The organism is Pandoraea pneumonica (assembly GCF_049918595.1).
Taxonomy (GTDB): Bacteria; Pseudomonadota; Gammaproteobacteria; order Burkholderiales; family Burkholderiaceae; genus Pandoraea; species Pandoraea pneumonica_A.
In genome coordinates this window covers 455,997-569,604 of record NZ_JBNCRZ010000004.1, presented here as the reverse complement: position 1 = coordinate 569,604, position 113,608 = coordinate 455,997, and the positions used below count along the sequence as shown (strand labels likewise).

The following is a 113,608-nucleotide window of genomic DNA, read 5'->3' as shown; positions in this document are numbered from 1 at the left end:
TGTTGAATTGGCGAAATGACAGCCATGGTTTTAATGGCCGATACGGTAAATTGCACGAAAACGACACTGCGGTGATTCCGCAAAAACGTACGCAGAATTGCGTAGTGACCGCGCGGCGGTTTTGCGGGAGCAAGCGCGTGCTTTGACGGCCTTCAAGGGTAGGAGAAAGCGCTCGTTCGGCGCTTTCATGAAGTGTTGCAGCCTGCGGATGCGGCTGCGGAGGAACGTAGGTGCTCCGACGAGCGGGCAGCAAAAAGCCGGGGTGCGCTAGATGCGGCACCCCGGCTTTTTGCTGTCTGTCGGCCACCGGACTACGGCGGCCGACGAGACGTGAAGCTAACTTATCTTGCTCAGGCTTACTCGGTGACCGGCGTCAGGCCCTTGGGCAGCGGGAACGCGATGTTCTCTTCCACCCCTTCGAGCACCTTCACCTGGTTCACGCCCAGTTCGCGCAGACGCGAGACGATCGACTGTGCCAGCACTTCCGGGGCCGAGGCCCCTGCCGTCACGCCAATACGGCGCTTGCCGTCGAACCACTCGGGCTTGAGCTGCGCCGGCGAGTCGACCATATAGGCAGGCACGCCCATCTTCTCGGCCACTTCGCGCAGGCGGTTCGAATTGGAGCTGTTCGGGCTACCCACGACGACGACGACATCGCACTGCGGGGCCATGAACTTCACGGCGTCTTGGCGATTTTGCGTCGCGTAGCAAATATCTTGCTTCTTCGGCTCGGTGATCAGCGGGAAGCGCTTCTTGAGCGCATTGATCACTTCGGCGGCGTCGTCGACCGAGAGGGTCGTCTGCGTCACGAAGGCGAGCTTCGATTCGTCAGCGACTTGCAAGGCGAGTACGTCTTCGATGGTCTCGACGAGGAACATGCCCTCGCCCGACTGGCCCATGGTGCCCTCGACTTCCGGGTGACCCTTGTGACCGATCATGATGATCTCGAGGCCTTGGCCGCGCATCTTCGCCACTTCGACGTGCACCTTCGTCACGAGCGGACAGGTGGCGTCGAAGATGCGCAGACCGCGCTCCTGGGCTTCGGCACGCACAGCTTGCGACACGCCGTGAGCACTGAAGATCAACGTATTGCCCGAAGGCACGTCGGTCAGTTCTTCGACGAAAATCGCGCCTTTCTTGCGCAAGTTTTCGACGACGTAGGCGTTATGGACGATCTCGTGACGCACGTAGATCGGGGCCCCGAACATGGACAGCGCGCGCTCGACGATCTCGATTGCACGGTCGACGCCCGCGCAAAAACCGCGCGGCTGGGCTAGCAGAATTTCCGCGTCCGACAGGGTCGGCGCTACGACTTGGGTGGCGCTCATCTCGATTCCTACAGAATGCCGATAATCTGGACTTCGAACACAATCGGCTGTCCAGCCAACGGGTGGTTGAAGTCGAACAATGCCCAGCCGTCACCCAACTCGCGCAGGATGCCCGCATAGCGGCCACCGCTCGGCGCGTTGAATTCGACCAGATCGCCCACGGTATATTCTTCGCCGAAATTGCTGTTCTCTTGCAGCGTCTTCATCGACACGCGTTGCAGCAGCTCGGGGTTGCGCGGGCCAAAGGCCTGCTCCGGGGCAAGTTCAATACTACGGCGTTCCCCCACATTCATGCCTAGCAGCGCCTGCTCCAGCGTCGGCGCCATCTGGCCGCCGCCGAGTTGCAGAGTGGCCGGCGTGCCTTCGAAAGTGTTGACGATATCCGCACCGTCAGGCGCGGCAATCCGGTAGTGCAATGTCAGATAGGAATCGTCTTGAACCACGGGGGGTGCGACAGAATTCATGGGGGTCTCACAGCAAGGTCAAGCTAATATTGTAAATGACGACGCGTTGCGCGTCCGGCTCCCCCTTCGCGCAGTCCGGAATTTTTCCTCCGGCCACTGCATTTCCCCTATATGGACATCGCGGCGATTCATGCGCGTGGTGGTGTCTGCGCCTGGAGTCGTCATGTCTATCGCCCAGTGGCCCCTCGCCGAGCGGCCCCGTGAAAAAATGCTTGCCCGTGGGGCGAGCGCCCTCTCCGATGCCGAATTGCTCGCCATCTTCTTGCGCACCGGTTCGCGCGGGCGCAATGCCGTCGATCTTGGCCGCGATTTGCTCACACGCAGCGGCGGCTCGCTCACCCGCCTGCTAGCCACGCCGTTCGGGACGCTGCGCCAGATCCCCGGTCTCGGCCAGGCCAAATTCGTCCAGTTTCAAGCAGCACTCGAAGTGGCCAGGCGCATGCTTGGCGAGCGCATGGAGGTCGGGAATGTGCTCGACTCACCCGCGCGTTTGCGCGACTACCTTCGGCTGACCCTGAAGGACGATTCGCGTGAGCGCTTCTTTTGCTTGTTCCTCGATGCCGCACATCGGCTGGTGAGCGCTCGCATCATGTTCGAAGGCACCCTCACCCAAACGTGTGCTTACCCGCGTGAAATCGTGAGGGCAGCGCTCGAAGTCAATGCCGCCGTGGTCATCGTCGCGCACAACCACCCATCGGGCATCGCGCTGCCAAGCCCAGCAGACCTGGCGCTGACGCGCCTGCTGGGCGACGCGCTAGCCTTGCTGGAGATACGTTTGCTCGATCATTACATCGTCGCCGGCGACAGCGTGTACTCGCTCGCCGAACAGGGCGAGTTGTGATCTGCACAACAATTTAGCAAGCAATTCGCGTTCGCGGGCCGGTTTGCGCTATAATCCGTCCCTTCCCGAATCTCCGACAGGCGCTTCCCACCATGGGCTCGCGTCCTACATCGCCTAAAGCGATTGATTTGTCTGGGATTTTTGTGGTATCATCGCGGTCTGTCTTTTCGACTCACCACTTTTTTTTACACAGAATTCTGGGTTAGGAGTGCTTCATGGCACGCGTATGTCAAGTGACCGGGAAAGCGCCGATGGTCGGCAACAACGTTTCCCACGCCAACAACAAAACCAAGCGCCGTTTTCTCCCGAACTTGCAAAATCGCCGGTTCTGGGTTGAGAGCGAAAACCGTTGGGTGCGCCTGCGTATCTCGAACGCTGGCCTGCGCCTGATCGACAAGAACGGCATCGACTCCGTTCTCGCCGACCTGCGTTCGCGCAACGCCATCTAAGTTTTAGGAGCTCATCATGGCAAAAGGCGCTCGCGACAAGATCAAGCTGGAATCGACCGCTGGCACGGGTCATTTCTATACGACCACCAAGAACAAGCGTACCCATCCGGAAAAGATGGAAATCAGCAAGTTCGATCCGGTGGCTCGTAAGCACGTGCCGTACAAGGAAACCAAGATCAAATAAGATCAACAGGTTTTCTCGCAGTAGCTCGCTACTGCGTTCGATACCCCGCCTCTGGCGGGGTTTTTCATTTGGGCGTCCCGAAATTCAAATAGCTACGCGTTGCGTAGTCACACCGACATCGATATCGCCGTCGTGCGCATAGGGTCATGTGCCACGCGCGTATCGACTCGCTATACTGGCTCACTTCCTATCATGCGAATCACGTCACCAAGATGACGTCGATTACGGAGACAGCCCGTATCATGAATTTCGATGTCGTCATCGTCGGCAGTGGACTCGCCGGCCAATCCGTCGCCCTGCATCTGGCCGATACCTGCCGGGTCGCCCTGGTCGCCAAACGCCCCATGCCCGAAGGCGCCAGCGACTGGGCGCAAGGCGGCATCGCTGCCGTACTCGATTCGGCCGATAGCGTCGACGAACACGTGGCCGATACGCTCATTGCCGGCGCCGGGTTGTGCGACGAGGCTGCCACCCGCTTTATCGTCGAACATAGCCGCGAAGCCATCGAATGGTTGATTGGACAAGGCGTCCCGTTTACCCGCGATGAAGGCGCAGAACTCGGCTTCCACCTCACGCGCGAGGGCGGCCACAGTCACCGCCGCATCATTCATGCTGCCGACGCCACTGGGCACGCGGTCATCAGCACCCTCACCGAGCGCGTGCGAAAGCATCCCAATATCACGTTGTTTGAAAACCACTTTGCCGTCGATCTGATTACGTCGGATCGCGCGGACGCTGCGCCGACCGCCGGGCGTCACTGCCAAGGCCTGTATGTGCAAGATTTGGCCACCGGCGAAGTGCATGCGATGACGGCACGCCACACAGTGCTGGCCACCGGCGGTGCGGGGAAGGTTTATCTCTACACAACGAATCCAGACACAGCGACGGGCGACGGCATCGCCATGGCCTGGCGCGCCGGTTGCCGGATCGCGAACATGGAGTTCATCCAGTTCCATCCGACTTGCCTCTATCACCCGTATGCCAAATCGTTTCTGATTACCGAAGCCGTTCGCGGCGAAGGCGGTCGGCTCGTGCTACCCGATGGCACTCGCTTCATGCCGCAGCACGACCCGCGCGCCGAGTTGGCGCCGCGCGACATCGTGGCACGTGCCATCGATTTCGAGATGAAGAAGCATGGACTCGATTGCGTTTATCTGGATATCAGCCACCAGAGCCCTGAATTCCTGCAAGAACACTTCCCGACGATTCTGGCGCGCTGCGCCGAACTCGGTATCGACATCACGAAGCAGCCCATTCCCGTGGTCCCTGCCGCGCACTACACCTGCGGCGGCGTCGTCACGGACATGAACGGCCGCACCGATTTGCCGGGACTTTATGCTGTCGGCGAAGCCACTTACACCGGGCTGCACGGCGCGAACCGGCTAGCGAGCAATTCGCTGCTGGAGTGCATCGTGTTGGGTAAAGCGGCCGCAGAAGATATTCAAAGGGATGAGGCGTCGTCGGCCACGGTTCGCGACGTGCCCGCGTGGGACGAGAGTCGCGTTTCCGACGCCGATGAGGAAGTCGTGGTCGCCCACAACTGGGACGAACTGCGCAGGATGATGTGGAATTACGTAGGCATTGTGCGCACCACCAAGCGTTTGGAGCGCGCGCAACATCGGATCGCGTTACTGCGCGAAGAAATTGCCGAGTACTACGCGAATTTCCGCGTCAGTCGCGACTTGCTTGAGTTACGCAATCTGGTAGACGTGGCATCGCTAATCGTCGACAGCGCGCTTTCGCGTCACGAAAGTCGCGGCCTGCACTTCTCCCGCGACTTCCCCGACACGCTACCCAAAGCGTTGCCGACAGTGCTCTCACCGGTGCTGCCCCGCAAGCGCTAAAGCAACACTGCACGACGCGTTGCCACAACAGGCACCGAAAAAAGCAAACACCCCGAACGCCGGATCGACGTCCGATGTTCGGGGTGCTTTTTTTGACACTCGCGCACGGCACTGAGCAACCGATGCGCGCGCCCCATTCGCCTATGCTTTAGCCGACCGTCTCAAGAATACGCATCGAGAAATCTGTCGCGCGCACGTCCTTGGTGAGTGCGCCGATGGAAATGCGGTCGACGCCCGTCTCCGCAATGGCCCGCACCGTTTCCAAATTGATGCCACCCGAGGCTTCCAAGACCGCGCGACCGTCGGTCACACGCGCCGCTTCGCGCATCATCTCCAGCGAGAAGTTATCCAGCAGGATCGACTTGGCACCGCACTCCAGCGCCGTCTCCAGCTCTTCGAGCGATTCCACTTCAATCTGCACCGACGCGCCATCGGCCAGCCGATCGGCATTCGCAAGCACCTGACGAATGCCGCCCGCCGCTGCAATGTGGTTTTCCTTGATCAAAATGCCGTCATAAAGCGCGAGGCGTTGATTGGTCCCACCGCCGACAAGCACGGCAAACTTTTGCGCGAGACGCAGCCCCGGCATTGTCTTACGGGTGTCGAGCACCCGCGCCTTAGTGCCTTCCACGACATCCGCGTAGCGGCGCACAGCGCTCGCCACACCGGAGAGCAATTGAAGGAAGTTCATCGACGTGCGTTCGCCCGTGAGCAACGCGCGTGCCGGACCGTGGATGTCGCATACCGGCGAATCGGGCGTCATGCGATCGCCTTCGCGGTAATGCCATTGCACGCGAACGGACGCATCGATATTGCGCATGCTGGCTTCAAACCACTTCACGCCACACAGCACGGCCGCCTCCCGCACGATGATGCGCGCATGCGCCATCTCGTCGGCAGGCACCAAATAGCCAGTCAGATCACCGGCGCCGATGTCTTCCGCCAACGCGTCGCGCACATTGCGAACGAGAGCAGCTTCAAGGGGTTCGCCGAACGTGGCGAAATCGGAAGACAGCGCCTCGGCGGTGCTGAGCATTACGGATTGCGTCATTATGCGGGGCCTACACCAGAAAACAGCGCGCCATCGCGCGCGAAATCGCCGCTTGCGCGCACGCTCTGCTTGCGCGCTTCGGCGAACGACAACATGCGGTCGATACACGTATGGGCTCGCTGCCCAATATCCGCGTCGACGTGAATTTCGTTGTGGCCCTTTTCCAGCACGTCAGCCAGATTTTGCAGGCTGTTCATCGCCATCCACGGGCAATGCGCGCAGCTCTTGCACGTGGCGCTGTTGCCCGCCGTCGGCGCTTCGATGAAGTGCTTGCCGGGTGCCGCCGCGCGCATCTTATGCAGAATGCCGTTGTCGGTCGCGACGATAAATTCAGTCGCATCCATCGTCTGCGCCGCCGCAATCATTTGCGACGTCGAACCAACCACATCGGCCAACTCGACCACCGCAGCCGGCGACTCCGGATGCACGAGCACCTTCGCATTCGGATGTTCACGACGCAGCACTTCAAGCTCGGTCGCCTTGAATTCGTCGTGCACGAGGCATGCACCCTGCCACAGCAGCATGTCGGCGCCCGTCTGCTTCTGCACGTAGCTGCCGAGGTGGCGATCCGGGGCCCACAGAATCTTCTTACCCTGCGCGTGCAGATGCGCCACGATTTCCAGACCGATCGACGACGTCACCATCCAGTCGGCACGCGCCTTCACCGCTGCACTGGTGTTCGCGTAGACCACAACGGTGCGATCGGGATGCGCATCGCAAAACGCGGCAAATTCGTCCGCCGGACACCCCAGATCGAGCGAACACGTCGCGTCGAGATCGGGCATCAAGATGCGTTTTTCGGGACTGAGAATTTTCGACGTCTCGCCCATGAAGCGTACACCGGCGACCACGAGGGTCTTGGCCGAATGATTGCGACCAAAGCGCGCCATTTCGAGCGAATCGGCCACGCAGCCGCCGGTCTCTTCGGCGAGATCCTGCAAATCGGAATCGACGTAGTAATGAGCCACCAACACGGCATCTTGCTCGACGAGCAAGCGCTTGATACGGGCCTTGAGTGCCGTGCGCTCCTCCTGCGACGGCGCATCCGGGACACGTGCCCAGGCTTGGGCCACGCACATGGCGCCGCTCGGTGCGGGGCGCTCGAATTCTACGGATTTAAGTGAGGCATTCATTTTCGCTAGGTCTGTGGGGACCGGAATGACAAAACCCCGCCGTAGCGGGGTTTCGATTATGCGACAAAAACGGACTTCTGGCTGATGCGCTTACGCGTAGCGGCGCAGGCGCGTCGCGAATTCCTGCAAGGCGTGAATACCGCTTTGCTCGGCGCGATGGCACCAGTTCTGCAACTGGCTAAGCAATTGCTCGCGCGAGGCGTTCGAACGTTCCCAGATACCAGCCAGTTCGCTGCGCAGTTCGTAGTACGTTTGCACCGACTTGCTGTGCGCGAAGATTTCGCCGAGTTGCTGCTTCTGCGGCTCTTGCAGCGAGGCTTCGTCGTGATGCAGCCACTTACGGGCGCCGCGCAGCAACTGATACTCGCCAACCTGACGCTTTTCCTTGAATCGGGCCAACTCTTCACCGTAAGCACGCTTGAACGTCTTGGCATAGCGCGCCATGACTTCGTAGCGATTCGAGAGCACGGCTTGCAACGTATCGTCGTCGCACGCTGCCTTGACCTTGGCCAGCTTCGGCGTCGGCGCGATCTTCTTCACCTTGGCCAGACCCACGGCCGAGAGAATACGGATGTACATCCAGCCGATATCGAACTCGTACCACTTGTTCGACAGCTTGGCCGACGTGGCATACGTGTGGTGGTTGTTGTGCAGCTCTTCGCCGCCGATGATGATGCCCCACGGCAGCAGGTTCGTCGACGCGTCGGCGCAGTTGAAGTTGCGGTAGCCCCAGTAGTGGCCCAGACCGTTGACCACACCGGCGGCCCAGAACGGGATCCACACCATCTGCACGGCCCACACGGTCAGACCGATAGCACCGAACAGCGAGATGTTGATGATCATCATCATGCTGATGCCGAGAATCGGAAAACGCTTGTAGATGTTGTTTTCGATCCAGTCGTTCGGCGTGCCGTGGCTGAATTTACGCAGCGTTTCTTCGTTCTTCGCTTCGGCGCGATAGAGCTCGGCGCCTTCGGCGAGCACCTTCCACAGGCCACGCGTTTGCGGGCTATGCGGATCTTCCGGCGTTTCGCACTTGGCGTGGTGCTTGCGGTGAATGGCCGCCCACTCGCTCGTGATCATGCCCGTGGTCATCCACAGCCACAGACGGAAGAAGTGCGCGACCGCCGGATGCACGTCGAGCGCACGGTGCGCCTGGCAACGGTGCAGGTAGATCGTCACGGCCGCGATCGTCACGTGCGTGGCGATCAGCGTGTAGGCGGTGATCTCCCAGCCACTCCAATTGAGCAGGCCGGTAGAAAGAAATCCAAGGAGACTGTCCAGCAAAATATCACTCCAAACTAATCAATACGGTGGCAATCGCAGCAAGGGTGCCGCGTCTTGTCTTGTCGGGCCATGCGGAGGGCCAGCCACCGCGTTCGGTCTCGTTCTTGCGCTCGCTTGACGCTTTGATTCGCAGGAACTCCGCAAGTTGCGTGAATTCCCGGGGCGAGTGAGCGCTAAACGTGCCAGTGAACGTCTGGTTTTTATGGTTTGCCGGGCATTTTACCTGACGGACTGTTCCCCGTGTGTAACGTCCCCGCCACGCATTTTGTCGCAGGTCAAGCCGCTGCCGTAGAAAAAAACGTCTACGGGGTGGGCTTCTTGCCCTCGTCAGCCTGTGTTTGCGCCGCTTCCGGGGTACCCGGGGGCAACGGAATCCGGCTAACGGCGTCAGTCAGCCCGCCTGCGGGCCCAGCTTCGGCCCAGTCGTTCAGAATCCGTATTTCGCGCTGTGCGTACGGAATTTCAATACCGTGCTCGCGAAATGTGCGCCAAATCCGCAAATTTATCTGCGAACGGATCGATCCGCTGCCTAATGCCGGGTCTTGTACCCAAAACCCCATCTCGAGGTCCATTCCGTCCGCGCCGAAGTTCAACAGCAACGCCGAAGGGGCCGGATCGGTAAGCACGCGCGGGATGCCCTCGGCGGCCTTGAGCATCAACGACATGGCCAGTTCGACGTCGGCGCTGTAAGCGACCTGCACGTTGACCTTGGCCCGCCCGCGCGTCTCGGTGAACGAGTGGTTTTGCACAACGTCCGTGACGAGCTTTTCGTTCGGCACCAGTGCTTCAATGCCATCGAGTCCGCGTACGACCGTATATCGCGTGTTGATTTGGGAAACCGTGCCGTGATACGGCGCCACCGTAATCAGGTCGCCCAGCCGCACCGAGCGGTCGAGCAAGATGATGAAGCCCGATACGAGGTTCGACGCAATCTTCTGCAAGCCAAAGCCCAACCCGACACCGAGGGCACCGCCGAACACGCCGAGCACGGTGATGTCGATGCCCACGAACGACAGCGTCGCCAGCACCGCGATCAGCGTGAGCACGCCCTTCACCAGCCGCGACATCACTACTTTCAGATTGCCGTCGAGCGTGGTGGTGCGCATGATCCGGTCTTCGATCAGCGACCCGACCCACATCGCCAACACCAGCGTCACACCGATCCAGAGAATGCCCGAGAGCATCGAGAGCAGCGTGAGATGGCTGGCGCCCACGGCAAAACGCACGCTGGCGAGCCAGTTCAGGATGTCGTCGTGCACGCCGAGCACGTAGGCCAGCATCGACAGCCAGGCGAACGTGGTGAACACGCGCTCGAACACCTTCAACAGCCCGTAAGCATGCGGCGACGAGGCGAACAAGCGCCGCGCGAAGTAGAACGCCAGATAGATCAGCGCCGTGCCGAACAACGGCACTTCGGCCAGCCGCAGCAGCGAGACGCGCATGTACTCTTGCAGCACCACGCGTGTGAGCGCCACGCACATCCAGCCGAACATCGGGAAGAACGAACGGCGCAGGCTCGAAGAACCGGCACGGCGCGCAGGCGCCACCCGCTCGAAGTGACGATCGAGGCGGCCGATCATCCAGCGCCGCAACACGAACGCCACGCCGAGCGCCGCCACCAGCGCCACGACCTGCCAGATGATCTGCGGTTCGCCGAAGTCGCGTACGACGTCGCGCACCAACTTCGCGAAAGCCGGACTTTCCTGCATCGCCATTTTTATTTTTTCCCTTCTTAGCTAACGCGCGTCGCCGAACTTACTCCGCCGGAGTTTCCGGGGTTTCCGGGGTTTCCGGGATTTCCGCCGGCTCCGACGACTCCGATGCTTCAGCGGCAACCTTCGGTGCCTTGCGCGCCTTGTCCGCCTTCTCGGCTGCACGACGCTCGAACACCGCGGCGAAGAAGCCGTCTGTGGCGTGGCGATTCGGCAGCAGCTCCAGATACTTACCCGTGTCGAGTGCAATCTTCTGCGACGCGAGCAATTCGTTGGCAGGCAGCAGCGCGAAGTCCGGATGCGACGCGGCGAACGCCTCGGCAATCGCGCTGTTTTCTTCGTTCAGCAGACTGCACGTCGCGTAGACCAAGCGGCCGCCGGGCTTCACCAGCCGTGCTGCGCTGGCGAGAATCGACGCTTGCTTTTGCGTCAGCTCCGCCACCGATTGCGGCGACTGACGCCACTTCAGGTCCGGATTCCGGCGCAGCGTACCCAAGCCGCTGCACGGCGCGTCGACCAGCACACGGTCGATCTTGCCTGCCAGGCGCTTGATCTTGCTGTCGTTCTCGCTGTCGATCATCACAGGATAGACGTTCGACAAGCCGCTACGCGCCAGACGCGGCTTGAGTTTCGCGAGCCGCTTTTCCGAGACGTCGAATGCATAGAGCCGCCCGGTCGAGCGCATCTGCGCGCCGATCGCGAGCGTCTTGCCGCCCGCCCCTGCGCAGAAGTCGACGATCATCTCGCCACGGCGCGGTGCGACCAATTGACACAGCAACTGGCTGCCTTCGTCCTGCACTTCAATCGTCCCGGCGACGAAGAGCGCATGCTTTTGCAGCGCGGGCTTGCCCGCCAGACGAATGCCGTTCGGTGCGAACGGCGTGGGTTCTGCCGAGAAGCCGTCGGTGCGCAATTGCGCCAGCACGTCGTCGCGGTTGCCCTTGATCAGGTTCACGCGGCAATCGAGCGGTGCCGGTTGATTGAGCGCGGCAGCCAACGGTTCGAGTTCGTCGGCCTCGAAGCGCTTGGCGAGACGCTCGTAGAGCCAATCGGGAAGATTGGTACGCACACGGGTCGAAAGACTCGCCGGATCGATCTGGCCGACATGCTCCAGCCAGGTGATTTCGTCGGGCGTGGCAACCAACTGCACCGATGCCAGCCCGCGCGTGAACGCCAAACCCAGCAACGCCAGACGGCGCTCCAGCGGGCCAGAGCCGCTGCCAGCGTGCTGACCGAATTCGAGCTTGCGGCGCAGGATGGCAAAGACCGTTTCGGCCAGCACACCGCGTTCGCGATGGCCCAGCTTGGCGTTGGCACGGAAATAGGTGCTCACCAGTGTGTCGGCCGGGCCGGTGAAGGTCAGCACGCTGCCGAGCAACCGTTGTGTATGTTCGAAGAGCGCGGGCGACAGGTGGTCGCCGCGCATGCGGGCCGTCTCGGCGGGCGGGGCCTCCGGGCGGCGATCGTTGCGGGAGCGGTCGTAGCGGTCCGGGCGCACATAGCGCTCCTGACGCTCGCCGGCCTTGGCCGGTTTAGCCGTGTTACGGGAATCGGAGGACTTGCCGCCTGAGCGGTTACCGGATTGATTTGCGCCATCGCGGCGCTGCGTCGGACGGGTGCTCATGCGTTCTCACCAAAAAGCCATTGCGAATCGGGCGTGCCATCGGCGGCGGGGGTTACCGTCACACGGCCATCGGCCATGATCAGACGGTCTTCCACGAACCACCGCACAGCGCGCGGATAGATGATGTGTTCTAACGGCAGGATACGCTCGGCGAGTGCCTCGGGCGTGTCCCCGGCCTTCACCGGCACGGCGGCTTGCAGCACGAACGGGCCATGATCGAGCTCGGCCGTCACGAAATGCACGGTGGCGCCCACGATCTTGCAACCGGCTTCCAACGCCCGCGCATGCGTTTGCAGCCCCGGAAAGGCGGGCAACAGCGACGGGTGGATGTTCACGAGACGCCCGGCGTACCGTTCGGTGAACTCGGGCGTGAGAATGCGCATGAAACCGGCGAGCACGACCAGATCCGGCTGATGGCGGTCGATCTCGGCTGCGAGTTCGGCGTCGAACACTTCGCGGGTCTTGCCGCGGCTGGGCACCACGGCCGTGGCGATACCGTTCTCACGAGCAAAGACGAGGCCCTCGGCCTCGTCGCGGTTGGCGATGACGGCGGCCACGCGGGCCGGCCAGCCTTCGGCAGTACAGGCACGGACGATGGCCTCCATATTGCTGCCACGTCCGGAAATCAAGATGACAATGTTCTTCATCGGCAGATTTTATCATTGGCGCGCCGCACCAGACACGCGAAGCGCGCCGCGATGGCGCCGAAGCGTTTATAATTCAACGTTCTGCGGCGCCGCAATGTCGGTTTGGCCGTCCTGCCAGGCATCCGGGTCCGCCCCGCCGCCGCAGGCCAGCAACCCGTCCAGCGCCGCCTGGTTCATCCCATAACGTTCATCAACGTCCTGTACTGACGCTTCCTTATCGTGCGAGTCTTCCGGGGTCTACCCAACGCGCAAAGCAAAGCGCCCTGCGTGCTGACGATCGGCAATTTCGACGGCGTGCACCTCGGCCACCAGGCCCTGCTCGCGCGCGTGCGCGCCGCAGCGGCTGCGCGCGGCCTGCCGGTGTGCGTGATGACGTTCGAGCCTCATCCCCGCGAATACTTCTCCCCTGACAAAGCGCCTGCGCGCATCTCGAACCTGCGCGACAAGTTCGAAGCGTTGCGTGCGCATGGTGTCGACCGATTGGTGGTCGAGCACTTCAATGCGCATTTCGCCGGTCAGTCGCCTGAAGATTTCGTTCGCAACATCATCGTCGATGGCCTGCACACCCGCTGGCTGCTCGTAGGCGACGATTTCCGCTTCGGCGCCAAGCGCGCGGGCGACATCGCCTATCTGCGCGAAGCCGGCCGTCAGCACGACTTCGTCGTCGAGCAAATGCCGACGATCGCCCACGATGGCGTACGTATCTCCAGCTCGGAAGTGCGCGCCGCGCTCGCCGACGGCAACTTCGAGCGCGCGCATGCGCTGCTTGGTCGCCCGTATGCGATCTCGGGCCACGTCGTGCATGGCATGAAGCTCGGGCGCAAGCTCGGCTTCCCCACGCTCAATATCCGCATCGCGCACAAGCACCCGGCCCTCACGGGCATTTTCGTCGTGCAAGTCCACGGGCTGGCTGCGACGCCGTTGCCCGCCGTGGCCAGCCTCGGTCTGCGCCCGACGGTCGACGATTCGGGACGCGTGCTGCTGGAAGTGCATCTGTTGGACTTCGCGGGCGATTGCTACGGCAAACTCGTGCGCGTGGAATTTTTGCAGAAGCTGCGAGACGAAGCCAAATTCGACGGTCTGGCCGAGCTCGAAGCTGCCATCGCGCAGGACACGCGCGAGGCCCGCGCCTATTTCGCCCATGCGCTCGACGCCAACGGCCCGAGCGCACGACGCGACTTCGCCACCTCGGCAACCGATCGAATTAGTTGATCTTCGCCCGCGTGTGCTGGCGCTTCGCGTCGCGCGCGCGGCTCGGCACCGCCTCTGGCACACGTCGTCGCCAAGCGTCCTACCGGCCCCGCCGGCCGGCACGCGACGCAAACGGCGCGAGCGCCCCACACCGATTTCCAAAAATTCGTAGCGAAGCACCATGAGCGAAAAGAAAGCCCCGAGTAAGTACCCCGTCAATCTGCTGGATACGCCGTTCCCGATGCGCGGCGACCTGCCCAAGCGCGAGCCGCAGTGGGTCAAGCAGTGGCAGGACAAGAAGATCTACGACAAGATCCGCGAGGCCAGCAAGGGCCGGCCCAAGTTCATCCTGCACGACGGCCCGCCGTATGCGAACGGTGACATCCACCTCGGCCACGCGGTCAACAAGATCCTCAAGGACATGATCGTCAAGGCGCGCAACCTCGCCGGTTTCGACGCCGCCTATGTGCCGGGCTGGGACTGCCACGGCATGCCGATCGAAATCCAGATCGAAAAGCAGTTCGGCAAGCACCTGCCGGTGCGTGAAGTGCAGGAAAAAGCGCGCGCCTACGCTGCCGAACAGATCGAGCGCCAGAAGCCGAACTTCAAGCGTCTGGGCGTGCTCGGCGATTGGGACAACCCGTACAAGACCATGAACTTCTCGAACGAAGCCGATGAGCTTCGTGCGCTCGCGAAGATCATGGAGAACGGCTACGTCTACCGTGGTCTGAAGCCGGTGAACTGGTGTTTCGACTGCGGCTCGGCACTGGCCGAAGCGGAAGTCGAATACAAGGACAAGACCGATCTGGCCATCGACGTGGGCTTCGCCTTCGCCGAACCGGAGAAGGTCGCCAAGGCGTTCGGTCTGGCCAAGCTGCCGACGGACAACGGCTTCATCGTCATCTGGACGACCACGCCGTGGACCATCCCGTCGAACCAAGCCCTCAACGTGCACCCGGAAGTCGAGTACGCGCTGGTGTCGACCGAGCGCGGCCTGCTGATCCTCGCGACCGACCGCGTCGAAGACTGCCTGAAGACCTACGGCCTGCACGGCGAAATCATCGCGAAGACCAAGGGTGAAGCCCTCTCGCTGATCCGCTTCCGTCACCCGCTGGCCACGGCCGACGCGGGCTACGAGCGTACCTCGCCGGTCTATCTCGGCGACTACGTGACGACCGACACGGGTACCGGTATCGTCCACTCGGCCCCGGCCTACGGCGTGGAAGACTTCGTGTCGTGCAAGGCGCACGACATGCCCGATTCGGAAATCCGTATGCCGGTGCTCGGCGACGGCCGCTATCAAGACAGCCTGCCCCTGTTCGGCGGTCAGTCGATCTGGGACGCGAACCCGCATATCGTCGACGCACTGCGCGAAGCGGGTACGTTGTTCCATTCGTTCAAGTACACGCATAGCTACATGCACTGCTGGCGCCACAAGACGCCGATCATCTACCGCGCGACGAACCAGTGGTTCGCGGGCATGGATGTGAAGCCGGTCGAAGGCGCACCGGGCGACGGCAAGACGCTGCGCGAAATCGCGCTCGCCGGTATCGAGGCGACGGAATTCTTCCCCTCGTGGGGCAAGCAGCGCCTGCACAACATGATCGCGCACCGCCCGGACTGGACGCTCTCGCGCCAGCGCCAATGGGGCGTGCCGATGGCGTTCTTCGTCCATAAGGAAACCGGTGCCCTGCACCCGCGTACGCCGGAACTGCTCGAAGCCATCGCCAAGCGCGTGGAAACCGAAGGCATCGAAGCCTGGCAGACGCTCGACCCGGTCGAACTGCTCGGCGACGAGGCCAAGGATTACGTGAAGAACCGCGACACGCTCGACGTGTGGTTCGACTCGGGCACCACACACTGGCACGTGCTGCGCGGCTCGCACAAGCACGAGTTGGGCTTCCCGGCCGACCTGTATTTGGAAGGTTCGGACCAACACCGCGGCTGGTTCCACTCGTCGCTTCTGACCGCCTCGATGCTCGACGGCCGCCCGCCCTACAAGGCGCTGCTCACGCACGGCTTCACGGTCGATGGTCAGGGCCGCAAGATGTCGAAGTCGATCGGCAACACGATCCTGCCGCAAGACGTCGCAGACAAGCTGGGCGCGGAAATCATCCGTCTGTGGGTGGCATCGACCGATTATTCGGGCGAACTGTCGATCTCCGACGAAATTCTCAAGCGCGTGACCGAAGGCTATCGCCGCATCCGCAACACGCTGCGCTTCCTGCTCGCCAACCTGGCCGATTACGACCACGCGAAGCACGCGCTGCCGGCCGACCAATGGCTGGAGATCGACCGTTACGCCGTGGCGCTGACGAATTCGCTGCAAACCGAAGTGCTGGGCCACTACGACCGTTATGAGTTCCACCCGGTCGTGTCCAAGCTCCAGACGTTCTGCTCGGAAGACCTCGGCGGCTTCTACCTCGACATCCTGAAGGACCGCCTCTACACGAGCGCACCGGATGCCCCGGCCCGCCGTGCCGCGCAAAACGCGCTGTACCACATCACGCAGGGTCTGCTGAAGCTCATGGCCCCGTTCCTGTCGTTCACGGCGGAAGAAGCGTGGCAGGTGTTCCAGCCGGGCAACGATACGATCTTCACGGAAACGTACTACCAGTATCCGGAAGTGAGCGAAGCCACCCGCCTGCTCGAGAAGTGGTACCTGCTGCGCGCGGTGCGCAGCGATGTCACGAAGGCGCTCGAAGAAGCGCGCGCAGCCGAGCAGATCGGTTCGTCGCTGCAAGCGGAAGTGGAAGTGCGCGTGTCGGGCCGCAAGTTCGACGTGCTGGCCAGCCTCGGTGACGATCTGCGCTTCGTGCTGATCACGTCGGCCGCGACCGTCAAGCAGGTAGCGGACGAAGCCGCAGAGGGCGTGGTCGTCACGCCGTCGACTTATCAGAAGTGCGAGCGCTGCTGGCACTATCGTTTCGACGTGGGTTCGGACGCTGAACATCCGACCTTGTGCGGCCGCTGCGTGTCGAATCTCTTCGGCAGCGGCGAACATCGGAGCGCGGCATAATGGCTGGCAAAGCAGGCGCACGTACGGGCGCAAAACGTAGTAATGGCAACGGCGGCGGTGCCCGCATCGGCACCACGCTGGGTCTGGCCCCGTGGCTCGGCATCGCGGTCATCGCGATTCTGCTCGATCAGGTCACCAAGCTCACCATTTTGAAGACGTTCCAGTACGGCGAATTCCGTCCGCTGACCTCGTTCTTCAATCTGGTGCTGGTGTACAACAAAGGCGCGGCGTTCAACTTCCTGGCAGCCGCCGGTGGTTGGCAGCGCTGGTTCTTCACGGTGCTCGGCGTGGTTGCGGCAGTGGTCATCATGTGGCTGCTCAAGCGTCACAACGGCCAGAAGATGTTCTGCCTGTCGCTCTCGCTGATTCTGGGCGGTGCGCTCGGCAACGTGATCGACCGTGTGGTCTACGGCCATGTGATCGACTTTCTGGACTTTCACGTGGGCGGCTGGCACTGGCCGGCGTTCAACGTGGCCGACTCGGCCATTTGCGTAGGCGCCGTGCTGCTGGTGATCGACGAGTTGCGACGCGTGCGGCGCGGCAAGTAGCCACGTCAGAGCAGGATCTGCGGCACGGCTCGCAGGAGGCGGCAAGCGGTAACGCCCCTTCTGCCAGCCGCTGCCACCACCGTCGCGGCGCCCCGGAGGCGCCGCGCGGCACTTTGGAGGAGGCATTTTCAAATGGAACTTGCGGGCAAGACCATCGTCCTCGGACTCACCGGCGGCATCGCCTGTTACAAGTCTGCCGAACTCACGCGACTGTTTATCAAGGCAGGCGCGACCGTGCAGGTCGTCATGACCGACGCCGCCACGCAGTTCATCACCCCGCTCACGATGCAGGCCCTCTCCGGGCGGCCGGTGTTCACCAGCCAGTGGGATAACCGCGTCGACAACAATATGGCGCACATCGACCTCTCACGTGAGGCCGACGCCATTCTCATCGCTCCCGCGTCCACCGACTTTCTCGCCAAGCTCGCCCACGGCATGGCCGACGATCTGCTCTCCACGCTGTGCGTGGCGCGCGATTGTCCGCTGCTGGTGGCCCCCGCGATGAACCGGCAGATGTGGGGCAACCCGGCGACACAACGCAATGCGGCGACCCTGCGCGGCGACGGCGTCACGATTCTCGGCCCGGATAGCGGCGATCAGGCCTGCGGCGAAGTCGGTGACGGCCGCATGCTCGAACCGGAAGACATCTTCGAGGCCGTTGTCGGCTTCTTTCAGCCCAAGCGGCTGGCAGGCAAGCGTGTGCTGATTACGGCCGGGCCGACGTTCGAGCCGATCGATCCGGTGCGCGGCCTGACCAATCTGTCGAGCGGCAAGATGGGCTTCGCCATCGCACGTGCGGCGGCACAGGCCGGTGCGGACGTGCATCTCGTGGCTGGCCCGAGCGCGCTCGATACGCCCTACGGTGTGACGCGTAGCAACGTGCAGACGGCGCAACAGATGTATGACCGCGTGCTCGCCGATGCGCCGCACAGCGACATCTTCATCGCCGTGGCAGCCGTGGCCGACTGGCGCGTGCGCGAAGTGGCGCACGACAAGATCAAGAAGACGGGCGACGCCGACGTGCCCACGCTGGAATTCGTGCAGAACCCCGACATTCTCGCGGCCGTCGCGCAGTTGCCCAAGCCGCCGTATTGCGTGGGCTTCGCCGCCGAGTCGGGGGATCTGGAAAAGCATGGTGCCGAAAAGCGCCGCCGCAAACAGGTGCCGCTGCTCGTCGGCAATCTGGGGCCAGCCACGTTCGGGCAGGACGACAACGAAGTCATCCTCTTCGACGACGCCGGTCAGAAGCGCCTGCCGCGCGCCGACAAGCAGTCGCTAGCGCGCAGCCTGATTGTCGAGATTGCCGCGCGTCTACCGTCGCGCACGCCTGCTTAAGTTCGCCTCAAAGCATTCCCCTACTGGCCTCACGGCTGTCACCGTCGTTGTCCGGCGACGGTGACACACTGGCAACTCGCCACGTCTGCCCTGCCACGTAGGCCCTGCAATATCTGCTTCAACCGCTTTCTCTGCCTCACCTGTCGCGGCCCTTCTGGGCCGCACAACAGAACAAACAAAATGACGCAACCCGCTCCGACTTCGCGGCCGGTGGTCAGTGTCTACAAGACACTGAGCATGCTCGCCGCCATCATGTTCTTCGGCTTCATGACCATCGGCATGCCACTGCCCGTGCTGCCGGTGTATGTCCACGAATCGCTCGGCTATGGCTCGTTCATCGTCGGCGTCACCATCGGCATCCAGTCCGTCGTCACGCTGTTGCTGCGCTCGTACGCCGGACGCACGGTCGATACGCGTGGCCCGCGTCGTGCCGTACTGACCGGCCTGTGTGGCTGCGCCGCCGCCGGGGTGCTGTACCTGATCGCCTCGGTGATGCCGAATCCCGCGCTCGCGCTTGGCGTGCTGTTCGCCGGACGCGTCGTGCTCGGTTTCGGCGAGAGTCTTCTGCTCACTGGGGGGATGTCGTGGGGCATCGGCTTACTCGGCGCATCGCATGCCAGCAAGGCGATCTCGTGGCAGGGCATTTCGATGTACACCGCCATCGCGGCCGGTGCGCCGTTCGGTGCTTATCTGCTGGAAGCGGCGGGTTTCACCGTCGTGTCGCTGGTCAGCATTGTCGTACCGGCGATTGCCTTCGTGATCGCGCAACGCCTGCCTGCGGCGGCACCGGTCGGTGGCACGCGTTTGCCGTTCTTCCGTGTGGTCGGATTGGTGTGGCGCCCTGGGCTCGCAATGACGCTCGGCAGCATCGGCTACGCCGTGATTGCGGCGTTCATCACGCTCTACTACGCCAGCCACGGCTGGACGGGTGCCGCGTACGCGCTCACGCTCTATAGCGGCTGCTTCATCGGCATGCGCGTGCTGTTCGCGCACTCGGTCGATCGCTTCGGTGGACGCCGCGTTGCCATGTGCTCCCTCGTGTTCAGCGCGATCGGACAGTTTCTTCTTTGGAAGGCCGTCAATCCGCACATGGCATTGATCGGTGCGGGGTTGACCGGTCTCGGCTTCTCGCTCGTGTTCCCGGCGCTCGGCGTGGAAGCGCTGCGCTCGGTGCCGCCGCAAAACCGTGGTGCGGCACTGGCGGCGTATTCGGGCTTCTTCGATCTGGCGCTAGGTCTCATCGGCCCGATGGCCGGACTCGTGGCCAACTACTTCGGCTACGCCTCGATCTTCCTGTGCGGCGCGCTTGGCGGCGTCGTCGCCATTCTGATGATTGCGCGCTTGCCGCATGCAAGCGCAGACCCCACACCGGCTGGCCCCTCCGGGCCTGCTGGCGGTGCTCACTAAGTTGCATGGAATCGATGCCATGACGCAAACCCGCAATCGCATCAAGCTCTCGGTGCTCGACCAGACACCGGTGATTCACGGCCACACGGCGGCAGATGCCATCGCGGCCACCGTGGAGTTGGCACAAGCTGCCGACGATCTCGGTTACACGCGCTACTGGTGCGCTGAACACCACGGCTTGCGCGGCGTGGCTAACCCCGCGCCGGAAGTCATGATTGCGCGTCTGGCGAGTGTGACGAAACGCCTGCGTGTCGGGTCGGGTGGTGTGATGCTGCCGTATTACAGCCCGTTCAAGCTTGCCGAACAGTTTCTGATGCTCGAAGCACTGTTTCCGAATCGCATCGATCTCGGTGTTGGACGTGCCCCCGGTGGCGACATGCGCACCGCGCGCGCCGTCGCCAAGGGACCGTACGACGCTGGCGAACACTTCCCACAGCAGGTCGCCGAGCTAGCCGGACTCTTCGACGGGACGCTGGCCGACGATCATCCGTATCGCGGCGTGCTGCTGCAACCGGCTATCGAAACGCGTCCGGAGCTATGGGTGCTGGGGTCGAGCGAATTCGGCGGGCTGCTCGCTGCACAGCTTGGCTTGCGCTACTGCTTTGCGCATTTCATCAACGCGCATTACGGCCATCGGGTCACCGAGGCGTATCGCGAGCGCTTCACGCCGGGACAGTTGGATAAGCCCTACTGCTCCGTCGCACTCTTCGTGATCTGCGCGGATACCGATGCCGAAGCGGAAGCGCTCGAGGCCGGTGTCGACCTGCGCCGGGTGCAAATGGCGTACGGGATGAACGAGCCGATTCCGAGCCTCGAACAGGGCGCCGACGCCAAGCCGCAATACCGTGAACGGGAGTTGTCAGTGATCGCGCGAGAGAAGCCGCGTAGTATCATCGGCACCCCGGAACGGGTGACCGCTCGCGTGCTCGAATTGCAGGAGCAGTTCGATGCCGACGAGATTATCGTGCTGACGGTGGCGGGCAGCTATCGCGCCCGTCTACGCTCGCACGAATTGCTCGCGCAAGCGTTTTCGCTCTCGGCGACCGATGCAGCCGCCGACACCAACGCCGCGACTCCCGACTGATTTTTCACTGATTTACGCCCAAGCCAACGCCATGAAACTCGACGTTAAGATCCTCGACGAACGCCTGCGCTCGCAGCTCCCCGCTTACGCCACGCCGGGCAGCGCCGGCCTCGATCTGCGCGCCTGCCTCGACGCACCGCTCACCATCGCCCCGGGTCAAACCGTGCTCGTGCCGACGGGTTTGGCAATCCACCTAGCCGATTCGGGCTACGCCGCGCTGATCCTGCCGCGCTCGGGTCTCGGCCATAAGCACGGCATCGTGCTCGGCAATCTGGTCGGCTTGATCGACTCGGATTACCAAGGCCAGTTGATGGTGTCGACGTGGAATCGCGGCAACGAGCCGTTTGTGCTCAACCCGTTCGAGCGTCTGGCGCAACTGGTGATCGTGCCGGTCGTGCAAGCTGAGTTCAATCTCGTGGACGAATTCCCCGAGAGCGATCGCGGTGCAGGCGGCTTCGGCAGCACGGGCAAGCACTAAGTCTCAGACGCATGCGTCGCTGGAAGTTTGCGGCGCGCGCGCCCAAGAAAAAACGCCGCATATAGCGGCGTTTTTTCATTCCCACATCGAAGGTTCGATTACTCGACTTCGGCGGCTTCCGGCTCCGAGCGAGCGTTGCCGTCCTCGGGGAACGACAGTTGCACCTGATCGTGCTCGTCGAGATCGACGGTCACACGGCCGCCAGTCGTCAGACGCCCGAACAGCAGTTCGTCGGCCAAAGCACGGCGAATCGTGTCCTGAATCAGACGCTGCATCGGACGTGCGCCCATCAGCGGATCGAAGCCCTTCTTCGACAGATACGTGCGCAGCTTGTCGGTGAAGACAACCTCGACCTTCTTCTCGTGCAGTTGATCTTCCAACTGGATGAGGAACTTGTCGACCACGCGCAGGATGATCTGCTCGTCGAGCGGCTTGAAGCTGATGATCGAATCCAGACGGTTACGGAACTCCGGCGTGAACATCCGCTTGATGTCGGCCATCTCGTCACCGGCCTGACGCTCGTTCGTGAAGCCGATGCTTGCACGGTTGATCGTCTCGGCACCGGCATTCGTCGTCATGATGATGATGACGTTACGGAAGTCGGCCTTGCGTCCGTTGTTATCCGTCAGCGTGCCGTGGTCCATCACCTGAAGCAGCACGTTGAAGATGTCCGGATGCGCCTTTTCGATTTCATCGAGCAGCAGCACGCAATGCGGCTTCTTCGTAATCGCTTCGGTGAGCAGACCGCCCTGATCGAAGCCCACGTAGCCCGGCGGCGCGCCGATCAAACGGCTAACCGCGTGGCGCTCCATGTATTCCGACATGTCGAAGCGAATCAACTCGATGCCGAGCGTGAACGCCAGTTGCTTGGCAACTTCGGTCTTGCCGACACCGGTCGGGCCCGAGAACAGGAACGCGCCAATCGGCTTGTCCGTCTTGCCCAGCCCGGCACGCGACATCTTGATCGCGGCCGACAGCGCATCGATGGCCGGGTCTTGCCCGAACACCACGCTCTTCAGGTCGCGATCGAGCGTCTGAAGCTTGCCGCGATCGTCGGCGGACACGCTTTGCGGCGGGATACGCGCGATCTTCGAGACAATCTCTTCGATCTCGCCCTTACCGATAGTCTTCTTCTGCTTCGACTTCGGCAGGATGCGTTGCGCGGCACCCGCTTCATCGATCACGTCGATCGCCTTGTCCGGCAGATGACGGTCCGTGATGAACTTGGCCGACAACTCGGCAGCCGCCGACAGCGCGCTCGACGAATACTTCACACCGTGGTGTTCTTCGAAGCGCGACTTGAGTCCGCGCAGGATCTGCACGGTTTGCTCGACGGTCGGCTCGTTCACGTCGATCTTCTGGAACCGGCGAGAAAGTGCTGCATCTTTCTCGAAAATGCCGCGATATTCCGTGAACGTGGTGGCGCCGATGCACTTGAGCTGCCCCGACGACAACGCCGGCTTGAGCAGGTTCGACGCATCGAGCGTGCCGCCCGATGCAGCACCTGCACCAATCAACGTGTGAATTTCGTCGATGAACAGAATCGCGCCCGGACGCTCCTTGAGCTCTTTGAGCACCGCCTTCAGACGTTGCTCGAAGTCGCCGCGGTACTTGGTACCGGCGAGCAGCGCGCCCATGTCCAGCGAGTAGACGGTAGCGTCTTGCAGAATCTCGGGCACTTCGCCGCGCGTGACGCGCCAGGCGAGGCCTTCGGCAATTGCCGTCTTGCCCACACCGGCTTCACCCACGAGCAGCGGATTGTTCTTACGACGGCGGCACAGCACCTGCACCACGCGCTCGACTTCCGACTCGCGACCGATCAGCGGATCGATCTTGCCGTCGCGGGCGAGCTGATTGAGGTTCTGCGTGTACTGCGCCAGCGGGCTTTCCTTGGCGCTCGCGCCCTCTTCGCCCTCTGTGCTGCCTTCGCCGGCCTTGGCCGATTCACCCGCCGCACCGGTTTTGGTGATGCCGTGCGAGATGAAATTGACCACGTCCAGACGCGTCACGCCCTGCTGTTGCAGGTAGTAGACGGCATGGGAGTCCTTTTCGCCGAAGATGGCGACCAGCACGTTGGCACCGGTCACTTCCTTCTTACCGTTGGAAGTCGACTGTACGTGCATGATCGCGCGCTGAATCACGCGCTGAAAACCGAGCGTGGGCTGGGTGTCGACTTCGTCGCTACCTGGCACGGTCGGCGTGTTGTCCGCGATGAAGTTGCGCAGGTTCTGGCGCAAATCGTCTAGATTCGCCGCGCAGGCACGCAACACCTCAGCAGCGGTGGGGTTATCCAAGAGGGCGAGCAACAGGTGCTCGACCGTGATGAATTCATGTCGGGCCTGGCGCGCTTCCATAAACGCCATGTGCAGGCTGACTTCCAATTCCTGGGCAATCATGCTTCCTCCATCACGCACTGCAGCGGGTGCCCGGACTGCCTTGCATGGCTAACTACTTGCTCAACTTTGGTCGCCGCGACGTCGCGCGTGAAGACCCCACAAACTCCCCTGCCCTCTCGGTGGACCTTGAGCATGATCTGCGTGGCAGATTCCCGGTCCTTATTGAAATATTCCTGAATGACCATCACCACGAACTCCATCGGGGTGAAATCGTCGTTCAACAGTACCACCTTGTACATCGAAGGCGGCTTGAGCTGTTGCTCTTGCCGCTCCTGTACGGTGTCGTCATGCGTTGTCGGTAAGGTTGCCATACGTGGATTCTAAACAACTCCGGGGCGCAGGAAGCAATCGAAGCTCCTATTGCCGCCTGCCGCCGGTGTCCACCGGAATGCCAACACTCGCCAAATCGCCGCGTGCGTTGTCCAGCAAGGCGCCGCAGCCCCGACCACCGGGGGTGCCACACCCATATGAGTCAGCTTAACCCAAATTTCAAGGGCGCGTCGCGGCACTGCTTATGCCCTCCTAGATATAAGGGTAAAACCTGATCGAACTCATGTTCTATTGGCGAAAAAGGGCTTGACACTATTGGCAGTTACCGAAAACAATCGTCGTGGCGCTTTTCCTCTATAAGCGTTTTAAAAGAAAAGATGCCTGGGTGAGCCTAAGAAGCCGCCGCACCTAGTCGGCGGGTTTTTCAGATGTGCTCGTTGTTGCGGTGATATGTAGTAGTCGTAATTGTTTAGGGGAAGTTTGTATGGCAACCGGTACGGTCAAATGGTTTAACGATGCCAAGGGTTTTGGTTTCATCACGCCGGATGAAGGTGGCGAAGATCTGTTCGCTCACTTCTCGGCAATCCAGATGAACGGCTTCAAGACCCTGAAGGAAGGCCAGCGCGTCTCCTTCGAAGTGGTGCAAGGCCCCAAGGGCAAGCAGGCTTCGAACATTCAGGCCCCGACCTGATAAGCTGCGCTTCAACGCATCGGAAACCCGGCTTCGGCCGGGTTTTTTATTGCGCCGCACAAATGTTGCACCACTTCGAATCCACTTCGTATCCATTCCATAACTTTTGGATCCGGTTGTGAATGCAAAGTAAAGCGCAACTTTCCACTCCGCATCTCTCATCCCGCACAATTTATCCGCGTTTAATCGCCGATAAAACCATTCGCATAGCAATATTCCACTCAGTTATTAAAATAACGCCGGTGCGTCGTGAGTTGCGGAAATCAATTACGCAATTACCTGAATTGACTAAGTATTCCTACGCAGGCAACTGTCCGACAACGTGAACCAAAAGCCATAGATAAACGCCGGAAAGAAATAGCTTTTTTAACGATTGCGCGCCCCGGAAAACGAAGGATGTTGCGGTCGTCCGGCACGGTTCATATGTATCATTCAATAAATCAATGAATCATATGATCCACCCGGGTTGTCGTTGCCCCCATCGGCCGGTACGGGGTGATGCGGCCACTCGAAGCGCTGTCGTGCAAATGCGACGGGCCGCCTCGCAGGCAGCCCGTTTGGATGGATTTCCCTAGACTGGCACCGCGCCAGACAGCCGTCAGCCTAAATCGACGTAGACCGTACCGGCTTCGATCCGGATGGGGTAAGTCTTCACTGCCTCAGTTAGGGGCGCGCACATCGCCGCGCCAGTGCGCACGTCGAACTTGCCCTGATGCAACGGGCACTCGATCTCGTGCCCCTCCAGAAACCCGTCGCACAACCGCGCGTTGCCATGCGTGCACAGGTTGTCGGTAGCGAACACCTCGCCCTCCACGCCGTAAAGGGCAATCTCGCGCCCACCGACCACGACGCCGATGACGTCGTCCTCGGGAATGGCGTCGCGTGCGCCCGCCTCGATCCAATTACCGCTCATGATGTCCTCGTTTCAAATCGGGTAGATCAGCGAGTTGGGGATCATCTCGCTGTCGAAAATGCACAACCGCGACGCGAACTTCCATCCGTCGTCGGTTCGTTTGACGATGTCCAGGTACCGACCGACCGAGAGAATGTCGGTGAGCTGGTCCGGCTTGGTCCGAAAGACGGCGTAGTTCGATTCCACGTGCAACGTCGTGTCGTCGAGCGCCTTGATCGTCGGCAGGCCAATCACATGGCGCTGGTAGTACGGGTCATGAAAGAGCGTGTCGCGAATGCCATAAATGCGGTCTTTCAGCATGCCGCGGCTCTCGAACGACAGCGTGGCCAGCGGCAGCCCCATTTCATGGTTTTCGCGCGGCTGCACACGGTAGATGCAGTCTTCGAGGAAGAATTCGGGCCAGGCATCCCACTGCTGAGCGTCGAGCGCCGCCGCATAGGTGGCGTTAAGCTCGACAACGGCTTGAAACGTCGCAAAATCGACCATGTTCTCGTTTCTCCTCAAACGCCCATCACCCGACGCCAGTACGCGTACATGCCGCGAATCAGCGTCTCGGTCACCATGTGGTCCGTGTTCTCTACCCCTGTGCCGCCTAATTCAGCGAGCACCCGGTGCCACGGTTTCTGCTCAAACCCTTCCTGCGAACATTCGATAGCCTCGCCGTCGTCGGCGGAGACAAACCCCGCCGGGCCGAACAAATTCGCCTGGCGCAAGCGGCGTTGCGTCATCTCCTCGGTGTCGTCTTCGAAGCCGAAGTGCGTCCATACGAAGTCGAACGAATCGTGGCCGCGCGGTTGGATATGGCGCGTCGATACCGAGTTGACCTGTTGTTGGAGGATGACGCTGGGGAAGAGCGTCATGAGTACCGCTGTCGGCCCCTTCCACCAGTCTTCCTGCACGATGTCGAGAAAGCGCATGTCGTTGAGCGACATCGTTTCCTTGAAACTCGATACGCCCGACGTGACTTCACCGCCACCGCCCTGCCCGCGCGTCGAGATCATGGCGGCGTGACGTCCGTGCTCATCCATCACCAGACGCGATTTGTTATCCGCGCGCCAAAGCCCGAACGTGACGAACCACGTATGCAGCAGTCCCGGGTGGTAAGGGTCTTTGATGTTCTCTTGCATCAGCTTCCAGTTACCCGGAATTCGCTGCTTGTTGTAGCCGAGCAGTTTGAGCTTGCGTCCGTCGAACAACCGGTCGAAGTAACCGCAGATTTCAGGGCCGAGAAACGCTTCGAGCGACTCGATCTCATGATCGAACGAGGCGAAGATCACGCCGCCGCGCGTCGCTACCTTGAGCTTGGTCAGACCGTGGTCTTCCGGCTTGAAGTCCTTCGGCATACCACCGTTGACTTTGCCGTCCTGCTTCACGCCACGCCGAAACGGCACGCCCTGAAGATTGCCCTTGAGGTCGTAATTCCACTGGTGATACGGACAATGAAAATCGGTGCGGTTGCCGCGTTTCTCGCGACAGAACTTCATGCCACGGTGCGCGCAGACGTTCTCGACCACGTTGATTTCGCCGCTCGCATCGCGCGTGACAATCACCGAGCGCTCGCCGATGAGGGTGCGCTTGAAGTCACCCGGATTCGGCACTTCAGCTTCCAGTCCGACGTAGTTCCAATGGCCGCGATAGAAACACTGTTCCAGCTCGCGGCGGTACAAGTCGGCGTCGGTGTAGACGCGAAAGGGAATACGGCTCGTGCCCTCGGCAGGCCACATGTCGGACGTGGCCGACGCGTCGCACGTGTCGTGCGTGTCGGATATGTGTGGCGTTGCCGGCTCGCGTCCGGTCTGCGGTGTTGTACTCACGGTTGTCTCCTTTGAGGAATTCTCGAAGCGAAGGCGGTGCAGCGTTAGGCCACCTTGGCGTAGAAAGCGTCGGCGTAGATATGCGAGGCGTCGATGCCGCGCGCGCGCAGCAGTGCCGTTGCCGCGTCGACCATGGGCGGAGCGCCGCACAGATAGGCGCGCCAACCGGCCAGCGCATCGGCACCCGCGAAGTCGGCGGCAACCGCGTCGGTCACGTGGCCGAGTCGTATCGACGGGCCGCCATTGCCCGACGCTGCGGGCGTGTCAGCGCCAGCTTCGGCCCCCCCGGTCTCACCGCTCGTCGTCACGACATGCAGCCGCAGCATGCCGTCATGACGCGCAGCTAATTCACGCAGCCACGCGAGGCCGTAGACGTCGGAAGGTGAACGCGCGCCCACGTAGATTTCAATCGGATTGGTCATGCCGCGCGCGATCGCCCCTCGCACGATGGAGAGCACAGGCGCAAGCCCAGTCCCACCCGCGACGCACAGCATCGGCCCTTCGTGCCGAGTGCGCAGGTACGACGTGCCGAGCGGCCCCGACACTCGCACGGCATCGCCCACCTTCAATTGCTCGGCGACATAGCCCGTGACAGCCCCACCTGGTACACGGCGGATATGAAATTCAAGCGTGTCGTCGCCGTCGATCCCGGCCATGGAATACGGGCGAACGTGATCGGGGGTGAATTGCAGCGTCGCGTACTGGCCCGGTGAAAAACTCAACGGTTTGGCCGGTTTGAGCACCAGTCGCTGGATATCGTGAGTGAGCGGTTCGATCGCAAGCACCGTCGCCTTGAGAATCTTCGCGGGATGCACGACGACCTCGTCGACCTCCGGCAATTCGATCTCGCAATCGCCGTGGACCGTCGCCTGACACGCCAGCACATAACGGGCGTCGGTGCCCGCCTCGTCAGCGGCGTCGGCACCGGCGTTATGCCGATACTCGTAGCCGCCCGCCTCTTGCACGTCGCCCGAGACCACTTTGCAGCGGCACGTGCCACAGCGCCCGGAGAGGCAGCTATATGAAATGGGGATCTGGCGATCGGTGAGCGCCTTGAGCAGGTTGTCGCCGGGCACGGCGGCAAAGCGCTCGCCAAGCGGTTGCACGCTGACTTCCATGGGGATTTGTCTCCGTTCTGTCGGCACCCGTTGGGTACCGTTCGTGGCGTTCGCTTGTGACCATCGGGGGTCATTCGACGCCGTTTGAACGAAGCATCGCGCACGCGATGATATAAACCAATAGAATCTCGCTTATATGACTCATAGATTCTGGTGATAACACGGCCATGGACTTACACACCGTCGATCTGAACCTGCTGGTGGTCTTCCAGCATCTGTACAACGCACGGCGCGTTTCGCGCGTGGCTGAGGCGCTGGGCGTTACGCAACCTGCGGTTAGCAACGCCCTTGCGCGGCTGCGCAAGTTGTTCAACGACGAGCTGTTCGTTCGCACGTCGCGCGGCATGCTGCCCACGCCGATGGCCATCGAACTGGCGGAACCGGTGGCCGCTGCGCTCGACGCACTGCATGGGGTGTTCAATCGACAGGTGGCGTTCGATCCCGCGACGAGCCGCAAGGCGTTTCAAATTGCGATGACCGACATCGGTGAAGTGCATTTCCTACCGCGTTTGATGCACGCGTTGGGCGAGCAAGCGCCGGGCATCACAGTGAGCACGGTGCGCAACACAGCGATCAATTTGCAGGAGGAAATGGCGGCCGGCCAAGTCGATCTGGCCGTCGGGCATCTGCCGGATCTGACGTCGGGGTTCTTTCAGCGGCGACTCTTTCGCCAGAAGTACGTGTGCATGTTCCGCCCCGGGCATCCGCTCGACCAGGCGGGCGGCGTGTCGCGAGACGACTTCGAACGCGCCGAACAGGTGGTCGTCGTCGCGGCGGGCACCGGGCACGGACAAGTCGATGAGTTCATGACGCGCGCGCACGTGCATCGCAATATTCGTCTGCGTGTGCCGCACTTCGTTGCGTTGGCCGACATTCTTCACGCCACCGACCTGATCGCCACCGTCACCGAGAAATTCGCGCAGCGAAGCGCGCAGCACTTCGGCCTGCGCTACGTCGATCACCCGATCGATGTGCCCGATATCCAGATCAATCTGTTCTGGCACGCGCGCTTTCATCAAGAGCCTGCGAGTCAATGGATCCGCACGCTGCTATTCGATTTGTTTTCGGAATAGCGATATGGCGATAGCCGCGGCAATGACGCGGGGCGGCGCGAACGCATCGATCACCGCCCGTGCCATGTTTCCCAAAGCCCTCGCCAGAATGCGTTGGCATTGCGACGCGCACGCCATCGCATATTCGGCAGCGAGACGGCGAGCCATTGCGACGCGTCGTCGATACGACGCTCCGTGAATCGGTGCGGCGCGTTGAACAAGTCGAGATACGCCTGCCGGTAATGCTCGACCATCGCGCTTTCCTGATAGTAGGTCTCCATCCAGCGGCGCGAGGCGGCCCCGATTTGCGCTCGCAGCGAGGCGTTGGTAAGCAACTCGACGAGTGGCGCTTCGGCCGCTTCGAGCGGCACGTCGACCCATGGCAATTCCCACGCCCCGGTCAGACGCCGAAGTTGCGCCTGCACGCGGTTATCGAGATGACCGAGGGTCGGCTTGCCCTGCGAGAGCGCTTCGAGCCCCGAGAGGTGATAGTTGCCCGTCACGCATTCGTCGAGTGCAATGGCCGCGCTTTGCTTCAGGCGAAGGCATTCGTCGTGTGGCGTGCCGGTGATTAAGCGCACTTCGCATAAGCCCCGGCGCTCGAGACGTCGCAGCAGCCGCAGCGTCTGCGGCGCGCCCTTGGTCTCCCAGCGCTTGCGCCAGCCCGACGAGCGGCCGCTGGGTGAGAAGACCACCACCGGCCGCCCCGTATCGCCCGCCAGTTCTGGCTGCGGCAAATAGCGCGGATCGTTGAGCGGCACGATATTGGGCACCACGCGCGCGAACGGATAGAACCGCTCCGGACCTTGGGCGATGACCAGTTGCGGGATCGGATCGTTGACGATTCGCTCACGCATCTCGGCGTCCTCGCGCGCCCACAACTCCGGCGCGGAGTGAAACTGCCGGATCAACTTCTTATCGGTAAATAGCTGGGGGAAGTCAGCGCCGAACGTCTTATCCATCGGAAATATCTGATGGATGTGAATAACGTCGGCCGCCGCAATGACATCGAGCGCCACATCGCGTTGGCGTTTCCAGTCGATATCGACGGCGAAGGTGCGCGTCTGATACGCCGCCGCATCGAAGACGATGTGCCGTGCTTCGATATCGGTATGCCGGTTGAGCGCCGAGACAATGTTGCCCGGACTGCCCGCCACCGGCGTGTGCGAGATGTGGACGACCTTCATGCCCCGCAGTCTACCCCCCGCCTTCGCCCCTGAGGTTACGTGGCGGGGGGACGCTGCTTACGCGCCATTACGGCCGTAACACTTCGCGTACATCGCGTTGCCTTATGCGTCGTCTTACGCGTTGAAACCGCCGTCGATGGTCAGGCTGGCCCCGGTCACGAAGCCCGCCTCGTCGCTGGCGACGTAAGCCACCATGGCAGCGATTTCCGACGGTTGGGCGTGCCGATCCAGTGCCATCAGGCCGTGCATCACACCGGCGAAGTCCCCCGTCTCGGGGTTCATATCCGTGGCGGTCGGCCCCGGTTGCACGTTGTTCACGGTGATACCGCGCGGACCGAGATCACGTGCCATGCCTTTGACCAGTCCGACAAGCGCCGACTTGCTCATCGCGTAGGCTGCGCCGCCAGCGAACGGCATACGATCGGCGTTGCACGAACCGATGTTGATGATGCGCCCACCATTGCCCATATGCGCCAGTGCTGCCTGCGACGCGACAAACACCGAACGCACGTTGATGTCGAGAATTCGGTCGAAATCTTCCAGCGCCATGTCGGCGACGTTGGCCATCGTGAAAACGCCTGCGTTGTTCACCAGAATGTCGATCTTGCCGAACTCGCGCGCAGCATCGTCGATCGCGTTACCCAGTGCGGACGCATCGGCAGCGTCGGCCTGCAACGCCAGTGCACGGCCACCGGCGGCACGAATGCGCGCGGCGATGGCTTCGGCTTCGGTCTTCGAGCCCTTGTAGGTGAAGGCGACGGCCGCGCCGTCGTCCGCCAAGCGCTGCACGATAGCCGCACCGATACCGCGCGAACCACCGGTCACAAATGCCGCTTTGCCTTGAAATTTCGTTGCCATGATGTCACTCCGTTGTCGGGAAAAAGTGAGGCCAGTATGGTCGGCCGATTACCTTCCAACTAGTCCATAATCCGGATCATCGTTTTCAACTTATCGGAACAGGTGACGCATGGAAGCCTTGAACCTGCTCGAATCGTTCGTCCTCAGTGCGCGTACCGGGAGCTTCTCGGCGGCGGCACGGCGGCTTGGCATCACCCCTGCCGCCGTCAGCAAGAACGTGGCGCGACTGGAGGCGCAAATCGGCCTGCGGCTGTTTCACCGCAGCACACGCAGCTTGACGCTGAGTGCGGGCGGAGAGTCGTTCCTGCGCGAAATCGATGGGCCCTTCGCGGCGCTCAACGATGCCGTCGCGCGGGCGGCCGAGCGCGAGAGCGCGCCCTCGGGCGTGCTCAAGGTGAGCGTGGCGCATGCATTCGGGCGCCAGTATCTGGTGCCGCTACTCGGCGATTTTCTTGCGCGCTACCCGGACATCGTGCCCGACTGGCGCTTCGATAACCGCGCGGTGGATGTCGTTAGCGAGGGCTTCGATGCCGCCATCGGCGGGGGGATCGAATTGACGCCCGGGGTGATTGCGCGGCGTCTGGCACCGACGTACACGGTGATCTGCGCGTCACCGGCTTATATGGCCGAGCGCGCGGCGCCGAAGCATCCGTCGGAGCTCGCGTCGTTCGATGGCGTGATGCGCCGCTCGGGCATGTCGGGACGTATTCGGGCTTGGGAGTTGCGCAACTCTCGTGGCGAGCGGATCAACGTGGAGGCGCGCACCCGCATGATCTTCGACGATCCCGAGGCGATGGCGCATGCGGTAGCGCTGGGGTACGGCATCGCATTACTGCCGATGCCTCACGCCGCACCGCTGCTCGACGCCGGACGATTGGTGCGATTGCTGCCGGGCTGGTGCGAAGAATACGGCGGACTGTTCGTCTATTACTCGAACAAGAAGCAGTTGCCGCTGCGCACGCGCGTGTTTGTGGACTACGTGGTGCAGGCCTTCGAAACGCAGAAACTGGCTGCGTATTTCGACGGACGGTGAGTTCGGCGCAGTCGCTGGCGACTACGGCCACTGAGGCGACCGAGGCAACCGAGGTGAATGCGGCAATCGCGCGTTATCGATGCGCGAGGATGTTGAGAAGACGGCCGAGCGGATCGCGCACGTAGAAACGGCGCACGCCCCACGGCTCGTCGGCCGGACCGTAGACGATGTCAACGTCGGCACCGCGCATGAGGGCGAGCGCTTCGTCGACATCATCGACTTCGATCGACAAATCCGGCACTGGGGTGCCCCCACCGCCCTCGGTGGCGACACTCATCTGCACGGTCATTTTCTCAGCGCTGCCGTACATGGCGATCCAGCCGTGATCCATCAACAAGTCGAGGCCCAGCAACTCGCCGTAAAAATGCTGTGCGGCTTGCATCGCGTCTGGCGACGGCGCGGCGAGATTGGCGACGATGCGGTTGACCTTCATGGGCCGGCTCCTTGGGGATCCTGTGAGTGGGATGGGGGCGATACCTACCTTGCCCACCTTGCTATACGTGCTCGTGTGCACTGTAATTGAATCGTCGCGCCGACGCGATGACGGGATACGAGAACATCCCAGCGTCGGCCGCCCGGGGGCCGGGAGATCCGAAGATGGATACCGCCAACGCCGCATCCCGGTTTGCGAGCCGGTTGAGCGTCTTCATGTCCGGCGTGCTATTCGCCGTCGCCGCATTCGCGCAAGCGAGCTATCCGCCACCGACCAACGAAGTGAGCGTTGCCGTCGGCGAGAAGGTCGCGATCTGGGTACAGCCCAACTACAGCGTCCTATGCCGCTCGCTCGGGCAGCCCACGTTTGAACTCGACTCCGCGCCCACACTCGGTGAAGTTTCTGCGGAGTGGATCGACTACACAGTCCCCGCCGGACAACGCTGCGAAACGATGCGATTTCCCGGCATGATCGTCTGGTACCAGGCGGGCAAAGTCTCGGGCACCGACGTCGTGACATGGACCGTGGGTTTTCCGCGCGAACTCACGAGCCGGGTGCCCGCCACTGGCGATCATCGGGTCACGACAACCGTCGTCATTCAATAGCGGCTTTCGCTTGTTTTCACTCTTTAGGATGAATCGGAATTGCGGGCCAAACGGCCGGTAAACGCTTGCGCTCGACGTATGGCGGCGAAATAGAATTTGTCACGTCCCCCATTTCTCTTTCGTCGCTTTCGCATGTCGAGCGCAGGTTTCCAATGATCAGTCTCTCTCCTCAAACACGCGCGAAGCTTCGTGGCGTGGCAAGTTATACCGTCATCGGTATCTCGGTGACGGGTGTCACCATCGGCCATATGGATCTCCCTTTTGACCCGCGCTACATCGGTGCCGCGGTGGGCGCATCCGTGTCAGCGATCTGGCTCTTTTGTCGAAGGTGATCTTTGATGTTGCCGAATTTCATTCTTGACGGGAACTGGGTCGAGTACGGCGCCTTCCTCCACGGCGCGATCTATGTGACATGGCGAATTTGGCAAACGCGTCGCATGCCGAGTGTCGCAGCCCCTATTCGCGCCGAAGAGTTTGCGTTTGGCGTCGGACTCTTTCCCCAATACTTGATGCTGTTATCCGTCATGTCGTCGACGATCGTCCAAGGCCTCGCCCAGTCCAGCCAGTTGAGTCTTAGCGTTGCGGGGAGCTATGCACTTGCCGCCATGTGGCAAGAACGCCAGGACGGGCGCTCGCGTGCCCGTTAGCGCGACGAAACGCAGCGACGGCGGCCTTCGCCGCCGTCTCACGCCTTACATGTTCTCGATCATGACATCGCCAAAGCCTGAGCAAGACACTTGCGTTGCGCCTTCCATCAAGCGCGCGAAGTCGTACGTCACCTTCTTCGAGAGAATCGATTTTTCCATCGACGCGATGATCAAATCTGCGGCTTCGGTCCAGCCCAAATGACGCAGCATCATTTCTGCCGACAGAATCTCGGAGCCCGGGTTCACATAATCCTTGCCCGCATACTTCGGCGCCGTGCCGTGGGTGGCTTCGAACATCGCCACCGAATCCGACAGGTTCGCGCCCGGGGCAATACCAATGCCGCCCACTTGCGCGGCGAGCGCATCCGAGACGTAGTCGCCGTTCAGATTGAGCGTGGCGATGACGTCGTACTCGGCAGGACGCAACAGAATCTGTTGCAGGAACGCGTCCGCGATCGAGTCCTTGATCACGATGTCTTTACCCGTCTTCGGGTTCTTCACCTTGCACCACGGACCACCGTCGATCTCCGTGGCACCGAACTCTTTCTTCGCGAGTCCGTAACCCCAATCGCGGAACGCCCCTTCGGTGAACTTCATGATGTTGCCCTTGTGCACGAGCGTCACCGAGTCTCGGTTGTTGTCGATGGCGTACTGAATCGCCTTGCGCACAAGACGCTCCGTGCCTTCGCGCGACACCGGCTTCACACCGATACCCGACGTCTGCGGGAAGCGAATCTTACTCACGCCCATCTCGTTTTGCAGGAACGCAATCAGCTTCTTCGCCCCCGCGGACTCGGCCTCCCATTCGATGCCCGCATAGATGTCTTCCGAGTTCTCGCGGAAGATCACCATGTCGATTTTCTCCGGCTGACGCACCGGCGACGGCACCCCCTTGAAGTACTGCACTGGGCGCAGGCAAACATAAAGGTCGAGCTGCTGGCGCAGTGCCACGTTCAGCGAACGGATGCCACCGCCCACCGGCGTCGTCAGCGGCCCCTTGATCGAGACGACGTAATCCTTCACCGCATCGAGCGTCTCGTCGGGCAGCCAAACGTCGGGGCCGTAGACGCGCGTCGACTTTTCGCCCGCGTAAATCTCCATCCAACTGATCTTGCGCTTGCCGCCGTACGCTTTCTCCACGGCGGCATCGACCACCTTGAGCATCACCGGCGTGATGTCCACGCCCGTGCCATCGCCCTCGATGTACGGAATGATCGGCGTGTCCGGAACGTTCAGAGAGAAGTCCTTGTTCACGGTGATCTTCTCGCCGGCCGGGACCTTGATGTGCTGATACGACATGGTGGGACTCCAATTGGATAGATCGGATAACGCACGCGGGCGGCGGTATCGCCATCGGGTTGACCGCCCTATTGTAGCCACAGCGGTAGTGGCAGCGTTTGTCGCTACGTACAGAAAGTCTCAAGTCTTATATAAGACATAAGACTGATTTTTCGGATTATGCATTAACATGTCGGACCTGAACAGCTGTTCCGATTTTCTTCCCCCGGTATGACACTTCTCGCGCTCAACAAGCCATTCGGCACGATCTGCCAGTTCTCGCCGCACCCGACGCGCCCGACGCTCGCCGAATGCGTGCAGCGTCCGAACGTCTATCCGGCCGGACGCCTCGACGCCGATAGCGAAGGTCTGCTGCTACTCACCGACGACGGCCGGCTGCAAGCGCGCATCGCGGAACCCGAGCGCAAGTTGCCCAAGACGTATTGGGCGCAGGTCGAAGGGGGTTACGACGAATCTGCCGTTGCACGATTGCGCGCCGGGCTCGATCTGGGCGACTTCGTCACGTTACCGTGCGAAGCCCGCGAAATTCCTGAGCCCGAATCGCTGTGGCTTCGCGATCCGCCGATTCGCTATCGCGCAAGCATCCCCACCCATTGGCTCGAGATCCGGCTCGTCGAAGGCAAGAACCGTCAGGTCAGGCGCATGACCGCCGCCGTGGGAAAGCCGACCTTGCGACTCGTGCGCGTAGCCATCGGCCCGGTCGACATCTTTGCGTTGAACCTCGCGCCCGGTCAGTGGTGCGAACTGCCGCAACAAATACTTACACTTTCCAGTCAACGGAGCAGTCGCCCGGCTCGTTGAGGGAACAGGTGCGCAACATACGCACCACTAACTGAAACGAGGAAACCAAGTCATGAACAAACTGCTGCTCGCACTGACCGCCGGCATGATCGTGTCCGGCGCCGCGATGGCCCAACAATCGGCGCCGGCCACGGCGCCTGTCGCGCCGGCGGCGCCCGCAGCAGCAGCACCCGCTCCGGCGGCGGCAGCTGCCGACAAGGCCGCGCCTGCCAAGAAGTCCACGCACAAGAAGCATCACCACAAGAAGTCGGCCAAGAAGGGCCCGGCCACGCAGCCGCCGACTGGTAACAAGCCGTAATACTTCACTTAGTAAAAATCCGCGAGTGAGTTGTCAACCGATGTCCTGACCGGACGTTATTAGAGGTGACTCACTTCGCGGGTCAACGAGTTCACCACCCAAACATCGAGCTTCAACGAGGAATCTCATGAAAAAACTGATCGCTGCCCTGGTCGCTGGCCTGTTCGCAACTGGCGTGTTTGCTCAAGCTGCTGCTCCGGCCGCTCCGGCTGCTGACGCTGCTCCGGCTGCCGCCGCTAAGCCGGCTGCTAAGAAGAAGTCGACGCACAAGAAGTCGACTCACAAGAAGTCGGCGAAGAAGGCTTCGGCTGCTGAAGCGCCGGCCGCCGCCAGCAAGTAAGTACCGCGTCGCGCAGCTTCTCTACGCAACTGACGGTAATAAGCAGGTTGCTCATGCAACCTGCTTTTTTTTCGTCCGGCGGCTACAATGGTCCGCCATTCGTCTGGCGTTTTCAGACCTTCCCAGGAGTCGTTCGTGATCCGGATTTCGCGTCAACTGGCTGCGCTCGCCGCAAGCGCCACGTTCGCCACTACCGCCGCCTTCATGGCACTCGCCCCGGCAACTGCTGCCGCACAACAGATCAAGCAACCGGGTGATTTCCCGACCGTTCAGCTCTCCGCTGGCATGTTCCTCATCAAGGCGGAAGTCGCGGCCAATGAAGCGGACCGCGAGCAAGGCCTGATGTATCGCACGAAGATGGCGCCCAATGCCGGCATGCTTTTCGTGTTCGAACAGCGCGCCATGAACTGCTTCTGGATGCGTAATACGAATCTGCCGCTGTCGATCGCGTTTTTGCGGGACGACGGCACGATCGTGAACATCGAAGATATGGCCCCGCAAACGGATGACAATCACTGCCCGAAAGAGCCCATCCGCTACGCGCTGGAAATGAATCAGGGCTGGTTCAAGACGAAGAACCTGACAGCGGGCACCAAGATTTCCGGTCTGCCACGTTAATTCTCCGCATTAGTTCGCCGCATTAGTTCGCCGCACGCTTCCCGCACGAAGGTGCACGCCCTAGCGTGCACCGCTCGAAATGGCGAGCGCAGGCACGAGTGCCCGTTCGAGAAAACGGTCGAGCAGCCACGGATCGAAATGGCGTCCCCGCTCGGCGAGCATCGCCTTCACGATTTGCGTAGGCGTGAGCGCCGCCCGATAGGGCCGGTGACTGGCCAGCGCATCGAACACGTCGACCAGCGCGACAATGCGCCCCGCCAGCGGAATGCGATTACCCGATAAGCCAAACGGATAACCACCGCCGTCGTACCGTTCATGGTGCGCGCGCGCGACGCTCGCTGCCAAATCACAGGCGGCCCCGCCGAGAGCGCTCAATATATCGGCGCCTAATTGCGGATGCATCCGCATCGCGCGAATTTCCTCCGCCGTCAGCCTGCCCGGTTTCTCGAGAATCGAATTCGGAATACAAAGCTTGCCGGTATCGTGCAATGCGGCGGCGAGCCCCAACGCTTGTGCTTCGATGGCGGGCATTTCCAACGTCTGCGCGAAACACCAGGCCAGTCGCCCAACCCGCCACATATGCGCCGCGGTGCCCCCGCGCTTGCATTCGGCCAGACGAAAAAGTGTCCAGGCTGCGGGCGGCAGGCTATGCATCAGGTGTGTATCGGCCAGCCAATAGCGTTGGTACGAGGGATGTTGCGGTGCGTCTTGCACCGTGCTGCGCGCGCAAGCGTGTGGCCGGGCAATAAATTCGCGCGTTGGCGCAGGTTCTGGCATACGTCGTCCAAAGCGCATGGAAAGAGGTCTGATGCGAAGCATCGTGCAATACAGTCCAGCACGGCGTTTCGCTTGAAGTGAGTACTCTAACGACGCTTGATCGCGCGAACGTTGATACCGATCAAACGCGCTGCGCAAAGGCGCGACCCGGCAGGCGCTGAAAACAAAAAGCCCATCGCATGCGATGGGCTTTTGTTTCACCAGCGAGGCGTCGCGCTCGGGTCAGGCGCGTGACGCCCGGGTTGACCTCGGGTGCCGGTGAAGTCCGGGTGTTCGATTACGCGAAGTTCTTCGCAGCGAAATCCCAGTTGACCAGATTCCAGAATGCCTCGACAAACTTCGGACGGGCATTGCGGTAGTCGATGTAGTACGCGTGTTCCCACACGTCGATGGTGATCAGCGGCTTGTCCGTGCCGGTGAGCGGCGTGGCAGCGTTGCTGGTGTTCACGATGTCGACCGAGCCGTCGGCCTTCTTCACGAGCCACGTCCAGCCCGAACCGAAGTTACCCACGGCCGACTTCGAGAACGTTTCCTTGAAGGCGTCGAACGAGCCGAACTTGGCGTCGATAGCCTTGGCCAGATCGCCAGCCGGCGCACCACCGCCCTTCGGCGACAGCGTGTTCCAGAAGAACGTGTGGTTCCACACTTGCGCTGCGTTGTTGAACACGCCGCCCGACGACTTCTTGATGATGTCTTCGAGGCTGGCGTTTTCGAATTCGGTGCCCTTGATCAGGTTGTTCAAGTTCGTCACATAGGCTTGGTGATGCTTGCCGTAGTGATACTCCATCGTTTCCTTGGAGATGGTCGGCGCCAGTGCATCGATGGCGTACGGCAGTTCAGGGAGCTTGTGTTCCATGGCGATTGTCCTTTGTGCTCTGAGGGGAACCCGATTTTTGCATTATCCGGAACCACCGATTCTAGGGCAGATGCAATAACCCCGCAAACCTGACGGTTACTTGTTTCACCGCACTTTGCGCCGCACGTGTGACGATTGTGTGCCAATCCCGGCGAATGGACGCACATTGTCTGCACTTCGCTAACACTGCCGGGCCGGTACGGCTAAAAAGTATCGTCTAGCCTGACCTGAACATCACCAATGCCCACATCCGCCGCCCCATCGGCCAGATGCATGGTGACCTGCTGCCCGCGCTGAAGCTTGCGAGGGTCACGAATCGGCTGACCGCGACTGTCGAGCACTGCGGCATAACCGCGTTGCAACGTGCGGCGCGGATTGAGGAGTTCGAGCTGGGCGGTCGCGTCGACGAGCCGCTGCGACGAGCGCTCGGCGCGGCGCGACATGGCCGTGTGCAAACGTTGCGAGAGCAGCGCAAGGCGCTCATGCTGCGACGCGACATCGGGGATCGCGCGCACAAATCGCAGACGCAGCATGTCGAAACGGCTGCGGCGCTGGGCGAGCGGGCGCTCCAGCGCATGGCGCATCCGGTCCGACAGATGGGCCAGCGCCCCTTGCTGCCGCGCCAGACGTTCCCGCGGCGAGACCAGTCCACGCGACAAGTTGTCGAGCTGCTGAGCGCGTTGCTCCAGCGTGCGCCACATGGCGCGCGTCAGGCGTTGACGCTCACGATCGACCTCGCGCAAACACTCATCGCGCGCAGCGCTGATGAGCTCGGCAGCCGCCGTGGGTGTGGGGGCCCGCACATCGGCGACAAAGTCGGCGATCGTGAAATCGGTCTCGTGGCCGACACCCGAGACGACGGGCAACTCGCTGCGGGCAATCGCGTGGGCGAGCACCTCTTCATTGAACGCCCAAAGATCTTCGATCGAACCGCCGCCGCGACACAACAGAATGGTGTCGACTTCACGGCGTGCATTGGCCGTGTCGAGCGCCGCCGCCAGACGCGTCGCCGCGTCTGCCCCTTGCACCGGCGCCGGGTAGACCACCACCGAGACGTGTGGCGCGCGACGAGCGAGTGTCGTCAGCACGTCGCGCAGCGCTGCCGCTTGCAGCGACGTCACCACGCCCACGCGGCGGGCATAGCGCGGCAGTGGCCGTTTGCGCTCGGCGTCGAACAGCCCCGCAGCGGCCAGCTTCTCCTTGAGCCGCAGAAAGGCCTCGTAAAGGTTGCCCTGGCCCGCGCGACGAATCGCTTCGACGTTCAGTTGCACCTCGCCACGAGGCACATACATCGAGAGCAGCGCCCGCACTTCGACCCGATCGCCCTCTTTTGGCGAGAAGTCGGCGTGTTGTGCGCGGCCACGGAACATCACGCAGCGCATCTGCGCTTGCGCGTCTTTAATCGAGAAATACCAGTGCCCGCTGGCCGCGCGCGTGAAGTTCGAGATCTCGCCGCTCACCCAGGCGAGCGGGAAACTCCGCTCGAGAACCCCAGCAACGGCCTTGTTCAAATCCGAAACACTGAGCACGCGATCCGCACCACGATTGGGCCGGGCGTCGTCAAAAGAAAGGTTCATGCGATTCGGCAGGTCAAAAACTGTCCACAGGCCCGTTAATTTAAGGGTTTTCGACCCCCGCCGCCTTACTTTTCCTGCATCGGCCACGGAAAGCCTTGATTGGCGGGGCTGTCCGGCAGGTGTCGCATTGACGTCATATGGCGTTTTCGTGACAAAGCGCAGGATATATGGGCGCTTCGAGACATGTGCACAAAGTTATCCACAGGCTGTGCATTCGAAGTTGGGATTTGTGAGCTTGCGGCGGTGTTCATATCTGAAACCTTTTATTGCTCATTTTTTCATCACGAACCAAAAACCGCCTTGCGCTCAACGACTTGCAAAAAGTATCCCAAGGTTGTCCACATCCTTGTGCTCGTCAGATGTGGAAAACGGTGCTTGCCCATCCCCACCCTGCACGCTACAGTGCGGACTCGTTTGCCCATCCCCGCAATAAGCAAGAGGTCGTCTTTGTTCGCCGTCATCCAGGCCGCCGGCTGGCCCATCTGGCCACTTCTCATCGCATCCGTCATCGCTCTCGCTCTGATCGTCGAGCGTGCCCTGTCGTTGCGCCGCGCACGCGTGCTGCCGAGTGGCGTGCTCGAAAACGCCATCACGCTCGCGCGCCGTGCGCCGGCGAAACACGAGGCCACCGAAGCGCTCGCACGCGGCTCGTTGCTCGGCCGAGTGCTCGCGACCGGTGTGCGTTACGTCGCCCATAATCCGCAGGGACCGCGCGACGGCGCCAAGGAAGCCCTCGAAGAAACCGGCCGCGCCGTCGCCCATGAGCTCGAGCGCTTTTTGCCGGCGCTCGGCACCATCGCCTCAGTGGCACCCCTCATGGGGTTGTTCGGCACCGTCGTGGGCATGATCGAGATCTTCGGCTCGCAAGATGCGACCGGGACCGACCCGGCCCAACTGGCGCACGGTATTTCGGTCGCGCTGTACAACACGGGCTTCGGACTGATGATCGCCATTCCCGCGATGATCTTCTACCGGTACTACCGCACGCGCGTCGATGCGTTTCTCGTCGAACTGGAAACGCAGGCGGTCCATTTCCTCGATGCCACGCTGCCGCGGCACTGACCGGCGAGGCGCACGATGAACTTCCGTCGAGGCCTGACGACGCGCGACGAGCCGGAGATCAATCTGATCCCGCTCATCGACGTGCTGCTCGTCATTCTCATCTTCCTGATGATCACCACGACCTACACGCGCTACACCGCGCTCAAGGTCAATCTGCCGACGGCCGACGCAGAAAAGGCTGTCGTGCCGCCGCGCCAGATCGTGGTATCCGTCGGTGCGGACGGCAGCTATGCCATCGACCGGCAGGCACTCGGCCAACGTGATGTCGCCAGCCTGACGGGGGCACTGCGTCAAGCCGCCGGCTCGCAGAACGCGGGCGCCGAGCCGCCGGTCATCATCATCAATGCGGACGCTAAGAGTACGCATCAATCCGTTATCAACGTGATGGAAGCGGCGCGTGAAGCCGGTCTGTCGCGACTGACGTTCGCCGCCCGCTCGAATAACGCGAACGGCAAACCCGCCCGATGACGGCACCCGCCTCCTCCGCCCCTCCCGATCCCAGCGGCACGCGCGCCCGCGCGCTGGTCCCTCGCCTGTCAGGATCGCTCGTTCACTGGGTGAGCGCGCAATGGCAACGGCGCGGGGTCATGGCCTGGCTGTTGTGGCCGATGTCGTGGATCTTCGCGGCGATGGCCGCATGGCGGCGTATGAGCTTCCGCCGTGGCTGGAAAACCTCGACGCGTCTGCCGGTGCCGGTCGTCGTGGTCGGCAACCTCACCGTTGGCGGGACCGGCAAAACACCCACTGTGATCGCGCTGGTGACCGCGCTGCGCAAACTGGGCTACACCCCAGGCGTGCTTTCGCGGGGCTATGGCGCACGGTTGTCGCATCCGTCGGAAGTGCGCGATGCATCAAGACCGGAAGACGTCGGCGACGAACCTCTGCTTATCGCCAAACGTACTGGCGCGCCCGTCTGGGTGTGGCCGTCACGCGTTGAAGGTGGCCAAGCGTTGCTGGCGGCGCATCCTGAATGCGACGTGATCGTTTGCGACGACGGCCTGCAGCATTACGCGCTCGCGCGCGACGTTGAGATCGCGGTGTTCGACCATCGATTGGGCGGTAACGGCTTTCTGCTTCCTGCCGGACCGTTGCGCGAGCCGTTGTCGCGCCGACGCGATGCGAACCTTATCAACGATCCGTACGGCAAGACGCTTCCCGACTGGCCCAACACGTGGCGCCTTACGCTTGCATTGGGCGATGCCTGGTGCGTCAGTCAGCCGTCGCTCTCGCGTCCACTGGCGCATTTCGCATCGCGTGGCCCTGCGTCGGCGCCGCTGACCACTTCGACCGCTATCGCCTCTGGCGACGGTGCGCCATCGGCCCCCACTGCCCCGCGCCGCGTGCTTGCCGCTGCGGGCATCGGTGCCCCCGAGCGCTTCTTCGCAGCACTGCGTGCGGCCGGTCTGACGATCGAGACGCTGCCGTTGCCCGATCATTACGATTTCGCGACCAACCCGTTCGACGGCGTCGCGGCCGATGCCATCCTGATTACCGAAAAGGATGCAGTAAAATGCCTCACCTGGTCCGACCCGCGTGTGTGGGCCGTACCCGCCGAGGCAGCGCTCGATGCGCGCCTGGTATCCCTGGTAGTGGAGAAATTGCGTGGACACCCGACTGTTTGAGATTCTCGTCTGCCCGTTGTGCAAGGGCCCCCTGGAGTACGACAAGAAAGCCCAGGAACTGATTTGCCACGCCGACAAGCTTGCGTACCCCATCCGTGACGGTATCCCCGTCATGCTGGCCGACGAAGCGCGTCAGTCCGTCGAAGGCACCCCGGTGCCGCTGTCCGACGACAAATCCGGATCGTGAGCCAAGTGACTGATTTTGTTGCCGTCGTGCCGGCGCGTCTGGCATCGACGCGCCTGCCCAACAAGCCGCTCGCCGACATCGGCGGCAAGCCCATGGTGGTACGCGTCGCCGAGCGAGCCCGTGAATCGGGTGCGCGACAAGTCGTTGTCGCCACCGACTCGCAAAGCGTCGTCGACGCAGTTTCCGCTCACGGATTCGACGTCGTGCTTACGCGCGCGGATCATCCAACCGGCACCGACCGACTCGCCGAAGTCGCCGTGCAGCAAGGCTGGGCTGACGACACGATTGTCGTCAATGTGCAAGGCGACGAGCCGCTGATCGACCCGCGTCTGGTGCACGCCGTCGCGGGCCACCTCGCCGACCACCCGGAATGTGCGTTGTCGACGGCGGCACATCCCATCACCGACAACGCCGAGATTTTTTCGCCGAACGTCGTCAAGGTCGTGCTCGACGCGCATAGCCGTGCGCTCTATTTCTCACGCGCACCGATTCCCTGGTCGCGCGATGCCTGGTCCGCTGGCCTTGCCAACGTCGCGGCGCTGCCTGCCACGACGACGCCGATCTACCGGCACATTGGGCTATACGCCTATCGCGCCAAATTCCTGCGCAGCTATCCAAGCTTGCCGCAGGCACCTCTCGAAACCGCCGAATCGCTCGAGCAATTGCGCGCGTTGTGGCATGGCGAACGTATCGCCGTGCTCGTGACGGAAGACGCGCCGTTGCCGGGCGTCGACACGGCCGAAGATCTTGAACGCGTACGCGCGTTGCTACGCGACTGAGATCCACTTCGGTGCGGCGGTCGGCCAAACGCCGATCCCAGTTTTGGTGCCGGCGCTCGTGTCGGTGAGTGTTGTGGCGAATGTCTCGGATTTTGCACTGACATGCGCCGCACACTCCCGCAAAACGCCGACGGGCGGGCACGTCGTGGCATAATCGCTCTGATTCTCGCGAGCAGACCTCCGGTCGCGCGCGCCGCGCCCCAGCCGAGCGCGACGCCTGCGCGCCGTGTCGCGTGCCGGTCAACGCCCCGCACGCCCACGCAAAAACCGGAGTCGATACTGCCTGCCGCACGCACAGCATTCACAAATCACAAACTTTCAGGAGTCATCGATGCGTCTGATTTTGTTGGGGGCACCCGGGGCCGGTAAGGGCACCCAAGCAACGTTCATCAAAGAAAAATTCGGCATCCCGCAAATCTCGACCGGCGACATGCTGCGCGCCGCGATCAAGGAAGGCACCCAACTCGGTCTTGAAGCCAAGCGCTACATGGACGCAGGCGATCTCGTGCCGGACGGCGTGATCATCGGCATGGTCCGCGAACGCCTGACCGCCGACGATTGCAAGAACGGCTACCTCTTCGACGGCTTCCCGCGCACCATCGCGCAAGCCGAAGCGATGAAGGAAGCCGGCGTCGCTATCGACTTCGTGCTCGAGATCGACGTGCCGTTCGACGAAATCATCACGCGCATGAGCGGTCGTCGTACGCACCCGGCATCGGGCCGCACGTACCACGTCAAGTTCAATCCGCCCAAGGTCGAAGGTCATGACGACGTGACCGGCGAACCGCTGGTACAGCGCGACGACGACAAGGAAGAAACGGTCAAGAAGCGTCTGGCCGTGTACGAATCGCAGACGAAGCCGCTGGTGGCCTATTACTCGGACTGGGCCAAGCACGGCAGCCCGGGCGCGATTGTCGAGGCTCCGCAGTATCGCAAGATCTCGGGCCAGGGCAGCGTGGACGAAATCCGCGCACGCGTGTTCGACGCACTGAAGTAAGCGCGATCATGTGCCGCTCATCACCCTTCCCGGTTGACGTTCGGCGCAAATGACGCAATAGAAAAAGGCGGCCAGTGAAAACTGGGCCGCCTTTTTTGCCTCAGGAGGATGACGCATGGAAATTCAGGGCAATGTGTTTCTGATCACCGGTGGCGCCTCGGGGCTCGGTGCCGCCGCAGCACGCTGGCTAGCCGGCTTGGGCGCGAAGGTCACGCTGGCTGACGTCAATGTCGACGAAGGCGAGGCGCTCGCCGAAAAGCTCGGCGGTAAATTCGTGAAATGCGATGTCACCCGTGAAGACGATGGCAAGTCGGCCGTGGCCGCCGCGCAGACCCTCGGCACCTTGCGTGGCCTCGTCAATTGCGCAGGCATCGCCATCGGCAGTAAAACCGTCGGCCGCGACGGTCCGCATCCGCTCGACGCCTTCTCGCGTGTTATCCAGATCAATCTGATCGGCACCTTCAATATGATCCGTCTGGCCGCCACGGCCATGAGTCAAAGCGAACCCAACGGCGAAGGCGAGCGCGGGGTGATCGTCAACACGGCATCCGTCGCCGCGTACGACGGTCAGATGGGACAAGCGGCTTATGCAGCGTCCAAAGGCGGCGTGGCAAGTCTGACGCTACCGGTCGCGCGCGATTTGTCGCGTAGCGGCATCCGCGTGATGACCATCGCACCGGGCATCTTTGAAACACCGATGATGCTGGCCATGCCGGCCGAAGTGCAGGCGTCGCTCGGGCAAATGGTGCCGTTTCCGCCGCGTTTGGGTAAGCCGTCGGAATACGCGATGCTCGTCGAGCAAATCGTGCGCAACCCCATGCTCAACGGCGAAGTCATCAGGCTAGATGGCGCGATTCGCATGCAGCCCAAATAGGCTGAATCGGATCAATAGGCTGTTGGCGAATTGCGTCGAGACACTTTGCCGCATCGCAGCAATTTGCCGTGCCGAGTATGACTACAATGAAAGCCGGGCCGCAGTTTGCGGCCTGCTCCGATGCCGGTGAGTCGCCGGCCCCGCGTGTTCCCCCCGTCCCCCGAGGCAGGAGGCTGGCATGAAATCACTGGCGCAACAGATGTCGTTTTATCAGCGCTATCACCGCAGTCCCAAGAATCGTCTCACCCATTTCTTCGGCGTTCCCATGATCATCCTCGCGGTGATGCAGGCGTTCTCGTGGATACCGCTTGGACCGAGCGGACTGAACGCGACGCATGTGATCGTGCTGGTGCTGCTGATGTACTACTTCCTGCTCGACGTGCCCCTAGCCCTTGCCATGACTGCGTTTTTCGCCGTCATGCTCGCGGTGACCCAACATCTGGCACGGCTGCCATGGCCGTGGGCGCTGGCCGCATTCGGTGTGCTCTTCATTGGGGGCTGGATCATTCAGTTGATCGGACATCACTTCGAGGGGCGCAAGCCCGCATTACTCGACAACCTCTTCCAAATCTTTATCGCCCCGATGTTCCTGATGGCAGAAGTGTTTTTCTACTTCGGCTACAAGCCAGGGCTGCGACGCAGGGTGGAAGAATTGGCCGCGCAATCGGCGTAATCGCATGCTCGGGAAAGACAAACGCCAGCCTCATCGGCTGGCGTTTTGTTGTGTGGACCACGCGGTCAGTACGCCGGCGGCATGCGCACCAAGCCCCACGCTTATCCGTGACTTCCGGGCCGACGACTCAGATCGTCGAGCACTTGCCGGATGGCGTCGGCGTCTTCGGCATCAGGGCGTTTGCTCAGATAAAACTCAAGGTCGTCTTGCGCAGGGCGCACGAGATTGAGCCTCGCATAGGCCAATCCGCGATCACGCTGCTCGATCGGCTGATCCGGCAGCACCAGCACCATCCGCTCTTGCACCGCAAGCAACCGCTCCCAGCGCTCGTTTTGCGTATAAATCGCGCGCAAGTTGCGGAGCATTCGGGCAAGGATTTCACGTGGTGTCGCCGGCTCTAAAAATGGATGCAACAGCGCCCATAAGGCCAGTTCCTGAATCGGCTCGGCACTCTCGTCGCGATAGTGCTTGAGATAGGGCTCAACCATTTCAAGCAGCCGTTGCGGCGAGAGCGAATTGCCGGAAAGCGGATCGATCACGACGTCGCCCGCTGGTACGGCCAGCCGCAACAGAAAGTGTCCGGGGAAGGACAGCCCTCGCAACGGCAGCCCGATCTGATGACCGATCTCCATGCACAGTACGGCCAGCGAAATCGGGATGCCGCGACGCCGATCCAGCACGATATGCAGATGGCTGTTGTCGGGATCGTAGTAGTCGTTCTGATTGGCGGAGAAGCCGAGTTCGCGGAAGAAGAAGTGATCGAGCAATTGCAGCTTTTGCAATGGCCCGGCGTCCTGCGGCAAGCGTTTGGACAGGCGCGCTGCGAACGCGTCGATTTGCGTGAGCGTGTCCTGCACGTCGAGATCGGGGTAGACGTCCTGCGCGATGGCGATCGCCGCCTCGGTGAGCGGCAGACCGTCATCGGACGCCACCAGTGCTGCAAAGTACTCGAGAAAGCGATTCGCCATGCGGCACCCGTGGGTTCTGCCGCGTCAGTTCGTGCGACGGCGGAAGAACGAGAAATTGAAACCCATGAGGAATAATGCGCCGAAATACACCACGGCGCATAGCACCAGACTCGCCCCCAGCAGCGCGATACGTGCCAGCGGTCGCGCCCCCAAGGCCACCCAGTCGAAACTCTGGGTGAACCACAGCAGCACCCCGGCGAGAATCAGGCACGCGGCCAGCAACTGAACGAAGAAAAGCTTCCAGCCGGGAGCAGGACGGTAAATTCCCCGCTTATAAAGCCCTGCAAAGAGCAGCGCCGCATTCATACAGGCGCCCACGCCGATCGAAAGCGACAAGCCCGCGTGCGCAAACCAGCGCACAAACAACAGATTCGACAACTGTGTGGCAATCAATACCACGATGGCAATCTTCACCGGCGTTTTGATGTCTTGCTTGGCATAGAAGCCTGGCGCCAGAATCTTGATTAGGATCAGGCCAACCAGCCCGACGCCGTAGGCGGTCAGGGCATGGGCGGTCATCACGACGTCGTTCGCATCGAACCGGCCATATTGATACAGCGTGGCGGTAAGTGGCTCCGCGTAGACGAACAGCCCGACGGCGCTGGGCATCGCCAACAAGAAGGTCAGGCGCAGCCCCCAGTCGAGCAATGCCGAATATTCGGTGCCGTCGCCATCGGCGTGCGCGCGAGACAGGCTCGGCAGAAGAATCGTGCCCAACGCCACGCCGAGCAAGGCCGTCGGAAACTCCATCAGCCGGTCGGCGTAGGCCAGCCACGACACACTGCCTTGGGCAAGCCGCGACGCAATATTCGTATTGATGATCAGGCTCACCTGGGCGACCGACACCGCCAATGTGGCGGGCACCATCTTCGCGAGGACCCGTTTCACGCCAGGGTTGCGCAAGGCGGCCACGATATTGATGGTGATGCGCGGGAGCATGCCGATGCGTGCGAGCGCGGGAAGCTGAATCAGCAATTGCAGGATCCCCCCGGCGATCACGGCATAAGCCAGGGCGTAGACGGGCGTCTCAAGGTGGGGGGCGACCCACAGCGACGCGACGATCGAGCTGATGTTGAGCAGCGCGGGCGCGAACGCGGGCACCGAGAACTGACGCCACGTATTGAGCACACCGGCGGCGAGCGTCGTGATCGAGATCAGGGTGATGTACGGGAACATGACGCGTGTCATGAAGACGGCGGCGTCGAAAGTACCGTTGTCGTGCGACAAACCCGTAGCGACCGCGTAGACCACACCGGACGCGCCGAGCACCCCGGCAATCGTGATCGCGAGCAACACCCAAAAGAGCACTGTCGTGACGGAATCGACCAGTGTTTTGGTCTCTTCGGCGCTTCGCTGTGTTTTGAATTCGGCCAGAATTGGCACGAATGCTTGCGAAAACGCGCCTTCTGCGGACAGGCGCCGTAGCAGGTTGGGAATACGGAACGCCACGTTGTAGGCGTCGGTCATTGGACCGGCCCCGAACATGCGCGCAATGAGAATTTCACGGATCAGACCGGTGATGCGCGAGAGCATCGTAAAGCCGCTGACCGTAGCGAGAGCTTTTAGCAAATTCATGTTGCGCGTATTATACGCACAGCAATGCAGCAAATACGTTGCAATTTCCGTTGGCCTTCGGCTATAATCGACGGTTTCGAAGTCAATGGATTGCTTCCTGGCCACCGTGTCTCCCAGGGAGCCGAGCCAAACTGCATAGAAAGCCGCATCAGGCGGAGCAATTCAAGGAATTCACCGAACATGGCAAATACCGCACAAGCACGCAAGCGCGCGCGTCAAACCGTTAAGATCAACGCTCACAACTCGGCGCTGCGTTCGCGTCTGCGTACGGCTGTTAAGGCTGTCCGTAAGGCCATCGCTGCTGGCGATCAGGCTGCTGCCAAGGAAGTGCTGCGCACTTCGGCAAAGACGATCGACATCATCGCTGACAAGAAGATCGTTCACAAGAACACCGCTGCTCGCCAAAAGAGCCGCCTGTCGGCCGCCATCAAGGCGATGTCGGCTGCTGCCTAAGGTAGCGAAGCACTACAAGTTGCTTGCCGGTTCCGACTACGGTCGGGACACTAAAAAGCCCGCTTTATGCGGGCTTTTTTCTATTGGGCGGCGCGCCGAGCGCGTAGCAAGCCGCCCTCCTCCCGAGAACGCTGCATCGGCATCAGCGTACGTCACGCGCCACGTAGAACACGCCATGTCAGGCCGACGGAGCGCCAAAGCACAGCACACGAATGAGATCGCTCGGGAACCAATAAAAACGGGAAGGTGATGATCGACGGTGAGTAGGGCCAAAGGCCCGGCACTCACGTCTGGCCGACGACATCGGCCAAGGGGGACTAGCGGGGGTTACGTCGGAAGGGAGTTACTTTACGTCGGGAACGAAGCAGGCTTCGGTCAGTTGCAGATCGTTGTCACGGGCGAAGTTCATGACGAAATCGAACGCCATGGGTTCGATTTCGCGCAACCGCTCGTCGACGACGACGCATTTGACGTCACCCACCATAATCGGGCGCACATAGGGGGAGTACTGCATGTATGCGTTCGGACCGGTACCCCGGCCACAGAACGACACGGCGCCGCACAGACGTTCCGCCCAGTCACTCGGACGGAACTTCTTGCCACCCCGGGTCAGACCCTGGATGAAATACTCGCGCGCGGAAACCTGGTCGGTCATATCGCTCAATCACCTCAAAAAACACCTGGACAGCCATACGCGGGTAGCGTTGCTGACAGAGCCAGTATTATATCTTATATAAGACTCAAACCTGTCTCCCCACCGTTGCCGCAAATGTTTTTTTCGGTCTTGCCAGCCCTTCCGGGCTGTGCCGCAGCGGTGTCGATCATACGCTTTTCGTGTGACGACAAAACGATTTGGTAGACTAGGGGTCTGCTCCTCCAAGTGGGGGAGCGGGCCTTAAGGCTTGTTCGTCGCGCCGACAGCGGGCGAGTTCCCGCCGGGTTTCCCGATCTTGTGATCCCCCGATTCTCGGCCTCCTGCAGAACATCCAAATGACCACCGCCAAACCCATCAAGCATTACCTTCAATTTTCGGATCTGACACTCGATGAGTACGACTACGTCCTCGAGCGCACCCGTATCCTCAAGAAAAAATTCAAGAACTACGAGACGTATCACCCGCTGCACGACCGCACGCTGGCGATGATCTTCGAGAAGAGCTCGACGCGTACCCGCCTGTCGTTCGAAGCCGGCATTCACCAATTGGGTGGCCACGCCGTGTTCCTGAATACGCGCGACACGCAACTTGGCCGAGGCGAGCCGATCGAAGACGCCGCCCAGGTCATCTCGCGCATGACCGACATCATCATGATCCGCACGTTCGGTCAGGAGATCATCGAGCGCTTCGCGCAGCATTCGCGCGTACCCGTGATCAACGGCCTGACCAACGAGTACCACCCGTGTCAGGTACTTGCGGACATCTTCACGTACTACGAGCATCGCGGCCCGATCAAGGGCAAGACCGTCACGTGGATCGGCGACGCCAACAACATGTCGTACACGTGGATTCAGGCCGCCGAGATCTTCGGCTTCCAAGTGAATATTTCGACCCCGCCGGGCTACCGCCTCGATCAGGCGATGGTGGCCGAATCGAGCCGCCCGTTCGTGCGTGAATTCGACGATCCGCGCGAAGCCTGCGAAGGCGCCGACCTGGTCTCGACCGACGTGTGGACCAGCATGGGTTACGAGGCCGAGAACGAAGCCCGTAAGGCCGCATTTGCGCAATGGTGCGTGAATGCCGACCTGATGAAACAAGCCAAAACCGACGCGCTCTTCATGCACTGCCTGCCCGCCCACCGTGGCGAGGAAGTGTCGGCGGACGTCATCGACGGCCCGCAAAGCGTGGTCTGGGATGAGGCCGAGAACCGTCTGCACGTGCAAAAGGCACTCATGGAGTACCTGATGCTCGGCAAGGTCTAAGGCCCTCGCCCGTCTCAGTAGCACATCGTAGTAAGCAAGCCTTCATAGCCACACGGTCTAGAGCGCGTCACCCGTCAGAACATTTCGGAATTTGCACCATCTAGGTGCAAATTCCGTTGTGCATCGCACAAATGTCACCCGGGTCGACGCATGAAACGTGCTAGCATGAATTCACACCTGCCCGCTGGAACCACAATTTCCGAGCAGCAGGACATTCGACTTTCCGATCCAAATCGCATCCGGTCATGACGCAAAACGCAACGCAGTTCGACAACGTTTCCGTAATCAAGCGCGCTAACACCTATTTCGACGGCAAGTGCGTCTCGCACACCGTGCTGTTCCCGGACGGCACCCGCAAGACGCTCGGCGTGATCTTCCCCGCCACACTGGCTTTCGGCACCGATGCACCGGAAATTATGGAAGTGACAGGCGGCCGTTGCCGCATTCGTCTGGCCGGTCAAACCGAGTGGCAGGAATACGCCGCCGGTGAGCAGTTCTCCGTGCCGGGCAACAGCAAGTTCGATATCGAGGTCGTCGAGACGCTCGATTACGTTTGCCACTACGGCTAACCGTCGGCCAGCATCGCAACCGCACGGCTTGATACGTGCGGTTGCCCTCTCGGCCGGTTCAGCGCGGCCCGGCGCCGCTACTCACTATGTCGCGTCTGCCCCCCGAATCTGCCGACGACGCTGCCGGCAACACCCCTTCTGCGGCCACGTCAGGCCCGAACCTCCCAATCGCATCCACGGGTGCTACCGGGCCCACGCCCGACACCACGCCCGCCACCTCTGCCGCCGCCACGCATGCGAACGGCAACGCATCCGATCTTGAACCCACCGACGTGCCGTTGCTGCCGCCCGACGGGCTGACGAAATCTGGCAAACCGGCGAAACCCGTCAGGGCGAGAACCCGCAAGGCCGATCCGGCGACGGCCGACGATCGCGTCCACACGAAGGGCGGCACCGGCTCAGCCAACGAATCTGCTGCGGCAACGGGCAGCAAGGCCAAAACCACCCGCCCGACGCGCAGCCGTCGCGGCAGTGCCAAAAAGAAAGGCATCGACCTCGGCCTGCAAGGCGGCGGCGCGCATGGCGCCTACACTTGGGGCGTACTGGATAAATTGCTCGAAGACGGGCGTCTCGAGTTCGAGGGCATCAGCGGTGCCTCGGCAGGCACGATGAACGCGTTGGTACTCGCGCACGGTCTGCTGGACCGCCCCGGTGTGGACCCACGCGAGAAAGCGCGCGAATCGCTGCACAGCTTCTGGCTTGGCGTTTCGCAGGCGGGATCCTCCGCCACGGCATGGGCGCAAACCGTCTTCAGTTGGCTCAACGGCCGGCCGACCGAATACCCGGTGTGGCACGACTGGATGCAGAGCATGCAGCAGTGGATGATGCCCTTCTCGCAGCCCACCGCCGAAATCAACCCGCTGCGCACGGTGCTCGAAGCGCAGGTGGACTTCGATCGCCTGCGCGAGAGCACGGCCACCCGTCTGTTCGTCTCGGCGACGAACATCCGCACGGGCAATATCCGTATCTTCCGCACGCATGAAATCACGCTCGACGTGGCGATGGCGTCCGCCTGCCTGCCGTGGCTCTTCAAGCCGGTGAAGATCGATGACGATTTTTACTGGGATGGGGGCTATCTCGGCAACCCGCCGCTCTACCCGTTCTATTACGAGACGCTCACGAGCGACATTCTGATCGTGCACATCAACCCGATCGAGCGCAAAGAGAAGCCTGTGCTGCCGGGACAGATCATGAACCGGGTGAACGAGATCACCTTCAATGCGTCGCTACAGCGCGAATTCCGTGCCATCTCCTTCGTGCACAAGTTGCTCGACGAAGGCTGGCTCAAGCCGGAATTCCGCAAGCGACTGAAGTACCCGCTGATCCACTCGATTCGCGCCGACAAGGAGCTTTACGATCTCTCGTCGTCGACGAAGTTCGTGACCGACTGGCACTTCCTGACGACCCTGCGCGACCGGGGCCGTGAGGCGGCCGCCCGCTGGCTCGACGAACACTACAACGATGTAGGGATGCGCTCGACGGTCGACCTGCGCCGCGACTATCTCCAGCGGCTGCCCGACGCCACGTCGATCAAAGCATGAGGGGTTCGGGTTCGAGCGAGATGCCGAAGCGCTCGTGCACGCTGGCCTGTACGGCCTTGGCGAGCGCGACGATATCGGCCCCGCTCGCGCCACCGCGATTGATCAGCACCAACGCCTGACGCTCGTGCACCGCGGCATGCCCCAGCGATTTGCCGCGCCAGCCGCACTGATCGATCAACCAGCCCGCAGCGACCTTCCAACTGCCGTCCGGCTGCGCGTAGCCCACAATCTGGTCGAACCGCGCGCGCAGCGCGGCGAAGGTGTGCGCGTCGACCACGGGATTCTTGAAGAAGCTGCCTGCATTCCCGAGCGCTGCCGGATCGGGAAGCTTGCGGCGGCGAATGTCGGCCACGGCGTCGAAGATCTGCACGGCGCTCGGCGACTCGATACCGGCGTCGGCGAATGTGCGAGACACATCGGCATAGCCGGTCACCGCCTGCCACGGGCGCGGCAGACGCAACGTCACCGACACGATGATGAACCGCCCCGGCTCGCGCTTGAACAGCGAATCGCGATAGCCGAACGCGCAGTCATCGCGACCCAGCGTGACGAACTCGCCGGTCGTCGTGTCGAGCGCGCGCAGCGAGGCGAAGCGCTCTGCCAGTTCCAGCCCGTAGGCCCCGATGTTCTGGATAGGCGCGGCGCCCAGCGTGCCGGGAATCAGCGCCAGGTTTTCGAGTCCCGGGCACCCTTGTTCCAGGGTCCAGCCCACGAAGTCATGCCAGACCTCGCCGGCACCGCCGCGCACATAGCGCGCGTGGGCGTCGTCGGCCAGCCGTTCGCGTGCGCGAATCGCCATCTTCAGCACGACGCCGTCGAAGTCGCGCGTGAGCACCACGTTGCTGCCGCCGCCGAGCACCAGACGCGGCAAGCCCGCCAGTTCCGGCATGGCAAGGGCGGCCACGAGCGCAGCTTCGCTATCGATCGTGACGAGATAACGGGCTGTGGCGGGCAGACCGAAGGTATTGAATTCGCGCAGGCTGACGTCGCGTTGCAACTGGAGCATGAAGAGTGGTGATGTCGTTCACCCGCCGGCCCCGCCCCGTAGAGCGATACGGGATAGATGCGAGACGGGCGGCTGAATTACAATGTCGGGCGAAAGAATTTTGCGCATTATACCGGCCGTGCCGCGGACTGCTCGGTTTGCCCGACGCCATCGTGCGCGCGGCACCGGCACACACGCCAAACGGCACCGCACCTCGGGGCGAACCGCCCATTTCACGAACCCTTTGTAATTCAGGAGAGCCAGATGCCATCGTTTGACGTGGTTAGCGAAGCCAACATGGTAGAGGTCAAGAACGCCATCGAGCAGGCCAACAAGGAAATCTCGACGCGTTTCGACTTCAAGGGGTCGGACTCGCGTGTCGAGCACAAGGAGCAGGAGATCACCCTGTTCGCCGACGACAACTTCAAGCTGGAACAGGTCACGCAAGTCCTCATCAGCAAGATGGCCAAGCGCAACGTCGACGTGCGTTTTCTCGACTACGGCAAGGTCGAGAAGATCAGCGGCGACAAGGTCAAGCAAGTCGTGAAGGTGAAGAAGGGCGTGGAAGGCGATCTGGCCAAGAAGATCGTGCGCCTGATCAAGGACAGCAAGATGAAGGTGCAGGCGAGCATTCAAGGCGACAGCGTGCGTATCGCGGGCGCCAAGCGCGACGACCTGCAAAGCGCCATCGCGCTGCTGCGCAAGGACGTGACCGACACGCCGCTCGACTTCAACAACTTCCGCGACTAAGCCCCGGCGCAAGCCCCGTTCGAAGCGCTGTTGTTTCAGCCAATAAAAAACCCGCAGTTGTCGCTGCGGGTTTTTTATTTGACGAGCGTGACGCCTGCGACGCCGTTACTTCTTCTGCCCGATGCGGCTTTCCTTGCCTGCGATCAGCTTGCCGATATTCGCACGGTGGCGATAGATCAGCAGAATTGCCATGACGATGACGGCAGGTGCATACGGCCCGAAGCCGAACATGAACACGTAGTACAGCGGTGCGAACACGGCCGCCACGAGTGCTGCCAACGACGAGTAGCGGAAAAAGACGGCGATGATGAGCCACGTCGCGGCCACCGCCAGTCCGAGAATCGGGTCGATGGCGATCAGCACCCCTGCGGCCGTGGCGACGCCCTTACCGCCTTTAAAGCGCAGGAACACCGGGTAAAGATGGCCGATGAACACGGCCAGTGCCACAGCGGACAGGCCGAAGTCGCCCACGCCCCAGGCGTCGGCAAAACGCTCGGCGAGAAACACGGCGAGCCAGCCCTTGAGCGCGTCGCCGAGCAACGTGAGCACGGCGGCCTTCTTATTCCCCGAGCGCAGCACGTTGGTCGCGCCCGGATTGCCCGAGCCGTAGCTGCGCGGGTCTGCGAGGCCCATTGTGCGGCTGACGATCACCGCGAACGGCACCGAGCCGATCAGGTAGGCAAGGACGATAAAAACCAGAGTGGCCATGAACTTCGTGCGTGAGGAAGATTTGTAATGGCCGCCATTCTACTTGACCCGCCCGGTCGCCCCATTCTGGCAAACACGGGGTTGCGCCTACACCGGGTGGTCCCCATGACCGTCGGACTCGCGTGCCCCACCCGACGTTGCGTCGAGCAGCCGACGCACTTCGCCGACGAATTCATGAAGCAATGCCGATACTGACGTGAGTGCGGGCACCCCGCCCTCACTGACGCGCTGGTCGATGTCTGCGGCGCGATGAGCGAGGGCAGGCTGCGAAAACGCCCCGAGGACGCCCTTCACCGCATGGAGTTGCTCTCGCAGGCGCCGGATATCCCCCGCGTTGAATGCGGCCTGGATGTCGTCGACCGTCTGCCGGGTGCCTGCCAAGAACACGTCGCGGACGTGGGGCGGCAGTTCGCTGGCGCACCACGACGCCGGGTTCGCCGGGTGCGCCGGCTTCGTTGCCCCCGCTTGCGCACAGCCCTTGATCGACTCGATCAGGGTGCGCAAACCAGCGAGCGAGAGCGGTTTGGTCAGCACCTTATGCATCCCGGCAGCTTCACATCGCCGATGTTCCTCCCGAGTCGCATGCGCCGTGAGCGCGACCACCGGAATTACCGGCCATTGCGAACGAATACTACGGGCGAGCACATAGCCGTCGATGTGCGGCATGCCGATATCGGTAATCACCAAATCGAAGGTGGCGCGCGAGAGTGCATCGAGCGCCGCGCCGCCATCGCCGACCAAGGTACTGCTGTGGCCAAGCGTCGCCAATTGCTCGGCGAGCAATACACCGTTCGCCTGGCAGTCTTCGGCGATCAGCACGCGCAGCGGGGCGACGTTTCTCGCAACCTCGGGCGGCGTCGCACTCGGCAGCGATGCGGCCCCACCGACGTCCCACTGCTCGTGCTCGGCGTGCAGGACGAGCTTCAACGCCGCGAGCAGCGCCCGCGGCGAGTAACTCGACACGTGCACCGTCCTGCCATCTTGCACAGGTTGTAAAGGCCCTTCGGCGTGGCAATCGATGATCCAGGCGCCGGAGGCAATGGGTGTCATCGCGTCACGCGCGAGCGACGCGCCGCGCACGCCCATCACGACGACCGCCCGCACGCGCGCGCTGATCGCAGCGTTCGAACTCGCCGCATCGCGGCACGTCAGAACCGTCAGCCCCCACGCTTCCAACTGGGCCGTGGTATGCGATGACAGTTGAGATGCGGCCTCAGACGTCAAACTTTCGTCCGACTCACCTCGCGGCACCACAAGCGCGACGGCCTCGCCCGCGAAAGGTACGGTGACGGGCCGTTGAGGCGCCACGGCCGAGTCCGCCAACGCCAGCTTCACGGTACAACGCGTACCGCTGCCGAGCTTGCTGTGCATCGAGAGACTCCCGCCCATCGCGTCGACGAGCCGTCGGCACAGTGCGAGCCCCAGGACGGTGCCGCCGTACTGCCGGTGAATCGACGGGTCCGCCTGCGAAAACAGACCAAACACACGGGTTTGCGCTTCCTCCGAAATCCCGATGCCGGTGTCTTCGACATGCAGCGCAAGCCACTGCTCAGCAAGTTCGATGTGCACGGCGACGCTACCTTCTTGCGTGAACTTCACCGCGTTGGCGAGCAGATTGCTCAGCACCTGCGATAGCCGGGCGGCGTCGCCCCAAATCTGCTGCGATACGTCGATCTCGAAGCGCGCGAGCAACGTCAGCCCTTTTGCGTGTGCCATGGGTGCGAAGAGCGCGAGCGACGTCTCGACGAGCGGCACGACATCGAAGCATTCGCGCTCGATCGCCATTTCCCCCGCTTCGATCTTCGAAAAATCGAGCACGTCGGTAATGATGTGCATCAACTGCTCCGACGCGGTGCTCACGGTCGCCACGCGCGCCTGCACCAACGGAGCGAGCGCCGAATGCGAAAGCAGCTCGAGATTGCCGAGTATCGCGTGCAACGGCGTGCGTATTTCGTGGCTCATCGCGGCGAGGAAAGCCGACTTCGAGGCGTTTGCCGCATCGGCGGCAAGGCGTGCTGCCAGCAGATCTTTCTCCAGACGCTTGCGTGCGGTCACGTCGGTCATCGCCATCACCAGCACGGCTTCGCCTCGATAGCGCGCCGGTGCCACGCGCACCGACAGATCGACGGCGTTGCCGTCCCGTAGGGCGAGTGTCACGGTGAATTCGCACACGGCGCCGCCCGGCACCGAACGCTGCGTGTATCGACCGATGAGATCGGCAATCCACCATGCCGGACCATCGGCCGCCTGTTGCAGCCACATCGCCAGGCTCGGGCTGCACCGCAGCGGCTTGCCCGTGCTCGGCGATATCAACCCTAATCCCACGGGCGCCGTGTCGATCAGGGTGCTGCTCAGATGCTCGCCCTCGAACAGCCTCGCCGAGCGTTCGAACATGGGGGCAAACACGTGCCGGTTGAACAGGACCAACAGCAGCCACATCAGTCCGATGATGCCGAGCGTGCTTGCCAAGGCCGTCACGAACGGGACCCGCACGTTGCTCAGTGCCTGCCGCCACGATTGCGCATAGACGACGACCCAGCCGGTGTCCGCAAGCGGCACGGCCATCGTGAAAATGCCCGCGCGAAATGCGTCGTTGGCGCCAAGCTGTGCGGCCGCCACCACACCTGATGCCAACACACGGTGCACGACCGCTTCGTCCACCCCCAATCGTGAGCCGGCCCGTATCAACGTGAGTGCGTCGTCGACCAGCAGGAAGGTGCCGTCAAAATGCGGCACTGGGAACCACGTATCGAACAACGCGAACGCGCTCTCCTGCGTCTCTTGCGTTTCTTCCATCGCCCGCCCCGTCTGCACCTGCTGAACGATCTCTCTCGCTCGCGCCGGGTCGATTTTTCCCAGATCGTGCGACAACTCGCGGTACTCGCGCATCAGTTGGTGATGCACCGTCGACACCATGCCGATGACAAATGCGCTCACCAGCACCGCAGTAACGACAGCGCCGCCACCGAAGATCAACCGGCGGTGATAGCGGCGCAAGCGCGTGAGCATGCCCTGCCCTGAGTGTTTGACCATGTCGTGCTTAGCGCTCTCGCGCACCGTCGACGCGACGCCCGCGTCGAGCGAATTATGTGGCCGGAAATTGCAGGGGCCGGGCGAATGCCCGCCAGTTTCTGACTTGTCAGAGGGAACGCAGGCAAAAGTGGGAAAACACCCGTTTGTGGGCGTAGCACACGTTAGTCATGCGTTTATACGCAATTCGCGGAACCCGCAGCATGCGGCGTATGCCTCACTCGTGCCCTTTGCTGGAGACCACGGAGCATGAAAAAAATAAGCGTTGCCCTAGCCGACGATCACCCCGCCATTCTTGCCGGGTTACGGTACGAACTTGAGGACCAGCCGTCGCTGGAAATCGTGGGTACCGCGCGCAATTCCACGGAGATCGTCGAATCGATACTGCGTGCCCCCTGCGACGTACTCGTCACCGATTACGCGATGCCCGGCGGCCGATACGGCGATGGCATGACGTTGCTCGGTTTTCTGCATCGCACATTCCCCAAGTTGCGCATCGTCGTCCTCACCTCGATCGAGAACCCGGCTCTCCTGCGGCAAATCGGTGCGCTAGGCATTCGAGCGGTGCTCAACAAGACGCTCGACTTACATCACCTGATTGCAGCCATTCACGCGGTGTATCTGGGCCAAGCATTCCGCAGCCCCGCATCGGGGTCACGGCCAGCGGCGAGCACCGCAGGCAAACCGCTGAGCAAGCGGGAATCCGAGGTCTTGCGTCTGTACGTTTCCGGGGTATCGGTCACAGGCATTGCCGCACGATTGCACCGGACCAAGCAGACCATCAGTGCGCAGAAAGTCAGCGCGATGAAAAAGCTCGGCATCGAGTGCGACGCCGATCTTTACGGCTTCGCCTTCCGGGCGGGTTTGTCGACGGCCGCGCTCTCAAATGCGTCCGGCATCGACGGTCATCTCGAGCCGTAGCGCCCCGTCGTATTCGCCATGCCGTTTGGTCGTCACCACGAACGGCGCGATCTCGAAGTTCAGCCGCGCCGGGGTGCACGCCACCGGCACCGGAATGCCGGGGAGTCTGACCAACCGGATCTGGGATTGTGAGGTTGGTGTGAGCGCCGTACCGGCCGCGTCGCCGATACGCAGCCACTGCGTCGCGCCGCCGTAGGTCAGTCCGACGCGATAATCGATTCGGTCGCCGGGCAACAGCCCGGGCGTGCCGCGTGCTGCGATCGAGGCATACCCTGTGGGCTGTTCTGGAAACTGTCCGCGCGCACCGGTGGCGCGCACGCGCAACGCCCCTTCGCTGTTCGATCCGAAGCCATCGTAGAAGCACAAATCCAAAGCGCGTCCACCGAAGATCACCGGGACGAACCCAGCCCCCGGACGGCTGCGAAGATCGAAGGCAACGCGTGGGTTGACCGTGGCGAGCGCCGGAAAATAGATCTGCGCATTGTTGCGGTCCGTGACGTTCAGCGTGATGTCGTACACGTGCGCAGCACTGCGGGCGGTCTGTCCAAGTTCGATGACATCGAGCATCAGTTGCGCCCGCCAGATACCGGCCATCGGTACTTTGGCCATCTCTTCCCGGCTCAGGCTCAAGTCGTAACGCGACACGTCATAACGTCTGCCACCACACGTCCCGTTGTTCGTATTGTCATGAAGCTGTCGGCGAACGTGGGTGCACGTCGTGCCGCTCACCGTCACGATCTTGGCCCCTGTCACAACGAGATCCACGGCATGATGCGTTCGGCTTTCGACGAAGCGTAGCCGAATCCTCGTACGCGCCCCGGACGGGTCTGAAGTCGGGCGCACCGCGCAGGCACCCACCGCGCTGTCGGCATTGGAGCGGCAACCATAAGCCGTTCGCGAGCCGCGAATATCCCCCGGCGTGTAGTGGACCTGAAGCGGTTCTCTGAACCGCCAGTTCGCGGCAATGCTCGAAAGGTCGACCGTTTGCTCGACGCTCTCCCGGTGATCGACCGGAAACGCCTGTGCAAACACGTCCTCTACGATGCACAAACTCCCCAGCGCCACTGCACCTGCCATCAGGTACGACGGCCCCCGACGCCGCACTCCCCCGTTACCGCGTAACCGCATCATCGACCTCTCGCCTCGTCTCCTGCACCGGCCGTTCGCGCTGGCTCAGCAAGCGTTGCACGCGTGTGTCGGCACGTATCCCTTCGGGCAACGTCTCCTGCGCGAGCGCCTCGCATTGCGTGGTGCCCGTCACGTGGACCACATCCTCGCGCCGCGTCACATCGATCGCGCAGCGAAGCGGTTGCCCTCGACTGAGCAAATAGAGCGCGCTGAGCTGGCGTGGCGACTCGATCATGAACACCCCCTGATCGTCGAGCGGCTGTGCCGAGACGCTGAGTACCTGCGCGTGATCGAGCGACAACCCATCGGGGCCCAATGCGCGCCCCACGTAGGTGTAGCTGCGCCCGGCAGAAACGTCATGCGTCACGACGCGCCCCGGCGTCAGAAAATAGTCGCGACGTGAAGCCCCGCGCACCAGACTCACCGTGTGGTCATGAACGCCAGAGGTTGCCTCCGACACCTCGCCGGACTGCAAACGATAGCCACTCACCGGCACGATCGCGGCACCGCCAAAGTCCACCGTCACCGGCCGCCCGCCGACATCGAGTCTGGCCGCCGCCCCCGGTGTCCGAGCGTCATCGCGCGCCACGACGATGGCCACGGCGGCAGGTGCCTCACCAGCGAGAAATGCCGGGCCAAGCAGCACGCGCTCACGCGTAATCGCCAGTGACGAGGCGTAGCCGCCCGTGAACGACACCCGGTCGCCGCCGACGATGCCATCACGGCGGGCGCTGCCCGAGAGCATCGCGTTGGCGTCGCCATAGCGGCCATCGATGGCACCCCGCACCGTCGCCGATACATCGCCGTGCACCTCGCCAGAGACGCCGACAGCAAGCTCCCGACGCGACGTGTCGTCCCATGTCCAGGCATGCGATGCCTGATACCCCGTCTGCGCGCCGCTGCGACGCGCCCCCTCGCCGGTGCGCACTTCCACGCCCGCGGTACTGTAGGTCGTGGCCCCCTGCGCCGCTGGCTTCGGGCAATGCGCCGCAAACGTCAGACTCACGAATGCCCCGGTATCACGGCTAGCGGTCGCAGTCCCCATTGCGCCACTGCCCCGCGTCGTCCCACGACGCTCATACACGCCGACACGCGACGCGACCGACAAGCGGCGCCACCGGAACGTCCGACTAAGCGTCGCCTGTAGCGTGCGCGAAACCCGATCGTTGTGACGAACGTCAGCGTCGCCCACAAGCATCGGCACTTCGGGAAATTTGGCCGTCGAGAGCGCGCGTCCATGCGTCTTGTTGTAGCCGTATCCAGCACTCGCCTGCCATGCGCCCAGCGGCACCGAGAGCGCGGCATTAAGCGAGTCGTAGCACCCCAGGTTGAGTGCCGACGCCCCGAGCGCCGCTGTGTTCTGCGCGCACGACGTGTCGCGCATCTGGTAGCGATACACACTCAAGCCAAGGCCGTTGGAGAGCGCGATGGATTGTGTGTTGCCGTACGCGCCGCCAGTGCCGACGAGTGCGCTGCCCGCCAATGTCAGCGTGCCGAACGCAAATGCGTGACGCCAACTCAGTTGCGTCTCGTTGTACAAGGCCGACGGTACCCAGCCGACACCGCTCGTGAGCAACACGCCGCCGCCAACGGGCGTGCGCACCCCGGCTTGTGCGGTAAAGCCAAGCGCATCGGTGTCGCCGCGCCCGTGGCGCTCATCGGCCACACGTCCGGCTTGCCCGAACCATTGCAAACGCTGCTCGAACGCCCCGCCGCCGACTTTGGTGAAGGGTTCCGACGCCGTGCGCACCAGCGTATCGGCTTCGATAATGCGCAGCGAGACGAGATACGTGCCTTCGGGAAAGTAGCGGGTGTCGATGGACTGCACGCCGGCTGGCAAATAGGCGCTGCCGAGCAATTCATTGCCGCGATAGGCATCGACACGTGCGTCGCGGGTGAGGAGTACCGTCAGCGGCGAGCCTTGCGCGGCATGGCGCTCGTTGACATAAGCCTGCGACGTGCCGACACGCACGCCGTCGAACCGATGCACCGGCAGCAATGAAAAACCGAAACTTCCTCCGCGCGTGCTGGATAAGTCGCGTTGGTCCATCCGACCGAACTGTGTGTAGTGCGCGGGGCCCAAATCGTGACGGTAGTAGAGGCTGTTCAACGATGCGCGCAACCGGTCTGCGCCGCGTTCCTCTTCGCTGGTGCCACGCTGGCCGTGCTGCCCTGTATGCACCAGCGACCAGTCGAAGCCCGCAAAGCTGCGCGACGTGATGCCCAGGGCACCGTTACCCAGCACCGTGAGATTGCGCTGCGTACCAGACCCGGCCGCATTGATGACTTGTGAATGAATCAAAGCACGCTCGCTGCCTGCGGCGTTCGCGTAGTACGGTTGTCCGGTCGTATCCGGCACTGGCAGCCACGCTTTGGCGAGAAACAGATCGAGCGAGCCGCGCTGTTCGTCGAAGATGACGTCGGCGGTCTCAGTATCCAGATATCCGCAGCCGGTGTCGCACGCCAAGTGGCCATTTCTGGCCATGGGTCTGGCAAGGGCCGCCAATCTGCTGGCAGCGACGGGCGACGTGCCGGACGCGTCGGCATCGTCGCGCGCTGCCGCCGGCAAACCGATGGCCGCGGCCACCGCCTCCGGCGTTTCCAGTCTCACCGTGTCAGGGCGGACCAACACCGGAAAGATGCCCAGTGTCTTGCCCAGCATCCGAATTTCGATCTGCTCGACCTGACCGTGCACGATGTCTTCGAAACCCGGGGGCACCCGCGACGCGTTCACGGTCGACGCCGTCGCATCGGCACCGAGTGCCACGGCAAAGCAGACGAATGACGTGTACGGCAGACAGCGCATGGTGAATGCAAAGCAGGCCGAGCCAGCGCCATGCGTCAATCGACGGCTTGCACGCTGGCCCGCGGACATCGAGGGGGAGTTAGCCGGCCGCGGCGGCGACGAGCAACACTTCGAGGCGGCCGGTGTAGTTACCGGCGGGCGGGGTGTTCGTGCCCGTCAGCCCGCCCGTAATCGTGAGCGGCAACGTGACAGACTCGCCGGTGCTCCCCCCCTGCCAGAGCGTTGCCGCGGTAAAGCTGGTATTGGCGGTCGTAATCGGCCGCCCGCCGAGTTGGACGGTGAGCGGAATCGGTGTCGCCGCAACGTTCGTCGTGTGCAGCAACTGCGCGGCACTTCCCAGCCGCACGTCGACGTTTTGCGTGTCGTCGTTGGTATGCAGGCGTGTTTGCACGACGGGCGCCGAGACTTGCCGAGTGGCGGCGTTATAGGTCATCACCAGGCTTTGCGGCATCGGCGCGCCGTTCGCTTGCAACACCGACAGCGTGGGATCGATGCTGGCCGTCAGGTCGATGACGACTTCTGCGGCGCAGACCGAGATCATCGGGAGCGTCATGGCCAATGCCACGCTCAGGTGCTTGATTCGCTTCATGGATAGCTTTCCTTGGTAAGTGAGGTAAGGGAAGGAAGTGCCGGTCATACCGGCTGGGAAAGGCCGAGGCAGACGACCCCGCGAGGCGCTACGGCGAGACACCCAGATCGGCAAACCGATCCTCTCGCTCACTGTCGACCCGATACTGGATGCGCGTTGCGTAGGCGCGCATCGACTCAGGGATGGCGAGACGCAGTCCGGGATAGACGCTTTGCCCGATGGATTGCCATTGGCAGGTGTCGTTCGATTCTGCGGCGCACAGCCCTATCGCGAGGACGTGGGCGCGAACGTTGCCGATGTTCGCAACCCCGGCGTTATCGGCGGTGCGTGCCAGCGCAGCGACGGCGCGTGCAGGCTGAACGCGCACGAGCGCGCCCCACACGAAGCTGACCTGAACGTCGGTGACGATGTTGTCCTGCGCGGCGGCAGGTGTCGCGTCCTCGATGGCCCCGACGGGGCGAATGTAGACGCGGTAGACGGTCTCCCTCTCCGGGCGGCCAAGGGCCACGACGCGCACCTGCCGCGTTGCGCCGCCAGAGAGGACGAATTTACCGGGAGAGGCGACAAGGCCGCCGTCGAGCGCGCTGACCGGCGTCTCGTGCTCGGCGGGCGTCGCCGGATCGATGACTTTCCGAACCGTGACTTCGACGTATTGCGTGAGCGCCGACTGCGACGTCACACGAATAATGCTGACCGGCTGCCCCGTGCCTGCGATCACGCTGGCGATGGGCGACACCGTCACATTGGCCCATGCGGGCACGTGTGGCCACATCGTGCCGACGGCGACGAGCATCGCCATGACACGATGGTTTCGAATCGACATCTCATGTCTCCCTGCGAATGGCTAAGCCGACCGTGACGCGTGAACGGCTTTCGTTCATGCATCACGTGGCATGACCATCGTAGAGAGACGTTGCCCGCGTGAACATCTGACAAGTCAGAATTGCACGCGGTGTGTGACAGCGGGCGGAGGTTAGTCAGCCAGTGCGGCGTTCACGAGTGTCGGCGAGAGCAAGCGCACGATTTCAGACGGGGCGATCGACACCAGATACCCGCGGCGTCCGCCGTTGATGTAAATCTCCGGCAGATCGAGAATCGTGGCTTCCATATAAACGGGCATGCGCTTGCGCGTGCCGAAGGGGCTCGTGCCACCGACGAGATACCCCGAATGCCGTTGCGCCACTTCCGGCTTGCACGTCTCGATGCGCTTGCGCGCGCTTTGACGGGCCAGTGCCTTGGTCGAGACCTGGCAGTCGCCGTGCATGAGCACGATCAACGGACTAGCGTTCTCGTCTTCCATCACCAAGGTCTTGATGACGCTGTGCTCGGGCACACCGAGCGCTTCCGAGGAGACGCGCGTGCCGCCGTGCTCCTGGTACTCGTAGAAGTGATTGCCGAACGTCACGCCAGCACCGGCAAGGGCTTTGGTGGCAGGCGTTTCTGCGGTTGCCTTGGATTTCATATTGCAAAAATTATTGAAAAATGACGGGCAGGTGAACGCGTCGATTGTAATGAATCCGCGAATGCCTGCCTGCATGACGATGCCGCTGGCGACGCATTACAATGCCGCCATGGCCGCCCACTACGACACCTCGCCTCAGGACGCGCTTGCCGCACAATGGCTGGCGAACCTGCCACCGCGCATCGACACCCTGCCCGCACGCATTGCGGCGCAAGCGCCCACGCGCATCGCGCTAATCGACGATTTCCGCCGACTGACCTACGGTGAACTGACCCACGCCGTGGCCTCAACCGCCGAACATCTGCGCGCGCATGGCGTTCGCGGCGGCGATCGCGTGATGATCGTCGGCGAGAACGGCATCGCCTACGTGGTGCTGCTGTTGGCCGTGGCCTCGCTCGACGCGTGGCCGTTGCTATGTAACGCGCGGTTGTCGGCCACGGAACTCGGCGTTATCCGCGACCATGCCCGCCCGCGCTGTGCGATTTTCACTGTCGATGCGTCGCCCGACGCTGCCGCACATGCGCGCAGCCAAGGCGCGGCGATCGTCTGGACGGAATTGGCCCTAGGTGCGCTTGCCGCCACCGACGCCGATCCCGACAGCGAAGTCGAACCCGTGCAGGCCGACAACGCCGAGCAATGCGCCGCACTCATATACACCACGGGTACGACCGGCACACCGAAAGGCGTGCGCCTCTCGCATCGCAATCTGCTGTTCATCGCCGCCATCTCGAGCACGCTGCGGCGTGTGGGGGCCGACGACGTCGCCTACGCCGTGCTGCCGATCTCGCATGTCTATGGGCTGACCTCCGTGTGTCTGGGCACGTTGTACGCCGGTGGCACGCTACGGCTGGCGGCGCGCTTCACGCCCGAAGCGGTGCTCGATTCGCTCGCTCACGATGGGCTAACCATATTGCAGGGGGTGCCCGCGATGCACGCGCGCTTGATGGCGTACGTCGCGAGTCAGGGCACGCCCCTCGTGGCACCCCGTCTGCGCTTCGTGTACTCGGGCGGCTCGCCGCTCGATGCCGCGCTCAAGGCCCGCGTGCAAGCGTTCTATGGTCTGCCGATTCACAACGGTTATGGGCTGACCGAAAGCAGTCCGACCGTATCTCAGACGTTGCTCGACGCCCCGCGTGACGACTGCGCTGTGGGACCGGCCATTCCCGGCGTCGCCGTGCGCATCGTCGATCCGCAGGGGCAAGACTTGCCCGACGGCGACGTCGGCGAACTCTGGGTGCGCGGTCCGAACGTCATGCTCGGCTATTACCGCGCACCGGAACTCACCGCCGCCGCGATCACCCCCGATGGCTGGTTACGCACGGGCGATCTCGCGCGGCGCGAAGCCGACGGCGCGCTCTTCCTCGCGGGACGCGCGAAGGAATTGATCATCCACTCCGGCTTTAACGTCTATCCGATCGAAGTGGAGCAAGCGCTCGCGAGTCATCCCGACGTGTTGCAAGCGGCCGTGCTGGGCCGTGAAGCCGACGGCAATGAAGAAGTGATCGCGTTCGTGGAAGCGCGTCCGGGCCACCGCGTCGATGTGGCCGCGTTGGCGACATGGGCGGCAAGCCGGTTAGCCCCCTACAAGCGCCCCGCGCAGATTCGCGTGCTCGATGCGCTGCCGGCAGCGTCCACGGGCAAGGTGCTCAAGCACAAGCTCAAAGCGTTGCTGTAAGCGCGAGCCTCGCCTATCCGCGCGGATGGTGCTGCGCGTGCAACGACTTCAAGCGCTCGCGCGCGACGTGCGTGTAGATCTGCGTGGTGGAAATATCGGCGTGGCCGAGCAGCAACTGCACCACGCGCAAGTCGGCGCCGTGGTTGATCAGGTGTGTGGCGAACGCATGCCGCAGCGTATGCGGCGAGAGCGGTGCGTGAATGTCTGCGAGTTGCGCGTAGCGCTTGATCAGATACCAGAACGCTTGCCGTGTCATGCCGTCGCCGCGTTGCGTGACGAACAACACGTCGCACGCGCGCCCGGCCAGCAGCACGCCGCGACTCTGCGCCAGATAGCGCGTCAGCCATCCGCTGGCCTCGTCGCCGAACGGCACCAGCCGCTCCTTCGCGCCCTTGCCGAAGATGCGCAGCACACCTTCGTTCAGCCCGACTTCGATGGTCTTGAGCGCCACCAGCTCCGAGACGCGCAATCCGCTCGCGTACATCAATTCCAGCATGGCGCGATCGCGTAGCCCAAGCGGCTGCGTGAGATCTGGGGCTGCGAGCAGCGCCTCGACTTGCGCTTCCGATAACGTCGATGGCAACCGTTGCGCGCGCTTGGCGGAAGCGATGCGCAGGCAGGGGTCCACATGCACGATGTGTTCTCGCAACGCCCAGTGATAAAAGCGCTTGAACACCGACAACCGACGATTCACGCTGCTGGCCAAACTCTCGCGGCGCCAGGCCAGATAAGCCGAGAGCGCCGCCTCGTCGACGCCATCGAGCGCCATGTCGTGTTTGGCGGCCAACCATTCGGCGAACAGGCGCATGTCGCGCCGGTAAGCGTCGAGCGTATTGCGCGAGAGGCCGTCTTCGAGCCAGATCGTGTCGCAGAACTGGTCGATCAGCGTGGCACTGCGCACATACGCCGCGCCCTGTGCATCGAATTCGAGCGGTGTGTCTTCGGACGAATCTACGGACGAGCTAGCGGCCACCTCGTCGATATCGTCTAGCGCGGCTTGCTCGAACGGTTCGTCGTCATCGAAGTCGACGGCTGGGTCGATGCCCGCCTTCGGGGTCTTGGGTGCGCGCGGGGTCAAACGATCGCTCCTTCCTGAGCCAGCGCCCATTGCACATGCTCGCGCACCAAGGCGCTTGGGTGATCGCCGCGTGCGGCCAGCGCGTCGCGCAACGGCTTGCGTGTGACTTCATCGGCGGCTTCGCGCAGCGCATTGCCCAAGCCAACCGCCAAATTGCGCAGCCAACGCTCGTGGCCGATACGGCGAATCGGGCTGCCTTGCAGGCGATCGAGAAACTCGGCTTCGGTCCATGCGAACAATTCCACCAGCGATGCGCAGTCGAGCCGGTTGCGCGGAGCGAAATCGGTCAGCGGCGACGGCTGGGCAAATTTGTTCCACGGGCAAAAGAGCTGACAATCGTCGCAGCCGTAGATGCGGTTGCCCATCTTGGCGCGCAACGGCTCGGGGATGGCCCCTTTGTGCTCGATGGTCAGGTACGACACACACAGCCGCGCATCTACGCGAAACGCTTCGGTGATGGCTCCAGTCGGGCACACGTCGCGGCATTTCTGGCATTGGCCACAGTGTTCGCCGCGCGCAGCGCCCTCATCGACCGGCAACGGCACATCGACGAAGATCTCGCCGAGGAAGAACAGCGACCCGGCGTCGCGCGAGAGCAACAGTGTGTGTTTGCCGCGCCAGCCGAGTCCCGCCTTTTGCGCGAGTTCGACTTCGAGCACCGGGGCCGAGTCGGTGAACACGCGATACCCGAACGGCCCGATCGCCTGCGCAATCCGGTCGGCAAGTTGCTGCAACCGGTTGCGCATTACCTTGTGATAGTCACGACCGCGCGCATAGAGCGAGACCACGGCCTCGCCCGGCTTGTGCAAGCGCGCGGCTTCGCGCTGACGCCAGCCGTTCACATCGGTATCTTGGGGAAGGTAATTCATGCGCGCGCTGATCACGCGCCGCGTGCCGGGCACCAACTCGGCGGGACGGGCCCGCTTCATGCCATGCGCGGCCATGTAGTCCATGTCGCCGTGGCAGCCGTCGTCGAGCCACTGCTGCAAGCCCGGTTCGGCATGCGAGAGATCGGTGTCCGTGATGCCGACTTCACCGAAGCCCAGCTCGCTTGCCCACGTGCGAATTTGCCCGGCGAGCGCCGACAGTTGCGCTGCACTGAGCGAAACAATCGCCGTATTGTCGCGCGAGGGCGACACTTCGGGCCCATCTGGCGGTGCCGATGGCTCGACTTGTGCGGCGGGAGCGGGGAAAATCACGGAAGCTTTCATCGACTCCATTTTACGCAATGCCCGAACACACAGCGTCCGCGCCATTGGGCGAGCGCGTTTTTGCGCTCCCCGACGAAGCTGCCACCGAAGCCTTCGCAGCGGCACTCGCGCACGCCATCGTCTCGCGCATGGCCCATACCGACGCCGCGCATGCCGGCCTGCACGTCCAACTCTCGGGCGATCTCGGTGCAGGCAAGACAACCCTCGTGCGTGCGCTGCTGCGCGCGCTGGGCCACACCGGGCGCGTTAAAAGCCCGACGTATGCGCTGTGTGAACCGTACAACATCGACACGCCACAGGGTGTATTGCCGGTCTATCATTTCGACCTGTACCGCTTTGCCGATCCGGCCGAATGGCACGACACGGGCTTTCGCGAGCACTTTGCCGGCGACGCGTTGTGTCTGGTCGAGTGGCCTGAAAAAGCCGACGGCCTGCTGGGCACCCCCGATTTACGCCTGTGGTTGGAACCAGTTGGCGATGGCCGCCGTCTGACGACGAGCGCCTATACGCCGGCCGGCCTTGCTTGCCTGAACTCATGCTGATCAAACGCTTTGCCCGAACCGACGACGCTTCCTCGCCCAATGCCGGCCGCCGCCGAGCACTGCGCGCGGGCGCCTCGACGCTGATACTTGCCGTCACCGGCACCCGCCTCGCTTTCGCCAATGCCATCGTCGCGGTGCGCGTGTGGCCGGCGAAGGACTACACACGCGTCACGCTCGAGACCGACAACCCGGTCAAGTTCCAGCAGCAGCTGATGGAGAGTCCGAACCGCTTCGTGATCGACCTCGACGAAGTGGATCTGAGCCCGGCGCTGCGCGACCTCGTCGCCAAGATTCAACCGAACGATCCGCAGATCATGCAGGTGCGCGTGGGCCAGTTCAAGCCCGGTGTCGTGCGCATGGTGTTCGATCTGAAAGCCGGGGTGAAGCCGCAATCGTTCACGCTGCCCCCGGTGGCGGGCTACAAGTACCGCACGGTGTTCGACCTGTATCCGGCGGTCGAACCCGATCCGCTCATGGAGTTGCTCGCGAAGTCGGGCCACAAAGCCGAAGCCCTTGCGCAGCAAGGCGCGACCGGCACCCCCAGCAACGAAGAGAGCGAAGCGTTCTTCCAGCAATACGCCCAACGCGATGCGGGCAACGCGGCACCGGCACGCCCGCCGACGCCGTCGTCCTCGACACGTCCCACACGGCCGCCGGCTCCCGACAAAACCCCGCCGCTGGCCCAGAACAACGACAGCGACGACGGTCTGACCATCACCCCGCCGCCCTCGCGTGGCCCGAAAACGGCACGACTGCTCACCATCGCACTCGACCCGGGGCACGGCGGCGAAGACCCGGGCGCCATCGGCAGCAAAGGCTCGTACGAGAAGGTGGTGGTGCTGCAAATCGCCAAGCGCCTGCGCGACAAGATCGATGCGCAGCCCAATATGCGCGCGATGATGACGCGCGACGCCGACTTCTTCGTGCCGCTTGGCGTACGCGTCCAGAAGGCTCGCCGCGTGGATGCCGACTTGTTCATGTCGATTCACGCCGATGCGTTCACCTCGCCTGCGGCCAACGGCTCGTCGGTGTTTGCGCTCTCCGAGCGGGGTGCCACGAGTGCGACGGCACGCTTGCTCGAAAAAACGCAAAACGCGTCCGACTTGATCGGTGGCGTGAACATCAAGACCAACGACCGCACGGTGGCGCATGCGCTGCTCGATATGTCGACCACGGCGCAGATTCGCGACAGCAAGGTGTTCGGCGATGCACTGCTCAAGCAGATCGGCGGGCTGAACCGGCTGCACAGCGGGCGCGTCGAACAAGCGTCGTTCGCCGTGCTCAAGGCGCCAGATATTCCGTCGGTGCTGGTCGAGACCGCCTTCATCAGCAATCCCGATGAAGAGCAACGGCTCAACGATCCGGCGTATCAGGAGAAGCTCGCCAACGCCCTGCTCACCGGCATCAAGGCGTATTTCGCCAAGAACCCGCCGCTGGCGAAGAACCGCACGGCATAAGGTTGGTAAGACTGGAAAGGCTGGACGCATCGGACGCCACAAACAAAAATGGCGCGCCCCATCGGGACGCGCCATTTTTTTGACCCCTGCGAAGCCGCACCCCTTGAGGGTCACAGCGTCGTCACAACTCGCTTACTCGCCTTGGCTTTGCGGCACACGGCGACGGCCGCGCGTGAACAGCTTCCACACCGCACCCAGCGCGATCGGCACCACAGCGGCGCTGATACCCACGAGCACGATCACGTTCAGGTATTGCTTGACGATCGGCATGTTGCCAAACAGATAGCCACCGCCCACGAGCAGTACCACCCAGATCGCAGCGCCCAACACGTTATAGAGCTGGAAACGCACCCACGACATGGCCGACACGCCCGCCACGAACGGGGCAAACGTGCGCACCACCGGCACGAAACGCGCCATCACGATGGTCTTGCCGCCGTGGTGTTCGTAGAAGTCGTGCGTCTTGCGAAGCGCATCGCGATCGAGAAAACGCCAGTTCTTCTCGTACACGCGCGGGCCGATTTTGGAGCCGATCCAGTAATTGAGCGTATTGCCGGTCACTGCCGCAATAAAGAGCAGCACGCCGAGCAGCCACGGATCCATCGCCCCGGTCGCCGCAAACGCGCCGCCGATGAACAACAGGGAATCGCCTGGCAGGAACGGGAAGAGCACCAGCCCCGTCTCGACAAACACGATCAAGAACAGGAACAGATAGACCCAGTTTCCGTATTGATCGATAAACACACCCAAATGCTTATCGATGTGGAGCACCATCTCCAGCAACTGCACCAAAGTATCCAAGTCGATTCCTCAAGATAAAGGACGCCGGCCCGTCCCCACGGGCGCGCGACGAGTCGCATCATACCAGCGCAATCGTCGGGCGTCGTTAAGTGCCGATGACAACCAAAAATTGCCCATTCACCGGCCGTCGGACACCTTCCCGCCACAAAAGCTTGCCCCAAACCTTCCCATGACAGGACTATAGCGGGTGTTTGTTAGCTGTTCGTTAGGTATTGCAGGCTGAAACGCTGACCGATCTATGTCTTTGAGGGCAACCTTTATAATGGTTCCCATGTCTGCCACCCCGACCTCCGCTTCCGCTGCCGACGGCCTTGCCGGCGCGCCCGACGAACTCGCTGGCGCCCCCGTCGACCTTGCCGCCACGGCTGCCCGCCTGCCCGGCCCCATGCCGGCGGCCCTTGCGCCCGCGCGCGCCATCCGTGTGCTTCCCGATCAGTTGATCAGCCAGATCGCCGCTGGCGAGGTGGTCGAGCGCCCGGCCTCCGTGGTCAAGGAATTGCTCGAGAACGCGCTCGACGCGGGTGCCCGTGCCCTCCAGATCAAGCTCGAAGAAGGCGGCGTACGCCGCATCGCCATCACCGACGACGGCGGCGGCATGTCCGCCGAGCAGTTGCCGCTCGCACTCACGCGCCACGCGACCAGCAAGATTCGCACGCTCGACGAGCTCGAATCGGTGCTCACCCTCGGGTTTCGAGGGGAAGCGCTGGCCTCCATTGCATCTGTCGCCCAGCTCACGCTGTCGAGCCGTCAGATCGACGCCCCGCACGCGAGCGCCATCGACGGCAATACCGGCGCGCTGACACCTGCGGCTGGGCCGGTCGGCACGACAGTCGATGTGCGCGATCTGTACTTCAACACCCCTGCCCGCCGTAAATTCCTCAAGACCGAGCAGACCGAATTCGGTCACTGCATGGACGTGATTCGCCGCAGCGCGCTCGCGCGCCCCGACGTCGGCTTCTCGATCCTGCATAACAACCGGGCGGTGGAACACTGGAACGTGTCCGACGCCGCCACGCGCGTCTCGCGGGTGCTGGGCAACGACTTTGCCGATGCCCACCTCGCGCTCGACGAGGGCGCGGCCGAGTTGCGGCTGTCCGGCTTCGTCGGGCTGCCCACGGCCAGTCGTGGCCGTGCCGATCAGCAATTCTTCTTCGTGAACGGCCGCTTCGTTCGCGACAAGCTGCTCACGCACGCCGTGCGCGCCGCCTATGAAGACGTGCTTCACGGTGATCGCTACCCAGCCTACGTGCTGTACTTCGAACTGCCGCCGCAGTTGGTCGACGTGAACGTGCATCCGTCGAAAATCGAAGTGCGTTTTCGCGATGCGCGCAGCGTGCACCAATTCGTCTTCCACGCCGTGCAGCGCGCGCTGGCGCGCGCCGCTGGCAGTGGCGGTGCGACGCATGCGGCACACGTCACAGAAGGTGGTGGGTTAGCCGCAGGCAGCGCCAACCCGAGCGGCAACGGCTTCGGCATGATGGGCGCACGCCCTGCGGCAGGTTTCGGCTCGCCGAGTGGCAGCAGTTGGAATCCCCGCGCGCAACAAGGCACCTTGCCGGTTGCGCAACCGCTCTCGGTCTACGACAACCTGTTCGGCCGCGCTGCGCCTCCCGCGCCGCGTCCGTATGGTCAACCGGGTGTCACCGATGTCCCGGCCAACGCTTACGGCTCGCTCGGTGCATTAGGCGCGCCCGGAACCGCCGCCGACGGCACCGCCGTGCCGACGACCGACGGCCTGACGCCGGGTGCCACGCCCGACGCGATGCAACTGGAGCAACCGCTCGGCTTCGCGCTCGGTCAGTTGCACGGCATCTACATCCTCGCGCAGAACGCCTATGGGCTGGTGCTCGTCGACATGCACGCTGCCCACGAGCGCATTCTTTACGAACAGTTCAAACACGCGCTAATCGAGCAAAGCGTGCCGGTGCAGCCGCTGCTGATTCCGGTGACGTTCTTCGCCGATCCGGTGGAAATCGGCACGACGGAAGAGCATCAGGAAACGCTAAAGGCGCTCGGCTTCGACCTCGCCGCCATGTCGCCGACGACGCTGGCCGTACGCGCTATCCCCGCCCTGCTCGACGGTGCCGATGCGCAGGCACTGGCCCGCGCGGTGCTCGCCGATTTGCGTCAATTCGGTGGCTCGCGTGTGCTCACCGAGCGTCAGCACGAACTGCTCGGCACGCTGGCTTGCCATAGTGCCGTGCGCGCCAACCGGCGTCTGACGCACGAGGAAATGAACGCGTTGCTGCGCCAGATGGAGGCGACCGAGCGTGCAGACCAGTGCAATCACGGCCGCCCCACCTGGTATCAACTGACGCTGGGCGATCTCGACAAATTGTTCATGCGCGGCCGTTGAGTTGCAGCAGAAGCATCGCAAGGTAACAAGGTATCCCGAAGTTCATGAATCCCCCGCCCCCGATTGTCTGCCTGCTGGGCCCGACGGCATCCGGTAAGACCGCTGCCGCCCTCGCGCTCGCACAAGACACGCCGATCGAAATCATCAGTGTCGATTCCGCACTCGTCTATCGCGAGATGGATATCGGCACGGCCAAACCCAGCGCCGCCGAACTCGCTGCGGTACCGCATCACCTGATCGACATCATCGATCCGCGCGATGCCTATTCCGCCGCGCAGTTTCGCAATGACACGCTGCGCCTTGTCGACGAGATCACCGCACGCGGACACCGGCCCTTGCTCGTCGGCGGCACCATGCTCTACTACAAAGCGCTCACGCAGGGCCTATCGCCGCTGCCGTCTGCCGATGCTGACGTGCGTGCACGACTCGACGAAGATGCTGCACGCGAGGGCTGGCCTGCCATGCATGCACGACTCGCGGCCGTCGACCCGGTGACAGCAGCACGCCTTGCGCCGAACGATTCTCAACGCGTACAACGCGCGCTCGAAATCTTCGAACTGTCGGGTAAGCCGATGTCGCAGTGGCTCGCTGAACAAGCGCAAGCGCCCGCGGAAGAATCACCGCATACGTTCATCCCTGTCGCGTTGGAGCCGAGCGACCGTTCGGTTTTGCACGCGCGAATTGCCGAGCGTTTTCGCTTGATGCTCGCCGCAGGCTTCATCGAAGAAGTAGAACGTTTGCGCGCACGCGGCGATCTCGATCCCAACCTGCCTTCGATGCGCTGCGTCGGCTACCGTCAGGTGTGGGAATACCTCGACGGCGAGACCGACTACGACACGATGCGCGACAAGGGCATCTTCGCCACGCGTCAGTTGTGCAAGCGTCAACTCACGTGGCTGCGCTCGATGCCCGAGCGGCATATCGTCGACTGCACGGCCAGCGACGCGCCGCAGCGCGCGCTCGCCACCGTGCGCCAGCTCTGGCAAAACTGACGCTCCCGCCGACCGGTTCGCGTTCCGCAATTCCTCTGTGCGGAACGCGCACCACGCCCTCGTCTCCCCTCCGTTGAAACCCTGACAGCTTTCCGGTTTGCATGTCGATTTTGATATGCTAATTTGCATATCAACGTTTCGATCAATTCAAAATTGCATCGAATCCACGATACCGGGAAGGGTGCCAATGACGCAGACTTCGATGGAACAGAGTGGGGTGCCGGGTGCGCTGCAAGCAGCGCCAAGCGACACGCGACGCTTGCCCGCAGGCAAGCCACGCAGCGTGCCGGTCGGCAAATGGCTGGTACGTGCAGGGATCACGCTGATCTACCTGTTCATGCTGAGCCCGTTGATTTTCGTGATCTGGCTGAGCTTCTTCAAAGACGCGATCATCACCTTCCCGCCCAGCGGCTACACGGTGTCGTGGTATCTGAACGCATGGCGCAATGCCGCGTTCGCCAACGGCTTCCTGCTCTCGCTGCAACTCGCCGCGTGTGCGGCCATCGGTGGCGTGATTCTCGGCGTGGCCGCCTCGCTCGCCCTCGCCCGCTATCGCTTTCCCGGGCGCCGTACGCTCGGCAATGTGCTGTTGCTGCCGCTGGTGGTGCCCGGCATCGTCGCAGGCATCGCGACCTATCTCTTCTATCTGCGCGCGGAAAACCTGTTCGATGTCGATATCGTCGGCACCTTCGGCGGGCTGGTTGTCGCACACATCTGCCTGACCATTCCGTGGACGATGCGCCTCGTAGGTGCGAGCCTCGCGCAAATCGACGGCACTATCGAAGAGGCCGCACGCAATCTCGGCGCGGGCCCGTGGCGCACGCTGTGGCGCGTCACGCTGCCGATGTTGCGTCCGGCCATCGTCGCCGCTGTGCTGTTCAGTTTCATCGTGTCGTTCGAGAACCTCGAACTCACGCTGCCGCTCGTGGGCCCGGGCAAGACCACCCTGCCCATCGCGATCATGCAGTACCTCGAATTCAATCTCGACCCGACGATTGCGGCCGTCTCTGCCGCGCAGATCGTGTTGCTCGGCATCGTGATGCTGATCACCGACCGCTTCGTCAAACTCAGCCAGGTGATCTGACATGGCCAACGTCTCCCTGCGCGGTCTGCGCAAGCAATACGGCAACGCAGCCGCGGTAGCCGACTTCTCGCTGGAAATTGCCGAAGGCGAACTCGTCGCCTTTCTTGGTCCGAGCGGTTGCGGCAAGACCACTACGCTGCGCATGGTCGCAGGCTTCGTCGAGCCGACCGATGGCGAAATCTGGATCGGCGGCAAAGAGGTTTCGCGTCTGCCGCCGCACCGGCGCAACACGGGCATGGTGTTCCAGCGCTACGCGCTCTTTCCGCACATGACCGTGGCCGAGAACGTCGCGTTCGGGCTGGAGATGCGGCATGTGTCGAGTGCCGAGCGCACCACACGCATTCGCGAAGCGCTCGACATGGTGCGCCTCACGCAGTTGGCAGACCGCTACCCGCGCCAACTCTCCGGCGGACAACAGCAACGCGTGGCGATCGCGCGTGCGCTCGCGATCCGGCCCGACGTCTTTCTGCTCGACGAACCGCTCTCGAATCTCGACGCGAAGCTGCGCACCGAAGTGCGCGAAGAGATCCGCGCGCTGCAACGGCGTCTCGGCCTGACGACGATTTTCGTCACGCACGATCAGGAAGAAGCGCTCGCCATTGCCGATCGTCTCGCCGTGATGCACGACGGCCGTGTACAGCAGATCGGCACCGCCGACGCGCTGTACGAACGCCCGGCCAACCCGTTCGTCGCGAACTTCCTCGGCAAGATGAACTTCCTCGCCGGACGCATGAACGATGGCCATTTCGTCACCGCGAAAGGCGAACGTTTCGCGCTGGCCGACGCCGCCCCCGACGCCACCACACTCGGTATCCGCCCGGAGCGCTTGCGCCTGACCGACGCCCCCGTCGCCCACGAGAGCGCCGTGCCGGTGACCGTCGATCAGACGATTTATCTCGGCTCCACGTTGGAACTGCGCCTGAAGAGCCAGCAAGGCGAGACGCTCGTCGCGCACGTCCCTAACACCGCCAGCGACAGCGCAGGCCGCTACGCCCCGGGCCAAATGCTCAAGGCGTGTTTCTCGCCGAGCGACTGCCTGTTGTTCAACGCCTGAACTGTTACCACCGACTCACTCACACCCCGCCCACCGCTTCGGCCTCACGTTTGGAAGGATGACGACATGACGCACGCCCTGAACCGCCGCACGTTTCTCAAGACCGCCTCCGGCCTCGTGCTGGCCCCGGCGCTCGGCCTCGAAACCCTCTCGGCACACGCGGCCGATGCCTGCCCGAATGTCGTGGTCGGCACGTGGGGCGGCGACTACCTGAACCTGCTCGAACAAAACATCGGCAAGCCGATCATCGAAGCCACCGGCGGCAAAGTCACCTACGACTCGGCCGATCAGGTCGCACGCATGACCAAGCTGCGCGCCGAGAAAGCGTCGCGCCGCGGCTCGCTCGACGTGGCATGTCTGGCCGATCTCGATATGTACGACATCAATCGCTCGGGCATTCTCGAGGCGGTGGACGCCAAGCTCGTGCCGAATCTCGCCAACACGCTCGAAACGCTGCGCCGCCCTTACTCGATCCCGCACATCTTCAGCGCGATGGTGATCGTGTACAACCCGGAAAAGCTCGGCACGAAACCCGACTCGTTCATGGCCGCGCTCGATCCGAAACTCAAGGGCAAGGTCGGTTTCTCCGACATTCTCTACAACTTCAACGTCGTGAGCAGCTCGCTCGCCGCCGGTCACAAGGACGGCGATACGGCAGGCGGCATGCAGTTCCTGCGCGAGTTGCGCAAGTCGCAGCAACCAAAGGTCTATCCGTCGAACGAAGCGGTCGCCTCGGCGCTCAAGAGCGGCGACATCTGGTTCACCTGCATGTGGAAAGCGCGCGCATTGCAATGGAAAAAAGCAGGCGTGCCCATCGACTATGTCGTGCCCAAGGAAGGCGCCGTGCCGGTAACGTTCGAAGCAGCTGTGCCGAAGAATTCGCAATCCAAGCCGTGCGGTTTCAATTATCTAAACGCGATGCTCGATGCCCGCGCGCAAATCGGCTTTGCTGAAACGATGGGCTACGCGCCGACGGTGAAGAACGCGAACCTGCCGCCGTCGCTGCAACAAAGCGTGGGCTTCACCAACGCGGAACTCGATCGCATGGTCAAGCTCGACTACGCGAAGTTCACTGCCGACAAGCCCGCGTTGCTCGACTTCTGGAACAAGGAATTCAAGGTGGGCCTGTGAACGCCGCCACCGCGCCAGATTCCTCCGAGTCGACCATGCCCTCGCCCACCCGTTTGTCGAACGCGCCCAGAGGCACCACCGCACGCGCGGTGCGCGGTGCCTTCACGGGCGGTGCGCTCATGTTTCCGGCTACGCTCGTCGTGCTGGTGGTGATCGTGCTGCCCGGGCTGCAACTGCTGCGTTACAGCCTGAACCGGTTCGACCCTGTCGACATGATGCAGGCCGCCATCACCGGCGAGAACTACCTCAAGTTCTTCACCGATCCGTACTACTTGTCGGTGCTATGGACCACGATCAAGGTCGCCACGCTGTGCACGGCACTCGCGCTTGTGCTCGGTTTTCCGGTGGCGTATGTGCTCGCGCGCACGCAAAGCCGCTTCAAGAGTTTGCTGGTGATTCTTCTCGTGTTCCCGCTACTCGTGGGCAATGTGGTGCGCGCGGCGGGCTGGATGGTGATGCTCGGCAACGCGGGCTTCGTGAACTCGCTGCTCGTCTCGCTGGGCATCGTGCCGCAGCCGATTCGCTTGCTTTACACGCCATTCGCTGTGGTGATCGGCACGACTGCCGTGGTGCTGCCGTACATGATTCTCACGCTGCAAAGCGTGTTGGAAGGCATGGACTTCTCCGTCGAGGAAGCGGCCCGCAATCTCGGCGCCACGTTCCGGCAGACGCTCATCCGCGTAATTCTGCCGATGGCAGCCCCCGGCATTGCGGCGGGCACGATGCTCGTGTTCATTCTGTGCATGAACGCCTATGCCACGCCTGTGCTGCTCGGCGGCACCGGCATCACGATGATGACCCCGACCATCTACGACCAGATCGCGAAGGCGAACAACTGGCCGTTCGGTGCCGTGCTCTCGCTGATTTCGATGGTGGTGACGTTTGCCCTCGCCATTGCCTCGCACTGGGTCATTCAGCGCCGCTACGCGAAGACCATGATGACCTGACTGACCCGACCGATCTCACACATCCGGCCATTCCGCCCGGCTCGCGCCCACTCGCTCCCGCTCGCCGGACATTTCCGCTCGAAAGGATTTCGCCATGCCGATACTCTCCGATGCCACCCGCCAGTACCGCCGCGATCTGATGAACGATCTGATGGATCACACGCGCGTCGATGCACTGGTGTTTACTGCCGCCGACTTCTTCCAGTGGGCGACCAACTTTCACGTCGACGTGCAGACGTGGGAGCGCCCGATTGCCGTGTGCGTGCCGCGCGACGGTGAACCGTTCGCGGTCATGAACGAACTATCCACGCACCACTTGATGATGGCCCGCGAGCGCGGCCATCTGTGGCTCGACCTTGATCGCGTCGCGCTGTACGCCGAGCATCCGCGCGTGACTCAACGCCTGCCGTTGCTCGCCGAAGTGCCGTCGCTGATCGCCGAGCGTCTGCGTGCGGCGGGGCTTGCGGGTGCACGTATCGGCGTCGATGCCGCGGGCGGGCCGCTCGCGCGCACCAACGCATTGCTACCCGATGCGAAGCTCGTACCGATGCTCGCCGAGATGCGCTCGCTGCGCTGGGTCAAGCATGCGGAAGAAATTGCGATCATGCGCGCCGCGTCCGAACTGGCCGACTGGGTGCAGGACCGCTATCGCGAGAACATTCGCCCGGGGCGGCTCGTGCAGGAACTCGATTACTCAATGGCCGCGTTGATGGTCACCGAAGGCGCGAAGCGCTTCCCCGGCGAGAACCTCGAAGTCATGCGCTGTTGGACGCTGTCCGGTCCCGCGTCGGCCTCACCGCACGGCGACGGCGCATCGTGCGGTGCCGTCATTCGCGAAGGCGACGGGTTGGTCAACATTGTGATTCCGCGCCTGAACGGGCTTGTCATCGAGAACGAACGCACGTGGTTCTGCGGCAAGCCGTCGAGCGATCAGGCGAAGTTCTACGAAGTCGCACGCGCTGCCAATGAAGCCGCCGTGAATGCGGCCGTCACTGGCAGACCGGTTTCGGGCATCGACGCTGCGGCGCAAGCCGTCATCGAGAAAGCCGGTTGCGGCGAGTACATCCGCCATCGCACCGGGCATGGCATGGGCATCATCGGCCACGAGTATCCCGACGACATGGCGTTCAACCACCGTCCGCTGCTGGCCAACGAGGTGTATTCCGCCGAGCCGGGCATCTATGTCTATGGCTTGGGTGGCTTCCGACTTGACGATTCTGTCGTCACGGGCGACACCCCCGAAATGCTCACCCGCACGCCGCGCACGCTGGCCCACGCGACCATCGACTAAGCGCACCCGATGCAGGCAATGCGCGCTTCGCATCGCGCGCGCCGAGATAGAGACACACCTTCTGGGAGGAGAGGTTATGGAGTCGATTTTGTTGTCGAACTGCGCGTTGCTCGATCCGGTCAAGGGCGAGTTGCGCACTGATCACGCCGTGCTGATCGAAAACGGTCGCATTAAGGAAGTCTCGGATAAACCGATTCGCAGCGCCGCCGCACGAGAGATCGATGCGCGCGGCAAAACCGTCATGCCGGGCCTGATCGATCTGCACGTGCACGTACACGCCACGCAGCTCAACTTGTCGGCGCAGGCGCACTTGCCCAACGTGCTCGTCACGCTCAAGTCGGTGCCGATTCTGCAAGGGATGTTGCGGCGCGGCTTCACGACCGTGCGCGATGCAGGCGGTGCCGGACACGCGATCAAGCACGCGGTAGAGAGCGGCCTCGCGGAAGGCCCGCGCCTGTTCGTCTCGGGCCGCGCGATCAGCCAGACCGGTGGGCATGGCGACGGCCGAGCGCGCACCGACTACATCGGCACCGATGGGCCGTGCCCGTGCTGCGTGCGCGTGGGTGCTCTCTCACGTGTGGCTGACGGCGTGGATGAGGTGCGCCGCGCCGTGCGCGAAGAACTGCAAATGGGCGCGGATCAGATCAAGATCATGGCGTCGGGTGGTGTCGCCTCGCCGACCGACCCCGTGGGCGCATGGGGCTATTCGGAAGACGAGATACGCGCCATCGTCGCCGAAGCGCGCGCACGCGGCACGTACGTGCTGGCACACGCCTACACGGCAGCGGCCATCGAACGTGCCGTGCGATGCGGTGTACGCACCATCGAACACGGCAATCTCATCGATGCCCCCACGGCTCGTTACATGGCCGAACAAGGCGCGTACGTGGTGCCCACGCTCGTCACCTACGATGCGCTCGCCAACGAAGGCAAGTCGCTCGGCCTGCCGGACGACAGCGTGGCGAAAATCGCGGATGTGCACGCGGCCGGGATGCGCTCACTCGAAATCTTCCGCGACGCGGGCGTGAAGATGGGCTACGGATCGGACTTGCTCGGCGAATCGCAGCGGCTGCAATCGGACGAGTTCCGGCTGCGCGCCGAAGTGCTGACGCCCGCCGAGATTCTGCGCAGTGCGACGGTCGTCGGCGCGGAAGTGCTGGGCCAGTCTGGCCAGTTGGGCGAGATCGTGCCGGGCGCGCATGCCGACGTGCTGATCGTCGACGGCGATCCGCTGCGCTCGCTCGACTGTCTGCTGGGTCAGGGCGAACGGATTCCGATGGTGATGAAGGGCGGTAAAATCCACGCTTTTGCGCTGTAGCCGAGCCCGCCGGGGCGCGCTCGCGCGCCCCTTCTTCTCCGTGGAGACCTGATGGACTTTCGGCACGTCGACGCCTTTCGTGCGCTGATGCTCACACGCACGACCACCAAGGCCGCGCAGGTGCTGGGCACGTCGCAGTCGGCAGTGAGCCGGCTCGTGGCCGATCTCGAACGCTCGACGCGGCTCACGCTGTTCGATCGTGCACGCGGGCGGCTGGAGCCGACGGCCGAAGCCTATGCGCTGTTCGAAGAAGTCGAGCGCCGCTATGCGGGACTGGAGAACATCCGGGAGTTCGCGCTGAATCTGCGCAATCCGGACCGGGCGGTGATTCGCGTGGGGTCTGTGGTGTCGTTCGGATTGGGGTACTTCGCGCGCGTGATGGCAGGCTACCGCGTGGTGCACCCGAGCGTGCAGCTCGCGTTGATCACCGGGGCGTCCGATTTGATTCGCGATCAGGTCGTGACGCGGCAGATTGCGCTCGGGCTCCTCACCGATACCAAGGACGTCGCGGCCACCGATGCCGTCTCGTTCGCGAAGCTCGACGCCATCTGTGCGTTGCCCGCGGGTCATCCGTTAGCACGTAAGAAAGTGGTGCGGCTCGCCGATCTCAAAGGACAGCCGATCCTCTCCTACGAGCCCACGGACATGGTGCGCTGGGGCATGGATCAGCTCTTCACCGACGGACGGTTGCACGAGCAAGTGGTGGCTACAGCACGCTACTCCGTGAACATCGCCACGATGGTCAAAGAGAATGTCGGCATCGGGCTGCTGCATCCGGTGGCGGCTTACGACTTTCTCGACTCCGATCTCGTGCTGCGTCGCTTCGAACCCTCGATGCCGTTTCATACGCTGCGGGTCACGCCACGCTCGGCCGCCCCGAGCGCGCAGATCGACGACCTGGTGCGCGTGATGGAAACCACGCTCGACGATGTCATGCGTGCTGTCGAAGATCGTATGAAGCGATGAGGCGCATTGGCCAAGCGCGCTACAGCATGCGCTCGCACATGTAATCGACAAAGACGCGCAGCTTCGGCGAGAGGTGACGGCTCGACGGCCAGAGCATCCAGAACTGGCCGGGGTTTTCCAGGTAGTCGCCGAGGAAGACCTGAAGCTCGCCAGCAGCCAGCGCATCGCGCGCGAGAAAGTCGGGCATGTAGGCAATGCCGAGTCCGTGTGTGGTCGCGCTGAGTAGCGCTTCCATGTTGTTGCACGTGAGGCTTGTATGCAGCTTGGGCTCGCGCGTCACGTCAGCGACGAACGCCCACGGCTGCAATTTTCCAGACGTCGGAAAACGAAAGCGGATGCACGCGTGCGCCTCCAGATCGTGCGGCGTTTGCGGTGTGCCGTGCTTTGCGAGGTAGTCCGGCGATGCGCACAGCACGAAGCGAAACGGCCCGGCACGGCGCGACATCAGCGTGGAATCCGGCAGGTCGCCGCTGCGAATCACGACATCCAATCCGCTTTTGATCAGATCGACGATGCGGTCGTCGAAATCCAGATCGAGTTCGATATCGGGATACTGCTCGGCGAAGCCGGGCAGCCACGGCATCACGAAGCGGTAAGCCGTGACCGGTAACCCGATGCGCAGCTTGCCGCGCGGCGTTTGCGACACTTGCGAGAGCATCGCGCGTGCGTCAGCCAACTCGTCGAGCACTCGACGACAACGTTCGTAATACATCTGCCCGGCTTCGGTGAGGTTCACTCGTCGCGTGCTGCGTTGAAACAGCCGCACACCGAGCGTCGCTTCGAGCCGCGCGATTTGTTTGCCGACCGCCGACGCCGACACCCCCGTCGCCTGCCCCGCCGCCACGAAGCTCAACGTTTCCGCTGCCCTCACGAATGCGGTGATTTCCGCCAGATTGTCCATCGTTGCTCGCTCCTGCCGGGGTTGTTGTTCGCGACTCGCTGTTCGCCGTCTGCCGTCTGCCGTCTGCCGTCTGCCGTCTGCCGTCTGCTCTGCGCCGATCGTGGATGACTACGGTGCATGATCGTCATTTATTGCGGAATTTTATTCCTGAATCTGAGAACCCTTCGCCTGTTTATCCAGCATTCACGATTTCTTAGCATGTATGGCGTGACGTCGGCCGACGTTTCTCTCCGATTCCCCCGGTATTTCGATGCGCGCCAGCGCATCTCCTCAGGATTCTCGTCATGTCGATCACGCCCGCCCCTTCTATTGCCCGGCCTCGGCCGCCAGCCGACGCGTCGTTGCGTCGGCGATTGCTGGGCTTGTTCTCCGTTTGTCTCGCTGCCCTGCTGCTGCCGATGAGTTTCTCGGGCGGCGCCGTCGCCACGCCCGCCATTGGCGCGGCGTTGCACGGCAGCGCGTTGGAGATGCGCTGGATCACCAGCGCGTTCATGCTGGCCTTCGGCGGTTGCCTGATGGCCGCGGGCGCCTGCGCCGATGCCTTCGGGCGCAAGCGCGTCTTCTTGTTGGGCGTCGGCGGCTTGTGTCTGACCTCGTTGGCCCTCGCCTTGTCGTACTCAGCATTCGCTGTCGACTGGCTGCGGGCATTGCAGGGCATCGCAGCGGCCGCGACACTCGCTGGCGGTGGAGCATCGCTGGCACAGGACTTCGATGGACACGCTCGTGCACGCGCCTATGGTCTGCTCGGCACCACGTTTGGCGTGGGACTGGCGTTTGGTCCGCTACTCGCGGGCGTGCTCATCGCCCGGTTTGGATGGCGCGGGGTATTCGCCGCCACCGCCGTCATCGCTGCATTCGCGCTGTGCATCGGAGCGCGTTGCATGCGCGAATCGCGCGATCCGGCCGCCGCAGGGCTCGACTGGCCCGGCACGCTCTCCTTCACCGGTGCGCTCGCTTGCTTCACGTATGGCGTGATTCAAGCGCCAGCCAGCGGGGTATTCGCACCCGAGGTCATCGGTACGCTCACTTTAGCGCTGGTCTTGGCGATTGCATTCGTCGCCATCGAGCGGCGTGTTGCGAAACCCATGCTCGACTTGTCGCTCTTTCGCTACGTGCGTTTCATCGGCGTGCAGATGCTGCCCATCGCCACATGCTGCTGCTACATCGTGCTGCTCGTGTTGCTGCCGCTACGGTTCATCGGTGTGCATGGCGACAGCGAAATCGTGGCGGGCTTTCGCATGATGGCGATGTCGTTGCCGATGCTGGTCGTCCCGTTCATCGCGACACAACTGGCGCGGCGCATTCCCGCTGGCGTGCTGTGCAGTGGGGGACTAGTGCTAGCGGCTGTGGGTTTGATTTGGCTCGCACGGACCGCGGGTGCCCCTAGCGCGATGAGCAGCGGCATATTCAATCCCGCACTGTGGCCGATGCTGCTGATCGGGGCGGGCAGCGCGGTGCCGTGGGGACTGATGGACGGGCTTTCGGTCAGCGTCGTCCCCACGGATCGAGCGGGTATGGCGATGGGCATCTTCAATACGACGCGGGTCGCCAGCGAAGGCGTGGCCTTGGCAATCGTAGGGGCCGTGCTGATCGCGCTGATCGGCACGCACTTGCCCGATCTGCATGGCGCAGTGGCGCCCGAAGTCGCGCGTGAAGCCATCAACCGACTCGTGGCGGGCGACATGCGGGGTGCCGTAGCCAGCGCGCCCGCGTGGGGCGAAGTCGCGTTGCGCAGCGCCTACGAACAATCGTTCGCGACCCTGCTCGACCGGCTGGCGATCGTCACCCTGCTTTGCGCCGCGATCGTATTTGCCTGCCTAGAAAGAAAACCCGCATAAAAGAAAGCCCGCCGAGGTTTCCCCCGGCGGGCTGTCCATGCATTCCTAGCCGGGGGGTGTCCCGCCCCGGTGTCTTACCCGATCGTTAGGAAACGATCGTCTGCGCTTCGCCTTCCTTGCGCTCGCGGATCGTGCCCAGACGGTAGACCGTCTCGCCCGACGCTTCGAGGTGCTTGACGGCGGCGTCGGCGTCAGCCGCCGACACGATCACGGCCATGCCGATACCGCAGTTGAACACGCGGTGCATTTCGGCATCGGCCACCTTGCCGTGCGCTTGCAGCCACTGGAACAGCGGCGGCAGCGTCCAGGCGTCCTTCGACAGGTCGGCGGTCAGGTTGTCGGCCAACACGCGCGGGATGTTTTCCACGATACCGCCGCCCGTGATGTGGGCCATGCCCTTGACCGGCAGCGTTTCCATCAATGCCAGCAGCGGCTTGACGTAGATACGCGTGGGCGCCATCAGCACGTCGCGCAGCGGTTGACCGTGGAAGTCGGCGTCCAGATCCGGCTTGGCCACTTCGATGATCTTGCGCACGAGCGAGTAGCCGTTCGAATGCGCGCCCGACGAGGCCAGACCCAGCACCACGTCGCCCGGGGTGATGGTCGTGCCGTTGATGATCTTGCTCTTTTCCACTGCGCCGACCGCGAAACCGGCCAGATCGTACTCGCCGTCCGGGTACATGCTCGGCATTTCTGCCGTTTCGCCGCCGATCAGGGCGCAACCGGCCAGCTCACAGCCTTGGGCGATGCCTTTGACGACGGTCGCGGCCGTGGCCACGTCCAGCTTGCCGCAAGCGAAGTAGTCGAGGAAGAACAGCGGCTCGGCGCCTTGCACCAGAATGTCGTTCACGCTCATGGCGACCAGATCCTGGCCAACCGTGTCGTGCTTGTTCAGGGTGAAAGCGAGTTTGAGCTTGGTGCCCACACCGTCGGTGCCCGAAACGAGGACCGGCTCCTTATAGCGCTTGGGCACTTCGAACAGCGCGCCGAAGCCGCCAATGCCGCCCAGCACGCCGTCGCGCAGGGTTTTCTTGGCAAACGGCTTGATCGCTTCGACCAGCGCATCGCCTGCTTCGATATCGACGCCGGCGTCGCGATAGGAAAGGCCGGAAGTTTCGTTAGGGTGTGACATGACGGGAATGCATCAAGGTTCGGTAAAATGCGATTTTACCCGATGCGCGGGCCGGACTGGCACGCAAACGGGATATCGGACGCCGGCGCAGTGCCGGCGTGCCCTGCAAACCGTATGGCGCCGGCACTTTGCCGGCTTTCTTCGTTCGTGATCCAGCAACTGTATCTCGACCTCGGCACTCCGCCGCCCGCGACGTTCGACAATTTTATTGTCGGGCCTAATCGCGAGGTGGCGCAGACGCTCGCCGGTCTGCCTGCCGAGCTTTCCGCCGGCCTTGCACGCGACCGCGGTATCTACCTTTGGGGGACCGCGGGGTCCGGGCGCACCCATTTGATGGAGGCGCTCGTGCACGCCGTCGGCCCGAGCGCGCGCTATTTGCGCCCGAACAGTCCGCTGGCCGCCTTCATGTTCGATGACGCCAGCACGGTCTACTGCGTGGACGACTGCGACAACCTGTCGCCGAACCAGCAGATTGCCGCCTTCAACCTGTTCAACGAGACCCGCGCCCGGCCGCATTGCGCGTTTGTGGCCGCTGGCTCGCAACCGCCGGTCGACATGCCGCTACGCGAAGATTTGCGTACGCGCTTGGGATGGGGTCTGGTTTTTCATCTCGTGGGGCTCGATGACGACGGCAAAAAGCAGGCACTGCAAAACGCTGCCCGCGAGCGCGGCTTGCAACTGGCGGCCGACGTGCCGGCCTACCTGCTGACCCACTTCCAGCGCGATATGTCGAGCCTGATGGCCCTGCTCGACCGGCTGGACCGTTTCTCCATGGAGCAAAAGCGTGCCGTGACCCTGCCGCTGCTGCGCCAGATGTTGACTCACACCGATTCCGTTACCCCCGACAGCAAAAACTGACCGTGGGGGCTTGCCCCCAGCTTCAGGTAAAATTCGCGCAATGACTAATTTAGCTCTCTTCGATCTCGACCACACCCTGCTGCCTACGGACAGCGACAAGGAGTGGGGCCGCTTCCTCGTGCGCCAGGGCGCCGTCGACCGCGACACATACGCGCAGGCCAACGAGGCCTTCTATCAGGATTACCGTGCAGGCCGGCTCGACATGCCGGCCTATCTGCGTTTCTGCCTGGCACCGCTCGCGCGCTATCCGCGCGATCAGCTCGACGCCTGGCATGCGCAGTACATGGAAGAGTCGATCCTGCCGCACGTGCGCCCCGAAGCCCTCGAACTTCTGGACATCCATCGCAAGGCTGGCGATTTGTGCGCCATCGTGACCGCGACCAATACGTTCGTGACGCGCCCGATCGCCAAGGCGTTCGGTATCGACCACCTGATCGGCACCGAGCCGCAGACGGTCGGCGACGATCCGCAGGCCCGCTACACCGGCGCCTATGTCGGCACGCCGAGCTTCCGCGAAGGCAAGATCACCCGTACCGAAGCCTGGCTCGCGAGCCTGGGCAAGACGTGGAGCGACTTTGACCACGCCTTCTTCTATAGCGATTCTGCCAACGACGTCCCCCTGATGGAGAAAGTGAACCATCCGGTGGCGACCAATCCCGATGAAGCCCTGCGCGAAATTGCGCTGGCGCGTCGCTGGCCCATTCTCGAGTTGTTCCAGTGATCCGCAAACTCATCAAGAAGCTGCTCGGCAAAGAAAGCGGCACCTCCGGCGCCGCCGACAGCGCCACCCCTGCCGGCACGCCGGTCGTCATTCCGGTGTCGGTGCATGGCATCGATCCGACGCTGCTCTCGAAGAACGCTGTGCGCGTGACCGACACGCTGCAACAAGCGGGCTTCAAAGCCTTCATCGTCGGCGGTGCGGTGCGCGATCTGTTGCTCGGCATTGCGCCGAAGGACTTCGACGTCGCCACTAGCGCCACGCCCGAGCAGGTTCAACGCCTGTTCCGCCGCGCGCGCATCATCGGCCGCCGTTTCCAGATCGTGCACGTGCAGTTCGGGCAGGAGATCATCGAGACCTCCACGTTCCGCGCGCTGGTCGATGCCATCGACAGCGAACAGATCGGCGCCCGCCGTCCCAAGAAAGGCGAATTGGACCGCAAGACGCACGTGACCGACGAGTCGGGCCGTGTGCTGCGCGACAACGTCTGGGGCGAGCAAGATGAAGACGCCGCCCGCCGCGACTTCACCGTCAACGCGATGTATTACGACCCCGCCGCGCAAACGGTGCACGACTATCACCACGGCTGGGAAGATATTCAGAAGCGCGTGCTGCGCATGATCGGCGACCCGGCGACGCGCTATCGCGAAGACCCCGTGCGTATGCTGCGTGTGGTGCGTTTCGCAGCGAAGCTCGGCTTCAAGATCGACGACGCGACTGCCGCGCCGATTCCGGAACTCGCGCCGCTCATCGACAACGTGCCTGCCGCGCGTCTGTTCGACGAAATGCTCAAGCTCCTGCTCTCGGGCCATGCCTGGGCTTGCGTGCAGCAACTGCGCGAACAGGGCCTGCATCACGGCTTGCTGCCGCTGCTCGACGTGGTACTGGAACAGCCGCTGGGCGAGAAGTTCGTCACGCTGGCCCTCGCCAACACCGATGCACGCATTCGTGCGGGCAAGCCGGTGTCGCCGGGCTTCCTGTTCGCCGCGCTGCTCTGGCATCTCGTGCTCGAGAAGTGGCAAGCGTATCAACGCGCCGGGGAATATCCGATTCCCGCGCTGCACCTCGCCATGGACGACGTGCTCGATGCCCAGACCGGCAAGCTGGCGATCCAGCGCCGTTTTGTGGCCGACATGAAGGAAATCTGGGGCTTGCAGGTGCGTCTGGACAAGCGCGTGGGCCGCACGCCGCTGCGTCTGCTCGAACACCCGCGTCTGCGCGCGGGTTACGACTTCCTGCTGCTGCGTTGCGAATCGGGCGAAGTCCCTGCCGACGTGGGCCAGTGGTGGACCGACTTCCTCGAAGGCGATTCTGCGGCACGCGATGCACTGCTCTCGCAGGGCGCAACGTCGGGCAGCACACCGGCCGCCAAGCGCCGCCGTCGTCGCCGCAAGCCGTCGGGCTCGCGCGGTGGTGAAGGTGGCAACGAGGGCGGTGACGGTGGTGAAGGCGGCGGCAACTCGGGTGGCACAAATTCGGGCGGCGATAGTGGTGAGAACGCTACCAGCGAGAAAAATGGCAAGCGGGTATCATCGCGACAGCATGGTTCCGAAGGTGCTTCATGACTGTTGCCTACATCGGGCTGGGTGCCAATCTTGGCGACGCCCGTCAATCGGTGAAGGACGCCATCGTCTGTCTTGCGCAGCAAATTGGCGTCACGATCATCGGTAAATCCGATCTCTATCGCACCGCTCCCATCGAGTCGAGCGGTGACGACTATCTCAATTGCGTCGTCGCGGTAGAGACGTCGCTCACTGCGCGTCAGTTGCTCACGCTGTGCCTGAAGATCGAGCTTCACTTCGGGCGTGAGCGGCCGTACAAGAACGCCCCGCGCACGCTCGATCTCGACGTATTGCTCTATGGCGACGACCGCATTGCGGAGCCCGATCTGATCGTGCCGCATCCGCGTATTGCCGCACGCGCCTTCGTACTGCGCCCGCTCGCCGATCTGGCCCCCGAACTCGACATCCCCGGCGTTGGCCGCGTGAGCGCGCTGCTGCCGGGCGTGGCCGATCAACGCATCGAGCGCGTCGCGCAGTGCTGCTGCCCGACCAAGCGCGCTTACGCATCATGATCGCCCGATGAGATCGCCCGTCCTCGGGCGTTTTCGCTATCTGGCCGTCGAAGGTCCCATCGGCGTGGGCAAGACATCGCTCTCGCGGCGTCTGGCCGACGCGTGCGGTGCCGACCTGATGCTCGAGCAGCCCGCCAACAATCCCTTTCTCGAACGTTTCTATCGCGACAGCGCCCGTTACGCGCTGCCCGCGCAACTGACGTTTTGTCTGCAACGGGTGGACGAAGCGACCGAGATTGCGCGGCGCGAAGTCGACGGCAAGCCGATCTTCACCGACTTTCTGCCGGAGAAAGATGGGCTGTTTGCGCGGCTCACGCTGGCCGAGGACGAGTTGGCGTTGTATCACCGGCTGGTGGCGCATATCGAGCGCCCGCACCGTGCGCCCGATCTCGTGATTCATTTGCAGGCGAGTCCCGAAACGCTCTTCTCGCGCATTCAGAAGCGGGCGATTCCGATGGAGCAGCAGATCCCGGACACGTATCTGCGCGCGCTATGCGACATCTACGGCGAATTCTTCTATCATTACGCCGCAGCGCCGGTATTGACCGTCGATACGGAGCAATTCGACCCGGCGCACAACGACAGCGATTTCGCGCTATTGATCGAGCGAATCGATCAGATGCGCGGACGCAAGGAAGTCTTCGTCAAGGGCGCGCGCCCCTGAGCCCACGAGGCTCGGCGGCGCCTGAGCCTATCCCACCGATCCACGCGTCGTCGCGGGCGTACGACATCACCCGTCCCCGCCCGGCGCGCCAGTGACTCCTCCTGAACCGAGGCCGACATGAGTTATCTCCAGGAATCCAATCGCAAGGCCGTGACTGTCCCCGGGCTTGCCGACATGCGTGCACGCGGTGAAAAGATCGCGATGCTGACCTGCTACGACGCAAGCTTCGCCGCCCTGCTCGACCGCGTGGGCGTCGATGTGATGCTCATCGGCGATTCGCTCGGCAACGTGATTCAAGGTCAGCGCACGACGCTGCCCGTGACGCTGCGCGACATTTGCTATCACACCGAAACGGTGGCACGTAACACGAGCAAGGCGCTGGTCGTCGCCGACTTGCCGTTCGGCACGTACGGCACGAAGGAACAGGCGTATCAAAGCGCGGTGGCCGTCATGCAAGCCGGTGCGCAGATGGTCAAGATCGAGGGCGGTGCGTGGCTGGTGGATACCGTGCGCTTTTTGGTCGAGCGCAGCATTCCGGTGTGTGCGCACCTTGGGCTCACGCCGCAATCGGTGCATGCTTTCGGTGGCTTCAAGGTGCAGGCGCGCGATGAAGCCGCTGGGCAGCAACTGATCGACGACGCGCGTGCGTTGCAGGCCGCGGGCGCGCAATTGGTGGTGCTCGAAGCGATTCCGGCTGCGCTGGCCACGAAGGTGACGCCCGAGTTGCCGACGATGCCGACTATCGGCATTGGTGCGGGCCCCGACTGTGACGGTCAGGTGTTGGTACTGCACGACATGCTGGGCGTGTTCCCCGGCAAGTCGCCGAAGTTCTCGATGAACTTCATGGACGGCCAACCGAGCATCGCCGCTGCCGTGGAAGCTTATGTGCAGGCCGTGAAGCACGGCTCATTCCCGGCGCCGGAACACTGCTTCTGATAAGCAGCACGCGCCAGATAGCAAACGGGCGACCTTGACGGGTCGCCCGTTTGCTTTCATCGATCGAGATCGCTCACGCCGCCTTCGGCAACATCAGCACCACCGCAAACCCCTCCCCGTCGATGCGCTCGAACGCCATTTGCCCGCCGTGGGCACGCATCACTTCAGCGACCATCGCCAACCCCAGACTCGCACCCTCCCGGCCATCCGCACGCGATGAAAACGGAGTTCGCACGCGCTGCCATTCCGTCTCCGGAATGCCGGGACCATCGTCGAAGAAGCGCAAACGCCACTGTTCGTCGTGGCTCGACACGTCGACATACAAACGATGCGGCGCACCGTAGGCGAGTGCGTTGACCAGCACGTTCTTGATCGCCTCGCGCAAGCTGAGCGCATCACCGACAATCATCGCAGGCACGTTCTCACCGTTCGACGTCTCGGGCAATTGCAGCGAGAAATCGATGTCGCGATCCGCATACGACAACGTCTCGCGCATCGCGTCCTGCAACAACTCGCCGAGATCGACCGGCACCGGCGCCACGCTGTCGGCGCGGTGCTGCACCATCGCGTGATTGATCAACTGATGAATGAGTCCGCCCAGTCCTTTCGCCTGCTTTTGAATGCGTGCGATGTGCGATTGGCGCGCCGTTTCATCGTTTGTCTGCGTCAGCATTTCAGCTTGCGCAGTGAGCGCTGTCACCGGCGTGCGCAGTTGATGCGCCGCATCGCCGATCACGCGCCGCATGAGCGCACGCGACGTCGCTAGGCGCTGCATGAAGTCGTTGATCGCCCCAACCAATGCGAGTGTTTCTGCTGGCGCCGTCACTGCGAGTGGCACAAGATCGTTCGAATCGCGTGCACGTATCGCGGTCTCGATCTGCTTGAGCGGCGCGAGCGCCTGCCGCAGCGTCCAAAGCGCAGCAAGCAGCGTCAGCACGCCCGTGGCAATCGTGATGAGCAGCGTGTTATCCGCGAGATTTCGCGTGAATCGCACGCGCGCGTTCTGCGTGTGCGCCATCGCCACCACCGCCCACGGATGCGCAGCAGCAACCGGCATGCGACGCCCCACGATAGCGATGCGGATCGGCATTTCCTGATACGTGCCGTCGATCACGATGGGGCCGTCTGCAAGCTTGTCCCACGGAATGGGCGGGCGAAACTCGGAGTCGCCCGCGACGGAGCGTCCGTTCGGATCGAGCACGGTGTAGAAAATCTGGTCGCCGGGTGCAAGTGCAGAAAACGCTGCGAGCGGCACGTCGACATTCACTTCACCGTTCTGATACCACGTGTTTTCCGCGACCTGAAGCGCGCTGCCGAGTAACCATCGGTCGTACGCGCGATCGACGGCGGCACGCGTGGAAAACCAAATGCCCAGCAACACCGCCGCGACGGCGATAGCCAGCACCACGCCCATGCGAACGACGAGCCGTAGGTAAAGCGACCGGCCGGGAACGATCATGACAGCACGAGTTGATAGCCCAGTCCGCGCAACGTGCGAATCTGGAATTGCGCAGCAGCAAGCTTCTTGCGAAGGCGTGCGACGTACTGTTCGAGCGCGTTTGCGTTCGGCGGCGATTCGTCGCCGTAGAGGCGATCCATCAACTCATCTTTACCGAAGATGCGGCCCGGGCGCGCAGCGAGAATTTCGAGCAGCGTCACCTCGCGGCGCGTGAGTTCGACCGGCAGGCCATCGATTTCCACGCCACGGCTCTTACGATCAAGCGTCAGATTCGCGCAAGCGAGCTGATTGGTCGCATCCTGTCCGGTGCGACGCATGAGCGCGCGCACGCGGGCTTCCAACTCGCGGAAATCGAAGGGTTTGGTCAGATAGTCGTCGGCACCGAGATCGAGCGCACGCACGCGCTCTTCGATTTCGGCGCAGGCCGTGAGCATCAGCACACGCGTGGACAAACCGCGTTCGCGCACGCGCCTGAGCAGTTCCAAACCGTCGATGTGCGGCAGCATCACGTCGAGAATCAGCAGGTCGTAATCGTCGCCGATGCGCGCTGCCGCCGATGCGCCATCCGTCTCGCAATCGAGCGCGTGGCCGAGCCGCCGCAACTGTGTGGCAATGGCTTCGGCCACATCGACGGTGTCTTCCACCAGCATGATGCGCATGATTACAGGTCTCCTTTTGCCGACTCGGCGTGCGTCAAACACAGGGTTTATCCCACCCCCGCCTGACCGCGCCTGTCAGCTTCGTTACAGCTTTGCTGCTTAGTATCGGAGCCGATTATAAGAGCATCAATCAGGAGACAGGCAATGCCCAACAACCCCCATCCGGCCGCCGGGCCGGTGCCGGCTGCCGCACAGCCGTTGCTGGAAATCGATCAGGTCACGCTTCAGTACAAGACCGACGACTACCTCGTGACCGCCGCCCAGCAGGTCAGCTTCAATGTGTACCCCGGCGACCGGTTCGTGTTGCTCGGGCCGTCCGGTTGCGGCAAATCGACCCTGCTCAAAGCCATCGGCGGCTATCTGCCGCCCGTCCACGGTGAAATTCGCCTCAAAGGCCGCACCGTCACCGAACCGGGCCCCGACCGCATGATGGTCTTTCAGGAGTTCGACCAGTTGTTGCCGTGGAAAACGGTGCGCCAGAACGTCGAATTCGCGCTGATCGCCAGCGGTCGCCTGAAAGGCCGCGAAGCCGTCGATCGCGCCGCGCATTACATCGAAAAAGTCGGGTTGGCCAAGTTCATCGACAGCTATCCGCACACGCTCTCGGGCGGCATGAAGCAGCGCGTTTCCATCGCGCGCGGCATGGCCATGGAGCCGGACGTCTTGCTCATGGACGAGCCGTTCGCCGCGCTCGACGCCCTCACCCGCCGCAAGATGCAAGACGAGTTGCTGCGCCTGTGGGACGACACGCGCTTCACCGTGCTGTTCGTCACGCACGGCATCGACGAAGCCATTCGCATCGGCACGCGCATTCTGCTGCTCTCGCCGCACCCGGGCCAAGTGAAAGCGGAGCTCAACAGCATCTCGCCCGAGCAACTGGGCACCGCCCACCAGAGCGCGCTCGAGACGCGCATCGATCAACTGCTGTTCGCGGCGCACTGAGGAGACTCCCCCCAATGAACACCCTGCAATCCGCGAAAGCCGCGCAAGCCACGCCTTCGGCATCCACCGTCCCACCGATCGAACCCGTGTTCCGCCCGGAGATCGTGCTGGAGCCGGTGCCCGCCGAACTGTCGTCGATCCAACGCCCGCTCTCGACGTTCGAAACCCTCTATCGCCTGAGCTGGCTGCGCAAGACAGTGATCCTGCTCGTGCTCGCACTGGTCTGGGAAATCTATGGCCGCTGGCTCGATAACGCCCTGCTGTTCCCGAGCTTCACCGACACGCTCGAAGCCTTCGTTGGCGGCATCACCAGCGGCGTGCTGCTGCTGCGCGCCGTCATCTCGCTCAAGACGCTGCTGATCGGTTACGGCATCGGTATCGCGTTAGCGGCCGTGCTGACTACCGTCGCCATCAGTTCGAAGATCGGTAACGACCTGCTCGAGACGCTGACGGCGATGTTCAACCCGCTGCCCGCCATTGCGCTGCTGCCGCTCGCGCTCATCTGGTTCGGACTGGGCAACGGCAGCGTGATCTTCGTGCTGGTGCACTCGGTGCTGTGGGCTGTTGCGCTCAACACGCACAGCGGCTTTCGTGGCGTATCGAAGACGCTTCGCATGGTCGGTCAGAACTACGGGCTCAAGCGCTTTGCGCTGGTGCAGCACGTGTTGATTCCGGCCGCATTCCCCAGCATTCTCACGGGCCTGAAAGTGGGCTGGGCCTTCGCGTGGCGCACGCTGATTGCCGCGGAACTCGTGTTCGGCGTGTCGTCGGGCTCGGGCGGTCTGGGCTGGTACATCTTCGAGAACCGCAATTCGCTGGAGACAGCCAACGTGTTCGCCGGTCTGTTCTTCGTGATCTTGATTGGTCTGGCGGTAGAAAACCTGCTGTTCGCACGCATTGAAAAGCGCACGTTGCACCGCTGGGGTATGCAGCACTAATTCATAATTCCAACGATACGGAGACAACAACACCATGAATCGACGTCATTTCACCCGCTGGGCAAGCACGCTCGCACTGGCCGCCACCACGGCACTTTCCACGCTCGGTAACGTGGCCCACGCGGAAGCCAGCACCGTGCGCCTGTCGCACGGCTACGGCATTCTCTATCTGCCGCTGATGGTCATGCGCGACCAGCATCTCGTCGAGAAGCACGCGAAAGCGTTGGGGCTGGGCGATGTGAAGACCACGTGGACGATTCTCGACGGCGGCAACGTCATCAACGACGCGATGCTCGCGGGCAATCTCGATGTGGCCGGTACGGGCGCACCGGGCTTCGTCACGCTGTGGTCGAAGGCGCATGGCATTCCGCGCTCGGAAGTGATCGGCCTCTCGGCGCTGTCGACCGGACCGCTCTGGCTCAACACGAATAACCCGAACATCAAGTCGCTCAAGGACTTCACTGCGAAGGACAAGATCGCGATTCCGGGCATCAAGACCTCGCTCTCCGCCGTGCTGCTGCAAATGGCCGTGGCAAAGACGTTCGGCATCGAGAACTACGCGAAGCTCGATCCGCAGACGGTCAGCCTGAGCCATCCGGAAGCCGTGAGTGCGCTGCTCTCAGGCAAGACGGAGATCACGGCACACTTCACCTCGCCGCCGTTCTCGTATCAGGAACTGAAGGACCCGCGTATCAAGCGCGTGCTCAATTCGACCGACGTGCTGGGCAATATCACCATCGACGTAGTGTTCGCGCCGAAGCAGTTCACGGTGCAGAATCCGAAGCTGGTACAAGCCATTCTTGATGCACAGGAAGAGGCGGCTGCGTATATCGCAAAGGATCACGTGGGCGCCGCGCAGACCTTCCTGCGCGTGTCGAAGATGAACCTGCCGCAAGCCGAGATCGAACAGATGATCAACGATCCGGGCCTGCAATTCACCACGACGCCCAATGGCCTGATGCAGTACGTCGAGTTCATGGGCCGTGCGGGCACGATCAAGACGCGTCCGGCAAAGTGGAGCGATCTGTTCGTGCCGCAGATGGCGACGCGTCAGGGCAGCTGAAGCACCGCGGGCACCGCACCCCGCAATGCATTGCACACGACGATGGCCTGCGCACCCAGCAGGTCATCGCGTGTGATGACCGCCTCGACGGCGTGCCACGCCCGGTCTTCGAGCAGCACGCTTCGCATCACCCCGGGCAGCACACCGCACGCGAGCGGCGGTGTCACCCACTGTCCGCCCAACTTGACGAACACACTGCTTCGTCCGCCTTCGGTTAATTCTCCCCGGTCGTTGAAGAACAACGTGTCGAACGCGCCTTGCGCTTCGGCATGCTTCCACGCGGCGTCGTAGCGCTCGCGCACTGTCGTCTTGTGACGCAGGAAGAGATCGTCGGCGCGCGTGGCGTTCGCACCATCAGCGAGCAGCAGCTTGACCGGCGTCGTCAGCGCCGTCAGCACACCGTGCGTGATCGCAGGCGTGCCGTCGTGCGAGATCGCCAGACGCACGCGATGCGTATCGTCTTCGGACAAGGTTTGCACGACCGCGTTGAGCTGCGCGCGCAAGGCGGCCTCGTCGAAGCGGAACCCGAAGTACTGTGCCGACTTTTCCAGACGCGCCAGGTGACGGTCCAGATGCGCCACACCTTTGGCCTGCGTGGCCTGCATCGTCTCGAAGATGGCGAAGCCGGGGTCCAGCGCGGTCAGAAAACGCGCCTTGAGTTTGCACTCCTCCCATTCCTCATCAGCCTTGCTGTCGAGCACGATGCCTGCGCCGACACCGAGACGGCCGCGACGCACACCGTCCGCACGCGGCGCTTCAAGTTCGAGCGTGCGAATCGCCACCGAGAAGCAGAAATCGCCCAATTCGTCCGACGCATCGTCGCGGGCATCGAGCCATCCAATGGCACCGGTGTACAAACCGCGCGGCGACGACTCCAGCTCACCGATCAGCTGCATCGTGCGATGCTTCGGCGCACCAGTGATCGAGCCGCAGGGGTACAGCGCGCGCAATACGGCGTGTAGCGGCGTGTGATCGGGCAGCGTGGCCGTGACCGTCGAGGTCATCTGCAACACGCTGGCGAATCGCGTGACTTCGAAGAGCTTCGGTACTTTCACCGTGCCGGGCACTGCGATACGGCCGAGATCGTTGCGCAGCAAATCCACGATCATCAGATTCTCGGCACGATTCTTTTCGTCGGCTGCGAGAGCGGCGCTGCGCTCGGCATCGACCGCAGCATCGCCCGATGCCGGTGCGGTGCCCTTCATCGGCTTGGCTTCGAGCTGTCCGCGCGAGTGGCGCAGGAACAACTCCGGCGACAGCGAAAGAATGGCCCGGCCTGCCACATCGCGCGCACCGGGCAGCATCACCAGCGCGCCATACGGCACCGGCTGACGCGCACGTAGACGGCGATACAACGCGACCGGCGAGCCGAAGGCGTCGAAGTTCAAGCGATACGTGTAATTGATCTGATAGCACTCGCCTTGCGCGAGCCAGTCGTGAATGCGTGCGATGGCGTCGTCGAAGGCGGGTTCGCTTACGTCGCACTGTAACGCGGCAACGCCTGCGATGCCGGGAGTCGCCGACGAAGCCTCAGCCCCCTCCTGCGCCACCAGCCAAGCCAGCGTCTGCGCGGCGTCGAGTTTGCGCAATTCACTAAACAGCAACGCCCGAAACTGCCCGGGCGCGCGGCGTGTGGCCACGGTATGCACCCCGGCCAGCCGTACACCGAATTCGTAATCTGCCAGCAGCACGGCGTGCAGGCCGTGGCGCGTGGCGTCTTCCACTTCGCGCAGCGCGTCGGAAAGCACACCGGGCTCGTCGCAAGTCACCTCGCGTACGAGCCCGGTATACAGACGCGCCCCGCCGGCCGGGTCCGCACTGTCGTCTAACAGCGCGAACGCGGCCAAGGGCGCTTCAATAGGCATGAAATTACTCGAAGAACTGCTTCACACGGTCGAACCAGCCCTTGGTCTGCGGGCTGTGACGCGCGCCGCCTGCCTTGAGCGACGTGTCGAAGTCGCGCAGCATCTGCTTTTGCTTGTCGTCGAGCTTGACCGGCGTTTCCACCTGCACATGCACGTACAGATCGCCCGGATAGCTCGCGCGCAACCCCTTGATGCCCTTGCCGCGCAAACGGAACGTCTTGCCCGTCTGCGTGCCTTCAGGCACTTCGAACGTCGCCTTGCCGTGCAGCGTCGGAGCGTCGATATCGCCGCCCAGTGCCGCCGTCGCAAACGAAATCGGCATCTGGCAGTGCAGATCGTCGCCGTCGCGCTCGAACACGTTGTGCGCCTTGATGTGAATTTCCACGTACAAGTCGCCCGCCGGGCCGCCGTTCACACCCGGTTCGCCGTTGCCCGACGAACGGATGCGCATCCCGTCTTCGATACCCGCCGGAATCTTGATCTCCAGCGTCTTGGTCTTCTTCAACTTGCCCGAGCCGTGGCAGTTGGTGCAAGGCTCAGGAATGTACGAGCCCGTGCCGTGGCACTTCGGGCAGGTCTGCTGAATGCTGAAGAAACCCTGCGACATGCGCACCGAACCCGAACCGTTACAGGTCGGGCAGGTCTCGGGCTTGGTGCCCGGCTTGGCGCCATTGCCGTGACAGACTTCGCACTCTTCCCAGCTCGGCACGCGAATCTGCGTGTCGAAACCGTTGGCGGCCTGCTCCAGCGTAATTTCCATGTTGTAGCGCAGGTCGGCACCGCGATACACCTGCGGACCGCCGCGGCCACCGCCACGGCCGCCACCGGGGCCGCCCTGACCGAAGATGTCGCCGAAGATGTCGCCGAACGCATCGGCAAAGCCACCGAAGCCCTGACCGCCCGCACCGCCGAAGCCGCCCATGTTCGGGTCGACGCCTGCGTGACCGTACTGGTCGTACGCAGCACGCTTCTCCGGCTCGGAGAGCATCTCGTAGGCCTCTTTGACTTCCTTGAACTTCTCTTCGGCGTCCTTGCTGTCCGGATTGCGGTCCGGATGGTACTTCATCGCCAGCTTGCGATATGCCTTCTTGATCTCGTCGCCGTCAGCGTTCTTGGCGACGCCAAGGACTTCGTAGTAATCACGTTTGGCCATAACTCTTTCCAATGTTGGCGCATGTCGCCATCAGGCAAAAAGCCGGGTCGAGATTCTCCGCACGGAGAACTTCGATACCCGGCCCATACGCACGGCACTGGCAGACTCCTGCCCGCGCCGCGCGCCATGCACGCTTTACTTCTTGTCGTTCACTTCCTTCACTTCGGCGTCAACGACGTTGTCGTCATGCGGCTTGCCTTGTTCGGCACCGGCAGCACCAGCGGCGCCTGCCTGAGCTTGCATGTCGGCGTACATCTTTTCGCCGAGCTTCTGGCTCACAGTACTCAACGCTTCGACCTTGGCATCGATATCTGCCTTGTCCGAACCGCGCAGTGCGCCTTCGAGTGCCGTGATGGCCGATTCGATCGCTTCTTTTTCCGAAGCCTCGATCTTGTCGCCGTACTCGGTCAGTGCCTTGCGGGTGCTGTGCACCAGCGCGTCGCCCTGGTTACGCGAGTCAGCCAGCTCACGCGCCTTGTTGTCTTCTTCGGCGTTGATCTCGGCGTCCTTCACCATTTGCTCGATCTCAGCGTCCGACAGGCCCGAGTTCGCCTTGATGACGATCTTGTTTTCCTTGCCGGTAGCCTTGTCCTTCGCGCCCACGTGCAAAATGCCGTTGGCGTCGATGTCGAAGGTCACTTCGATCTGCGGCGTGCCGCGGGCGGCCGGCGGAATGCCCTCGAGGTTGAACTCGCCCAGCGACTTGTTGCCGGCGGCCATCTGGCGCTCACCCTGGAACACCTTGATCGTCACGGCCGGCTGGTTGTCGTCGGCCGTCGAGAACACTTGCGAGTGCTTCGTCGGGATCGTGGTGTTCTTCGAGATCATCTTGGTCATCACACCGCCCATCGTCTCGATACCCAGCGACAGCGGGGTCACGTCGAGCAGCAGCACGTCCTTGCGATCGCCCGAGAGCACCGACCCTTGAATCGAGGCACCGGCGGCCACGGCTTCGTCCGGGTTCACGTCCTTACGCGGGTCCTTGCCGAAGAACTCCTTCACCTTCTCCTGCACCTTCGGCATACGCGTCATACCGCCGACCAGAATCACGTCGTCGATATCGCTCACCTTCACGCCGGCATCCTTGATGGCCATGCGGCAAGGTTCGATCGTGCGCTCGATCAGGTCTTCGACCAGAGCTTCGAGCTTGGCGCGCGTGATCTTCAGGTTCAAGTGCTTCGGACCCGAGGCGTCGGCCGTGATGTATGGCAGATTGATTTCGGTCTGCTGGCTCGACGACAGTTCGATCTTGGCCTTTTCAGCGGCTTCCTTCAGGCGTTGCAGCGCCAGCACGTCCTTCGACAGATCGACGCCTTGTTCCTTCTTGAACTCGCCGATGATGTAGTCGATGATGCGCTGGTCGAAGTCTTCGCCGCCCAGGAACGTGTCGCCGTTGGTCGACAGCACTTCGAACTGGTGCTCGCCGTCCACGTCGGCAATTTCGATGATCGAGATGTCGAACGTGCCGCCACCCAGGTCATACACGGCAATCTTGCGGTCGCCGCCTTCTTTCTTGTCCAGACCGAATGCCAGTGCGGCAGCGGTCGGCTCGTTGATGATGCGCTTGACTTCCAGACCGGCGATGCGGCCTGCGTCCTTGGTGGCTTGGCGCTGGCTGTCGTTGAAGTACGCCGGCACCGTGATCACGGCTTCCGTGACCGGCTCGCCCAGATAGTCTTCGGCGGTCTTCTTCATCTTGCGCAGCACTTCGGCGGAAACTTGCGGCGGGGCCAGTTTCTGGTCGCGCGCTTCCACCCAGGCGTCGCCGTTGTCGGCCTTGACGATCTTGTAGGGCATCAGACCGATGTCCTTCTGCACTTCTTTTTCTTCAAAGCGGCGGCCGATCAGGCGCTTGACCGCGTACAGCGTGTTGCGCGGGTTGGTCACCGCCTGGCGCTTCGCCGGGGCACCGACCAGGATCTCGCCGTCTTCCACGTAAGCGATGATCGACGGGGTGGTGCGTGCACCTTCCGCGTTTTCAATGATCTTGACCTGATTGCCTTCCATCACGGCCACGCACGAGTTCGTGGTGCCCAAGTCGATACCGATAATCTTGCCCATAAAATTTCTCCTAGCGTCCTTTGCGTCTTTCCGTCAGGCCCGTGGCCCGTTTAATTCATTGATCTGCACGACATATGGGTGCCGCGCGGTGCTTTTCAAGACCCTTCTTGCGGTCCGGTTTTGCCCCCGGCCGCCGCGATTTTCTCGCGGGCGGCGGCCACCGCCAGCCGGAACTGGGGCAGGCCCTGCCAGCCGGTCGCCCGGCCCAGCTTCTTACCGTGATGAAAGAAGAAGAACGTCGGCACCCCGTGCAGCGCAAACCGCTTGCCCAGCGCCATATCGGCGTAGACGTTGGCGTGAAACCAGCACAAATCCAGCGCCTCAATCGCCTCGCGCTGCGCCACCATGGTCTTCTTGGCGACTTCGCAGTTAAAGCAATCGACACCCCAGAAAAACACCACGGCGAGTCCGTCGCCCGCCGTCAGCAAGCCCTCGTCGAACGTGGCGGACGTCAGCTCGCGCATCGAGAAAGCCTCGAATGCCGTGCCGTCCACGCCGCTCATGCCCGGAAGATCGCTTGCCATGGTGTCGTTTTCCAGCGAATTTGTCGCCGTTCGTAAAAAAACCAAAGCTTGCCATGGTGTCATGACAAGCTTCGTGACTTCGCACGCCGCGATTGCCCGTTTTTTAGGCAATCAATGACTGGCGTGATACCGACTTACTTGCCTGCGGCAACGGTCACCAGCGCCGGGCGCAGCACGCGATCGGCGATCAGGTAACCCTTTTGCAGCACTTGCACGACGGTGTTCGGCTCTTGCTCGGCCGGCACCATCGAGATGGCCTGATGCTGATGCGGGTCGAACTTGGCGCCAGCCGGGTCGATCACGCTGACACGGCCGCGCTCGAGCGCCGACAGCAACTGGCGCAGCGTGAGTTCGACGCCTTCATGGAGCTTGGTCACGTCGCCGCTCTTGTCGGCGGCGGCGGCTTCGAGGCTGTCGATCACCGGCAGCAGGTTCTCGGCGAAGCTCTCGACGGCGAATTTGTGGGCCTTGGTCACGTCGTCCTGCGACCGGCGGCGGATGTTCTCGGTCTCGGCACGGGCACGCAGGAGCTGGTCGCGCAGATCGGCGGCTTCGGCTTGTGCCGCAAGCAGCAACGTTTCGACCGAGGGCAGCGCGTCGGCCGCGCCCGCAGCATCGGTCGGGGCCGCGTCGGCCTGGGACGGAATCGGCTGATCGGGAGTGTTTTGCTGTTCAGTCATGAGAATGAGTCGTCAAAAGGTTCTTGCAGCGCACCACGACGATGCGCCGCCGGTTCAAATCCCTTTGGATAGTAGGGGCGTTCACACCGATTTCAAGAGTGGGTGGGCATTCTGTGCCCCGTGTCGGTGCGCGCCGCGTGCCGAAAAATATCCGGTTACACGCGTTACGAGTCCTCTATTGTATCGGCCGTTGCTGCGACCTAACATGAATTACGGTCCAGCCAGAAGTTGTGCCGAACCTGGACCCGGTCGCTCGCCGGACTCCCCCCGTTGTCCGTTCGAGTGTTTTGTAGCGTTAGGAGCGCATCATGAAGCTGCCACTGGCTGTCGTCTTCATCCTTGCGTTGGTGACGATGGTAACGATTACGATCTGCTTGTCCGGTGCAGTGACCCGGCGCGACACCGAGTACGGTGGCGTGCGCGCGGTGCTGAATCACTACGTCGACATGCCGGGCGTACCGGCCCATCAGTCGTCCAACGGGTTGCCCACACGCTGAATCTGGTTCATTTCCGCTCCCCCAAAACGTCCGCCGCCGTGCACTTTGCCGGCGGCGGCGTTCGTTCGGGTAGGGGAATCGGAGGATTCGCTGCGTTTTCGCTAACTATTCGCTCAAGCCGCCCATCCGGCGGCGGTCGCGCTTGGTCGGGCGGCCATGGATCTGGGCAGCGGGCTCCTGGAACAGCTGACGCCGCTCGCTTTCCTCGGCACGGGCGCGAATACTGGCTTGCGTTTCTTCATAGAGCGACTGGGCGATGGGAGCCGAGCCGCGCACCTCGGCGATTGCCTTAATCCGCACTTCCCAGCGCGTGCTGCCATTGTCGACAGTCAGCACGTCGCCCGGGCGCACATCGCGCGCTGGTTTCACTTTTGCCTCGTTACACGTCACACGACCACGATCCACGGCTTGCGTGGCCAGTGAACGCGTCTTGAAAAAGCGGGCAGCCCACAGCCATTTGTCGATACGCGTGGCGGCGTGCGGAGAATCGTCGACCTTCACCGTCATGCCCGCGCTCCCGGGTTGGCCGCCGCATTCGCTTCGTCGAACGCGGCCACCGCCGCCACCTGACGCGCCCGCGTGGACGCCGCCGCAGCGGCCGCCGCATCCGCCTGCCCTTCGGGCGAGAGCACCGGCCAGCCTTGCAGGTTGCGCGCCGCGATTTCACCAAGTGCGTTGATCCACGCACTCGCGCCGTTCAGGCACGGAATGAAGTGGAACGCCTTGCCGCCCGCCGACAGATACGCGTGGCGGCCTTCCATATTGATTTCCTCTAGCGTTTCGAGGCAATCCGAGGTGAAGCCCGGGCAGAACACATCCACCCGTGGGGTACCGCCACGGCCCAGCTCTTCGAGCGCAGGCGCGGTGTACGGCTGAAGCCATTCGGCCTTGCCGAAGCGCGACTGGAAGGTGAGACGGCAGGTGGTCTCGTCGAGACCGAGCGCCGCCGCCAGCAAGCGCGCCGTCTTCACGCATTGATCGTGATACGGGTCGCCCAAATCGAGCGTGCGGCGCGGTACACCGTGGAAGCTCAGCAGCAGTCGCTCGCCAGCGGCGAAGTCGGGGCGGCCGTGTTGCAGCCAGTAGCCTTCGACTTGCTGACGCAAAGCTTCGATATAAGCGGGATGGTCGTGATAGTCGCGCACCGTGCGAACGTCGGGCTGGTTGCGCAGACGCGCCAACACGCGGTAGACGGCGTCGGTGGCGGTTGCCGTGGTGCTGCTCGAATACTGCGGATAGAGCGGCAGCAACAGAATTCGCTCGACGCCGCTTTGGCGCAGCGCACGAATACGGTCCGGAATCGACGGATTGCCGTAGCGCATCGCGTAATCGACGATCACGTCGTAATCGTTCGCGTGCAGCAGGTTGCGCAGTGCGGTGGTCTGATGCTCGGTGTTGACCTTGAGCGGCGAGCCTTCGCGCGTCCAGACGGTGGCGTACTTTTGTGCCGACTGGCGCGAGCGAAACGGCAGAATCACCAGCCGCAGCAACGGTTGCCAGATAAGCGGGGGAATTTCCACGACGCGCGGGTCGGACAGAAACTCGCGCAGGTATCGGCGCACGGCCGCCGGACGCGGCTCGTCGGGGGTGCCGAGGTTGATCAGCAGAACGGCGGTCTTGCCGGACTGGCCATGCGAAATAGGTTCGGGATCGAAGCGCATGAAGCGTACTTTACCGCAAACCGGGACGAAATCCGGTGGCGCCGCAGACACCCGCCGCCACCCGCAGGCAAGCGGGACGGCGGCGAGCGGTGGCTGAGGTCAGCCGTGCGGGTGCTCATCCTCACGCGCCGGACGATGTTCTGCCGACGGATGCTGCGCTTCATGGGCAGGGGCATGCGCCTCGGGCTTGCTCTCCCTCGGAGCCGGTTGCGGATGCGGTGCCTGCGGTGGGCGCTCTTGCGGTTGCGGACGCGGTGCCGGTTGCGGGCGCTCTTGTGGCTGCGGTTGCGGATGCGGTGCCGCTTGCGGGCGCTCTTGTTGCTGCGGATGCGGTTGCGGTGCCGCCTGCGGGCGCTCTTGCGGCTGCGGACGTTCCTGAGGCTGCGGGCGAGGCGTGGCCTGCGGGTGCTCCTGAGGTTGCGGCTGAGGGCGCGGTTGTACGCGTTCTTGTGGCTGCGCCTGCGGTTGGAACTGCTGCGGCTCCGGGCGCTGCATTGCCGGATTCGACTGATACTGCTGCGGACGACGAGCAGGTTCCGCCTCATTCTGCTCCGGACGCTGCGGCTGCACGGCCGGGGCTGTCGGGTTCTGGCGACGCATCTGCATGTCGCGTTGTGCGGCGTCGTGCCCCGGTTGGATGGGTTGCCCTTGCTGCCCCGGGTAGCCCGGATGCCCCGGCACGCCGGGTTCGCCCGCACGATTCGGAACCCCCGGCTGCCCTGGCACACCGGGTTGACCGGGCACACCGGGTTGACCGGGCACGCCCGGTTGTCCCGGAATGCCCGGCTGCCCGGGCGCACCAAATTGCCCCCGCTCTCCCGGTACGCCATGCATCGCCGGAACCGCCCCGGTCGCCGGTTGCGCGCCGGTCGCACCGATCGGTGCACCGACCGGTCCACGGGTCCCGACCACCGTCACATGCGGCTGACTCCGCGCTTGCGGCGCTGCCCCCGGCCCCGGACGGTTGTTCGGCGTGAAGGCCAGCGGCGTACCTCCCGCATTGGGGACGGCATGCAGATTGCTGGTCAATTCACGCGACGCCACCTGACGCTGTACCGGCGCGCGCGTGGCCAGCACCGGACGATTGAACGCGGCCATCGGCGGCACACCGGCGGCCGGACGGCTATTCCCGACCAAACTCTGCTGCACCGGCGCGACGCCCGGGGTATTACCCACGCGCCAATTCTGCCCAGCGCGCGGTGCCGCCAACGCCGTCGGCGCGCCCACCGGACGGCCCTGCACGAAGGCCTGCGCGGGCATCGTCGACACGGCCCCGCGCACGTTGCGGTTCACGTAAATGTTGTTGATATTCGTGACGTTATGGATGTTGTTGATGTTGTTAATGTTGGTCGTGCTGATCACCGTCGAGCGATTGATGTTGGTGACGTACGACGAACTGGCGTGATAGGCGGGGCGATACGGATCGTGCGGTCCGAGCGCGAACCACGCCAAGCCGACGCCGCCTGCTGCAAACGCCACGCCCCATTGATTCCCGCCGCTGCTGCCACCGACCCAGCCGACGAGCGCGGGCGCGTACACCGGACGCACGGCCACCGGCCCCGGCACCCAGCACCAGCGCGTATCGACGTAGGCCCAGCGGCCATAGTGATAAGGCGCGAAGCCCCACGGCGCTTCGTCCACCCAAGTCCAGCCCCATGGGTCGACCCACACCCAGTGCCCCGTGCGATACGGTGCCCAGCCAGCGGGCACACTCGACGGCACCCACACGGCACCGTAGGTCGGCGTGTCCTGCCACGAGCCGTAGTCGTCGAGGCTTTCAAAACCAGTCATGTCGCGCGGCACATAGCGCGCCGATACCGACGCGTCTTCGCGGGCGTCGCGCTCGCGCACCCACTGATCGAACGTGTCGGCCGCGAGCGCTCCGGTCGGCTGCTGCAAGAGATTCTGTCCGGTGAACGCCACTCGCTGCCCTCGGCCCAGCGGCACCGAGGCCCCTTGCCCGTACACCGTGCCGGCGCCTTGCCAGACGCTGACTGTCGTCACACCGTTCGGATCGACATCGATGCGGTACTCGCCAGCCTGCTGCGGCACGAATGCCAGATTCGGCGTATCAACTTCGTAGGGTTGGTTCGGATCGTAGCTACGCAGACGCAAGCCGACGGTGCCTTGCGTTACGTTCAGTTGCACATTCTGATCGGTCACCGCAGACAGGGTGACGCTGGTGGACGCACCGATACGCACGGCCGTGCCGCCCACGTGCATTTCGGCACGGCTGTTGCGGTCGACCCAGACGGCATCGCCCGTCGTGAGCGGCCGGTTACGGTCGGCGTAACGCCAGTCGCTGGTCCCAGCGGGCGCATAAGTAACGGTGCCGTCGAACTCGCCAAGCCGGGCCACGCGCCCGGGCGGATCGGCGCTCTGGGCTTGCGCCAGCGCTGGTGCGACCAGCGCGCCGAGGGCGCCGAACATCAGTCCGGTACCGAGAAAGCGAACCATTGTCCGCCATGAATTCAGGGGTTTCATACCGACTCCCGGCCCATCCGGCGGGCCTAGTCAAGCGTAGCGTGCTGCGTGCCGCTTTGTTGTTCTGTCCGAATCCTTTGGCGAGTCCATCCACCCACTTCCGCCCAGCCATCCCGCCATAAGGGACACCTTGAGCGTAAGCCCGCCGCGTGTGACAGCGTGTAAAGGAATGCTACGGGTTTGTAACGCGAATGCGGGGCGGTCCCCTGCGTTCAATGCTGGCTGAGCGCGTTCGAGAGCAGCTTGGCCGTGATGTCGACGATAGGAATCACGCGCTCGTACGCCATGCGCGTCGGGCCGATCACGCCCAGCGTGCCGACCACTTCGCCGTCCACCTCGTAGGGGGCGGTCACCACCGTCATTTCTTCGATCGGCACCAGACTCGACTCGCCGCCGATGAAGATCTGCACGCCCTGCGCACGGCTCGAGACGTCGAGCAGTTGCAGCAAACCGGTCTTCGACTCGAACACATCGAACAGCTTGCGCAGCCGTTCCATATTGGACGACAGGTCTTCGACGCCGAGCAGGTTGCGCTCGCCCGAGATCAGCACGCTCTCTTCGCGCGTGGTGTCGGCCATGGCGTCGCTGCCGGCGTCGACGGCCGCTTGCATCAGGGCGCTCATGTCAGAGCGCAACGCGTCGAGTTCGCCACGCAAGTAAGCGCGCACATCGTCGAAGCTGTGACCGCCGAAGTGGGCGTTCAGATAGTTGCCCGCCTCGACCAGTTGGGCTGGCGAGTAGTCTTTCTCGGTCAGGATGATGCGGTTCTGCACATCGCCATCGGGCGTGACGATGATGAGCAGCACGCGCTTTTCGGACAGACGCAGGAATTCAATCTGGCGGAACACCTGACTGCGCCGCGGCGTGAGTACCACGCCCGCGAATTGCGACAGGTTCGAGAGCACCTGCGCGGCAGACGCCACCAATTGCTGCGGCCCGGCCGGTTGCAAGCGGTTTTGCACTTGCGAGGCGAGGCGATGCACGGCGTCTTCGAGCGGACGCACCGAGAGCATGGTGTCGACGAAGAGCCGGTAGGCGCGCGGTGTGGGAATGCGTCCGGCGGACGTGTGAGGGCTGGCGACGAAGCCTAGCGCCTCAAGGTCGGCCATCACGTTACGGATGGTCGCCGGGGAGAGATCGAGACCCGAGTAACGGGAAAGCGTGCGCGAACCGACCGGCTGGCCATCGGCGATGTACCGTTCGATCAGGGTTTTGAGGAGAGTCTGCGCACGTTGATCTAGCATGGCAAAAATTGTAACGCGAAAAGAGACCACGCGGCGTCTGGCGCGCGCGCCTGTCGGGCCAATGGCACAGCCCGGCATTGCGCGGGAAACGCGATGGTTGCTGTCATCGACTTATGGTGTAATGGCGGCATGAAAACAGGGAGCCCTTTCAAGACCGTAGCGCTCGTCGGGAAGTACCACGCCGACGGCGTTGCCGAACCTTTGCTCACGCTGGCGGCATGCATTGCCCAGCGGGGCCATCACGTCGTCTTCGAGCGCGATACGGCGCACAACATCGGCGCCGCGGCCAATCCGTACGGCACGCTCGATATTCAGGAAATCGGTACGCAGGCGGATGTCGCCGTCGTCGTAGGTGGCGACGGCACGATGCTCGGCGTCGGCCGTCAACTGGCCTCGTCGAACGTGCCGCTCATCGGCGTGAACCATGGCCGCGTGGGTTTTATCACGGACATTCCGCTCGACGACATGCGTCAGGTGGTGCCCGCGATGCTCGAAGGCCATTTCGAAGCGGAGCAGCGCACGCTGCTCGCCGCACGCATCGACCGCGACGGCCAGACGTTGTTCGAGACGCTCGCATTCAACGACGTGGTGGTGAACCGCTCGGGCATCTCGGGCATGGTGGAACTGCGCGTGGATGTCGACGGGCGCTTCATGTACAAGCAGCGCTCGGACGGCCTGATCGTCGCCACGCCGACCGGCTCGACGGCTTACGCGCTCTCCGCGTCCGGCCCGATTCTGCATCCGCGTCTGGGCGGTGTGGTGCTGGTGCCGATCGCGCCGCATGCGCTGTCGAACCGGCCGATCGTGTTGCCGGACTCCAGCGACATCGTGATTACGATCACGGGCGGGCGTGAAGTCGGTGCCAACTTCGACATGCAGTCGTTTGCCGAACTGCGTCAGGGCGACAAGATTCTGGTGAGCCGCTCGGCGCATCAAGTCACGTTCCTGCACCCAGTGGGCTACAACTACTACGCGACGCTGCGCCGTAAGCTGCACTGGAACGAACATATTTCGGACGAAGACACGCCGCAGAACTGATCCGCACCCACGCCACCGCATCCGGTGGCGTGTGTTTTTGTGCACGGCGCTCGTGCATGCGGAGAAAGTACGCGGCCTCCCGTTCGTCGCAAAGTCCCCTTATCATTGACGCTTCCCGCTGGCCCGCCGGGCCGGTGTCCGAATGTCAGGCACCCGATACCCCATGCTACGCAGTCTCTCGATTCGCGATTTCGTGATCGTCGATCGTCTCGATCTGGAATTCTCCGCCGGTTTTACGGTGTTCTCCGGCGAGACCGGCGCTGGCAAGTCGATTCTGATCGACGCGCTTGCGCTTGCCATGGGCGAGCGCGGCGACGCAAGCATGGTGCGCACGGGGCAAACGCGCGCGGACATCACAGCGGAATTTGCGGCGGACGCCGAGGCACGCCCGGATTTGGAAGCGTGGTTGCAAGCACAAGCGCTCACGCTGGAAGAACACGGCGGCGTACTACTGCGCCGCGTACTCGATACGAGCGGCCGCTCGCGGGCGTTCATCAACGGCACGCCTGCCACGCTTACGCAATTGCGAGAACTCGGCGAGATGCTGGTAGATATTCACGGGCAGCACGCGCATCAGCAATTACTGCGCCCCGATGCCCAGCGCCGCCTGCTCGACTCGCACGCTGGTGCCACCGCGCTGGCCGCCGATACGGCCGCCGCGCACAAGGAATGGCGGCGTCTCGTGAAGCGCTGTGAAGAAGCGCAAGGACGCGATCGCGAACTGCAATTGGAGCGCGAACGTCTCGAATGGCAGACGGCGGAACTGGATAAGCTCGGGCCACAGGAAGGCGAATGGGATGAGGTGAACGCCGAGCATCGTCGTCTCTCGCATGCCGCGAGTCTGATTAACGGGGTGCAAGGCGCGCTCGATGCGCTTGCGGAAGCCGACGGGGCCATCGTGCCGTCGCTTGGGCACGTGGTGCATCAGATTCGCGAACTGGCGGAAATCGATACCGGACTCGCCGACGCGCTTGCCGCATTAGAGCCTGCGGAAATTCAACTGCGCGAGGCGGTGCATTCGCTCTCGCATTACGCCCAACGTATCGATCTCGATCCGGAACGGCTGGCGGTGGTCGAGCAACGTCTCGATGCGCTGCACTCGGCCGCGCGCAAGTTCCGCGTCGCCCCCGAGAATCTGCCCGCCGAGCACGCCGAACGTCGCGCGCAACTCGAAGAATTGACGGCATCGCAGGACACGGCCGCGATGCAGGCCGCTGCCGATGCAGCGCATGCGGCTTATCTCGAACTCGCCAAGACGCTATCGAAAGCACGCGCGAAAGCCGCCGCCTCGTTGTCCCGCGAAGTCACCCGTGCGATGCAGGATCTCTCGATGCCTGGCGGACGCTTCGAAGTCGCCGTCCCCCCTGCCGTCGAACCCCAATCGTTCGGGCTGGAGACCATCGAGTTTCTCGTCGCCGGTCACCCCGGCGTGCCCACTCGACCGCTCGCGAAAGTCGCCTCGGGCGGCGAACTCGCACGTATCAGCCTTGCGCTGCAAGTGATCGCGAGCA

General features: G+C 62.9%; 107 protein-coding genes (1 of these 107 running past the window's edge). 59 read left to right on the top strand and 48 right to left on the bottom strand.

The annotated features are described in order from the left end of the window. Positions 1 to 356: 356 nt before the first annotated feature. Both ispH and ACPWR9_RS19215 read right to left on the bottom strand, forming a co-directional pair. Positions 357 to 1,328 carry a 4-hydroxy-3-methylbut-2-enyl diphosphate reductase gene (ispH, locus tag ACPWR9_RS19220; protein WP_426330913.1) on the bottom strand — a complete coding sequence of 324 codons (972 nt, stop codon included), beginning with the start codon at positions 1,326 to 1,328 and terminating at the stop codon, positions 357 to 359. 8 nt (positions 1,329 to 1,336) lie between these two features. Beyond that, on the bottom strand, positions 1,337 to 1,792 hold the full coding sequence (locus ACPWR9_RS19215) for an FKBP-type peptidyl-prolyl cis-trans isomerase (RefSeq protein WP_150680586.1): 456 nt from the start codon (positions 1,790 to 1,792) through the stop codon (positions 1,337 to 1,339). A gap of 163 nt (positions 1,793 to 1,955) precedes the next feature. Here ACPWR9_RS19215 and radC point away from each other — a divergent pair, with 163 nt between their 5' ends. From radC to nadB, 4 genes are all read left to right on the top strand, one after another. Continuing rightward, complete coding sequence (gene radC / locus ACPWR9_RS19210) at positions 1,956 to 2,633, top strand: RadC family protein (RefSeq protein ID WP_426330914.1); 678 nt, start codon at positions 1,956 to 1,958, stop codon at positions 2,631 to 2,633. A 215-nt stretch (positions 2,634 to 2,848) separates the two neighbouring features. Beyond that, complete coding sequence (gene rpmB, locus ACPWR9_RS19205) at positions 2,849 to 3,082, top strand: 50S ribosomal protein L28 (protein WP_023594592.1); 234 nt, start codon at positions 2,849 to 2,851, stop codon at positions 3,080 to 3,082. A gap of 16 nt (positions 3,083 to 3,098) precedes the next feature. Then, positions 3,099 to 3,266, top strand: a complete 168-nt coding sequence (gene rpmG, locus ACPWR9_RS19200; protein ID WP_010807102.1) for a 50S ribosomal protein L33 — start codon at positions 3,099 to 3,101, stop codon at positions 3,264 to 3,266. A gap of 242 nt (positions 3,267 to 3,508) precedes the next feature. Then, positions 3,509 to 5,110, top strand: a complete 1,602-nt coding sequence (gene nadB / locus ACPWR9_RS19195; RefSeq protein ID WP_426330915.1) for an L-aspartate oxidase — start codon at positions 3,509 to 3,511, stop codon at positions 5,108 to 5,110. A gap of 148 nt (positions 5,111 to 5,258) precedes the next feature. Here nadB and nadC read toward each other — a convergent pair whose 3' ends face one another. From nadC to purN, 6 genes are all read right to left on the bottom strand, one after another. Further along, positions 5,259 to 6,161 carry a carboxylating nicotinate-nucleotide diphosphorylase gene (gene nadC, locus ACPWR9_RS19190; protein ID WP_426330916.1) on the bottom strand — a complete coding sequence of 301 codons (903 nt, stop codon included), beginning with the start codon at positions 6,159 to 6,161 and terminating at the stop codon, positions 5,259 to 5,261. Then, entirely contained in the window at positions 6,161 to 7,294 is a 1,134-nt protein-coding gene (nadA, locus tag ACPWR9_RS19185) for a quinolinate synthase NadA (protein ID WP_426330917.1), read from the bottom strand. Before nadA ends, nadC begins: the two co-directional genes overlap by 1 nt. A 90-nt stretch (positions 7,295 to 7,384) precedes the next feature. Beyond that, positions 7,385 to 8,581 (bottom strand): DesA family fatty acid desaturase, encoded by a 1,197-nt coding sequence (locus ACPWR9_RS19180; protein ID WP_426330918.1) that lies wholly within the window; start codon positions 8,579 to 8,581, stop codon positions 7,385 to 7,387. Positions 8,582 to 8,883: 302 nt separating this feature from the next. Beyond that, positions 8,884 to 10,296 (bottom strand): mechanosensitive ion channel family protein, encoded by a 1,413-nt coding sequence (locus ACPWR9_RS19175; RefSeq protein ID WP_426330919.1) that lies wholly within the window; start codon positions 10,294 to 10,296, stop codon positions 8,884 to 8,886. 40 nt (positions 10,297 to 10,336) lie between these two features. After that, positions 10,337 to 11,719 carry an RsmB/NOP family class I SAM-dependent RNA methyltransferase gene (locus tag ACPWR9_RS19170; RefSeq protein WP_426331107.1) on the bottom strand — a complete coding sequence of 461 codons (1,383 nt, stop codon included), beginning with the start codon at positions 11,717 to 11,719 and terminating at the stop codon, positions 10,337 to 10,339. Between the two features lie 194 nt (positions 11,720 to 11,913). After that, positions 11,914 to 12,564, bottom strand: a complete 651-nt coding sequence (gene purN, locus ACPWR9_RS19165; protein ID WP_426330920.1) for a phosphoribosylglycinamide formyltransferase — start codon at positions 12,562 to 12,564, stop codon at positions 11,914 to 11,916. A 219-nt stretch (positions 12,565 to 12,783) separates the two neighbouring features. Between purN and ACPWR9_RS19160 the strand changes: the two genes are divergently transcribed. The 7 genes from ACPWR9_RS19160 (at position 12,784) to dut (ending at position 21,626) form a co-directional block, all read left to right on the top strand. After that, positions 12,784 to 13,776, top strand: a complete 993-nt coding sequence (locus ACPWR9_RS19160) for a bifunctional riboflavin kinase/FAD synthetase (protein ID WP_426330921.1) — start codon at positions 12,784 to 12,786, stop codon at positions 13,774 to 13,776. Positions 13,777 to 13,936: 160 nt separating this feature from the next. Next, on the top strand, positions 13,937 to 16,774 hold the full coding sequence (gene ileS, locus ACPWR9_RS19155; RefSeq protein WP_426330922.1) for an isoleucine--tRNA ligase: 2,838 nt from the start codon (positions 13,937 to 13,939) through the stop codon (positions 16,772 to 16,774). Next, on the top strand, positions 16,774 to 17,322 hold the full coding sequence (gene lspA, locus ACPWR9_RS19150) for a signal peptidase II (RefSeq protein WP_150680595.1): 549 nt from the start codon (positions 16,774 to 16,776) through the stop codon (positions 17,320 to 17,322). The genes ileS and lspA overlap by 1 nt, the downstream gene beginning before the upstream one ends. Positions 17,323 to 17,454: 132 nt before the next feature. Continuing rightward, a complete protein-coding gene (gene coaBC / locus ACPWR9_RS19145; protein WP_426330923.1) occupies positions 17,455 to 18,657 on the top strand; it encodes a bifunctional phosphopantothenoylcysteine decarboxylase/phosphopantothenate--cysteine ligase CoaBC in 1,203 nt (400 codons plus the stop codon). 180 nt (positions 18,658 to 18,837) lie between these two features. Continuing rightward, the gene (locus ACPWR9_RS19140; RefSeq protein ID WP_426330924.1) at positions 18,838 to 20,064 is read left to right on the top strand and encodes an MFS transporter; all 1,227 of its coding nucleotides are present in this window, start codon (positions 18,838 to 18,840) and stop codon (positions 20,062 to 20,064) included. Between the two features lie 19 nt (positions 20,065 to 20,083). Beyond that, positions 20,084 to 21,148 carry an LLM class flavin-dependent oxidoreductase gene (locus ACPWR9_RS19135; protein WP_426330925.1) on the top strand — a complete coding sequence of 355 codons (1,065 nt, stop codon included), beginning with the start codon at positions 20,084 to 20,086 and terminating at the stop codon, positions 21,146 to 21,148. Positions 21,149 to 21,179: 31 nt separating this feature from the next. After that, positions 21,180 to 21,626 carry a dUTP diphosphatase gene (gene dut, locus ACPWR9_RS19130; RefSeq protein ID WP_039367384.1) on the top strand — a complete coding sequence of 149 codons (447 nt, stop codon included), beginning with the start codon at positions 21,180 to 21,182 and terminating at the stop codon, positions 21,624 to 21,626. Positions 21,627 to 21,724: 98 nt separating this feature from the next. Here dut and clpA read toward each other — a convergent pair whose 3' ends face one another. Continuing rightward, a complete protein-coding gene (gene clpA, locus ACPWR9_RS19125) occupies positions 21,725 to 24,022 on the bottom strand; it encodes an ATP-dependent Clp protease ATP-binding subunit ClpA (protein ID WP_426330926.1) in 2,298 nt (765 codons plus the stop codon). Further along, on the bottom strand, positions 24,019 to 24,333 hold the full coding sequence (gene clpS / locus ACPWR9_RS19120; RefSeq protein WP_010807118.1) for an ATP-dependent Clp protease adapter ClpS: 315 nt from the start codon (positions 24,331 to 24,333) through the stop codon (positions 24,019 to 24,021). The genes clpA and clpS overlap by 4 nt, the downstream gene beginning before the upstream one ends. 443 nt (positions 24,334 to 24,776) lie before the next feature. Here clpS and ACPWR9_RS19115 point away from each other — a divergent pair, with 443 nt between their 5' ends. Next, entirely contained in the window at positions 24,777 to 24,983 is a 207-nt protein-coding gene (locus ACPWR9_RS19115; protein ID WP_150680601.1) for a cold-shock protein, read from the top strand. A 598-nt stretch (positions 24,984 to 25,581) separates the two neighbouring features. Here ACPWR9_RS19115 and ACPWR9_RS19110 read toward each other — a convergent pair. The 4 genes from ACPWR9_RS19110 to ACPWR9_RS19095 form a co-directional block, all read right to left on the bottom strand. Beyond that, positions 25,582 to 25,896, bottom strand: coding sequence for a non-heme iron oxygenase ferredoxin subunit (locus ACPWR9_RS19110; protein ID WP_426330927.1), 315 nt, complete (start codon positions 25,894 to 25,896; stop codon positions 25,582 to 25,584). A 12-nt stretch (positions 25,897 to 25,908) separates the two neighbouring features. Continuing rightward, on the bottom strand, positions 25,909 to 26,382 hold the full coding sequence (locus tag ACPWR9_RS19105; protein ID WP_426330928.1) for an aromatic-ring-hydroxylating dioxygenase subunit beta: 474 nt from the start codon (positions 26,380 to 26,382) through the stop codon (positions 25,909 to 25,911). 14 nt (positions 26,383 to 26,396) lie between these two features. Beyond that, positions 26,397 to 27,620: an aromatic ring-hydroxylating dioxygenase subunit alpha gene (locus ACPWR9_RS19100; protein WP_426331108.1), complete on the bottom strand. Its 1,224-nt coding sequence runs from the start codon at positions 27,618 to 27,620 to the stop codon at positions 26,397 to 26,399. A gap of 134 nt (positions 27,621 to 27,754) precedes the next feature. Then, positions 27,755 to 28,828, bottom strand: coding sequence for a 2Fe-2S iron-sulfur cluster-binding protein (locus ACPWR9_RS19095; protein WP_426330929.1), 1,074 nt, complete (start codon positions 28,826 to 28,828; stop codon positions 27,755 to 27,757). A gap of 167 nt (positions 28,829 to 28,995) precedes the next feature. Between ACPWR9_RS19095 and ACPWR9_RS19090 the strand changes: the two genes are divergently transcribed. Then, positions 28,996 to 29,901 (top strand): LysR family transcriptional regulator, encoded by a 906-nt coding sequence (locus ACPWR9_RS19090; RefSeq protein ID WP_426330930.1) that lies wholly within the window; start codon positions 28,996 to 28,998, stop codon positions 29,899 to 29,901. Positions 29,902 to 29,951: 50 nt separating this feature from the next. Here ACPWR9_RS19090 and ACPWR9_RS19085 read toward each other — a convergent pair whose 3' ends face one another. Together ACPWR9_RS19085 and ACPWR9_RS19080 are read right to left on the bottom strand one after the other, a co-directional pair. Beyond that, entirely contained in the window at positions 29,952 to 31,067 is a 1,116-nt protein-coding gene (locus ACPWR9_RS19085; RefSeq protein ID WP_426330931.1) for a hypothetical protein, read from the bottom strand. Positions 31,068 to 31,181: 114 nt separating this feature from the next. Beyond that, on the bottom strand, positions 31,182 to 31,925 hold the full coding sequence (locus ACPWR9_RS19080) for an SDR family oxidoreductase (protein WP_426330932.1): 744 nt from the start codon (positions 31,923 to 31,925) through the stop codon (positions 31,182 to 31,184). A 109-nt stretch (positions 31,926 to 32,034) separates the two neighbouring features. On the opposite strand from ACPWR9_RS19080, the gene ACPWR9_RS19075 reads away from it, so the two are divergent. Beyond that, positions 32,035 to 32,958, top strand: a complete 924-nt coding sequence (locus ACPWR9_RS19075; protein WP_426330933.1) for a LysR family transcriptional regulator — start codon at positions 32,035 to 32,037, stop codon at positions 32,956 to 32,958. 73 nt (positions 32,959 to 33,031) lie between these two features. Here ACPWR9_RS19075 and ACPWR9_RS19070 read toward each other — a convergent pair whose 3' ends face one another. Next, positions 33,032 to 33,391, bottom strand: a complete 360-nt coding sequence (locus ACPWR9_RS19070; RefSeq protein WP_426330934.1) for a VOC family protein — start codon at positions 33,389 to 33,391, stop codon at positions 33,032 to 33,034. Between the two features lie 164 nt (positions 33,392 to 33,555). Here ACPWR9_RS19070 and ACPWR9_RS19065 point away from each other — a divergent pair, with 164 nt between their 5' ends. Then, positions 33,556 to 33,996 (top strand): hypothetical protein, encoded by a 441-nt coding sequence (locus ACPWR9_RS19065; protein WP_426330935.1) that lies wholly within the window; start codon positions 33,556 to 33,558, stop codon positions 33,994 to 33,996. Between the two features lie 338 nt (positions 33,997 to 34,334). After that, the gene (locus ACPWR9_RS19060; RefSeq protein WP_426330936.1) at positions 34,335 to 34,643 is read left to right on the top strand and encodes a hypothetical protein; all 309 of its coding nucleotides are present in this window, start codon (positions 34,335 to 34,337) and stop codon (positions 34,641 to 34,643) included. Positions 34,644 to 34,688: 45 nt separating this feature from the next. Here the strand turns inward: ACPWR9_RS19060 and icd are convergent, their stop codons facing one another. Beyond that, the gene (gene icd, locus ACPWR9_RS19055; protein ID WP_426330937.1) at positions 34,689 to 35,942 is read right to left on the bottom strand and encodes an NADP-dependent isocitrate dehydrogenase; all 1,254 of its coding nucleotides are present in this window, start codon (positions 35,940 to 35,942) and stop codon (positions 34,689 to 34,691) included. 210 nt (positions 35,943 to 36,152) lie between these two features. Here icd and ACPWR9_RS19050 point away from each other — a divergent pair, with 210 nt between their 5' ends. The 4 genes from ACPWR9_RS19050 to ACPWR9_RS19035 all read left to right on the top strand — a co-directional run bounded on the left by ACPWR9_RS19050 (position 36,153) and on the right by ACPWR9_RS19035 (position 37,999). Then, positions 36,153 to 36,743, top strand: coding sequence for a pseudouridine synthase (locus ACPWR9_RS19050; protein ID WP_426330938.1), 591 nt, complete (start codon positions 36,153 to 36,155; stop codon positions 36,741 to 36,743). Between the two features lie 52 nt (positions 36,744 to 36,795). Further along, entirely contained in the window at positions 36,796 to 37,041 is a 246-nt protein-coding gene (locus tag ACPWR9_RS19045) for a hypothetical protein (protein ID WP_426331119.1), read from the top strand. 127 nt (positions 37,042 to 37,168) lie between these two features. After that, positions 37,169 to 37,381 (top strand): hypothetical protein, encoded by a 213-nt coding sequence (locus ACPWR9_RS19040; protein WP_058375815.1) that lies wholly within the window; start codon positions 37,169 to 37,171, stop codon positions 37,379 to 37,381. A gap of 87 nt (positions 37,382 to 37,468) precedes the next feature. Further along, positions 37,469 to 37,999 carry a DUF192 domain-containing protein gene (locus ACPWR9_RS19035; protein ID WP_426330939.1) on the top strand — a complete coding sequence of 177 codons (531 nt, stop codon included), beginning with the start codon at positions 37,469 to 37,471 and terminating at the stop codon, positions 37,997 to 37,999. A gap of 60 nt (positions 38,000 to 38,059) precedes the next feature. Here ACPWR9_RS19035 and ACPWR9_RS19030 read toward each other — a convergent pair whose 3' ends face one another. From ACPWR9_RS19030 to xseA, 3 genes are all read right to left on the bottom strand, one after another. Then, complete coding sequence (locus tag ACPWR9_RS19030) at positions 38,060 to 38,776, bottom strand: HD-GYP domain-containing protein (RefSeq protein WP_426330940.1); 717 nt, start codon at positions 38,774 to 38,776, stop codon at positions 38,060 to 38,062. A gap of 277 nt (positions 38,777 to 39,053) precedes the next feature. After that, on the bottom strand, positions 39,054 to 39,632 hold the full coding sequence (gene sodB / locus ACPWR9_RS19025) for a superoxide dismutase [Fe] (RefSeq protein ID WP_426330941.1): 579 nt from the start codon (positions 39,630 to 39,632) through the stop codon (positions 39,054 to 39,056). Between the two features lie 203 nt (positions 39,633 to 39,835). Then, entirely contained in the window at positions 39,836 to 41,209 is a 1,374-nt protein-coding gene (gene xseA, locus ACPWR9_RS19020; RefSeq protein WP_426330943.1) for an exodeoxyribonuclease VII large subunit, read from the bottom strand. A gap of 447 nt (positions 41,210 to 41,656) precedes the next feature. On the opposite strand from xseA, the gene ACPWR9_RS19015 reads away from it, so the two are divergent. The 8 genes from ACPWR9_RS19015 to ACPWR9_RS18980 all read left to right on the top strand — a co-directional run bounded on the left by ACPWR9_RS19015 (position 41,657) and on the right by ACPWR9_RS18980 (position 47,403). Beyond that, positions 41,657 to 42,271: a MotA/TolQ/ExbB proton channel family protein gene (locus tag ACPWR9_RS19015; RefSeq protein WP_150680617.1), complete on the top strand. Its 615-nt coding sequence runs from the start codon at positions 41,657 to 41,659 to the stop codon at positions 42,269 to 42,271. 15 nt (positions 42,272 to 42,286) lie between these two features. After that, positions 42,287 to 42,739: an ExbD/TolR family protein gene (locus ACPWR9_RS19010; RefSeq protein WP_426330944.1), complete on the top strand. Its 453-nt coding sequence runs from the start codon at positions 42,287 to 42,289 to the stop codon at positions 42,737 to 42,739. Positions 42,740 to 42,858: 119 nt separating this feature from the next. Further along, on the top strand, positions 42,859 to 43,893 hold the full coding sequence (gene lpxK, locus ACPWR9_RS19005; protein WP_426330946.1) for a tetraacyldisaccharide 4'-kinase: 1,035 nt from the start codon (positions 42,859 to 42,861) through the stop codon (positions 43,891 to 43,893). After that, positions 43,874 to 44,080, top strand: a complete 207-nt coding sequence (locus tag ACPWR9_RS19000; RefSeq protein ID WP_150680620.1) for a Trm112 family protein — start codon at positions 43,874 to 43,876, stop codon at positions 44,078 to 44,080. The genes lpxK and ACPWR9_RS19000 overlap by 20 nt, the downstream gene beginning before the upstream one ends. Beyond that, complete coding sequence (kdsB, locus tag ACPWR9_RS18995) at positions 44,077 to 44,859, top strand: 3-deoxy-manno-octulosonate cytidylyltransferase (RefSeq protein WP_426330947.1); 783 nt, start codon at positions 44,077 to 44,079, stop codon at positions 44,857 to 44,859. Before ACPWR9_RS19000 ends, kdsB begins: the two co-directional genes overlap by 4 nt. Before the next feature lie 331 nt (positions 44,860 to 45,190). After that, positions 45,191 to 45,856: an adenylate kinase gene (gene adk, locus ACPWR9_RS18990; RefSeq protein WP_426330948.1), complete on the top strand. Its 666-nt coding sequence runs from the start codon at positions 45,191 to 45,193 to the stop codon at positions 45,854 to 45,856. A 115-nt stretch (positions 45,857 to 45,971) separates the two neighbouring features. Beyond that, positions 45,972 to 46,730, top strand: coding sequence for a 3-hydroxyacyl-CoA dehydrogenase (locus tag ACPWR9_RS18985; RefSeq protein ID WP_426330949.1), 759 nt, complete (start codon positions 45,972 to 45,974; stop codon positions 46,728 to 46,730). Between the two features lie 178 nt (positions 46,731 to 46,908). Beyond that, positions 46,909 to 47,403: a DUF962 domain-containing protein gene (locus ACPWR9_RS18980; RefSeq protein WP_426330950.1), complete on the top strand. Its 495-nt coding sequence runs from the start codon at positions 46,909 to 46,911 to the stop codon at positions 47,401 to 47,403. Positions 47,404 to 47,504: 101 nt separating this feature from the next. Here the strand turns inward: ACPWR9_RS18980 and ACPWR9_RS18975 are convergent, their stop codons facing one another. Together ACPWR9_RS18975 and murJ are read right to left on the bottom strand one after the other, a co-directional pair. After that, positions 47,505 to 48,371, bottom strand: a complete 867-nt coding sequence (locus tag ACPWR9_RS18975; protein WP_426330951.1) for a SirB1 family protein — start codon at positions 48,369 to 48,371, stop codon at positions 47,505 to 47,507. A gap of 24 nt (positions 48,372 to 48,395) precedes the next feature. Beyond that, a complete protein-coding gene (gene murJ / locus ACPWR9_RS18970; RefSeq protein ID WP_426331109.1) occupies positions 48,396 to 49,991 on the bottom strand; it encodes a murein biosynthesis integral membrane protein MurJ in 1,596 nt (531 codons plus the stop codon). A 135-nt stretch (positions 49,992 to 50,126) separates the two neighbouring features. Here murJ and rpsT point away from each other — a divergent pair, with 135 nt between their 5' ends. After that, positions 50,127 to 50,399 carry a 30S ribosomal protein S20 gene (gene rpsT, locus ACPWR9_RS18965; protein ID WP_039367301.1) on the top strand — a complete coding sequence of 91 codons (273 nt, stop codon included), beginning with the start codon at positions 50,127 to 50,129 and terminating at the stop codon, positions 50,397 to 50,399. A gap of 343 nt (positions 50,400 to 50,742) precedes the next feature. Here rpsT and ACPWR9_RS18960 read toward each other — a convergent pair whose 3' ends face one another. Beyond that, positions 50,743 to 51,054, bottom strand: a complete 312-nt coding sequence (locus tag ACPWR9_RS18960; protein ID WP_150680627.1) for a DUF3579 domain-containing protein — start codon at positions 51,052 to 51,054, stop codon at positions 50,743 to 50,745. Positions 51,055 to 51,389: 335 nt separating this feature from the next. Here ACPWR9_RS18960 and argF point away from each other — a divergent pair, with 335 nt between their 5' ends. The 3 genes from argF (at position 51,390) to ACPWR9_RS18945 (ending at position 54,426) form a co-directional block, all read left to right on the top strand. Next, positions 51,390 to 52,316 (top strand): ornithine carbamoyltransferase, encoded by a 927-nt coding sequence (gene argF, locus ACPWR9_RS18955; protein WP_426330952.1) that lies wholly within the window; start codon positions 51,390 to 51,392, stop codon positions 52,314 to 52,316. 245 nt (positions 52,317 to 52,561) lie between these two features. Next, positions 52,562 to 52,885 carry a pyrimidine/purine nucleoside phosphorylase gene (locus ACPWR9_RS18950; protein ID WP_058375832.1) on the top strand — a complete coding sequence of 108 codons (324 nt, stop codon included), beginning with the start codon at positions 52,562 to 52,564 and terminating at the stop codon, positions 52,883 to 52,885. A gap of 86 nt (positions 52,886 to 52,971) precedes the next feature. Beyond that, positions 52,972 to 54,426 carry a patatin-like phospholipase family protein gene (locus tag ACPWR9_RS18945; protein WP_426330954.1) on the top strand — a complete coding sequence of 485 codons (1,455 nt, stop codon included), beginning with the start codon at positions 52,972 to 52,974 and terminating at the stop codon, positions 54,424 to 54,426. Here ACPWR9_RS18945 and murB read toward each other — a convergent pair. Next, on the bottom strand, positions 54,416 to 55,432 hold the full coding sequence (gene murB, locus ACPWR9_RS18940) for a UDP-N-acetylmuramate dehydrogenase (RefSeq protein WP_426330955.1): 1,017 nt from the start codon (positions 55,430 to 55,432) through the stop codon (positions 54,416 to 54,418). The two genes, ACPWR9_RS18945 and murB, sit on opposite strands and share 11 nt — an antisense overlap. Positions 55,433 to 55,675: 243 nt before the next feature. Here murB and ACPWR9_RS18935 point away from each other — a divergent pair, with 243 nt between their 5' ends. After that, positions 55,676 to 56,161 carry a YajQ family cyclic di-GMP-binding protein gene (locus ACPWR9_RS18935; protein WP_426330957.1) on the top strand — a complete coding sequence of 162 codons (486 nt, stop codon included), beginning with the start codon at positions 55,676 to 55,678 and terminating at the stop codon, positions 56,159 to 56,161. Positions 56,162 to 56,266: 105 nt separating this feature from the next. Here ACPWR9_RS18935 and plsY read toward each other — a convergent pair whose 3' ends face one another. Both plsY and ACPWR9_RS18925 read right to left on the bottom strand, forming a co-directional pair. After that, positions 56,267 to 56,869 (bottom strand): glycerol-3-phosphate 1-O-acyltransferase PlsY, encoded by a 603-nt coding sequence (plsY, locus tag ACPWR9_RS18930; RefSeq protein WP_426330958.1) that lies wholly within the window; start codon positions 56,867 to 56,869, stop codon positions 56,267 to 56,269. 87 nt (positions 56,870 to 56,956) lie between these two features. Continuing rightward, on the bottom strand, positions 56,957 to 59,902 hold the full coding sequence (locus tag ACPWR9_RS18925; protein ID WP_426330959.1) for an ATP-binding protein: 2,946 nt from the start codon (positions 59,900 to 59,902) through the stop codon (positions 56,957 to 56,959). Between the two features lie 246 nt (positions 59,903 to 60,148). Between ACPWR9_RS18925 and ACPWR9_RS18920 the strand changes: the two genes are divergently transcribed. Further along, positions 60,149 to 60,820, top strand: a complete 672-nt coding sequence (locus tag ACPWR9_RS18920; RefSeq protein ID WP_426330960.1) for a response regulator — start codon at positions 60,149 to 60,151, stop codon at positions 60,818 to 60,820. Here the strand turns inward: ACPWR9_RS18920 and ACPWR9_RS18915 are convergent. The 5 genes from ACPWR9_RS18915 to ACPWR9_RS18895 form a co-directional block, all read right to left on the bottom strand. Further along, positions 60,782 to 61,951, bottom strand: coding sequence for a CfaE/CblD family pilus tip adhesin (locus ACPWR9_RS18915; protein ID WP_426330961.1), 1,170 nt, complete (start codon positions 61,949 to 61,951; stop codon positions 60,782 to 60,784). The two genes, ACPWR9_RS18920 and ACPWR9_RS18915, sit on opposite strands and share 39 nt — an antisense overlap. Then, the gene (locus tag ACPWR9_RS18910) at positions 61,932 to 64,754 is read right to left on the bottom strand and encodes a TcfC E-set like domain-containing protein (protein ID WP_426330963.1); all 2,823 of its coding nucleotides are present in this window, start codon (positions 64,752 to 64,754) and stop codon (positions 61,932 to 61,934) included. The genes ACPWR9_RS18915 and ACPWR9_RS18910 overlap by 20 nt, the downstream gene beginning before the upstream one ends. Positions 64,755 to 64,833: 79 nt before the next feature. Next, the gene (locus ACPWR9_RS18905) at positions 64,834 to 65,343 is read right to left on the bottom strand and encodes a CS1 type fimbrial major subunit (protein ID WP_426330964.1); all 510 of its coding nucleotides are present in this window, start codon (positions 65,341 to 65,343) and stop codon (positions 64,834 to 64,836) included. Positions 65,344 to 65,431: 88 nt separating this feature from the next. Continuing rightward, positions 65,432 to 66,166: a fimbrial protein gene (locus ACPWR9_RS18900; protein ID WP_426330965.1), complete on the bottom strand. Its 735-nt coding sequence runs from the start codon at positions 66,164 to 66,166 to the stop codon at positions 65,432 to 65,434. 150 nt (positions 66,167 to 66,316) lie between these two features. Further along, positions 66,317 to 66,805 carry an aminoacyl-tRNA deacylase gene (locus ACPWR9_RS18895; RefSeq protein ID WP_426330966.1) on the bottom strand — a complete coding sequence of 163 codons (489 nt, stop codon included), beginning with the start codon at positions 66,803 to 66,805 and terminating at the stop codon, positions 66,317 to 66,319. Positions 66,806 to 66,914: 109 nt separating this feature from the next. On the opposite strand from ACPWR9_RS18895, the gene ACPWR9_RS18890 reads away from it, so the two are divergent. Continuing rightward, positions 66,915 to 68,480 carry a class I adenylate-forming enzyme family protein gene (locus ACPWR9_RS18890; protein WP_426331110.1) on the top strand — a complete coding sequence of 522 codons (1,566 nt, stop codon included), beginning with the start codon at positions 66,915 to 66,917 and terminating at the stop codon, positions 68,478 to 68,480. Positions 68,481 to 68,493: 13 nt separating this feature from the next. Here the strand turns inward: ACPWR9_RS18890 and xerD are convergent, their stop codons facing one another. Next, positions 68,494 to 69,381, bottom strand: coding sequence for a site-specific tyrosine recombinase XerD (xerD, locus tag ACPWR9_RS18885; protein WP_426331111.1), 888 nt, complete (start codon positions 69,379 to 69,381; stop codon positions 68,494 to 68,496). A 173-nt stretch (positions 69,382 to 69,554) separates the two neighbouring features. Continuing rightward, complete coding sequence (gene queG / locus ACPWR9_RS18880; protein WP_426330967.1) at positions 69,555 to 70,769, bottom strand: tRNA epoxyqueuosine(34) reductase QueG; 1,215 nt, start codon at positions 70,767 to 70,769, stop codon at positions 69,555 to 69,557. Between the two features lie 17 nt (positions 70,770 to 70,786). Between queG and tsaE the strand changes: the two genes are divergently transcribed. Together tsaE and ACPWR9_RS18870 are read left to right on the top strand one after the other, a co-directional pair. Next, positions 70,787 to 71,311 carry a tRNA (adenosine(37)-N6)-threonylcarbamoyltransferase complex ATPase subunit type 1 TsaE gene (gene tsaE, locus ACPWR9_RS18875; protein WP_150680640.1) on the top strand — a complete coding sequence of 175 codons (525 nt, stop codon included), beginning with the start codon at positions 70,787 to 70,789 and terminating at the stop codon, positions 71,309 to 71,311. After that, entirely contained in the window at positions 71,305 to 72,768 is a 1,464-nt protein-coding gene (locus ACPWR9_RS18870) for an N-acetylmuramoyl-L-alanine amidase (protein ID WP_426330968.1), read from the top strand. Before tsaE ends, ACPWR9_RS18870 begins: the two co-directional genes overlap by 7 nt. 132 nt (positions 72,769 to 72,900) lie before the next feature. On the opposite strand, the gene ACPWR9_RS18865 is transcribed toward ACPWR9_RS18870, so the two are convergent. Beyond that, positions 72,901 to 73,569 (bottom strand): VTT domain-containing protein, encoded by a 669-nt coding sequence (locus tag ACPWR9_RS18865; RefSeq protein ID WP_150680642.1) that lies wholly within the window; start codon positions 73,567 to 73,569, stop codon positions 72,901 to 72,903. Positions 73,570 to 73,954: 385 nt separating this feature from the next. Between ACPWR9_RS18865 and mutL the strand changes: the two genes are divergently transcribed. From mutL to ACPWR9_RS18820, 9 genes are all read left to right on the top strand, one after another. Further along, positions 73,955 to 75,925 (top strand): DNA mismatch repair endonuclease MutL, encoded by a 1,971-nt coding sequence (gene mutL / locus ACPWR9_RS18860; RefSeq protein WP_426331112.1) that lies wholly within the window; start codon positions 73,955 to 73,957, stop codon positions 75,923 to 75,925. A gap of 44 nt (positions 75,926 to 75,969) precedes the next feature. After that, positions 75,970 to 76,917, top strand: a complete 948-nt coding sequence (miaA, locus tag ACPWR9_RS18855) for a tRNA (adenosine(37)-N6)-dimethylallyltransferase MiaA (RefSeq protein ID WP_426330969.1) — start codon at positions 75,970 to 75,972, stop codon at positions 76,915 to 76,917. A 187-nt stretch (positions 76,918 to 77,104) separates the two neighbouring features. Then, positions 77,105 to 78,001, top strand: coding sequence for an ABC transporter permease (locus tag ACPWR9_RS18850; protein WP_426330970.1), 897 nt, complete (start codon positions 77,105 to 77,107; stop codon positions 77,999 to 78,001). Between the two features lies 1 nt (position 78,002). After that, on the top strand, positions 78,003 to 79,055 hold the full coding sequence (locus tag ACPWR9_RS18845; protein ID WP_150680645.1) for an ABC transporter ATP-binding protein: 1,053 nt from the start codon (positions 78,003 to 78,005) through the stop codon (positions 79,053 to 79,055). 66 nt (positions 79,056 to 79,121) lie between these two features. After that, positions 79,122 to 80,186: an extracellular solute-binding protein gene (locus ACPWR9_RS18840; RefSeq protein WP_426330971.1), complete on the top strand. Its 1,065-nt coding sequence runs from the start codon at positions 79,122 to 79,124 to the stop codon at positions 80,184 to 80,186. Between the two features lie 119 nt (positions 80,187 to 80,305). After that, a complete protein-coding gene (locus tag ACPWR9_RS18835) occupies positions 80,306 to 81,133 on the top strand; it encodes an ABC transporter permease (RefSeq protein ID WP_426331113.1) in 828 nt (275 codons plus the stop codon). 94 nt (positions 81,134 to 81,227) lie between these two features. Next, a complete protein-coding gene (locus ACPWR9_RS18830) occupies positions 81,228 to 82,424 on the top strand; it encodes a M24 family metallopeptidase (RefSeq protein ID WP_426330972.1) in 1,197 nt (398 codons plus the stop codon). A 76-nt stretch (positions 82,425 to 82,500) separates the two neighbouring features. Then, positions 82,501 to 83,742 (top strand): amidohydrolase family protein, encoded by a 1,242-nt coding sequence (locus ACPWR9_RS18825; protein WP_426330973.1) that lies wholly within the window; start codon positions 82,501 to 82,503, stop codon positions 83,740 to 83,742. Positions 83,743 to 83,793: 51 nt separating this feature from the next. Then, positions 83,794 to 84,708: a LysR substrate-binding domain-containing protein gene (locus tag ACPWR9_RS18820; protein WP_426330974.1), complete on the top strand. Its 915-nt coding sequence runs from the start codon at positions 83,794 to 83,796 to the stop codon at positions 84,706 to 84,708. A 19-nt stretch (positions 84,709 to 84,727) separates the two neighbouring features. Here ACPWR9_RS18820 and ACPWR9_RS18815 read toward each other — a convergent pair whose 3' ends face one another. After that, entirely contained in the window at positions 84,728 to 85,609 is an 882-nt protein-coding gene (locus ACPWR9_RS18815; protein ID WP_426330975.1) for a LysR family transcriptional regulator, read from the bottom strand. Positions 85,610 to 85,893: 284 nt separating this feature from the next. On the opposite strand from ACPWR9_RS18815, the gene ACPWR9_RS18810 reads away from it, so the two are divergent. Further along, a complete protein-coding gene (locus ACPWR9_RS18810; protein ID WP_426330976.1) occupies positions 85,894 to 87,447 on the top strand; it encodes an MFS transporter in 1,554 nt (517 codons plus the stop codon). Between the two features lie 85 nt (positions 87,448 to 87,532). Here the strand turns inward: ACPWR9_RS18810 and purM are convergent, their stop codons facing one another. Then, a complete protein-coding gene (gene purM / locus ACPWR9_RS18805) occupies positions 87,533 to 88,579 on the bottom strand; it encodes a phosphoribosylformylglycinamidine cyclo-ligase (protein WP_426330977.1) in 1,047 nt (348 codons plus the stop codon). 147 nt (positions 88,580 to 88,726) lie between these two features. Here purM and hda point away from each other — a divergent pair, with 147 nt between their 5' ends. From hda to panB, 6 genes are all read left to right on the top strand, one after another. Continuing rightward, complete coding sequence (hda, locus tag ACPWR9_RS18800; RefSeq protein WP_426331114.1) at positions 88,727 to 89,437, top strand: DnaA regulatory inactivator Hda; 711 nt, start codon at positions 88,727 to 88,729, stop codon at positions 89,435 to 89,437. 40 nt (positions 89,438 to 89,477) lie between these two features. Next, positions 89,478 to 90,158, top strand: coding sequence for an HAD family hydrolase (locus ACPWR9_RS18795; protein WP_058375853.1), 681 nt, complete (start codon positions 89,478 to 89,480; stop codon positions 90,156 to 90,158). Continuing rightward, positions 90,155 to 91,720, top strand: coding sequence for a polynucleotide adenylyltransferase PcnB (pcnB, locus tag ACPWR9_RS18790; protein WP_426330978.1), 1,566 nt, complete (start codon positions 90,155 to 90,157; stop codon positions 91,718 to 91,720). The genes ACPWR9_RS18795 and pcnB overlap by 4 nt, the downstream gene beginning before the upstream one ends. Further along, positions 91,717 to 92,229 (top strand): 2-amino-4-hydroxy-6-hydroxymethyldihydropteridine diphosphokinase, encoded by a 513-nt coding sequence (gene folK / locus ACPWR9_RS18785; protein ID WP_426330980.1) that lies wholly within the window; start codon positions 91,717 to 91,719, stop codon positions 92,227 to 92,229. Before pcnB ends, folK begins: the two co-directional genes overlap by 4 nt. Before the next feature lie 7 nt (positions 92,230 to 92,236). Continuing rightward, on the top strand, positions 92,237 to 92,893 hold the full coding sequence (locus ACPWR9_RS18780; protein ID WP_426330981.1) for a deoxynucleoside kinase: 657 nt from the start codon (positions 92,237 to 92,239) through the stop codon (positions 92,891 to 92,893). Positions 92,894 to 93,010: 117 nt separating this feature from the next. Beyond that, positions 93,011 to 93,829, top strand: a complete 819-nt coding sequence (panB, locus tag ACPWR9_RS18775; protein ID WP_150680655.1) for a 3-methyl-2-oxobutanoate hydroxymethyltransferase — start codon at positions 93,011 to 93,013, stop codon at positions 93,827 to 93,829. Between the two features lie 73 nt (positions 93,830 to 93,902). On the opposite strand, the gene ACPWR9_RS18770 is transcribed toward panB, so the two are convergent. Next, positions 93,903 to 95,288, bottom strand: a complete 1,386-nt coding sequence (locus ACPWR9_RS18770; protein WP_426330982.1) for a sensor histidine kinase — start codon at positions 95,286 to 95,288, stop codon at positions 93,903 to 93,905. Beyond that, entirely contained in the window at positions 95,285 to 95,947 is a 663-nt protein-coding gene (locus tag ACPWR9_RS18765; protein WP_150680660.1) for a response regulator transcription factor, read from the bottom strand. Before ACPWR9_RS18765 ends, ACPWR9_RS18770 begins: the two co-directional genes overlap by 4 nt. A 144-nt stretch (positions 95,948 to 96,091) precedes the next feature. Here ACPWR9_RS18765 and ACPWR9_RS18760 point away from each other — a divergent pair, with 144 nt between their 5' ends. Genes ACPWR9_RS18760 through ACPWR9_RS18750 form a run of 3 tightly spaced genes read left to right on the top strand, consistent with a single transcriptional unit; the run spans position 96,092 to position 98,890 of the window. Then, positions 96,092 to 96,889, top strand: coding sequence for an ABC transporter ATP-binding protein (locus ACPWR9_RS18760; protein ID WP_426330983.1), 798 nt, complete (start codon positions 96,092 to 96,094; stop codon positions 96,887 to 96,889). Between the two features lie 14 nt (positions 96,890 to 96,903). Then, positions 96,904 to 97,827 carry an ABC transporter permease gene (locus ACPWR9_RS18755; protein ID WP_426330985.1) on the top strand — a complete coding sequence of 308 codons (924 nt, stop codon included), beginning with the start codon at positions 96,904 to 96,906 and terminating at the stop codon, positions 97,825 to 97,827. 34 nt (positions 97,828 to 97,861) lie between these two features. Then, positions 97,862 to 98,890 (top strand): ABC transporter substrate-binding protein, encoded by a 1,029-nt coding sequence (locus tag ACPWR9_RS18750; protein WP_426330986.1) that lies wholly within the window; start codon positions 97,862 to 97,864, stop codon positions 98,888 to 98,890. On the opposite strand, the gene ACPWR9_RS18745 is transcribed toward ACPWR9_RS18750, so the two are convergent. The 5 genes from ACPWR9_RS18745 to grpE all read right to left on the bottom strand — a co-directional run bounded on the left by ACPWR9_RS18745 (position 98,878) and on the right by grpE (position 105,173). After that, positions 98,878 to 100,755 (bottom strand): chorismate-binding protein, encoded by a 1,878-nt coding sequence (locus ACPWR9_RS18745; protein ID WP_426330988.1) that lies wholly within the window; start codon positions 100,753 to 100,755, stop codon positions 98,878 to 98,880. The two genes, ACPWR9_RS18750 and ACPWR9_RS18745, sit on opposite strands and share 13 nt — an antisense overlap. 4 nt (positions 100,756 to 100,759) lie before the next feature. After that, positions 100,760 to 101,908, bottom strand: coding sequence for a molecular chaperone DnaJ (gene dnaJ / locus ACPWR9_RS18740; protein ID WP_150680664.1), 1,149 nt, complete (start codon positions 101,906 to 101,908; stop codon positions 100,760 to 100,762). Between the two features lie 135 nt (positions 101,909 to 102,043). Then, complete coding sequence (gene dnaK, locus ACPWR9_RS18735; protein WP_150680665.1) at positions 102,044 to 103,969, bottom strand: molecular chaperone DnaK; 1,926 nt, start codon at positions 103,967 to 103,969, stop codon at positions 102,044 to 102,046. A gap of 95 nt (positions 103,970 to 104,064) precedes the next feature. Next, positions 104,065 to 104,493: a thioredoxin family protein gene (locus tag ACPWR9_RS18730; RefSeq protein WP_426330989.1), complete on the bottom strand. Its 429-nt coding sequence runs from the start codon at positions 104,491 to 104,493 to the stop codon at positions 104,065 to 104,067. 134 nt (positions 104,494 to 104,627) lie between these two features. After that, positions 104,628 to 105,173: a nucleotide exchange factor GrpE gene (gene grpE, locus ACPWR9_RS18725; protein ID WP_426330990.1), complete on the bottom strand. Its 546-nt coding sequence runs from the start codon at positions 105,171 to 105,173 to the stop codon at positions 104,628 to 104,630. Positions 105,174 to 105,481: 308 nt separating this feature from the next. Here grpE and ACPWR9_RS18720 point away from each other — a divergent pair, with 308 nt between their 5' ends. Continuing rightward, the gene (locus ACPWR9_RS18720; RefSeq protein WP_306439732.1) at positions 105,482 to 105,670 is read left to right on the top strand and encodes a hypothetical protein; all 189 of its coding nucleotides are present in this window, start codon (positions 105,482 to 105,484) and stop codon (positions 105,668 to 105,670) included. Between the two features lie 105 nt (positions 105,671 to 105,775). Here the strand turns inward: ACPWR9_RS18720 and ACPWR9_RS18715 are convergent, their stop codons facing one another. The 4 genes from ACPWR9_RS18715 to hrcA all read right to left on the bottom strand — a co-directional run bounded on the left by ACPWR9_RS18715 (position 105,776) and on the right by hrcA (position 111,059). Further along, on the bottom strand, positions 105,776 to 106,177 hold the full coding sequence (locus ACPWR9_RS18715; protein WP_426330992.1) for an RNA-binding S4 domain-containing protein: 402 nt from the start codon (positions 106,175 to 106,177) through the stop codon (positions 105,776 to 105,778). After that, positions 106,174 to 107,331, bottom strand: a complete 1,158-nt coding sequence (hemH, locus tag ACPWR9_RS18710) for a ferrochelatase (RefSeq protein ID WP_426330993.1) — start codon at positions 107,329 to 107,331, stop codon at positions 106,174 to 106,176. Before hemH ends, ACPWR9_RS18715 begins: the two co-directional genes overlap by 4 nt. 99 nt (positions 107,332 to 107,430) lie before the next feature. Beyond that, the gene (locus ACPWR9_RS18705; protein ID WP_426330994.1) at positions 107,431 to 109,815 is read right to left on the bottom strand and encodes a DUF6600 domain-containing protein; all 2,385 of its coding nucleotides are present in this window, start codon (positions 109,813 to 109,815) and stop codon (positions 107,431 to 107,433) included. Between the two features lie 212 nt (positions 109,816 to 110,027). Continuing rightward, a complete protein-coding gene (gene hrcA, locus ACPWR9_RS18700; RefSeq protein WP_426330995.1) occupies positions 110,028 to 111,059 on the bottom strand; it encodes a heat-inducible transcriptional repressor HrcA in 1,032 nt (343 codons plus the stop codon). 93 nt (positions 111,060 to 111,152) lie between these two features. On the opposite strand from hrcA, the gene ACPWR9_RS18695 reads away from it, so the two are divergent. Next, positions 111,153 to 112,097, top strand: a complete 945-nt coding sequence (locus ACPWR9_RS18695; protein ID WP_426330996.1) for an NAD kinase — start codon at positions 111,153 to 111,155, stop codon at positions 112,095 to 112,097. A gap of 163 nt (positions 112,098 to 112,260) precedes the next feature. Then, positions 112,261 to 113,608: the 5' portion of a DNA repair protein RecN gene (gene recN / locus ACPWR9_RS18690; protein WP_426330997.1), read on the top strand. 317 nt of this gene lie beyond the right edge of the window; only the first 1,348 of its 1,665 coding nucleotides appear in the window; the start codon lies at positions 112,261 to 112,263; its stop codon lies beyond the right edge, outside the window.

Coding starts and splice junctions, on each gene's coding strand:
- ispH (WP_426330913.1), bottom strand. CDS start 1,328: ATGAGCGCCACCCAAGTCGTAGCGCCGACCCTGTCGGACGCGGAAATT.
- ACPWR9_RS19215 (WP_150680586.1), bottom strand. CDS start 1,792: ATGAATTCTGTCGCACCCCCCGTGGTTCAAGACGATTCCTATCTGACA.
- radC (WP_426330914.1), top strand. CDS start 1,956: ATGTCTATCGCCCAGTGGCCCCTCGCCGAGCGGCCCCGTGAAAAAATG.
- rpmB (WP_023594592.1), top strand. CDS start 2,849: ATGGCACGCGTATGTCAAGTGACCGGGAAAGCGCCGATGGTCGGCAAC.
- rpmG (WP_010807102.1), top strand. CDS start 3,099: ATGGCAAAAGGCGCTCGCGACAAGATCAAGCTGGAATCGACCGCTGGC.
- nadB (WP_426330915.1), top strand. CDS start 3,509: ATGAATTTCGATGTCGTCATCGTCGGCAGTGGACTCGCCGGCCAATCC.
- nadC (WP_426330916.1), bottom strand. CDS start 6,161: ATGACGCAATCCGTAATGCTCAGCACCGCCGAGGCGCTGTCTTCCGAT.
- nadA (WP_426330917.1), bottom strand. CDS start 7,294: ATGAATGCCTCACTTAAATCCGTAGAATTCGAGCGCCCCGCACCGAGC.
- ACPWR9_RS19175 (WP_426330919.1), bottom strand. CDS start 10,296: ATGGCGATGCAGGAAAGTCCGGCTTTCGCGAAGTTGGTGCGCGACGTC.
- ACPWR9_RS19170 (WP_426331107.1), bottom strand. CDS start 11,719: ATGCGCGGCGACCACCTGTCGCCCGCGCTCTTCGAACATACACAACGG.
- purN (WP_426330920.1), bottom strand. CDS start 12,564: ATGAAGAACATTGTCATCTTGATTTCCGGACGTGGCAGCAATATGGAG.
- ileS (WP_426330922.1), top strand. CDS start 13,937: ATGAGCGAAAAGAAAGCCCCGAGTAAGTACCCCGTCAATCTGCTGGAT.
- lspA (WP_150680595.1), top strand. CDS start 16,774: ATGGCTGGCAAAGCAGGCGCACGTACGGGCGCAAAACGTAGTAATGGC.
- coaBC (WP_426330923.1), top strand. CDS start 17,455: ATGGAACTTGCGGGCAAGACCATCGTCCTCGGACTCACCGGCGGCATC.
- ACPWR9_RS19140 (WP_426330924.1), top strand. CDS start 18,838: ATGACGCAACCCGCTCCGACTTCGCGGCCGGTGGTCAGTGTCTACAAG.
- ACPWR9_RS19135 (WP_426330925.1), top strand. CDS start 20,084: ATGACGCAAACCCGCAATCGCATCAAGCTCTCGGTGCTCGACCAGACA.
- dut (WP_039367384.1), top strand. CDS start 21,180: ATGAAACTCGACGTTAAGATCCTCGACGAACGCCTGCGCTCGCAGCTC.
- clpA (WP_426330926.1), bottom strand. CDS start 24,022: ATGATTGCCCAGGAATTGGAAGTCAGCCTGCACATGGCGTTTATGGAA.
- clpS (WP_010807118.1), bottom strand. CDS start 24,333: ATGGCAACCTTACCGACAACGCATGACGACACCGTACAGGAGCGGCAA.
- ACPWR9_RS19115 (WP_150680601.1), top strand. CDS start 24,777: ATGGCAACCGGTACGGTCAAATGGTTTAACGATGCCAAGGGTTTTGGT.
- ACPWR9_RS19110 (WP_426330927.1), bottom strand. CDS start 25,896: ATGAGCGGTAATTGGATCGAGGCGGGCGCACGCGACGCCATTCCCGAG.
- ACPWR9_RS19105 (WP_426330928.1), bottom strand. CDS start 26,382: ATGGTCGATTTTGCGACGTTTCAAGCCGTTGTCGAGCTTAACGCCACC.
- ACPWR9_RS19100 (WP_426331108.1), bottom strand. CDS start 27,620: ATGTGGCCTGCCGAGGGCACGAGCCGTATTCCCTTTCGCGTCTACACC.
- ACPWR9_RS19095 (WP_426330929.1), bottom strand. CDS start 28,828: ATGGAAGTCAGCGTGCAACCGCTTGGCGAGCGCTTTGCCGCCGTGCCC.
- ACPWR9_RS19090 (WP_426330930.1), top strand. CDS start 28,996: ATGGACTTACACACCGTCGATCTGAACCTGCTGGTGGTCTTCCAGCAT.
- ACPWR9_RS19085 (WP_426330931.1), bottom strand. CDS start 31,067: ATGAAGGTCGTCCACATCTCGCACACGCCGGTGGCGGGCAGTCCGGGC.
- ACPWR9_RS19080 (WP_426330932.1), bottom strand. CDS start 31,925: ATGGCAACGAAATTTCAAGGCAAAGCGGCATTTGTGACCGGTGGTTCG.
- ACPWR9_RS19075 (WP_426330933.1), top strand. CDS start 32,035: ATGGAAGCCTTGAACCTGCTCGAATCGTTCGTCCTCAGTGCGCGTACC.
- ACPWR9_RS19070 (WP_426330934.1), bottom strand. CDS start 33,391: ATGAAGGTCAACCGCATCGTCGCCAATCTCGCCGCGCCGTCGCCAGAC.
- ACPWR9_RS19065 (WP_426330935.1), top strand. CDS start 33,556: ATGGATACCGCCAACGCCGCATCCCGGTTTGCGAGCCGGTTGAGCGTC.
- ACPWR9_RS19060 (WP_426330936.1), top strand. CDS start 34,335: ATGTTGCCGAATTTCATTCTTGACGGGAACTGGGTCGAGTACGGCGCC.
- icd (WP_426330937.1), bottom strand. CDS start 35,942: ATGTCGTATCAGCACATCAAGGTCCCGGCCGGCGAGAAGATCACCGTG.
- ACPWR9_RS19050 (WP_426330938.1), top strand. CDS start 36,153: ATGACACTTCTCGCGCTCAACAAGCCATTCGGCACGATCTGCCAGTTC.
- ACPWR9_RS19045 (WP_426331119.1), top strand. CDS start 36,796: ATGAACAAACTGCTGCTCGCACTGACCGCCGGCATGATCGTGTCCGGC.
- ACPWR9_RS19040 (WP_058375815.1), top strand. CDS start 37,169: ATGAAAAAACTGATCGCTGCCCTGGTCGCTGGCCTGTTCGCAACTGGC.
- ACPWR9_RS19035 (WP_426330939.1), top strand. CDS start 37,469: ATGGTCCGCCATTCGTCTGGCGTTTTCAGACCTTCCCAGGAGTCGTTC.
- ACPWR9_RS19030 (WP_426330940.1), bottom strand. CDS start 38,776: ATGCCAGAACCTGCGCCAACGCGCGAATTTATTGCCCGGCCACACGCT.
- sodB (WP_426330941.1), bottom strand. CDS start 39,632: ATGGAACACAAGCTCCCTGAACTGCCGTACGCCATCGATGCACTGGCG.
- xseA (WP_426330943.1), bottom strand. CDS start 41,209: ATGAACCTTTCTTTTGACGACGCCCGGCCCAATCGTGGTGCGGATCGC.
- ACPWR9_RS19010 (WP_426330944.1), top strand. CDS start 42,287: ATGAACTTCCGTCGAGGCCTGACGACGCGCGACGAGCCGGAGATCAAT.
- lpxK (WP_426330946.1), top strand. CDS start 42,859: ATGGCCTGGCTGTTGTGGCCGATGTCGTGGATCTTCGCGGCGATGGCC.
- adk (WP_426330948.1), top strand. CDS start 45,191: ATGCGTCTGATTTTGTTGGGGGCACCCGGGGCCGGTAAGGGCACCCAA.
- ACPWR9_RS18985 (WP_426330949.1), top strand. CDS start 45,972: ATGGAAATTCAGGGCAATGTGTTTCTGATCACCGGTGGCGCCTCGGGG.
- ACPWR9_RS18980 (WP_426330950.1), top strand. CDS start 46,909: ATGAAATCACTGGCGCAACAGATGTCGTTTTATCAGCGCTATCACCGC.
- ACPWR9_RS18975 (WP_426330951.1), bottom strand. CDS start 48,371: ATGGCGAATCGCTTTCTCGAGTACTTTGCAGCACTGGTGGCGTCCGAT.
- rpsT (WP_039367301.1), top strand. CDS start 50,127: ATGGCAAATACCGCACAAGCACGCAAGCGCGCGCGTCAAACCGTTAAG.
- ACPWR9_RS18960 (WP_150680627.1), bottom strand. CDS start 51,054: ATGACCGACCAGGTTTCCGCGCGCGAGTATTTCATCCAGGGTCTGACC.
- argF (WP_426330952.1), top strand. CDS start 51,390: ATGACCACCGCCAAACCCATCAAGCATTACCTTCAATTTTCGGATCTG.
- ACPWR9_RS18950 (WP_058375832.1), top strand. CDS start 52,562: ATGACGCAAAACGCAACGCAGTTCGACAACGTTTCCGTAATCAAGCGC.
- ACPWR9_RS18945 (WP_426330954.1), top strand. CDS start 52,972: ATGTCGCGTCTGCCCCCCGAATCTGCCGACGACGCTGCCGGCAACACC.
- murB (WP_426330955.1), bottom strand. CDS start 55,432: ATGCTCCAGTTGCAACGCGACGTCAGCCTGCGCGAATTCAATACCTTC.
- ACPWR9_RS18935 (WP_426330957.1), top strand. CDS start 55,676: ATGCCATCGTTTGACGTGGTTAGCGAAGCCAACATGGTAGAGGTCAAG.
- plsY (WP_426330958.1), bottom strand. CDS start 56,869: ATGGCCACTCTGGTTTTTATCGTCCTTGCCTACCTGATCGGCTCGGTG.
- ACPWR9_RS18925 (WP_426330959.1), bottom strand. CDS start 59,902: ATGGTCAAACACTCAGGGCAGGGCATGCTCACGCGCTTGCGCCGCTAT.
- ACPWR9_RS18920 (WP_426330960.1), top strand. CDS start 60,149: ATGAAAAAAATAAGCGTTGCCCTAGCCGACGATCACCCCGCCATTCTT.
- ACPWR9_RS18915 (WP_426330961.1), bottom strand. CDS start 61,951: ATGATGCGGTTACGCGGTAACGGGGGAGTGCGGCGTCGGGGGCCGTCG.
- ACPWR9_RS18910 (WP_426330963.1), bottom strand. CDS start 64,754: ATGCGCTGTCTGCCGTACACGTCATTCGTCTGCTTTGCCGTGGCACTC.
- ACPWR9_RS18905 (WP_426330964.1), bottom strand. CDS start 65,343: ATGAAGCGAATCAAGCACCTGAGCGTGGCATTGGCCATGACGCTCCCG.
- ACPWR9_RS18900 (WP_426330965.1), bottom strand. CDS start 66,166: ATGTCGATTCGAAACCATCGTGTCATGGCGATGCTCGTCGCCGTCGGC.
- ACPWR9_RS18895 (WP_426330966.1), bottom strand. CDS start 66,805: ATGAAATCCAAGGCAACCGCAGAAACGCCTGCCACCAAAGCCCTTGCC.
- ACPWR9_RS18890 (WP_426331110.1), top strand. CDS start 66,915: ATGGCCGCCCACTACGACACCTCGCCTCAGGACGCGCTTGCCGCACAA.
- queG (WP_426330967.1), bottom strand. CDS start 70,769: ATGAAAGCTTCCGTGATTTTCCCCGCTCCCGCCGCACAAGTCGAGCCA.
- tsaE (WP_150680640.1), top strand. CDS start 70,787: ATGCCCGAACACACAGCGTCCGCGCCATTGGGCGAGCGCGTTTTTGCG.
- ACPWR9_RS18870 (WP_426330968.1), top strand. CDS start 71,305: ATGCTGATCAAACGCTTTGCCCGAACCGACGACGCTTCCTCGCCCAAT.
- mutL (WP_426331112.1), top strand. CDS start 73,955: ATGCCGGCGGCCCTTGCGCCCGCGCGCGCCATCCGTGTGCTTCCCGAT.
- miaA (WP_426330969.1), top strand. CDS start 75,970: ATGAATCCCCCGCCCCCGATTGTCTGCCTGCTGGGCCCGACGGCATCC.
- ACPWR9_RS18850 (WP_426330970.1), top strand. CDS start 77,105: ATGACGCAGACTTCGATGGAACAGAGTGGGGTGCCGGGTGCGCTGCAA.
- ACPWR9_RS18845 (WP_150680645.1), top strand. CDS start 78,003: ATGGCCAACGTCTCCCTGCGCGGTCTGCGCAAGCAATACGGCAACGCA.
- ACPWR9_RS18840 (WP_426330971.1), top strand. CDS start 79,122: ATGACGCACGCCCTGAACCGCCGCACGTTTCTCAAGACCGCCTCCGGC.
- ACPWR9_RS18835 (WP_426331113.1), top strand. CDS start 80,306: ATGTTTCCGGCTACGCTCGTCGTGCTGGTGGTGATCGTGCTGCCCGGG.
- ACPWR9_RS18830 (WP_426330972.1), top strand. CDS start 81,228: ATGCCGATACTCTCCGATGCCACCCGCCAGTACCGCCGCGATCTGATG.
- ACPWR9_RS18825 (WP_426330973.1), top strand. CDS start 82,501: ATGGAGTCGATTTTGTTGTCGAACTGCGCGTTGCTCGATCCGGTCAAG.
- ACPWR9_RS18820 (WP_426330974.1), top strand. CDS start 83,794: ATGGACTTTCGGCACGTCGACGCCTTTCGTGCGCTGATGCTCACACGC.
- ACPWR9_RS18815 (WP_426330975.1), bottom strand. CDS start 85,609: ATGGACAATCTGGCGGAAATCACCGCATTCGTGAGGGCAGCGGAAACG.
- ACPWR9_RS18810 (WP_426330976.1), top strand. CDS start 85,894: ATGTCGATCACGCCCGCCCCTTCTATTGCCCGGCCTCGGCCGCCAGCC.
- purM (WP_426330977.1), bottom strand. CDS start 88,579: ATGTCACACCCTAACGAAACTTCCGGCCTTTCCTATCGCGACGCCGGC.
- ACPWR9_RS18795 (WP_058375853.1), top strand. CDS start 89,478: ATGACTAATTTAGCTCTCTTCGATCTCGACCACACCCTGCTGCCTACG.
- folK (WP_426330980.1), top strand. CDS start 91,717: ATGACTGTTGCCTACATCGGGCTGGGTGCCAATCTTGGCGACGCCCGT.
- ACPWR9_RS18780 (WP_426330981.1), top strand. CDS start 92,237: ATGAGATCGCCCGTCCTCGGGCGTTTTCGCTATCTGGCCGTCGAAGGT.
- panB (WP_150680655.1), top strand. CDS start 93,011: ATGAGTTATCTCCAGGAATCCAATCGCAAGGCCGTGACTGTCCCCGGG.
- ACPWR9_RS18770 (WP_426330982.1), bottom strand. CDS start 95,288: ATGATCGTTCCCGGCCGGTCGCTTTACCTACGGCTCGTCGTTCGCATG.
- ACPWR9_RS18765 (WP_150680660.1), bottom strand. CDS start 95,947: ATGCGCATCATGCTGGTGGAAGACACCGTCGATGTGGCCGAAGCCATT.
- ACPWR9_RS18760 (WP_426330983.1), top strand. CDS start 96,092: ATGCCCAACAACCCCCATCCGGCCGCCGGGCCGGTGCCGGCTGCCGCA.
- ACPWR9_RS18755 (WP_426330985.1), top strand. CDS start 96,904: ATGAACACCCTGCAATCCGCGAAAGCCGCGCAAGCCACGCCTTCGGCA.
- ACPWR9_RS18750 (WP_426330986.1), top strand. CDS start 97,862: ATGAATCGACGTCATTTCACCCGCTGGGCAAGCACGCTCGCACTGGCC.
- ACPWR9_RS18745 (WP_426330988.1), bottom strand. CDS start 100,755: ATGCCTATTGAAGCGCCCTTGGCCGCGTTCGCGCTGTTAGACGACAGT.
- dnaJ (WP_150680664.1), bottom strand. CDS start 101,908: ATGGCCAAACGTGATTACTACGAAGTCCTTGGCGTCGCCAAGAACGCT.
- dnaK (WP_150680665.1), bottom strand. CDS start 103,969: ATGGGCAAGATTATCGGTATCGACTTGGGCACCACGAACTCGTGCGTG.
- ACPWR9_RS18730 (WP_426330989.1), bottom strand. CDS start 104,493: ATGGCAAGCGATCTTCCGGGCATGAGCGGCGTGGACGGCACGGCATTC.
- grpE (WP_426330990.1), bottom strand. CDS start 105,173: ATGACTGAACAGCAAAACACTCCCGATCAGCCGATTCCGTCCCAGGCC.
- ACPWR9_RS18720 (WP_306439732.1), top strand. CDS start 105,482: ATGAAGCTGCCACTGGCTGTCGTCTTCATCCTTGCGTTGGTGACGATG.
- ACPWR9_RS18715 (WP_426330992.1), bottom strand. CDS start 106,177: ATGACGGTGAAGGTCGACGATTCTCCGCACGCCGCCACGCGTATCGAC.
- hemH (WP_426330993.1), bottom strand. CDS start 107,331: ATGCGCTTCGATCCCGAACCTATTTCGCATGGCCAGTCCGGCAAGACC.
- ACPWR9_RS18705 (WP_426330994.1), bottom strand. CDS start 109,815: ATGAAACCCCTGAATTCATGGCGGACAATGGTTCGCTTTCTCGGTACC.
- hrcA (WP_426330995.1), bottom strand. CDS start 111,059: ATGCTAGATCAACGTGCGCAGACTCTCCTCAAAACCCTGATCGAACGG.
- ACPWR9_RS18695 (WP_426330996.1), top strand. CDS start 111,153: ATGGTTGCTGTCATCGACTTATGGTGTAATGGCGGCATGAAAACAGGG.